This window comes from Streptomyces sp. NRRL S-378, from assembly GCF_000720645.1.
GTDB lineage: Bacteria > Actinomycetota > Actinomycetes > Streptomycetales > Streptomycetaceae > Streptomyces.
Genome location: NZ_JOBX01000020.1, coordinates 1 through 109,225, shown reverse-complemented (window position 1 = coordinate 109,225; position 109,225 = coordinate 1). Strand labels below are relative to the sequence as shown.

General features: G+C 72.1%; 88 protein-coding genes and 1 riboswitch. Of the genes, 57 read left to right on the top strand and 31 right to left on the bottom strand.

The window, feature by feature from the left end; all coding sequences use genetic code 11:
• The 3 genes from IH80_RS0117015 to IH80_RS0117005 form a co-directional block, all read right to left on the bottom strand.
• The coding region (locus tag IH80_RS0117015; protein ID WP_063757303.1) for a maltokinase N-terminal cap-like domain-containing protein at window positions 1-1,411 on the bottom strand (1,411 nt) is incomplete at its 3' end.
• Between the two features lie 178 nt (window positions 1,412-1,589).
• A complete protein-coding gene (gene treS, locus IH80_RS0117010; protein WP_030961357.1) occupies window positions 1,590-3,308 on the bottom strand; it encodes a maltose alpha-D-glucosyltransferase in 1,719 nt (572 codons plus the stop codon).
• Window positions 3,305-5,299 carry an alpha-1,4-glucan--maltose-1-phosphate maltosyltransferase gene (locus tag IH80_RS0117005; RefSeq protein WP_030961356.1) on the bottom strand — a complete coding sequence of 665 codons (1,995 nt, stop codon included), beginning with the start codon at window positions 5,297-5,299 and terminating at the stop codon, window positions 3,305-3,307. The genes treS and IH80_RS0117005 overlap by 4 nt, the downstream gene beginning before the upstream one ends.
• 769 nt (window positions 5,300-6,068) lie before the next feature.
• Here IH80_RS0117005 and glgP point away from each other — a divergent pair.
• Window positions 6,069-8,705, top strand: coding sequence for an alpha-glucan family phosphorylase (glgP, locus tag IH80_RS0117000; RefSeq protein ID WP_030961355.1), 2,637 nt, complete (start codon window positions 6,069-6,071; stop codon window positions 8,703-8,705).
• A 218-nt stretch (window positions 8,706-8,923) separates the two neighbouring features.
• On the opposite strand, the gene IH80_RS0116995 is transcribed toward glgP, so the two are convergent.
• Complete coding sequence (locus IH80_RS0116995) at window positions 8,924-11,191, bottom strand: M4 family metallopeptidase (protein ID WP_030961353.1); 2,268 nt, start codon at window positions 11,189-11,191, stop codon at window positions 8,924-8,926.
• A 381-nt stretch (window positions 11,192-11,572) separates the two neighbouring features.
• Between IH80_RS0116995 and IH80_RS0116990 the strand changes: the two genes are divergently transcribed.
• Window positions 11,573-13,048 (top strand): sugar transferase, encoded by a 1,476-nt coding sequence (locus IH80_RS0116990; RefSeq protein ID WP_030961351.1) that lies wholly within the window; start codon window positions 11,573-11,575, stop codon window positions 13,046-13,048.
• Window positions 13,049-13,070: 22 nt separating this feature from the next.
• On the opposite strand, the gene IH80_RS0116985 is transcribed toward IH80_RS0116990, so the two are convergent.
• Window positions 13,071-14,015: a GDP-L-fucose synthase family protein gene (locus tag IH80_RS0116985; protein WP_030961349.1), complete on the bottom strand. Its 945-nt coding sequence runs from the start codon at window positions 14,013-14,015 to the stop codon at window positions 13,071-13,073.
• 371 nt (window positions 14,016-14,386) lie between these two features.
• Here IH80_RS0116985 and gmd point away from each other — a divergent pair, with 371 nt between their 5' ends.
• From gmd to IH80_RS0116965, 4 genes are all read left to right on the top strand, one after another.
• Window positions 14,387-15,400, top strand: a complete 1,014-nt coding sequence (gene gmd, locus IH80_RS0116980; RefSeq protein ID WP_030961348.1) for a GDP-mannose 4,6-dehydratase — start codon at window positions 14,387-14,389, stop codon at window positions 15,398-15,400.
• 245 nt (window positions 15,401-15,645) lie between these two features.
• On the top strand, window positions 15,646-18,423 hold the full coding sequence (locus IH80_RS0116975; RefSeq protein ID WP_030961347.1) for a DUF7594 domain-containing protein: 2,778 nt from the start codon (window positions 15,646-15,648) through the stop codon (window positions 18,421-18,423).
• A 156-nt stretch (window positions 18,424-18,579) separates the two neighbouring features.
• Entirely contained in the window at window positions 18,580-19,251 is a 672-nt protein-coding gene (locus tag IH80_RS0116970) for a hypothetical protein (protein WP_030961346.1), read from the top strand.
• Window positions 19,252-19,380: 129 nt separating this feature from the next.
• Window positions 19,381-19,596 (top strand): DUF6458 family protein, encoded by a 216-nt coding sequence (locus tag IH80_RS0116965; protein ID WP_030961345.1) that lies wholly within the window; start codon window positions 19,381-19,383, stop codon window positions 19,594-19,596.
• A 9-nt stretch (window positions 19,597-19,605) separates the two neighbouring features.
• On the opposite strand, the gene IH80_RS0116960 is transcribed toward IH80_RS0116965, so the two are convergent.
• Together IH80_RS0116960 and IH80_RS0116955 are read right to left on the bottom strand one after the other, a co-directional pair.
• A complete protein-coding gene (locus IH80_RS0116960) occupies window positions 19,606-20,721 on the bottom strand; it encodes a glycosyltransferase (protein ID WP_030961343.1) in 1,116 nt (371 codons plus the stop codon).
• Window positions 20,722-20,729: 8 nt separating this feature from the next.
• Entirely contained in the window at window positions 20,730-21,269 is a 540-nt protein-coding gene (locus tag IH80_RS0116955; protein WP_030961341.1) for a WcaF family extracellular polysaccharide biosynthesis acetyltransferase, read from the bottom strand.
• A 171-nt stretch (window positions 21,270-21,440) separates the two neighbouring features.
• Here IH80_RS0116955 and IH80_RS0116950 point away from each other — a divergent pair, with 171 nt between their 5' ends.
• A complete protein-coding gene (locus tag IH80_RS0116950; RefSeq protein WP_234432267.1) occupies window positions 21,441-22,889 on the top strand; it encodes a hypothetical protein in 1,449 nt (482 codons plus the stop codon).
• A gap of 166 nt (window positions 22,890-23,055) precedes the next feature.
• Here the strand turns inward: IH80_RS0116950 and IH80_RS0116945 are convergent, their stop codons facing one another.
• From IH80_RS0116945 to IH80_RS0116935, 3 genes are read right to left on the bottom strand one after another with little or no spacing between them, the layout of a single operon-like run.
• Window positions 23,056-24,291 (bottom strand): hypothetical protein, encoded by a 1,236-nt coding sequence (locus IH80_RS0116945; RefSeq protein WP_030961339.1) that lies wholly within the window; start codon window positions 24,289-24,291, stop codon window positions 23,056-23,058.
• Window positions 24,288-26,045 carry an LPS biosynthesis protein gene (locus IH80_RS0116940; protein ID WP_030961338.1) on the bottom strand — a complete coding sequence of 586 codons (1,758 nt, stop codon included), beginning with the start codon at window positions 26,043-26,045 and terminating at the stop codon, window positions 24,288-24,290. Before IH80_RS0116940 ends, IH80_RS0116945 begins: the two co-directional genes overlap by 4 nt.
• Window positions 26,042-27,253 (bottom strand): glycosyltransferase family 4 protein, encoded by a 1,212-nt coding sequence (locus tag IH80_RS0116935; RefSeq protein WP_051809425.1) that lies wholly within the window; start codon window positions 27,251-27,253, stop codon window positions 26,042-26,044. The genes IH80_RS0116940 and IH80_RS0116935 overlap by 4 nt, the downstream gene beginning before the upstream one ends.
• 166 nt (window positions 27,254-27,419) lie before the next feature.
• Here IH80_RS0116935 and IH80_RS0116930 point away from each other — a divergent pair, with 166 nt between their 5' ends.
• Window positions 27,420-27,908: an adenylyltransferase/cytidyltransferase family protein gene (locus IH80_RS0116930; RefSeq protein WP_030961336.1), complete on the top strand. Its 489-nt coding sequence runs from the start codon at window positions 27,420-27,422 to the stop codon at window positions 27,906-27,908.
• Here IH80_RS0116930 and IH80_RS0116925 read toward each other — a convergent pair.
• Both IH80_RS0116925 and IH80_RS0116920 read right to left on the bottom strand, forming a co-directional pair.
• Entirely contained in the window at window positions 27,889-28,611 is a 723-nt protein-coding gene (locus IH80_RS0116925) for a CDP-alcohol phosphatidyltransferase family protein (protein WP_030961335.1), read from the bottom strand. The genes IH80_RS0116930 and IH80_RS0116925 overlap by 20 nt on opposite strands.
• Window positions 28,612-28,645: 34 nt before the next feature.
• Entirely contained in the window at window positions 28,646-29,848 is a 1,203-nt protein-coding gene (locus IH80_RS0116920) for an MFS transporter (protein WP_051809423.1), read from the bottom strand.
• A gap of 83 nt (window positions 29,849-29,931) precedes the next feature.
• Between IH80_RS0116920 and IH80_RS0116915 the strand changes: the two genes are divergently transcribed.
• Window positions 29,932-30,471, top strand: a complete 540-nt coding sequence (locus IH80_RS0116915; protein WP_051809421.1) for a MarR family winged helix-turn-helix transcriptional regulator — start codon at window positions 29,932-29,934, stop codon at window positions 30,469-30,471.
• On the opposite strand, the gene glgX is transcribed toward IH80_RS0116915, so the two are convergent.
• On the bottom strand, window positions 30,437-32,806 hold the full coding sequence (gene glgX, locus IH80_RS0116910) for a glycogen debranching protein GlgX (RefSeq protein ID WP_030961332.1): 2,370 nt from the start codon (window positions 32,804-32,806) through the stop codon (window positions 30,437-30,439). The two genes, IH80_RS0116915 and glgX, sit on opposite strands and share 35 nt — an antisense overlap.
• 182 nt (window positions 32,807-32,988) lie before the next feature.
• Between glgX and IH80_RS0116905 the strand changes: the two genes are divergently transcribed.
• From IH80_RS0116905 to IH80_RS0116860, 10 genes are all read left to right on the top strand, one after another.
• Entirely contained in the window at window positions 32,989-34,209 is a 1,221-nt protein-coding gene (locus tag IH80_RS0116905) for a L,D-transpeptidase (RefSeq protein WP_030961331.1), read from the top strand.
• 157 nt (window positions 34,210-34,366) lie between these two features.
• On the top strand, window positions 34,367-36,589 hold the full coding sequence (locus IH80_RS44760; RefSeq protein ID WP_051809419.1) for a choice-of-anchor A family protein: 2,223 nt from the start codon (window positions 34,367-34,369) through the stop codon (window positions 36,587-36,589).
• 30 nt (window positions 36,590-36,619) lie between these two features.
• Window positions 36,620-37,471 (top strand): MSCRAMM family protein, encoded by an 852-nt coding sequence (locus IH80_RS0116895; protein WP_158943500.1) that lies wholly within the window; start codon window positions 36,620-36,622, stop codon window positions 37,469-37,471.
• Window positions 37,472-37,568: 97 nt separating this feature from the next.
• Window positions 37,569-38,276: a L,D-transpeptidase family protein gene (locus IH80_RS0116890; protein WP_051809417.1), complete on the top strand. Its 708-nt coding sequence runs from the start codon at window positions 37,569-37,571 to the stop codon at window positions 38,274-38,276.
• 122 nt (window positions 38,277-38,398) lie between these two features.
• The gene (locus IH80_RS0116885) at window positions 38,399-39,640 is read left to right on the top strand and encodes a L,D-transpeptidase (protein ID WP_051809415.1); all 1,242 of its coding nucleotides are present in this window, start codon (window positions 38,399-38,401) and stop codon (window positions 39,638-39,640) included.
• A 96-nt stretch (window positions 39,641-39,736) separates the two neighbouring features.
• Window positions 39,737-40,504: an enoyl-CoA hydratase/isomerase family protein gene (locus tag IH80_RS0116880; protein ID WP_030961324.1), complete on the top strand. Its 768-nt coding sequence runs from the start codon at window positions 39,737-39,739 to the stop codon at window positions 40,502-40,504.
• 243 nt (window positions 40,505-40,747) lie between these two features.
• Window positions 40,748-41,260, top strand: coding sequence for an ATP-binding protein (locus IH80_RS0116875; protein WP_030961322.1), 513 nt, complete (start codon window positions 40,748-40,750; stop codon window positions 41,258-41,260).
• A 366-nt stretch (window positions 41,261-41,626) separates the two neighbouring features.
• Complete coding sequence (locus IH80_RS0116870) at window positions 41,627-42,433, top strand: polysaccharide deacetylase family protein (RefSeq protein ID WP_420708796.1); 807 nt, start codon at window positions 41,627-41,629, stop codon at window positions 42,431-42,433.
• A complete protein-coding gene (locus tag IH80_RS0116865) occupies window positions 42,430-43,617 on the top strand; it encodes a YncE family protein (RefSeq protein ID WP_030961320.1) in 1,188 nt (395 codons plus the stop codon). The genes IH80_RS0116870 and IH80_RS0116865 overlap by 4 nt, the downstream gene beginning before the upstream one ends.
• A 155-nt stretch (window positions 43,618-43,772) precedes the next feature.
• Window positions 43,773-43,985, top strand: a complete 213-nt coding sequence (locus tag IH80_RS0116860) for an EF-hand domain-containing protein (protein WP_030961318.1) — start codon at window positions 43,773-43,775, stop codon at window positions 43,983-43,985.
• Between the two features lie 47 nt (window positions 43,986-44,032).
• Here IH80_RS0116860 and IH80_RS0116855 read toward each other — a convergent pair whose 3' ends face one another.
• Window positions 44,033-44,590, bottom strand: coding sequence for a PadR family transcriptional regulator (locus IH80_RS0116855; RefSeq protein ID WP_030961316.1), 558 nt, complete (start codon window positions 44,588-44,590; stop codon window positions 44,033-44,035).
• A gap of 214 nt (window positions 44,591-44,804) precedes the next feature.
• On the opposite strand from IH80_RS0116855, the gene IH80_RS0116850 reads away from it, so the two are divergent.
• Window positions 44,805-45,449: a dihydrofolate reductase family protein gene (locus tag IH80_RS0116850; protein ID WP_030961315.1), complete on the top strand. Its 645-nt coding sequence runs from the start codon at window positions 44,805-44,807 to the stop codon at window positions 45,447-45,449.
• Window positions 45,450-45,490: 41 nt separating this feature from the next.
• Here the strand turns inward: IH80_RS0116850 and IH80_RS0116845 are convergent, their stop codons facing one another.
• The 5 genes from IH80_RS0116845 to gcvT form a co-directional block, all read right to left on the bottom strand.
• Window positions 45,491-45,991 (bottom strand): AMIN-like domain-containing (lipo)protein, encoded by a 501-nt coding sequence (locus IH80_RS0116845; RefSeq protein ID WP_030961313.1) that lies wholly within the window; start codon window positions 45,989-45,991, stop codon window positions 45,491-45,493.
• 137 nt (window positions 45,992-46,128) lie between these two features.
• Window positions 46,129-47,511, bottom strand: coding sequence for an L-serine ammonia-lyase (locus IH80_RS0116840; RefSeq protein WP_030846770.1), 1,383 nt, complete (start codon window positions 47,509-47,511; stop codon window positions 46,129-46,131).
• Window positions 47,512-47,806: 295 nt separating this feature from the next.
• Window positions 47,807-49,063 (bottom strand): serine hydroxymethyltransferase, encoded by a 1,257-nt coding sequence (gene glyA / locus IH80_RS0116835; RefSeq protein ID WP_030961311.1) that lies wholly within the window; start codon window positions 49,061-49,063, stop codon window positions 47,807-47,809.
• Window positions 49,064-49,078: 15 nt separating this feature from the next.
• Entirely contained in the window at window positions 49,079-49,459 is a 381-nt protein-coding gene (gene gcvH / locus IH80_RS0116830) for a glycine cleavage system protein GcvH (protein ID WP_030846773.1), read from the bottom strand.
• Between the two features lie 103 nt (window positions 49,460-49,562).
• Window positions 49,563-50,678, bottom strand: a complete 1,116-nt coding sequence (gcvT, locus tag IH80_RS0116825; RefSeq protein ID WP_030961310.1) for a glycine cleavage system aminomethyltransferase GcvT — start codon at window positions 50,676-50,678, stop codon at window positions 49,563-49,565.
• 171 nt (window positions 50,679-50,849) lie between these two features.
• Window positions 50,850-50,953: riboswitch (glycine riboswitch) on the bottom strand.
• Between the two features lie 205 nt (window positions 50,954-51,158).
• Between gcvT and IH80_RS0116820 the strand changes: the two genes are divergently transcribed.
• From IH80_RS0116820 to IH80_RS0116770, 11 genes are all read left to right on the top strand, one after another.
• On the top strand, window positions 51,159-51,812 hold the full coding sequence (locus IH80_RS0116820) for an AAA family ATPase (protein ID WP_030961308.1): 654 nt from the start codon (window positions 51,159-51,161) through the stop codon (window positions 51,810-51,812).
• A gap of 101 nt (window positions 51,813-51,913) precedes the next feature.
• On the top strand, window positions 51,914-52,648 hold the full coding sequence (locus IH80_RS0116815) for an enhanced serine sensitivity protein SseB (RefSeq protein ID WP_030961306.1): 735 nt from the start codon (window positions 51,914-51,916) through the stop codon (window positions 52,646-52,648).
• Window positions 52,649-52,741: 93 nt separating this feature from the next.
• Entirely contained in the window at window positions 52,742-53,482 is a 741-nt protein-coding gene (locus IH80_RS0116810) for an enhanced serine sensitivity protein SseB C-terminal domain-containing protein (RefSeq protein WP_030961305.1), read from the top strand.
• Window positions 53,483-53,945: 463 nt separating this feature from the next.
• Window positions 53,946-54,941 (top strand): ABC transporter permease, encoded by a 996-nt coding sequence (locus tag IH80_RS0116805; protein ID WP_030961304.1) that lies wholly within the window; start codon window positions 53,946-53,948, stop codon window positions 54,939-54,941.
• A 74-nt stretch (window positions 54,942-55,015) separates the two neighbouring features.
• Window positions 55,016-56,797, top strand: coding sequence for an ABC transporter substrate-binding protein (locus tag IH80_RS0116800; protein ID WP_030961302.1), 1,782 nt, complete (start codon window positions 55,016-55,018; stop codon window positions 56,795-56,797).
• 132 nt (window positions 56,798-56,929) lie between these two features.
• Entirely contained in the window at window positions 56,930-57,928 is a 999-nt protein-coding gene (locus tag IH80_RS0116795; protein ID WP_030961301.1) for an ABC transporter permease, read from the top strand.
• The gene (locus tag IH80_RS0116790; protein ID WP_030961300.1) at window positions 57,925-59,055 is read left to right on the top strand and encodes an ABC transporter ATP-binding protein; all 1,131 of its coding nucleotides are present in this window, start codon (window positions 57,925-57,927) and stop codon (window positions 59,053-59,055) included. Before IH80_RS0116795 ends, IH80_RS0116790 begins: the two co-directional genes overlap by 4 nt.
• The gene (locus IH80_RS0116785; RefSeq protein WP_030961299.1) at window positions 59,052-60,158 is read left to right on the top strand and encodes an ABC transporter ATP-binding protein; all 1,107 of its coding nucleotides are present in this window, start codon (window positions 59,052-59,054) and stop codon (window positions 60,156-60,158) included. Before IH80_RS0116790 ends, IH80_RS0116785 begins: the two co-directional genes overlap by 4 nt.
• A gap of 265 nt (window positions 60,159-60,423) precedes the next feature.
• A complete protein-coding gene (locus tag IH80_RS0116780; RefSeq protein WP_030961298.1) occupies window positions 60,424-61,080 on the top strand; it encodes a trimeric intracellular cation channel family protein in 657 nt (218 codons plus the stop codon).
• A 46-nt stretch (window positions 61,081-61,126) separates the two neighbouring features.
• Entirely contained in the window at window positions 61,127-61,981 is an 855-nt protein-coding gene (locus tag IH80_RS0116775) for a thioesterase family protein (RefSeq protein WP_030961296.1), read from the top strand.
• A gap of 108 nt (window positions 61,982-62,089) precedes the next feature.
• Window positions 62,090-63,253 (top strand): cysteine desulfurase family protein, encoded by a 1,164-nt coding sequence (locus IH80_RS0116770; protein WP_030961295.1) that lies wholly within the window; start codon window positions 62,090-62,092, stop codon window positions 63,251-63,253.
• A gap of 13 nt (window positions 63,254-63,266) precedes the next feature.
• On the opposite strand, the gene IH80_RS0116765 is transcribed toward IH80_RS0116770, so the two are convergent.
• The gene (locus IH80_RS0116765) at window positions 63,267-63,932 is read right to left on the bottom strand and encodes an N-acetylmuramoyl-L-alanine amidase (protein WP_030961294.1); all 666 of its coding nucleotides are present in this window, start codon (window positions 63,930-63,932) and stop codon (window positions 63,267-63,269) included.
• A 69-nt stretch (window positions 63,933-64,001) separates the two neighbouring features.
• On the opposite strand from IH80_RS0116765, the gene mnmA reads away from it, so the two are divergent.
• Entirely contained in the window at window positions 64,002-65,135 is a 1,134-nt protein-coding gene (mnmA, locus tag IH80_RS0116760; RefSeq protein WP_030961292.1) for a tRNA 2-thiouridine(34) synthase MnmA, read from the top strand.
• A gap of 9 nt (window positions 65,136-65,144) precedes the next feature.
• Here mnmA and IH80_RS0116755 read toward each other — a convergent pair whose 3' ends face one another.
• The gene (locus tag IH80_RS0116755) at window positions 65,145-66,068 is read right to left on the bottom strand and encodes an NADP-dependent oxidoreductase (RefSeq protein WP_037880203.1); all 924 of its coding nucleotides are present in this window, start codon (window positions 66,066-66,068) and stop codon (window positions 65,145-65,147) included.
• Between the two features lie 127 nt (window positions 66,069-66,195).
• On the opposite strand from IH80_RS0116755, the gene IH80_RS0116750 reads away from it, so the two are divergent.
• The 11 genes from IH80_RS0116750 (at window position 66,196) to IH80_RS0116700 (ending at window position 79,193) form a co-directional block, all read left to right on the top strand.
• Window positions 66,196-67,233, top strand: a complete 1,038-nt coding sequence (locus IH80_RS0116750) for a GlxA family transcriptional regulator (protein ID WP_078906576.1) — start codon at window positions 66,196-66,198, stop codon at window positions 67,231-67,233.
• 94 nt (window positions 67,234-67,327) lie between these two features.
• Complete coding sequence (locus tag IH80_RS0116745; RefSeq protein WP_030961289.1) at window positions 67,328-67,672, top strand: DUF1330 domain-containing protein; 345 nt, start codon at window positions 67,328-67,330, stop codon at window positions 67,670-67,672.
• Window positions 67,673-68,119: 447 nt separating this feature from the next.
• Window positions 68,120-68,809: an SDR family oxidoreductase gene (locus IH80_RS0116740; RefSeq protein WP_030961287.1), complete on the top strand. Its 690-nt coding sequence runs from the start codon at window positions 68,120-68,122 to the stop codon at window positions 68,807-68,809.
• Window positions 68,806-69,789, top strand: a complete 984-nt coding sequence (locus IH80_RS0116735) for a methionine synthase (RefSeq protein WP_030961285.1) — start codon at window positions 68,806-68,808, stop codon at window positions 69,787-69,789. The genes IH80_RS0116740 and IH80_RS0116735 overlap by 4 nt, the downstream gene beginning before the upstream one ends.
• A gap of 29 nt (window positions 69,790-69,818) precedes the next feature.
• Complete coding sequence (gene ligA, locus IH80_RS0116730) at window positions 69,819-72,020, top strand: NAD-dependent DNA ligase LigA (protein ID WP_030961284.1); 2,202 nt, start codon at window positions 69,819-69,821, stop codon at window positions 72,018-72,020.
• A 386-nt stretch (window positions 72,021-72,406) separates the two neighbouring features.
• On the top strand, window positions 72,407-74,587 hold the full coding sequence (locus IH80_RS0116725; protein WP_234432265.1) for a bifunctional diguanylate cyclase/phosphodiesterase: 2,181 nt from the start codon (window positions 72,407-72,409) through the stop codon (window positions 74,585-74,587).
• 381 nt (window positions 74,588-74,968) lie between these two features.
• Window positions 74,969-75,265, top strand: coding sequence for an Asp-tRNA(Asn)/Glu-tRNA(Gln) amidotransferase subunit GatC (gatC, locus tag IH80_RS0116720; protein WP_030030671.1), 297 nt, complete (start codon window positions 74,969-74,971; stop codon window positions 75,263-75,265).
• Between the two features lie 5 nt (window positions 75,266-75,270).
• Window positions 75,271-76,764 (top strand): Asp-tRNA(Asn)/Glu-tRNA(Gln) amidotransferase subunit GatA, encoded by a 1,494-nt coding sequence (gene gatA, locus IH80_RS0116715; RefSeq protein WP_030961281.1) that lies wholly within the window; start codon window positions 75,271-75,273, stop codon window positions 76,762-76,764.
• Window positions 76,761-77,006 carry a hypothetical protein gene (locus IH80_RS0116710; protein WP_030961279.1) on the top strand — a complete coding sequence of 82 codons (246 nt, stop codon included), beginning with the start codon at window positions 76,761-76,763 and terminating at the stop codon, window positions 77,004-77,006. Before gatA ends, IH80_RS0116710 begins: the two co-directional genes overlap by 4 nt.
• A gap of 16 nt (window positions 77,007-77,022) precedes the next feature.
• Window positions 77,023-78,537, top strand: a complete 1,515-nt coding sequence (gene gatB, locus IH80_RS0116705) for an Asp-tRNA(Asn)/Glu-tRNA(Gln) amidotransferase subunit GatB (protein WP_030961278.1) — start codon at window positions 77,023-77,025, stop codon at window positions 78,535-78,537.
• Window positions 78,538-78,653: 116 nt separating this feature from the next.
• Window positions 78,654-79,193, top strand: a complete 540-nt coding sequence (locus IH80_RS0116700) for a hypothetical protein (RefSeq protein WP_030961277.1) — start codon at window positions 78,654-78,656, stop codon at window positions 79,191-79,193.
• Here the strand turns inward: IH80_RS0116700 and IH80_RS39420 are convergent.
• The 3 genes from IH80_RS39420 to IH80_RS0116685 form a co-directional block, all read right to left on the bottom strand.
• On the bottom strand, window positions 79,183-81,072 hold the full coding sequence (locus tag IH80_RS39420) for a protein kinase domain-containing protein (protein WP_037880196.1): 1,890 nt from the start codon (window positions 81,070-81,072) through the stop codon (window positions 79,183-79,185). The two genes, IH80_RS0116700 and IH80_RS39420, sit on opposite strands and share 11 nt — an antisense overlap.
• A 183-nt stretch (window positions 81,073-81,255) precedes the next feature.
• On the bottom strand, window positions 81,256-81,867 hold the full coding sequence (locus IH80_RS0116690) for a GNAT family N-acetyltransferase (RefSeq protein WP_030961275.1): 612 nt from the start codon (window positions 81,865-81,867) through the stop codon (window positions 81,256-81,258).
• On the bottom strand, window positions 81,864-84,059 hold the full coding sequence (locus IH80_RS0116685; protein ID WP_420708794.1) for a penicillin acylase family protein: 2,196 nt from the start codon (window positions 84,057-84,059) through the stop codon (window positions 81,864-81,866). The genes IH80_RS0116690 and IH80_RS0116685 overlap by 4 nt, the downstream gene beginning before the upstream one ends.
• Window positions 84,060-84,134: 75 nt before the next feature.
• Here IH80_RS0116685 and IH80_RS0116680 point away from each other — a divergent pair, with 75 nt between their 5' ends.
• Entirely contained in the window at window positions 84,135-84,866 is a 732-nt protein-coding gene (locus IH80_RS0116680; protein ID WP_030961273.1) for a siderophore-interacting protein, read from the top strand.
• 90 nt (window positions 84,867-84,956) lie between these two features.
• On the opposite strand, the gene IH80_RS0116675 is transcribed toward IH80_RS0116680, so the two are convergent.
• The gene (locus tag IH80_RS0116675) at window positions 84,957-85,457 is read right to left on the bottom strand and encodes a DinB family protein (protein ID WP_030961271.1); all 501 of its coding nucleotides are present in this window, start codon (window positions 85,455-85,457) and stop codon (window positions 84,957-84,959) included.
• 84 nt (window positions 85,458-85,541) lie between these two features.
• Window positions 85,542-86,351: a GNAT family N-acetyltransferase gene (locus tag IH80_RS0116670; RefSeq protein WP_030961269.1), complete on the bottom strand. Its 810-nt coding sequence runs from the start codon at window positions 86,349-86,351 to the stop codon at window positions 85,542-85,544.
• 60 nt (window positions 86,352-86,411) lie between these two features.
• Here IH80_RS0116670 and IH80_RS0116665 point away from each other — a divergent pair, with 60 nt between their 5' ends.
• The 6 genes from IH80_RS0116665 (at window position 86,412) to IH80_RS0116640 (ending at window position 94,102) form a co-directional block, all read left to right on the top strand.
• Complete coding sequence (locus IH80_RS0116665) at window positions 86,412-86,849, top strand: hypothetical protein (RefSeq protein ID WP_051809411.1); 438 nt, start codon at window positions 86,412-86,414, stop codon at window positions 86,847-86,849.
• A gap of 207 nt (window positions 86,850-87,056) precedes the next feature.
• Window positions 87,057-89,306, top strand: a complete 2,250-nt coding sequence (locus IH80_RS0116660) for an MMPL family transporter (protein WP_030961267.1) — start codon at window positions 87,057-87,059, stop codon at window positions 89,304-89,306.
• A gap of 39 nt (window positions 89,307-89,345) precedes the next feature.
• On the top strand, window positions 89,346-89,900 hold the full coding sequence (locus IH80_RS0116655; protein ID WP_030961266.1) for a GNAT family N-acetyltransferase: 555 nt from the start codon (window positions 89,346-89,348) through the stop codon (window positions 89,898-89,900).
• 97 nt (window positions 89,901-89,997) lie between these two features.
• Window positions 89,998-90,609 (top strand): hypothetical protein, encoded by a 612-nt coding sequence (locus IH80_RS0116650; RefSeq protein WP_037880194.1) that lies wholly within the window; start codon window positions 89,998-90,000, stop codon window positions 90,607-90,609.
• 164 nt (window positions 90,610-90,773) lie between these two features.
• A complete protein-coding gene (locus IH80_RS0116645) occupies window positions 90,774-90,956 on the top strand; it encodes a hypothetical protein (protein ID WP_030961262.1) in 183 nt (60 codons plus the stop codon).
• A 59-nt stretch (window positions 90,957-91,015) separates the two neighbouring features.
• Window positions 91,016-94,102, top strand: coding sequence for a helix-turn-helix transcriptional regulator (locus tag IH80_RS0116640; RefSeq protein WP_078906574.1), 3,087 nt, complete (start codon window positions 91,016-91,018; stop codon window positions 94,100-94,102).
• On the opposite strand, the gene IH80_RS39415 is transcribed toward IH80_RS0116640, so the two are convergent.
• The 3 genes from IH80_RS39415 to IH80_RS0116625 all read right to left on the bottom strand — a co-directional run bounded on the left by IH80_RS39415 (window position 94,065) and on the right by IH80_RS0116625 (window position 96,655).
• Window positions 94,065-94,253, bottom strand: a complete 189-nt coding sequence (locus IH80_RS39415; RefSeq protein WP_386393934.1) for a DUF6191 domain-containing protein — start codon at window positions 94,251-94,253, stop codon at window positions 94,065-94,067. The genes IH80_RS0116640 and IH80_RS39415 overlap by 38 nt on opposite strands.
• A gap of 32 nt (window positions 94,254-94,285) precedes the next feature.
• A complete protein-coding gene (locus tag IH80_RS0116630; protein ID WP_078906573.1) occupies window positions 94,286-95,539 on the bottom strand; it encodes a PQQ-dependent sugar dehydrogenase in 1,254 nt (417 codons plus the stop codon).
• 108 nt (window positions 95,540-95,647) lie between these two features.
• Window positions 95,648-96,655, bottom strand: coding sequence for an aldo/keto reductase (locus IH80_RS0116625; protein WP_030961258.1), 1,008 nt, complete (start codon window positions 96,653-96,655; stop codon window positions 95,648-95,650).
• Window positions 96,656-96,727: 72 nt separating this feature from the next.
• Between IH80_RS0116625 and IH80_RS0116620 the strand changes: the two genes are divergently transcribed.
• From IH80_RS0116620 to IH80_RS0116590, 7 genes are all read left to right on the top strand, one after another.
• Window positions 96,728-97,675, top strand: coding sequence for a 2-hydroxyacid dehydrogenase (locus tag IH80_RS0116620; protein ID WP_030961257.1), 948 nt, complete (start codon window positions 96,728-96,730; stop codon window positions 97,673-97,675).
• Between the two features lie 298 nt (window positions 97,676-97,973).
• The gene (locus tag IH80_RS0116615) at window positions 97,974-100,862 is read left to right on the top strand and encodes an EAL domain-containing protein (protein ID WP_037880192.1); all 2,889 of its coding nucleotides are present in this window, start codon (window positions 97,974-97,976) and stop codon (window positions 100,860-100,862) included.
• Window positions 100,863-101,066: 204 nt separating this feature from the next.
• Complete coding sequence (locus IH80_RS0116610) at window positions 101,067-102,953, top strand: acetolactate synthase large subunit (protein WP_030961254.1); 1,887 nt, start codon at window positions 101,067-101,069, stop codon at window positions 102,951-102,953.
• Between the two features lie 31 nt (window positions 102,954-102,984).
• Window positions 102,985-103,509: an acetolactate synthase small subunit gene (ilvN, locus tag IH80_RS0116605; protein ID WP_030027475.1), complete on the top strand. Its 525-nt coding sequence runs from the start codon at window positions 102,985-102,987 to the stop codon at window positions 103,507-103,509.
• Between the two features lie 157 nt (window positions 103,510-103,666).
• A complete protein-coding gene (gene ilvC, locus IH80_RS0116600; protein WP_030846905.1) occupies window positions 103,667-104,668 on the top strand; it encodes a ketol-acid reductoisomerase in 1,002 nt (333 codons plus the stop codon).
• A 311-nt stretch (window positions 104,669-104,979) separates the two neighbouring features.
• Window positions 104,980-106,569: a phosphoglycerate dehydrogenase gene (gene serA, locus IH80_RS0116595; protein WP_030961253.1), complete on the top strand. Its 1,590-nt coding sequence runs from the start codon at window positions 104,980-104,982 to the stop codon at window positions 106,567-106,569.
• 225 nt (window positions 106,570-106,794) lie between these two features.
• Window positions 106,795-107,373 carry a TetR/AcrR family transcriptional regulator gene (locus IH80_RS0116590; RefSeq protein ID WP_030961251.1) on the top strand — a complete coding sequence of 193 codons (579 nt, stop codon included), beginning with the start codon at window positions 106,795-106,797 and terminating at the stop codon, window positions 107,371-107,373.
• Between the two features lie 10 nt (window positions 107,374-107,383).
• Here the strand turns inward: IH80_RS0116590 and IH80_RS0116585 are convergent, their stop codons facing one another.
• On the bottom strand, window positions 107,384-108,358 hold the full coding sequence (locus IH80_RS0116585; protein WP_030961248.1) for an NAD(P)-dependent alcohol dehydrogenase: 975 nt from the start codon (window positions 108,356-108,358) through the stop codon (window positions 107,384-107,386).
• A gap of 131 nt (window positions 108,359-108,489) precedes the next feature.
• Window positions 108,490-109,225: PucR family transcriptional regulator (locus IH80_RS46040; protein ID WP_030961247.1), on the bottom strand; the 736-nt coding region annotated here is incomplete at its 5' end.

Genomic DNA, 109,225 nt, shown 5'->3' with positions numbered 1-109,225 from the left:
GGTGGGGGGAGAGGGCGCCCTGGGCGGGCGGGGTCGGCGGCACGCGGTGGGCGGGCCGCGCGGGCTCCGAGAGCCGCCGGATCGCGGCCATCGGGACGTGCAGCCAGTCGGGGCGGTGCCGGGACTCGTACCGGGCCTCGTACACCGCCTTGTCGGTCTCGTACGCCCGCAGCAGCACGGGGTCCTCGCGCGGGTCCCGGCCGGTGGTGCGGGCGTAGCCCTCGCAGAAGGCGGCCCGGCAGTCGTCCGCCCAGGCCGGTGCGAACGGCCGGTGCGAGCGGGCGGCGTAGTCGAAGGAACGCAGTATCCCGGCGATGTCGCGCACCGCCGGTTCGGGGCGGCGCCGGTCGGCCAGGGGCCGGGCCGGCTCGCCCTCGAAGTCGATCAACGACCAGCTGCCGTCGAGGGTGCGCAGGGTCTGACCCAGATGGAGGTCACCGTGGATCCGCTGCGCGGCCACCCCCGTCCCCCGGGACGCGGCCAGCGCGTCGAAGGCCCCCCGCAGTCCGGCCTCGTAGGGCTGGAGCGCCGGTACCTCCCGGGCGGTGGCGGCCAGCCGTGCGGTCATCCCCGCGGCCAGCCGGGCGGTCTGCTCCGGGCCGAGGGCGACGGTGGGCAGGGCCGCGGCGAGCGCGCTGTGCACCTCGGCGGTGGCCCGGCCGAGCGCGTGCGCCTCGGCGGTGAAGTCCTTCCCGGCGCCGAGCCGGCGCAGCGCGAGCTGCCAGCCGTCGTCGGAGCCGCGCAGGTACGGCTGGAGCACGCCCAGGGTCAATGATTCGCCGCCGGGAGGTTCCGCCTCGTACCAGGCGACGGGCGCCGGCACCCGCGTGCAGCCGGCGGCGGCCAGCGCCCTGGGCAGCTCCAGGTCCGGGTTGACCCCGGGACCGACCCGGCGGAAGACCTTCAGGATGAACGAATCTCCGTAGATCAGGGAGGAGTTCGTCTGCTCCCCGGACAGCGGCCGGGGGGTGAGCCCGGCCGGGACCGGTGTGGCGGGGTCCCGGTCGAAGCGCAGCGGGCCGAGGACGCCGGGGGAGCGCAGCCGTTCCAGCAGCATCGCCGCGAGGCGGGGGTCGCCCAGCGCCTCGTAGACCGCCCGGCCCGCGTACGGCCCGTCCTCGGCGTGGCCGATCAGGGCGGGTGCGAGGGCGGGCGGCAGGGACGGGCGGATGCCCAGCAGCAGCTGGTAGCAGTCCCCGTCCACGTCCAGCAGCACGTGCAGCAGTCCAGGGGTGGATCCGGGTGGCAGCAGGTCGGCCGCCGAGACGGTCGTGAGTCTGCTGATGGCCCGGCCCTTGCCCGCGAACCAGCGCTGTGCGGGCAGCCAGGCCCGCAGCATCGGTTCCAGTGGGGCGATCCCGGCGGCCCGGTCGGCAGTGAGCCGGCTCCGGGCGGATGCAGCCTCCGACATGGCGTCGCGTCCTTTCCCCGGGCCGTCACAGATTGCGCAGAGTGTCCCGGATGCGCGGCAGTTGCTTCTCCGGCATGTGCGAGTGTCGGGTCAGGATGATCCGTACAGGGGCGGGCGATTGACCCGTTCGAGCTGCCCGCCCCCTGGTTGAGGCGTGGTCCGCCTGTGGCCGTGCCGGCTATTCGGCGCGGCGGTCACCGCGCTGTTCGGCACGCAGCCGGAACCAGTAGAAGCCGTGTCCCGCCAGGGTCAGCAGGTACGGCCACTCGCCGATCGGCGGGAAGCGCACATCGCCCGTGAGCTCCACCGGGATCCGCCCGTTGAACGACTGCAGGTCCAGCTCGGTGGGCTGCGCGAAGCGCGAGAAGTTGTGCACGCACAGCACCAGGTCGTCCCCGTAATCGCGCAGGAACGCGAGCACCGCCGGGTTGGACGACTGCAGTTCGGTGTACGAGCCGAGACCGAAGGCGGGGTTCGCCTTGCGGACCTCGATCAGCCGGCGGGTCCAGTGCAGCAGCGAAGAGGGCGAGGACATCGCGGCCTCGACGTTGGTGACCCGGTACCCGTAGACGGGGTCCATGATGACCGGCAGGTTCAGCCTGCCCGGATCGCAGGAGGAGAAACCGGCGTTGCGGTCCGGGGTCCACTGCATCGGGGTGCGGACGCCGTCGCGGTCGCCCAGCCAGATGTTGTCGCCCATGCCGATCTCGTCGCCGTAGTAGAGCACCGGCGAACCGGGCAGCGACAGCAGCAGGGCCGTGAACAGCTCCATCTGCTTGCGGTCGTTGTCCAGGAGCGGGGCGAGGCGGCGCCGGATGCCGATGTTGGCCCGCATGCGCGGGTCCTTGGCGTACTCGGCGTACATGTAGTCGCGCTCTTCGTCCGTGACCATTTCGAGGGTGAGCTCGTCGTGGTTGCGCAGGAAGATGCCCCACTGGCAGTTCTTCGGGATGGCCGGGGTCTTGGCCAGGATCTCGGAGACCGGGTAGCGCGACTCTCTTCGCACCGCCATGAAGATGCGCGGCATCACGGGGAAGTGGAAGGCCATGTGGCACTCGTCCCCGCCCTTGGCGAAGTCCCCGAAGTAGTCGACGACGTCCTCGGGCCACTGGTTGGCCTCGGCCAGCAGCACCGTGTCCGGGTAGTGGGCGTCGATCTCGGCCCGGACTCTCTTCAGCAGCTGGTGGGTGCGCGGGAGGTTCTCGCAGTTGGTGCCCTCCTCGGCGTACAGGTAGGGCACGGCGTCGAGGCGGAAGCCGTCGATGCCGAGGTCCAGCCAGAAGCGGAGGGCGGAGATGATCTCCTCCTGGACGGCCGGGTTCTCGAAGTTGAGGTCCGGCTGGTGGGAGAAGAAGCGGTGCCAGTAGTACTGCTTGCGGACCGGGTCGTACGTCCAGTTCGAGGTCTCGGTGTCGATGAAGATGATCCGGGCGTCCTGGTACTGCTTGTCGTTGTCGGCCCACATGTAGTAGTCGCCGTAGGGGCCGTCCGGGTCCTTGCGCGACTGCTGGAACCACTCGTGCTGGTCGCTGGTGTGGTTCATGACGAAGTCGATGATCACCCGCATGCCGCGGGTGTGCGCGGCGTCCACGAACTCCACGAAGTCGGCGAGGTCGCCGAACTCGGGGAGGACGGAGGTGTAGTCGGAGACGTCGTAGCCCCCGTCGCGCAGGGGCGAGGCGAAGAACGGCGGCAGCCAGAGACAGTCGACGCCGAGCCACTGGAGGTAGTCCAGTTTGGCGGTGAGGCCCTTGAGGTCCCCGACGCCGTCGCCGTTGCTGTCGTGGAAGGAGCGGACGAGGACCTCGTAGAAGACGGCCCGCTTGAACCAGTCGGGATCGCGGTCCTTGGCGGGGGTGTCCTCGAAGGTGTCGTGGACGGGATCGTTGATCATCATGTGGTGGGTGACCCTCCGGTGGGCGGGGACGGTCGCAGAGCGGCCAGAACGTGCGCGGGCGTGCGGCCCGGCTCTAGGCGCACGTAGTTCGCCCTGCCCCAGTGATAGGTCTCGCCGGTGAGCTCGTCGCGCACCGCGAGGGACCCGTGCCAGTCGAGGCCGAGTACCGGCATGTCCAACGACACCGTCGCCTCCTGGGTGTGGTGCGGATCGAGGTTGACGACCACCAGTACGGAATTGGCGCCCGCGTGCTTCGAATAGGCGATCACCTGTTCGTTGTCGGTCGTGTGGAAGTGGATGTCGCGCAGCTGCTGGAGCGCCGGGTTGCGCCGGCGCAGCCGGTTCAGGGCGGTGATCAGCGGGGCGATCGTGCGGCCCTCGCGGTCGGCGGCGGCCCAGTCGCGCGGCCGGAACTCGTACTTCTCGGAGTTCAGGTACTCCTCGCTGCCCTCGCGCACCGGGGTGTTCTCGCAGAGCTCGTAGCCGGCGTAGATCCCCCAGGTGGGGGACAGGGTCGCGGCGAGGACCGCGCGCACCTCGAAGGCGGGACGGCCACCCTTCTGGAGGTACTCGTGCAGGATGTCGGGCGTATTGACGAAGAAATTCGGCCGCATCACCGAGGCGGACGGGGTGGCGGAGAGCTCGGTCACGTACTCGGTCAGCTCGGCCTTGGTGTTGCGCCAGGTGAAGTACGTGTAGGACTGCTGGAAGCCGACGGCGGCGAGCGCGCGCATCATCGCGGGCCGGGTGAAGGCCTCCGCCAGGAAGATCACGTCCGGATCGGACTTGTTGATGTCCGCGATCACCTTCTGCCAGAAGACGACAGGCTTGGTGTGCGGGTTGTCGACCCGGAAGATCCGTACCCCGTGGTCCATCCAGTGCCGCAGGATCCGGCAGGTCTCCTCGACGATGCCGGCCATGTCGGTGTCGAAGTGGACCGGGTAGATGTCCTGGTACTTCTTCGGCGGGTTCTCGGCGTACGCGATCGTGCCGTCGGCGCGGTGGCGGAACCACTCCGGGTGCTTCTCCACCCAGGGGTGGTCGGGGGAGCACTGGAGGGCGAAGTCCAGCGCGATCTCCAGCTGCAGCTCGCGGGCGCGCGCAACGAAGGCGTCGAAGTCCTCGATGGTGCCGAGTTCCGGGTGGACCGCCTCGTGGCCGCCCTCGGTGGAGCCGATGGCCCACGGCACCCCGGGGTCCCAACTCCCCGCGGAGAGCGTGTTGTTGGGGCCCTTGCGGTGGGTGCTGCCGATGGGGTGGATGGGCGGCAGGTACACCACGTCGAAGCCCATCGCGGCGATCGCGGGCAGCCGCTCCGCGGCGGTCCGGAAGGTGCCGCTGACCGGGGCCTCGCCGGGTACCAGCACCGCTCCCTCGGAGCGCGGGAACATCTCGTACCAGGAGCCGAAGAGGGCCCGCTTGCGCTCGACCAGCAGCGGCAGCGGCTTGGAGGCGGTGACCAGCTCCCGGTAGGGGCGCTTGGCGAGCGCGGCGCCCACGGCGGGGGCCAGCGCGGCCTCGTACCGCTCGGCGGCCGGGCGGTCCTCGTCCCGCATGATCTCGGCGGCGGCCAGGACGGCCTCGCGGCCGTCGCGCTTGGGGATCCGGGCCGCGGCCCGCTCGTAGAGCTCCGCGCCCTCCAGCAGCACGAGCCCGGTGTCGATCCCGGCGGGGATCTTGATCGCGGCATGGGCCCGCCAGGTGCCCACCGGGTCGCTCCACGCCTCGACGGTGTACGTCCACCTCCCCTCGACCTCGGCGGAGACCCGGGCGCCCCACCGGTCGGTGCCGGGAGCGAGTTCGCTCAGCGGCACGGGGGGCCGCAGCCGCCCCTTCGGATCACGCAGGACGAGGTGGGCGGCGACGGCGTCGTGCCCCTCGCGGAACACGGTGGCGGAGATCTCGAAGACCTCGTCCACCACCGCCTTGGCGGGTCTGGCGCCGCAGTCGACGGCAGGGCGGACGTCCAGCACGGGAATGCGACCGATCATGATGGGATCACCTGGGGGCAGTTCGCAGGGCTCGGTGACAACAGGCCAGCCGGAATCACGACTGGTAGTGCACGCTCTGTTCGCTCTGTTTCTAGCCGCTCAAGAGACGGCTGGGCTGCGGGCATGGCCGCTCCTGTCCGCGTTCACTCGGGTGGCGGGGAGAGGGTTTGTGGGCGGGTGCGCCGTGCGTGTACGACGTGTACCCGGGGAGCCCTTCCCACTCTCCCCCCGCCCAATCCGCGCACTTGGTTAACTACTCGTACGTAGTGGCACGGGCCATGCCAAGGGTCTGCTCGACATTCGGCGGGGCTCCGTCAAGTCGGCCGGGACCAGGTGACGTAGGGGCCCGGAACACCCGTCACACCGGCCTCCGGAACCCCTGGGGAACCACCCGCGCGGGGGTACGGTCAACGACGTTCCGCACCGTCGCGGGGCGGGAGTGGCGGCTGATGCAGGGACGCTTGGGAGATCTGGCCGAAAGATGGTCCCTCGAGGCGCGGGGGGAGCGGGCGAGCGCGCTCCTCCTGGGGCAGGGGGCTCCGAGAACATGTGCAGGGCCTGCCCGCGCCCGGGTGCCGGCGCGCCGCGCCGCCGGAGCAGGCCCCTGCCGGGCTCCCCGCCCTGCACACCGCCGTCCCCTCGATCACGGCCCCCGCCACGGGCGCCATGGCCGGAACGCGGGAGCGTCGCTAGCCTTCCCGGGGTGATGCGCGGGTGCACAGCGTGGTGCGGCCGCTCCGATCCGCAATCCCCTGCGAAGGTGGAACGTGTGAAGGCTATCCGTCGATTCACCGTGCGCCCCGTCATCCCGGAGTCCCTGCTGCCGCTCACCGACCTCGCGCGCAATCTGCGCTGGTCGTGGCATACCGAGACCCGCGAACTCTTCCAATCCGTCGACCCCGAGGGCTGGCAGGCCGCCGGCGGAGATCCCGTCCGGCTGCTCGGCACCGTCTCCGCCGCCAGGCTCGAGGAACTGGCGGCGGACCGCCGGTTCCTGCGGCGCCTCGCCGTCGCCGCCGCCGACCTCGATGACTACGTCAACGGCGGGAGGTGGTACCAGAGCCAGGAGAACGTCGCGCAACTTCCGTCCGCCATCGCCTATTTCTCCCCCGAGTTCGGGATCACCGCCGCCCTGCCCCAGTACTCCGGCGGCCTCGGCATCCTCGCCGGGGACCATCTGAAGGCCGCCAGCGACCTCGGAGTCCCGCTCATCGGCGTGGGACTCCTCTACCGGCACGGCTACTTCCGCCAGTCGCTCTCCCGCGACGGCTGGCAGCAGGAGCACTATCCCGTCCTCGACCCCAACGAACTCCCGCTCGGCCTGCTCCGCCAGGAGGACGGCACCCCCGCCCGCGTCTCGCTGACCCTGCCCGGCGGCCGCGCCCTGCACGCCCACATCTGGCAGGCACGCGTCGGGCGCGTACCGCTGCTGCTCCTCGACTCCGACGTCGAGGACAACGACGCCGCCGCCCGGGAGGTGACCGACCGGCTCTACGGCGGCGGCAGCGACCACCGGCTGCTCCAGGAAATGCTGCTGGGCATCGGCGGGGTGCGCGCGGTGCGCGCGTACTGCGGGATCACCGGCCATCCCGCGCCCGAGGTCTTCCACACCAACGAGGGCCACGCCGGGTTCCTGGGACTCGAACGCATAAGGGAACTGGAACGGGAGCAGGGCCTCGGCTTCGACGCCGCGGTCGAGGCGGTGCGCGCCGGGACCGTGTTCACCACGCACACCCCCGTTCCGGCCGGGATCGACCGCTTCGAGCGGAGCCTGGTCGCCCGGCACTTCGGCGACGGCGGGGAACTGGCCGGCGTACCGGTCGAACGGATCCTGGAACTGGGCGCCGAGTCCTTCCCCGGCGGTGACCCCGGCGTGTTCAACATGGCGGTGATGGGGCTGCGGCTGGCCCAGCGGGCCAACGGCGTGTCCACCCTGCACGGCGCGGTCAGCCGGGAGATGTTCGCCGGCCTGTGGCCCGGCTTCGACCCGGCCGACGTGCCCATCACCTCCGTGACCAACGGGGTCCACGCCCCGACCTGGGTGGCACCCGAGGTCGTCCGGCTCGGCGCCCGCCAGATCGGCGCGGGCCGCACCGAGGACGCCCTGTCGGTCGGCGGCTCCCGGCGCTGGGACGCCGTCGCCGACATCCCCGACCAGGACGTGTGGGACCTGCGCCGGGTGCTCCGCGAGCAGCTGGTGCAGGAGGTACGGGACCGGCTGCGGGCATCGTGGCTCCAGCGCGGGGCCGCTGCCGCCGAACTGGGCTGGGTGGACTCCGTACTCGACCCCGACGTGCTGACCATCGGCTTCGCCCGGCGCGTGCCCTCGTACAAGCGGCTGACCCTGATGCTGCGCGACCCGGACCGGCTGCGCAGGCTGCTGCTGGACCCGGAACGGCCGGTGCAGATCGTCGTCGCGGGGAAGGCGCACCCGGCCGACGACGGCGGCAAGCGGCTCGTGCAGGAGCTGGTGCGCTTCGCGGACGACCCGCGGGTGCGGCACCGGATCGTCTTCCTGCCCGACTACGGCATGGCCATGGCGCAGAAGCTCTACCCGGGCTGCGACGTCTGGCTGAACAACCCGCTGCGCCCGCTGGAGGCGTGCGGCACGAGCGGCATGAAGGCCGCGCTGAACGGCTGTCTCAACCTGTCCGTCCTGGACGGCTGGTGGGACGAGTGGTTCGAGCCGGACTTCGGCTGGGCCATCCCGACCGCCGACGGGCTCGGTGCGGACGAGGACCGCCGGGACCACCTGGAGGCCGGCGCCCTCTACGAGTTGATCGAGGGCCGGGTCGCACCGCGGTTCTACGACCGGGCCGGGCGCGCCGGGCTCCCGGTGCGGTGGATCGAGATGGTCCGGCGCACGCTCGTGTCGCTGGGACCGAAGGTCCTCGCCGGGCGGATGGTGCGCGAGTACGTGGAGCGGCTGTACGCACCGGCCGCGCTCGCCCACCGCTCCCTGACCCCCGACGCGGCGCGGGACCTCGCCTGGTGGAAGGGCCGGGTCCGGGCGTCGTGGCCGCTGGTGGGCGTCGAGCACGTGGAGGCGCTGGCCGCGGCTCCGGTGAACGGCACGGCGGAGCTCGGGGCCACCCTGACGCTGCGGGTGCAGGTGTCGCTGGACACGCTGGCGCCCGAGGACGTGGAGGTCCAGGCGGTGGCGGGCCGGGTGGACCCGCAGGACGTGATCCGTGACGGGCGGACCTTCCCGCTCAAGCCGGCCGCCGGCCCCGACATGGAGGGGCGCTGGGTGTACGAGGGTCCGCTCGCCCTCGACCGCACCGGGCCCTTCGGCTACACGGTCCGCATCCTGCCGACGCATCCGCTGCTGGCGACCCCGGCCGAACTGGGCCTGGTCGCGTCCCCGGCGGGCACGGACGCCGGCGGCGGGGTGCTGCTGCGCTGACCCGGACGTGAGCGTGAGAGCGGGCGGGCGGCGGCCATCCGCCGCCCGCCCCTCTCACGTGGCCGGTGGGGGACCGGCTGACCCGGCTGACCCGGCGGATCCGGCTGACCCGGCGGATCCGGTAGGGCTCCATGGGACAGGGCCGCCCGGGGAGGTCTTCTCCCGGGCGGCCCCGTGTCATCTGCCGGCTCAGCTGTCGCTCACGCTGCCCCGGAGGGTCAGAAGGTGAGCTTCCAGCTGTTGATGTAGCCGGTGTCCAGGCTGGCAGCGTCGCGGACGCGGAGCTTCCATGTGCCGTTGGCGACCTCGGAGGAGGCGTTCACGGTGAAGGTCTGGACGATGTTGTCCGCGCTGCCGCCGGAGCGGTTGCGCAGGTTGTACACGCTGCCGTCGGGGGCGACCAGGTCGACCACCAGGTCACCGACGTAGGTGTGGACGATGTTCACGTCCACCTTCAGCGTGCTCGGGGCGTTGCCCGTACGCGTCACCGCGATCGGGGACTCGACCGTCGCGTTGTCCGCGATCTGGTAGTCGTTCGTGTTCTCGAAGACGTTCTGCTGGCCGGTGCCGACGGTCCAGGTGAAGGACGCCGTGCCGGTCTTGCCCTGCGAGTCGGTCACCGTGACGGTCACGTTGGACGTGCCCGCGGTGGTGGCCGTACCGGAGATCAGGCCGGTGGAGGCGTTGATCGACAGGCCGGCCGGCAGGCCGGTCGCCGCGTAGCTCAGCGCACCCGGGTTCGTGCTGGTGGCCTGGACCTGGAGGCTCACCGCGGTGTTGATCTGGGTGGTCTGGTTGGCGATCGGGGTGACCGAGACGCCGCTCACGATGCGCGGGCCGACGTTGATGGCCGCCCAGGCGTTCGCCGCGTTGTTGTAGGTGGTCGAGCCGGCGCCGTACAGGTCGGCCGCCGCCTGCAGGGTCGCCGTACGGGCGGCCGCGTAGTTGGTGTTCGACTTGAACAGACCGGTGGTCAGCGCGCGGAACCAGATCTTCGAGGCGGCGTCGCGGCCGATCGCGGTGACCGGGAGACCGTCCGAGGTCGGCGAGTCGTAGCTCACGCCGTTGACGACCTTGGCGCCGGAGCCCTCGGAGGCCAGGTAGTACCAGTGGTTGGCCGGGCCCGAGGAGTAGTGGACGTCGATCGAGCCGATGCCCGAGTACCAGGCGTCCTTGGACGAGCCGTCCTTGCTCGGCTTGTCCATGTAGCGCAGCGGGGTGCCGTTGCCGCGGATGTCGATCTTCTCGCCGACCAGGTAGTCGCCGACGTCCTGCGGGTTGTTGGCGTAGAACTCGACCGCCGCCGCGAAGATGTCGGAGGTGGCCTCGTTCAGGCCGCCGGGCTCACCGCTGTAGGTCATGTTGCCGGTGACCGAGGTCAGGCCGTGGGTCATCTCGTGCGCGGCCACGTCGGTGGAGGTGAGCGGCTTGGCGTTGCCGTCACCGTCGCCGTACGTCATGCAGAAGCAGGAGTCCTGCCAGAACGCGTTCACGTAGTTGTTGCCGTAGTGGACCCGGCTGTACGGGGCGACGCCGTCGTTGCGCAGGCCGTTGCGGCCGTGCACGTTCTTGTAGTAGTCCCACGTGACCGCGGCGCCGTAGTGCGCGTCGGCGCCGGCCGTCTCCAGGTTGGAGGGCAGGCCGTTGCCCCAGGTGTCGTCCGGGCCGGAGAAGAGCGTGCCGGTGCCGGACGTACCGCGGTTGAGGTTGTAGGTCTTGTGGCTGCCGCGCGCGGCGTCGGTGAGGTTCCAGGTGCTGCCCGACTGCGTGGTGCCGAGGGTCACCTGGCCGCTGTACATCGTGTTGCCGGTGCCGGTCTCGACGGCCTGCCACTCGGTGATCTTGGCGCCGGTCCTGGCGTCGGTCACCACGTGCAGCTCGTTCGGCGTGCCGTCGTGCTGGAGGCCGCCGACGACCGTCTCGAACGCGAGCACCGGGACGCCCTCGGCCGCCCAGATCACCTTGCGGGCGTTCTTGGAGGGCTTGGCCTCCTTCGAGCCTTCGGCGTTGGCGGCGGAGACCGCCTGGCTCTCGGCGGCGGCCGGGGTGACCGAGGCCTCGGTGGTCGCGACCTTGATCTCGTGCTGGGTCGCCTTCGTCACACTCTTGGTGACGCCGTTCTTGGCGTGGACGGTGAGGTCGCCGCCGAGCACGGGCAGACCGTCGTAGGTCCGCTCGTACGTGGTGTGCGTCGTACCGTCCGCATCCTGGACGACGTCGCGGACGATGAGCTTCTCGCCACTGCCGAGGCCGAGCGCCTTGGCGGCCTGCGCGGTGGTCGAGTTGGCTTCGGCGAGGAGCGTCGCACGCTCCGATGCGCTGAGTACGCGGTTGGCCGCGCCCGGGTTGGACTGGGCGGCCTTGGGTGCCTGTGACGCGGTGGCGTCGGCGGTGGCGGTTCCGGTCTGTATACCTACGGCGAGCAGGGCTGCCGCGGCAACGAGCGCGCCCGCCGCGGTGGCACGCCTCTGGGGGGTGGACCTCAACGCAGACTCCTTCTGCAAGGGGGGTTCCGGATGGCTGGGTGGGCCTCCGGGCAGAGCAGGTGCGGTGCGATGAACGGTCGAAGATTGCCACTTGGCGCGTCGGATGTCAGGGCCGCGTCAAAATGTTGGCCGGAAACGGTTCGTTGTTCGAAGATGCATATCCGGTATCCGGACCCTTCACCTTCGTGTGCGCGCAGGGTCTCCGGGATGCGGAACGCCTGCTACCGGTTGCTAACACTTGCGCAACAAGGGGCTGGGTTGACCGAAACGGCGTTTACCGTACGGGTGTTTGTCGTACTGTTTGCCGGTGCGGCAGATGTTCATCGCCAGGGGAAGCCATGGACACTTGCCACTGTCATAGACCACGTGCCAGGGGGGCCCATGAGGCATGTTCATTTTCCTGCGCAAAGAGTGGCCAGGGCGGCCCATGGAACCCTGGCGCCCGCGCGGCGCCTCGGGGACAAGGCCCGCTGGTACCGTCCGGCCGCGATAGCCGCCGACTTCTTCGGCGCGGCCGTTCCCGTGGGACTCGTCTTCGACGCCGCCCAGCAGGTCCGTCCCGTCTACTGCGCCCTGGCCGCCGCCGTGGCGTGGACCGGCATCCAGGCGCTGCGGCGCCGGTACGCCACCCGGGCGCTCGGCGAGTCCCGCGGAGTGCTCCCGGTCCTCCATGACTGGCTGATTCTGATCGGCGTCCTGGCCGTGGCGCGCGTGGTGACGGAGGAGGACACGCCCCGTCTGTCCGCCCTCGGAGCCCTGCTGCCCGCTCTGCTGATCACCGTAGCCTGCCACAAATTGACCTACCGTCACCTCTCGGCCGCCCGCCGCGAGGCCCAGGCCGTGAGCCGCGTGCTGGTGATAGGGGAGCCCGACGCGGCCGAGGACGTCATCGCGCACCTCGCCGCCCGCACCGACCACCCGTACGTCGTCGTCGGCGTCGTCCCGGTCGGTACGGGGCCGCTCGCCAGCGGAGTCCCCGTGGCGGCCCGGCTCGACGCCGACGCGCCCGAGGCCCCCGGTGTCGACTCCGCGGCCGTGCTCGGCGCGGTCCTCACCCACCACGCCGACCTGGTGCTGGTGGCCCCCGGCGTGCGCATCACCGGGGAGCGGCTGCGCCGCGTCGCCTGGGCCCTGCACGACGCGGGCCTCGAACTCGCCGTCTGCCCGGGGCTGGTGGAGGTCTCCGTCAAGCGCCTGGAGACCCTCTCCGCGGGCGGACTCGCCGTGTTGCGCGTCGCGCCGCCGGTCAGCCGCGGCGTGCAGACGCTGCTCAAGTCGGTGCTGGACCGGGTGGGCGCCGCGGCGGGCCTGCTGCTGCTCTCCCCGTTCTTCCTCGGGATCGTCCTCGCGATCCGCTTCGGCTCGCGCGGTCCGGCCTTCTACCGGCAGCGGCGCATCGGCCGCGACGGGGTGCCCTTCGTCATGTGGAAGTTCCGCACGATGGTGGTGGACGCCGACGCCCGCAAGGCCGAACTGGCCGGGGCCAACGAGAACGACGGCCTGATGTTCAAGATGCGGCGCGACCCCCGGGTCACCCGGGTGGGCCGGCTCCTGCGCCGCACGTCCCTGGACGAGCTGCCGCAGCTCGTCAACGTGCTCATCGGCGACATGTCGCTGGTGGGCCCGCGCCCGCCGCTGCCGGAGGAGGTGGCCCAGTACGACGAGGTCGAGCTGCGCCGGCTCACCGTGCGGCCCGGGATGACGGGCCTGTGGCAGATCAGCGGCAGGTCGGACCTCTCCTGGGACGAGACGATCCAGCTGGACCTGCAGTACGTCGACAACTGGTCCTTCACCAGTGACGTCGACGTGATGGGCCGTACGCTCCGCGCCGTCGTCGACGGTCGCGGAGCCTACTGAGGGGCCGAGGCCGCCTGTGCGATCAGCTCTGCTCGCGCCACCACGTGTACGTGGAGGCGATGCCGTCCCGCAGCGGGATGCCGGGCTTCCAGCCGAGCGAGGTCAGGCGGCCGACGTCCAGCAGCTTGCGGGGCGTCCCGTCCGGCTTGGAGGTGTCCCACGCGAGCCGGCCCCGGAAGCCGGTCACTTCGGCCACCGTCTCGGCCAGTTCGCGGATGGTGAGGTCCTCGCCGCAGCCGATGTTGACGGGCTCGTCGCCGTCGTAGCTCTCCAGCAGCACGGCACAGGCCGCGGCCAGGTCGTCCACGTGCAGGAACTCCCGCCGCGGGGTGCCGGATCCCCACAGGGTGACCTCCTCGCGGCCCTCCGCGGCGGCCTCGTGGAAGCGCCGGATGAGCGCGGGCAGGACGTGCGAGGTCTCCAGGTCGAAGTTGTCGCCGGGCCCGTAGAGGTTCGTCGGCATCGCCGAGATGTAGGAGGCCCCGTACTGCTTGCGGTACGACTGCACCTGGACGATGCCGGCGATCTTCGCGAGGGCGTAGGCCTCGTTGGTCGGCTCCAGCGGGCCGGTCAGCAGGGCGTCCTCGTGGATCGGCTGCGGCGCCAGCTTCGGGTAGATGCAGGACGATCCGAGGAACAGCAGCCTGCCCACACCGGCGGCGTGGGAGCCGCCGATCACGCTGAGCTGGATCTGCAGGTTCTCCTCCAGGAACTGCACCGGGTACGTGCTGTTGGCCATGATCCCGCCGACCTTGGCGGCGGCCAGCACGACGGCGTCCGGGCGGACGTCCTTCAGGTACGCACCGGTTGCGGCGGCGTCGCGCAGGTCGAGGTCGGCACGGCCCCGGGTGAGCACCTCATGGCCGTCGGCGGTGAGCCGCCGGGCGACCGCGGACCCCACGAGGCCGCGGTGGCCCGCGACGAAGACGCGGGCGTTCGGGGGGAGGAGCGGCAGCGAACTTGTCATACCGCCGATGATGCCAGTCCGCTCCCGCAGGGGTCGCAGTGGTCCACGGCCCGCCACCCGGCCCCGACTGCCGGCGACCGGCCCCGTCCTTCGGCCGCAGGCCGGGTCCGGGGCGCGACGACACTGGCCGCCGGACCGCGGCCTGGCGGGTCGGCGGGCGGCTCCGGAACCGCGGGCGTGCCGGGCGGCGTCCGCAGCACAGAGCGGCGGACGCCCCGCAGGGGGCGCCTGTGGGCGGCCGTGTACGGTACGCATCCGGCCGCCCGACCGCGGCCCGACCGCACGGTGCGCCGCCCCGCAGGGCCCGCTCCGCACCCGCCGCGAGGCGACGCGTCACAACGACACACAGCAACCACCAACAAGGGGACCCCATGGGCAAGACCGCACTGATCACCGGAGTCACCGGACAGGACGGCTCGTACCTCGCCGAGCTCCTGCTCTCCAAGGGCTACACGGTGCACGGTCTCGTGCGGCGGTCCTCCAGCTTCAACACGGAGCGGGTCGACCACATTTACCAGGACCCGCAGACGGCCAACCGGTCCTTCGTCCTGCACCACGCCGACCTCTCCGACGGCGTCGCGCTGGTGAACCTGCTCCGCGACATACGCCCCGACGAGGTCTACAACCTCGGTGCCCAGTCCCACGTCCGCGTCTCCTTCGACGCCCCGCTCTACACGGGCGACGTGACCGGCCTCGGCGCGCTGCGGCTGCTGGAGGCCATCCGGGCCAGTGGCGTCGACACCCGCATCTACCAGGCCTCGTCCTCGGAGATGTTCGGGTCCACCCCGCCGCCGCAGAACGAGCAGACCCCGTTCCACCCGCGCAGCCCCTACGGTGCCGCGAAGGTCTTCGCGTACTGGACCACGGTGAACTACCGCGAGGCGTACGACATGTTCGCCGTCAACGGCATCCTCTTCAACCACGAGTCCCCGCGCCGCGGCGAGACCTTCGTGACCCGCAAGATCACCCGCGCGGTCGCCCGCATCAAGGCCGGTCTGCAGGACCACCTCTACCTCGGCAACCTCGACGCAGTCCGCGACTGGGGCTACGCCCCCGAGTACGTCGACGCCATGTGGCGCATGCTGCAGCAGGACGAGCCCACCGACTACGTCGTCGCCACCGGTGTGGCCGCCACCGTCCGCGAGTTCGTCGAGTCGTCCTTCTCGCACGCCGGTCTCGACTGGACCGAGCACGTGCGCTACGACGCCAAGTACGAGCGCCCCAGCGAGGTCGACGCCCTCATCGGCGACGCCTCCAAGGCGCAGGAGCTGCTTGGCTGGAAGCCGTCGGTGCTGGTGGCCGAACTCGCCCAGATCATGGTGGACGCCGACATCCGCCAGGTCGAGGACCAACTGGCGGGCGTGACAGTCCGTATCGACCGCTGAGGGCTTATATTTCCCCTACGATTTGCCGTGTTCTGGTCACGCGGGCGGTTCCACGCCCGTGTGGCCGGGGCAAACGTGCCGTATGTCCCTAGTGCACCCTCCATGCTGAACCTTTGATTCCAAGTTGGTATGCAATGGGTCAAGGGAGGTGACCAGGCCCCCGCGTGAGCCCTAGTCTGCGCCAGATACATATGGCTGTTCGGATAGTTCCAGCCATCAAACCGGGCAATTGCCCTGGGGGGCTCATGCGTAGATCAAGAGGGCTGACTGCCGCCCTCGTACTGTCACTGGCCGGTGCGGGCACCGGTATAGGCCTGGTGTTGATGCCGCAGGCGTCCGCCATCACGGCCCCGGTGGCATTCACCGCCGACGAACTGCCGACCTGGCAGCCGGACGGCATCGTCTGGGCGATGGCCCAGGCCGAAGGCACCGTCTTCGCCGGCGGCACCTTCTCCGCCGTCCGCCCGCCCGAGGGCGTGGCGGGTGCCGAGCAGGAGGCCGTGAACTTCGTGGCACTCGACGCCGCGACGGGCAAGCCGACCTCCTGCAAGCTGGCCTTCACCGTCGGCGACGGCACCGCGACGGTGCGCACGCTGGTCGTCTCGAAGGACAAGAAGACCCTCTACGCGGGCGGCTACTTCGGCGCCGTCAACGGCACCCCCGTCTCCAGCGTGGCGGCCATCGACATCGCGAGCTGCACCCCCAAGGCCGCGTTCCACCCGGGCTTCCCCGCGACCGTGCGCGGACTCGCCGTCACGGACGACACCCTGTACGCGGCGGGTGACTTCACCACCGTCGAGGGCCAGACCCGCGAGCGGTTCGCCGCCGTGGACGCGTCCTCCGGTGCGCTCAAGCCCTTCGTCGCCAACGTCGACGAGCCGGGCCGGGCGATCGAGGTCACCCCCGACGGCAAGAACGTACTGCTGGGCGGAGACTTCTTCACGGTCAACAACGCCAACAGCCACGCGCTGGCCGTCGTCGACGCCGCGTCCGGCGCCGTGAAGAAGACCTACACCAACATCCCGTCGAACTCGGTCGTCAAGGACATCTCCACCGACGACACGGGCTTCTACACGGGCAACGAGGGCTCCGGCGGCGGTGTCTTCGACGGCCGCATCGGCCTGCGCCTGAGCGACTTCACCGAGAAGTGGCGTGACCGCTGCCTCGGCGCCACGCAGTTCGTCCTGCCGTACGAGGGCGTCCTCTACAGCTCCTCGCACGCGCACGACTGCTCCACCGAGCAGGAGTTCCCCGACGGCAAGCGGCACTTCCTGCTGGCCCAGCCGACCAACCACGAAGGCGCCGCCCCCGCGCCCGTGGACGGCTTCGTGCGCGGCCCGGCCAAGCTGGGCTGGCACCCCACGGCCAACGACGGTCTCGGCGAGGGCATCGGCCCGCGCGTGATGGCCGTGGCCGAGAAGAACGACGTCAAGTACATGTGGGTCGGCGGTGAGTTCACCCTCATCAACGGCAAGGCCCAGCAGGGTCTGACCCGCTTCGCCTCCACCGGCGACGTCGGCGCCCCGACCGCCCCGGTCGTCAGCGCCTCCAGCGTCAAGCCGGGCGAGGTCCAGGTCCGCTGGCGGACCAGCTACGACGCGGACGACAGCAAGCTGACGTACCGTATCTACCGCAACGGCTCGGCCACCCCGGCCGCCACCGTCACCGCCGGCTCGCTGGAGTGGGAGCGCCCGCAGGCCTCCTGGAACGACACCACCGTCAAGGCCGGCCAGTCGTACACCTACCGCGTGACCGCGACCGACGCCGCCGGCAACACCAGCGCCCTGTCGGCCACCACCTCGGTGACCGTCCCGACGTCGGTCCAGTCCTACCCGAACCAGGTCCGCACCGACGGCGCCGAGCTGTACTGGCGCTACGACGACACGGTCAGCCCCTACGTCGCCGACACCTCGGTGTCCGGCAACCGCAGCGGCGTCCAGGTCAACGCCCCCGCCCTGAAGCAGTCGCCCGGCGCCGTCCCCGGCAGCACGGCGATGGGCTTCAACGGGACCAGCCAGCAGGTGCACAGCGACCGCCGCCAGACGGTCGGCAACACCTTCACCATCGAGACCTGGTTCAAGACCAACACCCTCCGCGGCGGCAAGCTGATCGGCTTCGGCAACAACACCACGCGCAGCAGCGGCTCGCACGACCGCCACATCTACATGACGAACACCGGCCGCCTGGTGTTCGGCGTCTACAACGGCTCGGCCCGGACGGTCTCCACCGGCCTGTTCGAGACGTACAACGACAACAAGTGGCACCACGTGGTCGGCACCCAGGGCCCCGGCGGCATCACGCTGTACGTCGACGGCCAGAACAAGGGCTCGCTGAACGCCACCAGCAACAGCAACTACGCGGGCTACTGGCACGCCGGCGGTGACAACCTCTCCGGTTGGCCGACCCGTCCGACGAGCAACTTCTTCGCCGGTCAGCTCGACGAGACCGCCGTCTACCCGACGACGCTCACCCAGGCCCAGGTCAAGAACCACTTCGACCTGGCCAAGGCCCCCACCGACACGGTCTCCACGGTCAAGACGACCGAGGACACCTACATCAACCAGGGCGCCCCGAGCACCACCTACGGCACCGCCACCTCGCTCGCCGTCCGCGGCAGCGGCTCGCTGTACCAGGCGTACATGCGCTTCGACCTGCCGGCCGCCCCGGCCGGCCAGGTCCTGAAGTCCGCCTCGCTGCAGTTCAAGACCAGCACCCAGGCGAGCGCCGGCACCGCCGACACCGTCTCCGTGGTCCCGGTCACCGGTACCTGGAGCGGCGCGAGCACGTCGTTCAACACCAAGCCGGCCCTCGGCGCCACCCCGCTCGGCAGCATCGCGGGCGTGCCGGACGGCTCGGCCGTGCACAACGTCGAACTGGACGCCGCCGCGGTCACCGCGGTGCTGGGCAGCAGCTACAGCCTGGGCCTGACGAGCAACGGCAGCGACCCGCTGTGGCTCTGGGCCTCGGAGTCCACGGCCGCGGAGGGCACTCCGCAGCTGGTGCTCACCTTCGGCGCGAAGTAGTACGAAGCACCGCCTGACGGAATGCGGGGCCCGGCTGCGTGGCCGGGCCCCGCACTCCTGTGCACACCCCCGCGGGGGTGTGCACACGGATCACGGCCGGACCGCTTGATCCGGCCCCGGTCCACCGCACACCCCCTTGAGTACGGGAGCCACCCGATGTACCGACGCTCCGCGGCCGCTGTCCTGCTCGCCGCCGCCCTGACGCTGACCGCCTGCAGTTCGGGCGGGGACGACGCCGACGCCCAGGCCAAGCCGAAGCCCCCGGCCTCGTCGGCGGCCCCCGACCCGGCGGACACCCCGGCCCCGTCGGCGCCCGCCCCCGACGCGAAGCCGACCGGCCCCGTCCTGCCCGACGCCAAACTGACCCCGAAGACGGGCAGCTTCACGGCGGAGGAGAAGAAGTACCTGAGCGGCCGGGTCCCGGAGAAGATGGACCCGGCGGCCGTCCTGCAGACGGGCCAGGAGGCCTGCCAGCGGGTGACGCGCACCGCCAAGCGCGACAAGGACGCGGCGACCGGCGCCGTCATCACCGGCGAGATCCAGGGCGCCAAGGACGCGATCACGCACCTGTGCCCGGACCAGAAGCCCATCCTCGCCGCCGCCGAGAAGGGCTTCCCCGAAGGCCCCCGCACCTCTCCCGCGGCGGGTAACTACCGTGCGCTGACCCAGGCCACGAACTGCACCTGGGAGGCCAAGGGCAAGGACGGCTCCGTCCTCGCCTCGGGCCCCGAGACCCCGCCCAAGGCCGGCGACAAGATCACGGCCACGATCCCGGCCGGCACCGCGGAGTTCAACTCCTCCGGCTGCTACGCCTGGATCCCCGCGTAACACCTCACCACCGCACCACCCCAGCGGCGAAACGCCCCGCAGGACCGGACTTCCGGCCCCGCGGGGCGTTTTCATGCCCGAAGGCCGGGTAGTCGCGCGGTCACAGTCACCACACCGGAAGGCGGACCCATGGGCATCGGCGGATGCATAGGCCTGATCGTGGTGGGCGCCATCCTCACCTTCGCCAGCGACTGGGAGATGGAGAGCGTCAACCTCGACCTGGTCGGCCTGATCATGATGGCGGTGGGCGGGATCGGCCTCGCCGTCTACACCAGCATCTACAAGCGGCGCCGGGCCACGGGCGCGATCCCCGTGGTGGAGGAGCACCGCCGGGACGTCATCTGACGCGGGGTCTCAGCCGCGCAGCGCCGCCCCGTACACCGGCAGCAGCGTGTCGAGGACGGCGTCCATGGAGAACGACCCGTCGGCCAGCGTGCGCGCCGCCAGCGAGGCCCCGCGGTTCGCCGCCGGGTCCAGCAGGTCCAGGACCGCGGTGGCCACGCCCGCGGGACCGGCGTCGACCGCGCGGCCGGCTCCCGCCCGCGCGATGTCCCTGGCCAGGCCGTTGGAGTGGGTCACCACCGAGGGGACACCCACCGCGAGGGCCTCCAGGACGGACATCGGGAACGGCTCGTCCACCGAGGGCAGGACGTAGACGTGGGCCCGGCGCAGCTCCGCGAGCACCTGCTCGCCGGACAGCGCCCCGGGGACCGTGAACCGGTCCGTCAGCCCCAGCGCCCCGATCCGGGCGCGTACGGCCCCCAGTTCGCCCTCGTCCGGGCCCGCGACCACGAAGTGCGCGTCCGGGTGCTCCGTAAGGACTGCCGGGGCGGCGTCCACGAAGTCCACCGGCCGCTTGCGGGCCTGCAGGCGCGCGGAGTACAGGATGCGGGGCGCCCCCTGCAGTGCGGGCCGTTCCTCCTGCGCGGGGGTCCCGTTGACCAGCCGGACCGCGTTCCCCAGCGGCGCGCCGACCACCGCGTCCAGGCCCTCCCGCTCGTGCGGGGTCAGGTACAGGACGGTGTCCGCGCCGCGCAGCAGACGGCGTACCGCCACCGCGTCCAGCACCTTCGCCAGGAGCTTCTCGCTCGGGTCCACCATGCCGTGGGTCTGGAGCACCAGCGGCTTGCCCGCGCGCAGCGCCGCCAGCGCCACCGGCAGGGTCACCAGGTCGCGCGCCAGGTGGACGTGGACCACGTCGGCATCGCGCACCAGGCGGCCGGCCGAGGCCAGCAGCGCCGGCGAGGTCATGCCGCTGAAGCCGAGGGGGAGCAGCCGACGGGCCGGAAACAGCTTCGCCGGCACGCCCTCCACGGAGGTCGGCCACTCCTCGAAGCCGTCGCCCAGCGCCAGCAGCCGCGCCTCGTGCCCGCGGGCCCGCAGCCCCTTGGCCAGGTTCAGCGCGACCCGCACCGGGCCGCCGAAGGCGTGTGAGGGGGAGTGCAGGGTGACGGCGTGCAGGACTCTCATCGCGGCACTCACTTGGGCTCCTCCACCGGGCGGCGCCGCCCGTCCTGGGTCTGCAGCGTCAGTTCCGGCAGGTCCTTGTGCACCACGGCCCCCGCGCCCGCGACGGCGCAGCGGCCGACGGTCACCCCGGCCAGCACGGTCGCCCGGACCGCCACCCAGGCGCCGTCCTCGACGCTGATCGGCGCGTTGCGGTAGCGGAAGTCGGCGGCCCGGTGGTCGTGCGAGCCGGTGCACAGCATGGCCTCCTGCGAGAGGCACACGTGCGAACCGATGGTCACCGGCTCCAGGTTCAGCACCCACACGCCCTCGCCGATCCACGCGTGGTCCCCGACGGTGAGCTTCCACGGCCACAGCACGCGGACCTTGTGCCGGATCAGCACGCCCTCGCCGATCTTCGCCCCGAAGGCCCGCAGCAGCGAGACGCGCAGCCGGGCCGGACAGAACCAGGCCATGAACACCGTGTTCATCACGGCGAACCAGAGCGCCTGCGTCAGCAGCCCGCGCCCCTTGTCGTACCCGGCCAGCGTGAAGGAAGGAAGATCACGCAACAGATGCCCCCATCGTGCTCTCGGCCGCGACCTCCCCGGGCGCGGCCCGCTCAGACTAGACTGCGCGCGGACCAGGCACATCGGGTGGGGGCGGCAGTGACGACGGACATACGCAAGCCCTCCGCAGCACCGGCCGGGCCGGTCGTCCCGTCCCCCTTCGAGGACGAGAGCATGTGGGGCCGGGAGACCCTCCCGCGCACGCTGCTCTCCCGGGCGCTGTCCGTACCGCTCGCGCTCGGATTCACCGTCTTCCTGCCGCTGTTCGTCGCCGTCCAGACGGGCGCGGGCGCCCGCGACGCGGCCTTCTGGTTGCAGCTCCTGCTCACCATGTACGCGGGCGCCCGGCTCTCGGCGATGGTGCTCACCAGCCGCCGCAAGCTCCTCCAGGGCTCCTTCTGGCTCTTCGTCTACATGGCCATGGGCGTGGCCCCGCTCGCACAGGCCGTCCTCGGCCAGGTCCCGACGCCGGTCGTCGGCCCGCGTTCCGACCTGACCGTCGCCATCGGCCTGGTCCTGCTCGGCTGCACGGCCTTCGACGTCGGCGTGCTGCTGGCCCGGCACCGGCCGGCCGGGCGCGCGGGCGGCTCCCAGAAGGCGTCGCGGCCCGTCATGGCGCACCGGCGCCGGCTCCAGCTGCTGACGGTCCTGTCGTTCCTGTGCAGCGCCGCCTTCATCATGAAGCTGGGCGGCCCCGCGGTGTTCTTCTCCAGCCGTCAGGAGATCATCGCCGGTATCCAGGAGGCGGGCGTCTCCAACGGCGACGGCCAGGCCGGCCAGGCCCTGCTGCGCGGCTTCGGCACCGTCCCGGCCCTGCTCTCCCTGCTCCTCTACACCCGCTGGCTGATCACGTCGAAGTTCGCCCGCCGCAAGGTGTCGATCATCGTCACGTGGGCGGCGCTCGCCGGGCTCAACCTGATCGTCAACAACCCGATCTCGAACCCGCGGTACTGGTTCCTGACGGTCATGTTCGCGCTGCTGTTCACCGTCTTCCCGGTGAGCGCGGCGATGTACCGGGTGGCGCTGTCGATGGCGGTGGTCGTCGCCCTCCTGATCTTCCCGTTCGCGGACCGCTTCCGCTACGACGAGAAGAACTACCGGCCGGTCGAGACGACGTCCTTCCTGGAGCCGATGGCGCTCAAGGACTACGACCAGATCGGCATGTTCGCGAACACCATCACCTTCTCGGAGTCGGGCCCCGGGCACTTCTACGGGCGCCAGCTGGCCGGGTCGATCTTCTTCGCGGTGCCGCGGTCGGTCTGGGAGGGCAAGCCGAGGGACACCGGCGTGATGGTCGGCCAGTGGATGGGCACGGTCAACACCAACCTCTCCTCGCCGATCTGGGCGGAGCTGTGGCTGGACTTCGGTCCGTTGGGCATGGGCGCCGGCCTGCTGGGCATGGGCTACGCCGCCGCGCGCGTCGACCGGCGCTACGCGAAGCGGGCCACGCGGCGGTCACCGCCGGGCAGCCTCATCTCGGTGGTCGTCCCGCTGGTCGCGGGCTACTCCTTCATCCTGCTGCGCGGACCGCTGCTCCAGGCCTCGGGACGCGTCGCGATCGCGGCCCTCTGCCTGGCGCTGGTCGCGACCCACCGCACGGACAAGTCCACCACCCTCCGCTGACGCGCCCCCGCCACCGGGGCTGGAGGAACCCGGGCTCCGCCCCGAACTGCGCACCCCGAACCCCGCCGGCTACCGCCGGCAGGTGCCGCCCCCGGCGAGGCCGGATGTGCCGGCGCCGTCCGGCACGTCGGGCGGGCGGGGCGGGGAGAGGCGCTCCGCGCAGCGGTCAGGCCGCGGTGGAGGCCGCCCGCCGGGGCTCCTCGGGCTGCGGAGCAGCGGGGTCCAGGCGAGCGACACGCCACCAGGCGGCCAAGGCCTTGAGGGCCGAGCCGGCCGCCAGGCCCCAGGCGGCGCCCGCCACACCCCACACCGCGTACCCGCCCAGCAGCAGCACCACGGACAGCAGCGAGAAGACCACCTGCAGCGAGAGCGTGGCCTTCGGGGCGAGCACCCGCAGGGTCAGCAGCGCACACGTTCCCAGCCCCATCACCGCGTACTGCGCCCCCGTGGCCGGCAGCAGCGCGGACGCCGACGCCCAGGTGTCGCCGAGCAGTTCCCGGCCCAGCCGCTCCGGCAGCAGGTACAGGGCGGTCGCCCAGCCCGCGCCGACCGCGGCCAGCACCAGGCCCAGCGCCGCCGTCGCCCGTACCGTGGCGCGCTTGCCGCCGAGCCGCCCGAGCACCGGCGGCCCGAACGCGTTCGCCGAGTTGAACAGCACGTTCAGCGGCCCGAACAGGGTGGTCGCACCCCGCAGCGCACCCACGGCCAGCGGCGTGGCGAAGACGCCGAGACCCAGCACGGCGAGCTGGCTGGAGCCGTTGCCCACCGCGAACTCGACCACGAACCGCTGCCCGAGATGGCCGCGGCGCAGGTACGGCCGCAGGTCCGTGCGGGAGTCGCGTACGTACGGCCGCAGCAGCCACAGGCCGAGGCCCAGCGCCGGCAGCGCGGAGAGGCCCCACGCCAGCACCAGCCGCTCCGCCGAGGCCCCTTCGGGCTGCAGGGCCAGCGCCGCGACCACGCACACCAGCCGCAGCGCGTCCGCGGCCAGCGCCCGTTCGGGGGCGCGTAGCGCGGAGAAGCAGTAGCGCAGCCCGTCCTGGAGGAGCACCAGCGGCAGGACGAGGCCCAGCGAGAGGAAGGCCCGCCCGATGGCCCCGGGGAGCGCCAGGCCCACCGCCGCGAGCAGCAGGCCCGCGGCGGCCGACGCGGCTCCCGTGAAGCCGGCGGCCGAACGGCAGGCCGCGGCGAGTCCCTCGCCCTTCTCCAGGACGAGGCTCTGGCCGACGTAGGCCATGTTCAGCCCGAGGAGCACGCTGAAGGCCACGTACACCATGGAGAAGTCGGCGAAGGCGGAGGCCGAGGACAGCCGCGCGGCCAGCACCAGCACCAGGATGTTGGTGGCGCTGGAGGCGGCCTGGTCCAGGACCGAGGCGACGGCGGCGAGGCCGCGTCGGCTCACCTGCGGCCCATGCGCACGGTGCGCAGCGCGACGGTGTCGGTGCCGTCACCGGGGATGTGCTGCTCGGGCTCGGCCACCTCGTAGGGGATCGGCTGGGGCTGCGGCGCGGAGTTTCCCGGCTTCGCGGGGGCCGCCGGGCCGGCGGGGGCCGGTCCGCCCTTGCCGCCCTTGTTCTTGCCGCGCTTCTCGCCGGGCAGCGGCGCGTGCAGCACCGCGCCGAGCACGGTGCCGCCGGCGCCGCTGATGAGTTCGCGGATCCGGATGAGGTCGGTGCGGTGGATGGCGCGCGGGTCGCTGACGACCAGGACGCCGTCGACACGGTCGACGAGGGCGAGGGCGTCGGCGTACGAGAGCACGGGCGGCGCGAGCACGACGACGGTGGAGTTGGGGGCGTCGGCCTCGGAGATCAGCCGGGTGGCGCGGGCGGAGGTCAGCGCACGCGGCACGTTGCGCGCCCGGTCGCCCGGGATGAGGTCGAAGGAGCCGGACTCGCCGGCGTCCACGACGAGCTGGCGGCCGTCGGGCCACTCGGAATCGGAGTGGCGCCCGGGCGCGGGCGTGCCGCCCTGGCCCTGGCTCCAGCGGGGGCGGCCGCCGGCGTCGGTCGGCAGCTGGCTGGCCAGCACCGGGGTGCGCAGGTCGGCCTCGATGAGCAGGACGTCCTTGCCGGTCTCCGCGAAGGAGGCGGCGAGGTTGACGGCCACCGCGGCCGCGGTCTCGCTGCTGCCGCGCGGCGCGACGACGAGGAGCCGGCGCCGGTCGGCGAAGCGGGAGTCGTAGGCGAGGCGGAAGGCCACCGAGCGGTACTCCTCGGCGAGCCGGGGGTCGGCCTCACCGGCGGCGAGCAGCGGCCCGCCGCCCGTCCGGTCCCGCGGCAGGTAGCCCAGTACGGGGGCGCGCAGGGCGCGGGCCACGTCGCCCTCGGAGCGCGGCGCCGGGTCGAAGACCAGCCGGACCCAGGCGGCCAGCAGGCCGAGAGCGAGGCCCACGGCCGCGCCGAGCGCGAGGGACATGAGGATGCCGGGGCCGTCGGTGGCGGTGGGCGCGGTCGCGGCGCTGGTGACGCGGCCCGGGGTCATGTCGAGGGCCTCGAGCTTGGTGATCTTGGTGTTGTAGCCGCCGACCTCGCTCTGCAGGTCGGTCTTGGCGGAGCTGGCGGCGTCGCGCCCGGCTCCGGCCGGCATCCGGGCGATCTCCTTGGAGAGTTCGTCGAGCTGCTTGGCGATCGGGTCGCGCTGCTCCTTGTAGCCCTTGACCATCTTGTCGCGGGTGGCGTCGAGGGACTCCTGCCGCTTGAGCAGGTAGGCCTCGGTCATCGCGTTGGCGCGCTTGGCGGCCTCCTTGGGGGAGTCCGCGGTGTAGGTGAAGCGCAGCACCATCGTCTGGGGCGGGTTGGTCACCTGCAGGCCGGCGCGCAGGGCGGCGAAGTCCTTCGCGGACACCCCGAGCTTCTTCGCCGCCTCGTTGGCGATGGAGGAGCTGAGCGCGACCTGGCGCTCGGAGCCGATGTTGATCGCCTTGTCCGGGGCGAGGCTCGGGTTGAACGGGTCGTCGGTGGGCGCGCGCAGCACCACGTCGGCGGTGGCGACGTAGGTGTCGGCGGTGGATATGCCGAGGTAGACGCCGCCCAGCAGGCCGACGGCGATGCCCGCGCCGATCAGTCTGCGGTAGCGCAGGAGCTGCCGGAACTGGTCCCTGAGGAGGTCGGGTTCGTCGTCGGCCGGTGCCGCTGCCGGGCGGTTCGTCTCGATCACGGCCGGGTTCCCCCAAGTGCTTCGTCTATCAGTGCGTCGATGCGGGCCAGGCCCGCTTCACGGCTCAGGTGGGCCGCCACGTGGCGGGGTCCGGCCGCTCCCAGTGCGTCCGCGCCCTCGGGGTCCTCCGCCAGGGCCCGCACGGCCTTCAGCAGGGCCTCGGGGTCCTCCGGCGGTACGAGCACCCCTGCGCCCGAGCGCTCCACCTCCTGGGCGGTCCCGCCCTCCGCCGCCACGGAGGCGACGACGGGCCGGCCGGTCTGGAAGTAGGAGGTCAGCTTCGACGGGACGCTCATGTCCAGCACGGCGGCGTGCTGTGTGACCGCGAGAACGTCCGCCGCCGCGAGGATATCCGGGAACTCGCCGTCAGCGGCAGGGGGGATGATGTCCAGATTCGGCACGTCCGCGGAGAGGTCCGCGAGGGCGGAGCGCTGACTGCCGTCGCCCATCAGGACGAAGCGGACCTTGGGGTCCAGCCTGGCGGCGCCCACGAGGACTTCGAGTCCCTGCTTGAGGCCCATGTTCCCGGAGTGCAGGACGACGGTCTCGCCGGGGCCCCAGCCGAGGTGGCGGCGGGTCTCGCCGCGCGGCTTGGTGGGCTTGGGCACGTGGGACCAGTTGGGGACCAGGCGGATCCGGCCGGGGTCCACGCCCATGCCCACGACCCGTTCCACGAAGGTCTCGTGGATGACGCCGACGAGGGTGGCCCGCTTGAGGGCGTACGCCTCGGCACGGCCGGCGATCGCGGCCGCCTTGTCGCCGCCGCTGATCCCGCTCTGCGCGGCGGCGGCGCCCATGAGGTCCTGGACGACGGGGACGTAGGGGACCTTCCAGCGCGCCGCGAGCCGGGCGGCGAGCACTCCGCCGGCCAGGCTGGGCATCTGGGCGAGCACCGCATCGGGCCTGGGCATCCGCGGCGGTGCCACGGAGCCGTGCAGGAGAATCGATCCTTCGAACAGGGCGCGCTTCACGGCGGTCTGGCGGGGCGGCACGGTGTGCGCGCGCCGGTGCACGGTGACCCCTGCGCGCTGTTCCGTGCGCTGCAGCGCCCCCTTGTACTCCGGCTCGAGCGACCACGCCGGGTAGTGCGGCATGCCGGCGAGGACGTGCGTCTCGTGGCCGAGATCCGCCCAGTGCTCCGCGATCTGCGTCGCATACGGGCCGATGCCCGCGTGCTCCGGAGCGTAATTGGTGGAAACCAGCAGCATGCGCCGCTGACCGGATCTGGACACCGTGCGTCCCCTCTTCCCCTGGATGATGCGCACGTCACCCTATTCGTTCACCCGCGTGATGCGGAACGTGCACGCTATTGTCTGCTAATCCGCTGCACCGGGGGGTGTGGCCGCTGGGGATGAAGAGATGACGGGGCGGTACATGTCCGACATTGGAGCGCCTGCGCGCCGACCGTATCGAGTCGGCTACGCGCCGGGCGCCTACGATCTGTTCCATATCGGGCACCTCAACATCCTCCGGCACGCCCGGAGCCAGTGCGACTACCTGGTCGCCGGAGTGGTCTCCGACGAGATGGCCGAACTCGCCAAGGGCCGCCGCCCGATGATCCCGCTCGTCGAGCGCCTGGAGATCGTGCGCAGCGTCAAGTACGTCGACGCCGCCTTCGTCGAGACGGTCCCGGACAAGGTGGAGACCTGGAAGCAGGTCCGCTTCGACGTCATCTTCAAGGGCGACGACTGGCGCGGCACCCCCAAGGGCGACAAGCTGGAGAAGGACTTCGCCGCCCACGGCGTCGACGTCGTCTACTTCCCCTACACCGTGCACACCTCCAGCACCCAGCTGCGCCGGGCGCTGGACGCGCTCGCCGGACCCGCCCCGGCGCCGGGGCAGGTCACCGGCGAACGGCGCTGAGCTCCCGGAACCACTTGGCGAGGAAGGCCAGCAGGAACAGCGCGGCGACCACGCCCAGTCCGGCGTACGCCCAGGCGAACAGCCGTCCGCCGCCGAGCAGCAGGAACACCAGGCAGAACACCCCGTAGTCCACGGGCAGCAGCACCACCGCGCGCACGGTCGACGGCGCGGCGGCGGGGCTGCCCGGAGCGGGCCTGGGCTTGAGCTTCTCGGTCAGCAGGCCGCCGAAGAAGGTGACGACGGCGGCGAACTGGAAGCCGAGCGGCACCAGGAGCCAGCCGTGGGCCGTCGTGCCGTACTCCTCGGGGAAGCGGTAGAACGCGATCAGCACGCACGAGTGGAGCGCCGTGAGCTTCGCGGCGTCCACGACGTGGTCCAGCCACTCGCCGGCGGCGCTGCCGCCGCCGCGCAGCCGGGCCAGCTGTCCGTCGGCCGAGTCGAAGGCGAAGCCGACCGCGAGCGCGGCCCACACCGCGAGCCCCAGAGCCCACGAGGGCCCGGTCAGCGCGACCGCGGCCACCGCGGCGAAACTGAAGGCGGCGCTGATCAGCGTCACCTGGTTCGGCGTGAGCCCGAGGGCGTACGAACCGGCGGCCAGGTAGCGCCCGGTGGGCCGGTTCACGAACCGCGAGTAGAGCGACACCCCCTTCGCCGACTTCTGCGCCCCGCGCAGTTCCCGCAGCGCGGTCCCGACTCTGCCCATGCAGGGGCTCCCCTCAGCGACGATGTCGAACACATCATCGCAGCACAGTTGAGCGGTTCCGTTCCGGATGTCTGCGGACGTCCGGAAGCAGCAGCACGGACAGGTTCGCGGCCGCGCTGAGCGCCGCCGCGACCAGCAGCGGAACCGTTGCCCCGACGGCGGCGGCCAGCGGCGCGGCCACCGCCAGCCCGAGGGGGCGCGCGGCGAACGAGATGAGGGTGTCGAAGGAGCCGACCCGGCCCAGGGTCTCCAGCGGGATACGGCGCTGCATCTCCGTCTCCCACAGCGGACTCAGCACCCCCAGGCCGAACATGGCGCAGCCGAACGCGGCCGCCGTCGCCGGCAGGGGCAGGCGCAGCGCGAAGGCGGTGAGGGGCAGGGCCTGGACGGCCGCCCCGAAGGCCACCCCGAACAGTGGCCGGCGCAGCGGCAGGCGCCCCGCCGCCCAGACCCCGGCGAGCATGCCGACCGTTCCGGTCTGGGCGATGACCACCCAGGATCCCTCGCCGCCCAGGCTCTCCGCGGCGATCACCGGGCCCAGGGTGAGGAGCAGTCCGGCCGCCAGGTGCCAGACGCCGTGGGCCAGCACGTTGGCGAGGAACCACGGGTGGCGCCGGGTCTCGGCCCAGCCCGCGCGCAGTTCGGCGCCGAAGGGGGCGCGCGGCGCGGTCCGCGGGGCAGCGGTGGTGCGCAGGCCGCCGAGGGTGAGCGCGGAGAGGACGAAGAGCGCCGCGGTGAGCAGGGAGGCCCAGCCCCCGCCCACGGTCAGCGCCAGCGACCCGGCGGCGGCCGGGGCCGCGACGTTCGCGAGCCCGGTGGCCACCCCGAGCCGGGCGTTGACCCGCAGCCGGCCTTCCTCGGGAACCGCGGTCGCGACGAGCGTGCGGACGGCGGGCGTGCCGAAGGCCACCGCGGCTCCGGTCACGGCGGCGAGCACGGCCAGCTCGGGGACGCGGCCCTCGAGCCCGGTCAGGAGCACGGCCCCGGTCGCCAGTTGGGCCGCCGCCCGGACCAGGTCGGCCACCAGCACCACCCGCCGGGCGCGGAACCGGTCGGCGGCCACCCCGGCGACGGGCAGCAGGAGCAGCATCGGAAGCAGCTCACTGGAGAGTACGAGGCCCAGGTCGCCGGAGGAGCCGGCCTGCAGCAGGGCCAGGGTGAGGGTGGTGGGGACGAGCGCGGAGGCGAAGGCGGCGAAGGTGCGGCCGACGATTAGCCGCCGTATCGGCGTGATCATGCGGAGACGTTATTTCGCCAGCGAATCATTCGTCAACGAAATAGTGGCCCGGAGTCCAGTGGGGAACGGGACATAATGCGGGCATGGGCAGAGAGGCGGCCGACGGCCGGGCGCGGGCGTCGGAAACGGAACCCTCCGAGGACTCCGTCGACCGGCACATCGCCCGGTGGACCGGCAAAGTGCCCTTCGACGTGCCCACCGAAGCCGTCATCACCCGTATCCAGCTCCTCGCCAAGCACGTGTCGCACGGCAAGGAGCGGGCGCTCGCCGAGACCGGACTCCAGGCCTTCGAGTTCGAGACGATGCACCGGCTCGCCTCCCGCGGCGCACCCTGGCGGGCTCCCTCCGCCGAACTCGCCGCCGAACTGCTCCTCTCCCCGGCCGGGATGACCGGCCGCCTCGACACCCTGGAGAAGTCGGGCCTGGTCCGCCGGGTGCGCGCCGCCGCCGACCGCCGCCGGGTCGACGTGGAGCTCACCGAGGAGGGCCACCGGCGGTGGACCGAGGCCATGCGCTGGCGCGGCATCGCCGAGGCCGAGATGATCGAGCCCCTCGACGACGCCGACCGCGCCGCGCTCGCCGCGCTCCTCAAGCGGATGCTCCTGGCGGTCGAGACCCGCTGACCTTCAGCAGCAGCACCGAACGGGCCGGCACGGTCAGGGTCTCCCCGGCGCGGTGCAGGGTGCCCGGGACGGCGGCCTGCTCCTCCAGGGAGGTGTCCAGGACCAGTTCGTACCCCTCGGCCCACGGCGCCCCCGGCAGCACCCACGCCGCCGGCCGGTCACCGGTGTGCAGCAGCACGAGGAAGCTGTCGTCCGTCACCTGTCGGCCCCGCTCGTCACGGCCCGGGATGTCCCGCCCCGACAGGTACATCCCCAGCGCGGCCGACGGGGCGTACCAGTCCCGCTCCGTCATCTCCACGCCCGTCGGCGTGAACCAGGCCAGGTCCCGCAGCCCGTCCGCGCCCTGCGGCCGGCCCGAGAAGAACGCCCGCCGCCGCAGCACCGGATGGGCGTGGCGCAGCGAGATCAGCCGGGCCGTCAGGGCGAACAGCGACCGCCACGCCGGATCCTCCAGCAGCGACCAGTCCACCCACCCCGTCTCGTTGTCCTGGCAGTAGGCGTTGTTGTTGCCGCCCTGCGTGCGCCCGAACTCGTCGCCCGCCACCAGCATCGGCACCCCGGTCGACAGCAGCAGGGTGGTCAGCAGGTTGCGCAGCTGGCGGCGCCGCAGCGCCCCGATGCGGGCGTCGTCCGTCTCCCCCTCCGCCCCGCAGTTCCACGAACGGTTGTCGTTGGTCCCGTCCCGGCCCGCCTCCCCGTTCGCGTCGTTGTGCTTGCGCTCGTAGGACACCAGGTCCCGCAGGGTGAAACCGTCGTGCGCGGTCACGAAGTTCACCGAGGCGTACGGGCGCCGCCCGCCCCACGCGTACAGGTCGCTCGACCCCGACAGCCGGTAGCCGAGGTCCCGCACGTCGGGCAGCGCGCCCCGCCAGAAGTCCCGTACGGCGTCCCGGTAACGGTCGTTCCACTCCGTCCACAGCGGCGGGAACGCCCCCACCTGGTAGCCGCCCGAACCGACGTCCCACGGCTCGGCGATCAGCTTCACCCGCCGCAGCACCGGATCCTGCGCGATCACCGCCAGGAACGGCGACAGCATGTCCACGTCGTGCATCGAGCGGGCCAGCGCCGCCGCCAGGTCGAAGCGGAAGCCGTCCACCCCCATCTCCGTGACCCAGTAGCGCAGCGAGTCCGTGATCAGCCGCAGCACGTGCGGCCGCCCGGCGTGCAGGGTGTTCCCGCAGCCCGTGTAGTCGGCGTACCGCCGCTGGTCGGACTGGAGCCGGTAGTAGCCCCGGTTGTCGAAGCCGCGCAACGACAGCGTGGGCCCCAGCTCACCGGCCTCCGCCGTGTGGTTGTAGACCACGTCGAGGATGACCTCGATCCCGGCCGCGTGCAGCGCCCGGACCATCCGCTTGAACTCGCCGACCTGCTGACCGGCCGTACCGCTCGACGAGTACCCCGCGTGCGGGGCGAAGTAGCCGACCGAGTTGTAGCCCCAGTAGTTGCGCAGCCCCTTGCGCATCAGATGGTCCTCGTGCGCGAACTGGTGCACCGGAAGCAGCTCGACCGCCGTCACGCCCAGCTTCACCAGGTGCTCGACCGCCGCCGGATGGGCCAGGCCCGCGTAGGTCCCGCGCAGCTCCTCGGGAACACCCGGATGGCGCATCGTGAAGCCGCGCACGTGCAGCTCGTAGATCACCGAATCGGCCCAGGGGGTCTTCGGCCGGACGTCGTCCGCCCAGTCGTCGTCATCGTGCACGACCACGCCCTTGGGCACGAACGGAGCGGAGTCCCGGTCGTCGCGCACCGTGTCCGCGATGTACTGCTGCGGCCAGTCCCGGACGTGCCCGTACACCTCCGGCGGCAAGGTGAAGTCCCCGTCGACGGCCCGTGCGTACGGGTCCAGGAGCAGCTTCGCCGGATTGTGCCGGACCCCCGTCCAGGGGTCCCAGCGGCCGTGCACGCGGAAGCCGTACCGCTGCCCCGGCCGCACGCCCGGCACGAAACCGTGCCAGATCTCGTGCGTGAGCTCCGTCAGCAGGCAGCGGGTCTCGGTCCCGCCCTCGTCGAAGAGGCACACCTCCACCGCCTCCGCGCCCTGCGCCCACACGGCGAAGTTGGTACCCGCGGTCCCGTCCGGCCCGTAGTGGAAGCGGGCCCCCAGGGGATGCGAGGACCCCGGCCACACTGCCGGGGCCGGGCGCGCCCGCGCCGCTGGAGCCTGCCCCTTGACCTGGCCGTTCGTCCGGCCGTCCGGCCGCCCGTTGGACTGCCGGCCCACGGGGCCGCCCGGTTGGCCGTCGACGTGCGGTACGGGCGCGGCCTGTCCGCTCCGTACCGCTCCGACGGCGTTGCTGACGGCTTCCACCGCCTCCTGCTCGGCTGCGCTCGACACTGCCCGCCTCCACGGCTCTTCGGTACCGGCGGGGGCAGGGGAATGTGTGGCCCCGGCGTCCCGGCCCGGGCCCGCCCCCGTCTGGTCCTTCCCACTGTTCTGCCCGGACTGTTCTGCCCGGAACGTGGCCCGCGCTCACGTTTCCCCCGGAGGGCCCGGTCGTTGGAGGGAACGTGACTCTTCTGACGAGGCGGGCAGGGGCGGGCTTGGCCGCCGTGGCGGTGTGGGCGGGCCTGCTGGGCGGGTCGGCAGGCTGCACCCAGGACGGCAAGTCGCCCGTCGAGATCCAGCTCCCCGGCAGAGTCCGCTCGCCGGACGAGGCCATCCGCATCACCCCCGACGACAACGCCAAGGACGTGCCGGCCGACGGGCGGCTGACGGTCACCGTGCCCGAAGGACGGCTGGAACGGGTCGTGGTGACCAAGGTCGAGGACGCGCAGCAGGAGGAGGTCCCCGGCGCCATCGCCCCCGACGGACTCAGCTGGAGCCCCACCCCGCAGGCGGGACGGCTCGCCCTGGCCGCCAAGTACACCGTGGACGCCGTCGCCCTCGACGGGCACAACCGCCGCCAGGCCCGCCGCACCACCTTCACCACCTACGTCCCCGAAGAACGGTTCATCGGCTACTTCAAGCCCGAGAACCGCTCCACCGTCGGCACCGGCATGATCGTCTCCTTCAAGTTCAGCCGCCCCATCGAACGCCGGGCCGAGGTGGAGCGCGCCATCCGGATCACCGCGGAGCCGGCGGTGGAGATCGCCGCCCACTGGTTCGGCAAGGAACGCCTCGACTTCCGGCCCAAGCAGTACTGGAAGCCCGGGACCAAGGTCACCGTGCGGATGGCCCTGCGCGACGTCGAGGGCGCGCCCGGCTCGTACGGGATCCAGTCCAAGACCGTCACCTTCACCGTCGGGCGCTCCCAGATCTCAACCGTGGACGCGGCCGCCCACACCATGGAGGTCCGCCGGGACGGGGAACTGCTGTCGACCGTGCCGATCAGCGCCGGAGCACCCAAGACCACCACCTACAACGGCAAGATGGTGGTGATGGAGCTCTTCGACGTCACCCGGATGAACGGACAGACCGTCGGGTTCGGCGGCGAGTACGACATCCCCGACGTCCCCCACGCCATGCGGCTCACCAACTCCGGGACCTTCTTGCACGGGAACTACTGGTCCAGCCCCGACACCTTCGGCACCACCAACGTGAGCCACGGCTGCGTGGGCCTGCGCGACGACAAGGGCGGCGGCTCCGACACGCCGGCGGGCTGGTTCTTCGACCGGACCCTGATCGGCGACGTGATCGAGGTCGTCAACTCGCAGGACAAGACGGTCGCCGCCGACAACGGGCTCGGCGGCTGGAACATGTCCTGGGCGGACTGGGTGGCCGGCTCCGCCCTCGCCTGAACGGCGCACGAGCCCCCCACAAGAGTGACTCGTGTGATCGGAATGCCGTAGCGGAGAGTGTCCGCGCACCGCACCGCCGATCCCTGCCCCCAGCCTGTCAAAGCGCATCGGTGCGTACCAGGGCACATCGGGCAGCAGGGAAAACGGACGGAGCGTCATGTCAGCAAGGAACTGGACCCTCGGGATCGCGGTCGGCGCCGTGCTGGCCGCCGCGGCCCCCACGGCCGTCGCCGCCGGTCCCGGCGCCGACCGGCCGGTGGCGGCGGCCCGCGCGCCGCTGCCCGACGGGCTGGGTCCCTGCGTTCCGGGCCGCTGCCCGGACCCGTACCCGCCGATCAACAGCGACGGCGTCCTGCGCGGCCGGGACAACGGCATCAACATCTTCGCCGGCGGCGACTTCCGGGTCCGGGGGCGGGCCTCCGAGGCCGAGGGCCGCCTCGTCGTCCTCGGCGACTTCGACCAGGACAAGGTGGCCGGCGGCGACAGCCGCTACAACGTCGGGATCGTCGGCGCCGGATCGCTCGTACCGCCGCCCGACGGAGCCGACTTCCTCACCACCGGCGGAGGCATCACCGTCGCCGCCGGCGAACGGCTGCTCGCCGACGGCGGCGTGGTCCGGCACGCGGGCACCGTCACCGGGGTGGTCTCCGGCCGCCTGGTCGCCGACCCCGCCGCCGTGACCCCGTACGCCGGACTGCGCGACCGGCTCAGCGCCGCCAGCCAGTGCTACGCCCGGGTCGGCGGACAGCTCCGCCCGGCCACCGGCACCGTCGCCAACCGGGGCTACGAGACCCTCTTCACCGGCGACAACGCCTCCGCGCTCCAGGTCTTCCACGTGAACGCGGACATGGTCGGCAACGGCGGCGGCATGCAGGGCATCCGCTTCGACCGGATCCCGGCCGGGGCCACCGTCCTGGTCAACGTCCTGGGCGCCGACCGCACCATCAACACCTACAGCGGCGGCCTCCAGGACACCGACCCGCTGAACGCCTACCGCGACCGGCTGCTGTGGAACTTCCCCGATGCCACCACCGTGCGGCTGACCGGCGGCGGCCAGTTCCAGGGCAGCTTCCTGATGGGGCAGCAGAGCTCCGAGACCACGATCACCCTGCCCGGCATCAACGGCCGTTTCTTCACCACCGGCTCCGTCACCCACGGCAGCGAGACCGTCGGGGGCGGCGGCCAGGAGTTCCACGCCTACCCCTTCGACGGGGACCTGCCCGACTGCGGCGGACCGGCCCCGGTGACCGGCTCGGTCTCCGTCCTCAAGCGGGACGCCGGGACGGGCGCGGCGCTCGCGGGAGCCCGGTTCGAGCTGTGGCGGGAGAGCAACGGCACGGCGGGCCTGCAGCCCGCCGGCCCGGACGCCGACACCCTGGTCACCCGGTGCACCACACCGGCGAGCGGCCTGTGCGAGGCGACCACCGCGCTCGGCACGTACTACTGGCGCGAGACCCAGGCGCCCCCCGGCTACGAGCAGCCCGCCCAGCCCGTCGGCGAGCTGACCCTGACCACCCAGAACGCGCAGACCGGCGTCCGGTACGAGGCGGACAACCGGCGCAGCCCCGAGCCGCCGGACGGCGCCCGGGTGGTGCTGCGCAAGACGGACGCGGCGACCGGCGCGGCACTGCCCGGCGCGGAGTTCGAACTGTGGCGGGAGAGCAACGGCACCCCCGGCCTCCAGACCGCCACCCCGGGCGGTGACACCCGGCTGGACGGCGCCTGCGTCACCGACGCCCGGGGCACCTGCACGGTGGAACTCCCGGTCGGACAGACGTACTACTGGCGGGAGACTGCGGTCCCGGGCGGCTACGAACCGCCGGCGGACCCGGTCACGCGCTTCGACCTGACCGCGGGCGACGTGACGGACGGCATCGTCGTCACCGTCGCGAACACGAGGAGCGAGCGGTACGAGGGCTCCATCCGGGTCCTGAAGCAGGACGCCAGGACCGGGCGGCCGCTGCGCGGCGCGGTGTTCGAGGTGTGGCAGGAGACCAACGGCACCGCCGGCCTGCAGACGCGCGGCATCAACGCCGACCGCAGGGCGGCCGACGGCTGCGCCACCGACCGCGGCGGGGTCTGCGACTTCGGCCCGCTCCCCGCGGGCTCGTACTACCTGGTCGAGACGGCCGTGCCCGAGGGCTACGCGCTGCCCGCGGACCGGGTCACCGGACCGCTGACGCTGGACGCCGCCACCCCGGACCGCCGGCTCGTGGTCACGCTCCAGAACAAGCGCGACGGCCACGGCAAGGGCAAGGGCGATCACGACAAGGGCGATCACGGCAGGGGCGACCACGGCCACGGCAAGGGCGACGGCGGGCACCACCAGAAGCCGGAGCACCCCGGGCACCCGAAGGACACCGAGGGCCCCCGGGCCTGATCCCCTGCCCAGGACGACGGACGGAGCGGCATGACAGCCAGGACGACGAGGGTGTGGCTCATCGGTCCCGCCGCCGCGGCGGTGCTCGCCACGGCGGCCCCGGCCCTTGCCGTGCCGCCCGCGGCACCACCCGGCACCGCCCGGGTGGTGCTGCGCAGCACCGATATGGACACCGGAACACCCCTGCCCGGAGCCCGGTTCGAGCTGTGGCGCGAGACCAACGACCGGGCCGGGCTCCAGAGCACCGGTCAGGGCGCCGACCAGAAGCTGGAGCACGGCTGCGTGACCGACGCTAAGGGCCTGTGCACCATGGAGCCGGCGACCGGCGAGACGTACTACGCGGTGCAGGTCGCCGTCCCCGTCGGCTACGAACCACCGGACGAACCCTTCACCGGCTTCGACTTCGGCGAGGACGCCGCCCGGGACGGGCTCGTGGTCAACGTCCCGAACCGGCGCCGGGACGCGGCGTACGGCGGCGGGGTCCGGGTCCGGACGAAGGACGGGAAGACCGGTGCCCCGCTGCACGGCGCGGTGTTCGAACTGTGGCGGGAGACCGACGGCACCACCGGCCTGCAGACCGCGGGCGTCGCCGCCGACCAGCGCGTCCGGCCCGGCTGTGCCACCGATGCCGACGGCACCTGCGACTTCGAGGGGCTCGCCGACGGCGCGTACTTCCTGGTCGCCAAGGACGTTCCCGAGGGCTACGTGATGCCGAAGGAGCCGGTGGCCGGCCCCTGGCGGCTGGACGCCGCGTCCGGGCGCCGGCTCCTGCTCACCGTCCTCGTCCGGCGGGCCGAGCGGATCCCCGAGGTGGGCGAGGACCGGGACCGCCGCGACGGCCGCCCGCCCCGGGCCGCTCGCGCCGGTGCGCCGCCGGAGTGACCTCCTCACCCCGGCGGCGCAGCAGCGCGAGCCGTACCCCGGCCGTGCGGGTTGGCTGGTCTGTGACCGTCGTGCTCACAGACCCGAGGAGGCCCGCATGGCCGTACGTCAGGGGACCGGCCCGATAGCGCGGGTGGCCGTACTCGGCGCCCTGCTCGCACTGGCGGGCACCCAGCCGTCCGCGGCGGTGGCCGCCCCGGCGGAACCGGAGAGCGCGTGCGGGGCGGGCACCGGCCCCTACCAGCGGGAGCTGGAGGACCACGTGGGCCGGCCGGTCGACGGGGTGCAGTCCACGGCGGACTGCTACGCGGTCCGCGCCTTCCAGCGCGCGAACGGCGTCAGCCCGGCCGACGGCTACGCCGGCGTCGCCACCTACCGCACGATGCTCGTCGTTCAGGCACGTCCCGACCCCAACGCCGCGGGCGACTGCCCCGAGCGCGACCACCGCGTCACGTGCGTCGACCTCGACCGCCAGCTGCTGTGGGTGCAGCGGGGGAGCCGGGTCGTCTTCCCGCCCGTGCCCATCCGCACCGGCCGCGACTACCAGGAGACCCGGACCGGCTGGCACGAGGTGTACTGGCGCAACAAGGACCACGTCTCCTCGCTGTACGGCACGCGCATGCCGCACGCCCAGTTCTTCGACGGGGGCCAGGCCCTGCACGGCGCCCCCGGCTCCCTCTACGGAACCGGTGGTTCCGCAGGCTGCGTCAACCTCACCGAACCGGACGCGAAGCGCCTCTGGGACGTGCTCGCCGAGGGCGACGCCGTCTACGTCTGGGGCGTCAAGCCGGGCACGGAGGACTGACCGCAAGCCGCCACGGCCCATTCGCGGCAGTTGGGACGGAACGGTGACACGACCGTGGCTCATCGTGATCCTCCCGTGTGATTTCCTGTCGACATGCGCGCGACTGTCCGCGCGCGGGGGACATGGGGAGAACACGAGTGAACCTGCAGCCGATACGCGGCCGCGCCCGCACCGGCCTGCCGGCCCTTCTGCTGGGAGCGGCCCTGCTGTTCACCACCGCCTGCGGCGGCGGTGGCGGCGGCAACAGCAACGGCAGCGGCAGTGACAACGCCGGGGGCGGCGCCAAGACCGGTACCGAGGCCTCGAAGGCCGTCGTCAACGTCAAGCCCGACGACGGGGCCAAGGAGGTCGCCACCAGCGGCGTCCTGAAGATAACGAGCACCGGCGGCAAGCTCAGCACGGTGACCGTCGCCGACACCAAGGGCAACGCGGTCGAGGGCAAGCTCTCCGCCGACGGTGCGAGCTGGGAGCCGGCCCGCCACCTGGCCTCGGCCACCGAGTACAAGGTGCACGCGGTCGCGAAGGACGAGGCCGGCCGGGAGTCCGCCAAGGACACCAGCTTCACGACCCTGACCCCGACCAACACCTTCGTGGGCCACTACACGCCCGAGGACGGCGCGACCGTCGGCGTGGGCATGCCGGTCTCGATCAACTTCACCCGTGGTATCACCAACCCCGAGGCCGTCGAGAAGGCCATCACCGTGACCGCCGAGCCGGCCGTGCCGATCGAGGGCCACTGGTTCGGCAACGACCGCCTCGACTTCCGCCCCGAGAACTACTGGGCCGCGGGCACCAAGGTCACCGTCAAGCTCGCCCTCGACGGTGTGGAGGGCCGCCCCGGCGTGTACGGCAAGCAGACCCGCACCGTCACCTTCACCATCGGCCGGTCCCAGGTCTCGACGGTCGACGCGGCCGCCCACACGATGCAGGTCGTCCGTGACGGCCAGGTCCTCAAGGACGTCCCGATCACCGCGGGCGCCCCGTCGACCACGACCTACAACGGCCAGATGGTCATCAGCGAGAAGTACAAGGTCACGCGGATGAACGGCGCGACCGTCGGCTTCGGGGGCGAGTACGACATCTCCGACGTCCCGCACGCCATGCGCCTGTCGCAGTCGGGCACCTTCGTGCACGGCAACTACTGGGCCTCCGCGGGCACCTTCGGCTCGGCGAACGTCAGCCACGGCTGCATCGGGCTCAAGGACGTCCGCGGCGCGGGTGACTCCAAGCAGCCCGCGGCCTGGTTCTTCGACGAGTCGCTGATCGGCGACGTGGTCATCGTGAAGAACTCGAAGGACAAGCAGATCGCCCCGGACAACGGGCTCAACGGCTGGAACATGCCGTGGGCGGAGTGGATCAAGTAGCCGCTGCGCGTACGCCCGGTACGTGATCCGGATGGCCCGGTGCTGTGACCCACAGCACCGGGCCACTTCACGTTAACCGGCGCTAACCTGACCCGTATGACCATCTCTCTCGAAGTCTCCGAAGGCGTCGGCACCATCCGCCTGGACCGGCCGCCCATGAACGCCCTGGACATCGCCACCCAGGACCGGCTGCGCGAGCTCGCCGTGGAGGCGACCGACCGGGCGGACGTCCGCGCGGTCGTCATCTACGGCGGCGAGAAGGTGTTCGCGGCGGGCGCGGACATCAAGGAGATGCAGACGATGGACCACGCGGCGATGGTCGTCCGGTCCCGTGCGCTGCAGGACGCCTTCACCGCCGTCGCCCGCATCCCCAAGCCCGTCGTCGCCGCGATCACCGGCTATGCGCTGGGCGGTGGTTGTGAGCTCGCGCTGTGCGCCGACTACCGGATCGCCGCCGACGACGCCAAGCTCGGCCAGCCCGAGATCCTGCTCGGTCTGATCCCCGGCGCGGGCGGTACGCAGCGGCTGTCCCGGCTGGTCGGCCCCTCCCGGGCCAAGGACCTGATCTTCACCGGCCGGATGGTCAAGGCCGACGAGGCGTTCACCCTGGGCCTGGTCGACCGGGTGGTGCCCGCGGCGGAGGTGTACGAGCAGGCGCACGCCTGGGCGGCCCGGCTCGCGCAGGGTCCGGCGATCGCGCTGCGCGCCGCGAAGGAGTGCGTGGACGCGGGGCTGGAGGCTGACATCGACACCGGGCTCACCATCGAACGCAACTGGTTCGCGGGCCTGTTCGCGACCGAGGACCGCGAGCGCGGCATGCGCAGCTTCGTCGAAGAGGGCCCGGGCAAGGCGAAGTTCGTCTGAGCCGTGGGCGGGTGGTCCTCCCTGGGGGTGGATTAGCCAGGCCTTAAGGCAGCCTTAAGCAGAATGGGTGATCAACTCCGCGTGATCACTCCCATGCGGTGCGTCACGGCAGGTCGGGCCCGTTTTCAAGCCCTCTTGCCGCCTCCCGCATGGGACGGGGCACCCCCTTGGATTGGTTGAATCCGGGGGGTGTTTTCCTGTGGAACCGCCCGGAGGGGCGGGCCGGCCGTCCATGATGGGTGCATGGCGGGCCTGGAGGGTGTGGAACAGCCGCGGCAACGCGGCGGTGCTTCGGCGGTACGGCTCACGGCGGCGGTCGAGGAGGAACAGGGCCTCAAGGCGCTGGAGTTGTACGGCAACCCGGCCGAGGCCGAAGTGACCTTGCCGTCCATGCCCGAGTCGGCCGGTACCGCGCGGCGGCTCACCCAGTGCGTGGTGATCCGCCTCTGGGGCCTCTCGCCGCAGATCTCCGAGCACGCCGTCCTGCTGGTCTCGGAACTCGTCGGCAACGCGGTCCGCCACACCGGCGCCCGCTCCTTCGGATTACGCATGCTGCGGCGGCGCGGCTGGATCCGGGTGGAGGTGCGCGATCCCTCGCGCGGGCTGCCCTGTCTGATGCCGGTCCACGAGCTGGACACCACGGGCCGCGGCCTCTTCCTCGTCGACAAGCTCTCCGACCGCTGGGGCGCCGACCTGCTGCCCCGGGGGAAGATCACCTGGTTCGAGATGCGGGTCGCCGACCGCCAGAACGCCTGAAGCCCCCGGCTCGCCGTGTGGGGCGGTGTGGGGGCTTCATGGGTGCGCCGAGGATCGAAGGGGGTGTGATCCTCGGCGTGGCGACTTCGCTCGGGTCAATGGGAAGTCGTGCTTTCGACTATGACAGACGAGGGCTCGAACGCCAAAAGTCCCTACTTGGACATAAGTGTGCAAATAGCAAGACTTTCTAGCTAAATCCTAGGTGAGGTGGGCCACCCACCTCGCAATCCATGAATAAATATCGACTGCTCTGAGTGAATCGTTGATCACGTGGCGGATGGGTGCCCGGTCGGGCCTGGTTGGTGAACGCCCCGAAATGGGTCAATCATTACCTTCCGGGTCATCCGCCTCTTAAATGAGCAAGTGATCTCATATCCAGGCCGCCGCGCGGCCCTGCGTGCGGCTCTGCGTGCGGCCGGTCTCGGTGCGGCCGGCGCCGCGGCGGCCGGTCTCACCGCCGGGTGCGGCCCGGGTCGTCCGCCCTCCGCAGCCACCTCCCCGCCGCCCGGCCCGGCCCGCCCGGCCGAGCCCGCCCGGGCGGCACCGGCCGCCCCGCGCCGGTTCGCCGGGCAGCCCGTCGAGATCGGCCACGGTCCCCGCGACCGGGACCGGGTCGCGCTCACCTTCCACGGCAACGGCGATCCCGCCCTCGCGCGCGCGGCGCTGGCCGCGGCGGAAAAGGGCGGCGCGCGGGTCACCGTACTGGCGATCGGAGCCTGGCTGGACGCCCACCCGGACATGGCACGCCGGATCCTCGACGGCGGTCACGAACTCGGCAACCACACCCAGCGCCACCTCGCGATCAACGACATGACCGAGGCGGAGGCCCATGCCGAGATCACCGGCTGCGCCCAGCGCCTCAAGCGGCTCACCGGCTCCATCGGCACCTGGTTCCGGCCCTCCCAGACGCAGTACGCGACACCGCTCGTCCAAAAACTGGCCCAGCGGGCGGGCTACCCGCACGTGCTCTCGTACGACGTCGACTCCCTCGACTTCACCTCGCCCGGCGCCGCGGCCGTCCTCCGCACCGTCACCGGGTCGATCCGGCCCGGATCCGTGGTGAGCCTGCACTTCGGCTACGCGGACACGGTCGACGCGATGCCTTCCCTCCTCGCAGAACTCGCGCGCCGCAAGCTGCGCGCGGTGACCACCACGGAGCTGCTGACGCCATGAAGACCACCCGCCTTACCCGGAATGCCGGCGTGCTGCTGGCCGGTCTGGTCCTCGCCGCCCTCTCCGGCTGCGGATCGGCAGAAAAGGGACCCGCCGACGCGCTCGGCACCAAGGGCCCGGCCGAGCCGGCCAAGGCCGTACCGGCCGCCCCGCCCGGACTGCCGGGCATGCCGCCCCTGCTGGATCCGAACGACGTCTACGCGGCGGACCGGCCGGGCAAGCTCTCCCCGGTGGTGAAGGACTTCCCGTCCCGTGTCTACGTGCCGAACACCAACTCCAACACGGTGTCCGTCATCGACCCCGAGACCTACCAGGTCATCGACACCATCCCGGTCGGGGTCCAGCCCCAGCACGTCGTGCCCTCCTGGGACCTGAAGACCCTGTGGGTCAACAACAACCGGGGCCACACGCTCACCCCGATCAACCCCGCGACCGGCGAGGCCGGCAAGCCCGTCGAGGTGCACGACCCGTACAACCTGTACTTCACGCCCAACGGCAAGTACGCGATCGTCATGGCCTCGATGGACAAGGAGCTGGTCTTCCGCGACCCCCACACCATGGACCGCGTGAAGACCGTCCCGGTGACCTGCTACGGCGTCAACCACGCGGACTTCTCCGCCGACGGCCGCTACTTCATCGTGAGCTGCGAGTTCTCCGGCGAACTGCTCAAGGTGGACACCGAGCGGATGGAGGTCGTCGGCCAGCAGAAGCTGCCCTTCGAGGGCGCGATGCCGCAGGACGTCAAGGTCTCCCCGGACGGCAAGACCTTCTTCGTCGCCGACATGATGGCGCACGGCATGTGGGTGCTCAGCGGCGACACGTTCGAGACCCCCAAGCTGCTGCCCACCGGCGAAGGCTGCCACGGCCTCTACGTGAGCCGTGACTCCAAGGAGATGTACGTCTCCAACCGCGGCGAGGGCACCGTCTCGGTCTACAACTTCGCGCAGAAGAAGCTCACCAAGAAGTGGACGCTGCCGGACGGCGGCAGCCCCGACATGGGCGGCGTCTCCGCCGACGGCAAGGTGCTGTGGCTGTCCGGCCGTTACAACTCCGAGGTGTACGCGATCGACACCGTGACCGGAAAGCAGCTCGCCCGGATCCCGGTGGGCGGCGGCCCCCACGGCCTCGCCGTGTACCCGCAGCCCGGCCGCTACTCGCTCGGCCACACCGGGATCTTCCGCTAGGGGGTGTCCTGTCGGTCAGCCCGGATCAGGGACCCCGCGAGCCCGGCGCGATCGGCGAGACGCCGCCCACGGGTGCCCCGGGACCCGGAGGTCCCGCCCGCCCCGGGTGCCGCTACCCTGGGCCGGTCAACAAGCACCAAGAAGGGGTGGACCCAGTGGCGGACATCGAGAGCGCACGGGCTACGTTCGACAAGTTCGACGTGAACGGTGACGGCTTCATCACGGCCGACGAGTACAGCGCCGCGATGCGCGCCATGGGCGACGCCCACGTGACCCCGGCCGTCGCGGACTCCGTCGTCGCCTCCAAGGACGCCAACGGCGACAAGCTGCTGAGCTTCGACGAGTTCTGGGACTCCCTGAACAAGTAGTCTCCCGGTCTGCCGCCCGGGCCCGCGGGCCCGGGCGGCAGCCTGCGTCAGGCCGCCGGACCGGCCCCGTCCTCCATGTCGCCCACCTCGGCGAGGGCCTCCTCCAGCCAGGTCAGCCAGAACGTCTCCAGGGCGATCCCGCCGTGCAGGACGAGCCGGCGCAGCCGGTCCTCCACCGCGTCGCGCTCCGGCGGGAAGTCCTTCGCCTCGATGGCCTCGTACTGGGCCAGCTGGCGCCGGTGCAGTTCCAGATGGCGCCGCAGCTCGGGGCCGAGGCCCTGCGGCCCCACGACGCCCGCCGCCCGGATCCGCAGCAGCAGCGGATCGCGCATCGGCTTGGGGTCCTGGCTCTCCGCGACCCACCGGGCCAGCTCCGCGCCGCCCGCGGGCAGCACCTCGTACTCCTTCTTCTGCCCCCGCACGGGCACCTCGCTGGGCAGCGCCCGGATCAGCCCGGCCTCCTCCAGCCGTCCCAGCTCGCGGTAGATCTGCTGGTGCGTGGCCGACCAGAAGTACCCGATCGACTTGTCGAACCGCCGGGTCAGCTCCAGCCCGGACGAGGGCTTCTCGAGCAGGGCGGTGAGGATGGCGTGCGGCAGGGACATGCCGCCATCCTAGGTTTGCGGGGACCCGGCCACCGCGATCACCTCCCCCCGGCCGCCCCCGTACGGGCCAGGCCCACTGGCGCCCGCCCCGCGGGCTGCGCACGCTGGGGTGCGTGGCTGCCGCGGCTGCCGCTGCGGCTTCCCCTGCTCCGAGCACCGATGAGTTCTCCGCCCCCGGACGGTCTCAAGGGGACGACACGACTGGAGGAAGTCCGTGGAGCAGCTGCTGAGAGTCCAGAACTTCTGCGTCTCGCGCGACGGATTCGGGACCGGTGAGCACCAGAGCCTGGAGCGGCCCTTCGGGCACGCCGATCCCGGTGCCCTGTTCGCGTGGGCCGGGGCCACCGCGAGCTGGCCGAACCGCACCGACCCGGGCGGCAGCCGGGGTCTGGACGACTACTTCACCCGGGACTTCGCGCACAACATCGGTGCGGAGATCATGGGCCGCAACAAGTTCGGTCCCCAGCGGGGCCCCTGGGCCGACCACGACTGGCGCGGCTGGTGGGGGGACGAGCCGCCGTTCCACACGCCGGTCTTCGTCATGACCCACCACCCGCGCCCCTCGTTCACGCTCTCCGACACCACCTTCCACTTCGTCGACGACGCCCCGGCCGCCGTCCTCGCCGCGGCCAGGGAAGCGGCGCGGGGCAAGGACGTCCGGCTCGGCGGCGGGGCCACCACCATCCGGGAGTTCCTCGACGCCGGACTCGTCGACACCCTGCACGTGGCGGTCGCGCCCGTGGAGATCGGCTCCGGGGTGCGGCTGTGGGAATCGCCCGAGGAGCTGCTCGACCGCTTCCACCTGGAGGTCGTGCCGAGCCCGAGCGGCGTGACGCACCACCTGTTCTGGCGCCGGTGACACGGGCCGGCCCGGGGCGCACGACGCCCCGGGCCGGTGGTTCAGTGCGCGATGTCCACGACGAACCGCTCGGGCGAGTGCAGGCTGTAGGCGCGGTAGTAGGGGACGGTGTCGAAAGCGGCGCCGAAGGTCACGTACCCCTCGTAGTCGCCGGTCATGGCGAGCCCCTTGAGCTTGCTGAGGTAGATCTTCTGCAGCTTGGGGCCGTGGTAGACGCTCTCGCCCGCGTCGTTGTGCGCGGCGGCGGGGTTGAGGCGGATCTCCAGGAAATGCTTTCCGTTCAGCGGCACGGGCTTTCCGGAGCCGTCGTACACGAGCTGGGCGACGGGCGTGACGGTCACCGTGGGGGCGTACCCCTGCAGGTCGATGACGATCCGGTCGTACGTGGCGTGCCCGCCCCAGCGGGCGTTGACGACGAGCGGCGTCGGGACCTGGGTGGAGGTGAGTGAGGAGGCCGAGGCGGGTGAGGCGAACGCGAGTCCGGCGGCGAGCAGTGCGCCGGAGGCCAGAGCCACGAAGCGCCGGAGACGTGTGTGGATCATGATGTCCCCTCGATTCTCGAGAGACGGGGACTGATGGCACATCCTAGGACGCCACCCCGGACCCCCCGGTTCCGCCCGCCGGGAAGGCAGCGGGGGCCGGGCGTGCGCCGCCCGGCCCCCGCGTCACGCGTGTGCGGTCAGCACTCGATGACGTTGACCGCGAGGCCGCCGCGGGCGGTCTCCTTGTACTTGATCTTCATGTCGGCGCCGGTCTCCTTCATGGTCTTGATGACCTTGTCGAGGGAGACCTTGTGGGAGCCGTCTCCGCGCATCGCCATCTTGGCGGCGGTGACGGCCTTGACCGCGGCCATGCCGTTGCGCTCGATGCAGGGGATCTGGACCAGGCCGCCGACCGGGTCGCAGGTCAGGCCCAGGTTGTGCTCCATGCCGATCTCGGCGGCGTTCTCGACCTGCTCCGGGGTGCCGCCCAGGACCTCGGCGAGGGCGCCGGCCGCCATCGAGCAGGCGGAGCCCACTTCGCCCTGGCAGCCGACCTCGGCACCGGAGATCGAGGCGTTCTCCTTGAACAGCATGCCGATCGCGCCCGCGGCCAGGAGGAAGCGGACCACGCCGTCCTCGTCCGCGCCGGGGACGAAGTTCATGTAGTAGTGCAGGACGGCCGGGAGGACGCCCGCCGCGCCGTTGGTGGGTGCGGTGACGACACGGCCGCCGGCCGCGTTCTCCTCGTTGACGGCCATCGCGTAGATCGTCGTCCACTCGCTGCGGTGCATCATCGGGTCGCCCTCGGTGCGCAGCTGGCGCGCCGTGGAGGCGGCGCGGCGCTTGACCCGCAGGCCGCCGGGGAGGATGCCCTCGCGGGACATGCCGCGCGAGACGCAGGACTGCATGACGCGCCAGATCTCCAGGAGGCCCTCGCGGATCTCCTCCTCCGTGCGCCAGGCCTTCTCGTTCTCCAGCATGAGGGAGGAGATCGACAGGCCGGTCTCGTTCGCGAGACGCAGCATCTCGTCACCGGAGCGGAAGGGGTACTTCAGCACCGTGTCGTCGAGCTTGATCCGGTCCTCGCCGACCGCGTCCTCGTCCACGACGAAGCCGCCGCCGACCGAGTAGTAGGTCTTCTCCAGCAGCGGGGTGCCGGCCTCGTCGTACGCGAAGAGCGTCATGCCGTTCGCGTGGTACGGCAGGGAGCGCCGGCGGTGCAGGATCAGCTGGTTCGGCTCGTCGAAGGCGATCTCGTGGCCATCGCCTATCTCCGCGCCCAGCAGGCGCAGGCGGCCGCTCTTGCGGATGCGCTCCACCTCGTCGTCGGCCGTCTCCACGTCCACGGTGCGGGGGGAGTGGCCTTCCAGGCCCAGCAGCACCGCCTTGGGCGTGCCGTGGCCGTGGCCGGTCGCGCCGAGAGAGCCGAAGAGCTCGGCCCGCACGGAGGCCGTCTGGGCGAGCACACCGTCCTTCTTCAGCCGCGTCACGAACATGCGGGCGGCGCGCATCGGACCGACCGTGTGGGAGGAGGAGGGACCGATGCCGATGGAGAAGAGGTCGAAGACGGAGATGGCCACGGTGGCGGACTCCCTTGTCTGCTCGTGGGGTGGGAGGGGGCAGGAGGGGGATTGTTCGGACTATGTCCGACAGACGAGCTTAGCGCGGCGCGGTGAACGACCGGGCTGCCGGAAGGAGTGGGAAGCGTTACGCCGACGTGGCGGGCCGGAGCCGGGCCGGGGGCGGAGCCGGGGCGGATCCGGAGCCGGGGCCGGTGGCCGCACCCCCGGGGGACGCGGGGAGAGGGGAGGAGGGGGAAAGGGGGAAGGGCCCGGCCCTGTGCGGTGACCAGGCCGGGCCCTTCCACGCCCACCGCTAGAGCGAGGGGTACAGCGGGAACTTCGCGGCGAGCGCCGAGACGCGCGCCTTGAGGCCCTCGGCGTCGTACGTCGGCTTCAGCGCCTGCGCGATGATCTCGGCGACCTCGGTGAAGGCCTCGGCGTCGAAACCGCGGGTGGCGAGGGCCGGCGTACCGATCCGCAGACCCGAGGTGACCATCGGAGGCCGCGGGTCGTTCGGGATGGCGTTGCGGTTGACCGTGATGCCGACCTCGTGGAGGCGGTCCTCGGCCTGCTGGCCGTCCAGCTCGGAGTTGCGCAGGTCGACCAGGACCAGGTGCACGTCGGTGCCGCCGGTGAGGACGTCCACGCCCACGGCCTTGACGTCGTCCTGGACCAGACGGGCGGCGAGGATCTTCGCGCCCTCCAGGGTGCGCTCCTGGCGCTCCTTGAACTCGGGGGAGGCCGCGACCTTGAAGGAGACGGCCTTGGCCGCGATCACGTGCTCCAGCGGGCCGCCCTGCTGACCGGGGAAGACCGCGGAGTTGATCTTCTTGGCCAGTTCCTGCGTCGACAGGATGACACCGCCGCGCGGACCGCCGAGGGTCTTGTGCGTGGTGGTGGTGACGACGTGGGCGTGCGGCACCGGGTTCGGGTGCAGACCGGCGGCGACCAGGCCCGCGAAGTGCGCCATGTCGACCATCAGGTACGCGCCGACCTCGTCCGCGATGCGGCGGAAGGCGGCGAAGTCGAGCTGGCGGGGGTAGGCGGACCAGCCGGCGACGATCAGCTGCGGCTTGGACTCCTTGGCGAGGCGCTCGACCTCGGCCATGTCCACCTGGCCGGACTCGTCCACGTGGTACGGGACCACGTTGTAGAGCTTGCCGGAGAAGTTGATCTTCATGCCGTGGGTCAGGTGACCGCCGTGGGCCAGGTTCAGGCCCATGATCGTGTCGCCCGGCTTCAGCAGCGCGAACATCGCGGCGGCGTTCGCCTGCGCACCGGAGTGCGGCTGGACGTTCGCGGCCTCGGCGCCGAACAGCGCCTTGATGCGGTCGATCGCGATCTGCTCGACCACGTCGACGTGCTCGCAGCCGCCGTAGTAGCGGCGGCCCGGGTAGCCCTCGGCGTACTTGTTGGTGAGGACCGAGCCCTGGGCCTCCATGACGGCGACCGGAGCGAAGTTCTCCGACGCGATCATCTCCAGGGTGGACTGCTGGCGCACGAGCTCCGCGTCGACGGCGGCGGCGACGTCGGGGTCGAGCTCGTGGAGAGGGGTGTTCAGTACAGACATCAGGGTCCCCTGGGGTCAGTTACCGGCGGTGAGCTTGGTGTACTCCTCGAAGGAGAGCGCGTCCTTGGGCTCCTCGGAGAGACGGACCTTGAACAGCCAGCCGCCCTCGAACGGGGCGGTGTTCACGAGCGCCGGGTCGTCGACGACGTCCTGGTTGGCCTCGACGATCTCGCCGGAGACCGGGGAGTACAGGTCGCTGACCGACTTGGTCGACTCCAGCTCGCCGCAGGTCTCGCCCTCGGTCACGGTGTCGCCGACCTCGGGGAGCTGGGCGTAGACGACGTCACCGAGCGCGTTGGCCGCGAACTCCGTGATGCCGACCGTCGCGACGCCGTCCACGACGTCCGACAGCCACTCGTGCTCCTTGGTGTAACGCAGCTTCTCGGGGTTGCTCATGGCCTGATTCTCCTGGATGCGGGGGAGTGGATACGAACTGCGGTCTTGGGTACTGAGACGGCGCCGTGCGGTGGCCCCGACGGCGGACGTGGTGCGCGGAGGGTTACTTCTGCCGCTTGTAGAACGGCAGCGCCACGACCTCGTACGGCTCATGCGTACCGCGAATGTCGACGCCGACGCCGGAGGTGCCGGGCGCGGCGTGCTCCGCGTCCACGTACGCCATCGCGATCGGCTTGCCCAGCGTCGGGGAGGGGGCCCCCGAGGTGACCTCGCCGACGACCTCTCCGCCGAAGGTGACGGCGAAGCCGGCGCGCGGGACGCGGCGGCCCTCGGCGATCAGGCCGACCAGCTTGCGCGGCGCCTTGGTCGCGGCCTGCTCGGCGGCGGCCTCCAGGGCGGCGCGGCCGACGAAGTCCCCTTCCTTCTCGAACTTCACGACCCGGCCCAGACCCGCGTCGAACGGGGTCAGGGAGGTGGTCAGCTCGTGCCCGTACAGCGGCATGCCCGCTTCCAGGCGCAGGGTGTCGCGGCAGGACAGGCCGGCCGGGACCAGGCCGACGCCCTCGCCGGCCTTGGTCAGCGCCTGCCACAGCTCCACGGCGTGCTCGGGGGCGACGAACAGCTCGAAACCGTCCTCGCCGGTGTAGCCCGTACGCGCGATCAGCGCGGGCACGCCCGCGACGGTGCCCGGCAGGCCGGCGTAGTACTTCAGGCCGTCCAGGTCGGCGTCGGTGAGCGAGGCCAGGATGCCGGGGGACTCCGGGCCCTGCACCGCGATCAGCGCGTAGGCGTCGCGGTCGTCGCGGACCTCGGTGTCGAAGCCGGCGGCACGCTCGGTCAGGGCGTCGAGGACGACCTGGGCGTTGGAGGCGTTGGCGACGACCATGTACTCGGTCTCGCCGAGGCGGTAGACGATCAGGTCGTCGAGGATCCCGCCGTCCTCCTGGCAGATGTGCGTGTAGCGGGCGCGGCCGACGCCGACGGTCGAGATGTTGCCGACCAGCGCGTAGTCCAGGGCCTTGACGGCCTCCGGTCCGGTCAGCGTGATCTCGCCCATGTGGGACAGGTCGAAGAGACCGGCCTTGGTCCGGACGGCGTTGTGCTCGTCGCGCTCGCTGGCGTACCGCAGCGGCATGTCCCAGCCCGCGAAATCGGTCATGGTCGCACCGAGCGAGCGGTGCAGCGCATCGAGGGCGGTCAGGCGGGGGGCAGTGCTCATGGGTGTGGCTCCCGGGTCCCAGGGCATCGACATGACATGACGAGGACGTTCCTCCCCATCTGTCATCGGAACCTGAGAGGTTCGCCGAGAGTTCCGCCGATCGTCCGATCGCCGGTCACCCCGACTTGCACCTTGGGTGGAGCTGCCGCGCAGCTCGCTTTTCAGATCTGCCTCATCCACGCGGTACGGGGCCTGAGAGATTCAAGGGAGGTTCTTGCTCCTTCGGCGCCCGCGCACGGCCTTGCGGCGTGCCGGGACTCTCCCGCGCGGATTCAAGCGGCCGGTATGCAGTTGGTCCAGATGGCGCACATCATTGCACGGCATGTCCGTGATCGGGGGTCGGGGTCCGAAAGTTCGTACGCCCATCCGAGCGGGCGGAGCGGAACCGGACATGCCGATTACCGTCTCTTTACACTCAGTGGGGAAGGGTCCTGGTGACCCGATTCGGGGGAGGCGAGCACTGTGCGGAGATTCGGACCGGTGACGACGACGGGAACCGTGGACGCGGTGCCGGTGCAGCGGCGCGGCGCGCGTGAGCGCAGGAGGACGGCGGACGGCGGCCTCGTACGCGACCTGCGCGGCCCGGCGCTGCGCGGACCCCGGCGGCTCGGCTTCGCCGAGGGCGACATCGTCGTCGTCTCCGGTCTCCCCGGCGGCGGCAAGAGCACGCTGATCAAGCGGGCCGCGCCGGAGGGCGGGGCCATCGACTCCCAGGACACCCGGGAGCGCTGGGAGCGCCGGATGCCTGCCGCGCTGCCGTACGCGGTGTACCGCCCGCTGGTACGTGCCGCCCACTACTGGGGCCTGTACCGGATCCTGCGCTCCGGCGCCTCCGTGGTCGTCCACGACTGCGGTACCCAGAGCTGGGTGCGCGGCCTGCTCGCCGCGGCCGCCCGCCGCCGGGGCCGGGCACTGCACCTCGTCCTCCTCGACAGCAGCCCCGAGGAAGCCCTCTCCGGCCAGGCCGCACGGGGCCGCAGGGTGTCCGCCTACGCCTTCGCCCGCCACCGCGGCGCCGTCGGCCGCCTGCTGCGCGACGCCGAGGCGGGCCGCCCGCCCGCCGGCTGCGCCTCGGCGACCCTGCTGGACCGCTGCTCGGCCGCCGCCGTGACGGGGATCGGCTTCCGGGACTGACCGCACCCGGAGCCCCGGCGGCGGCGCCCGCCCGGCGGCCGGTACCCTGCGGGGCGACACGCGCGGGAGCGCACGTGCGGACCAGACAGGGGCAGGGGCGGATGCAGGGCAGCGGCTGGCCGGGGAATGAGCTGGAGCAGGTGCTCGGGGCGGCGCTCGGGCAGCCGGACGCCGGAGGCCGGATCCTGGAGGTGCTCGGGCGCAGCCAGGTATGGGTCCCGCTGCCGGGCGGGGGCGGCCCGGACGCGGCCGGCCTGGACCTGCCCACCATGGACATCGGAGGGGCGGCGTACGTGCCCGTCTACAGCTCCGAGGCCCAGTTCCTCGCCTGTGTCGGTCCCGGCATGGACTTCGCGGTGGCCCCGGCGGTCGAGTTCGCCCGGGGGCTGCCCCCGCAGCTCGGCATCGCGGTCAATCCGGAGGGCGCCGTCGGCGTCCCGCTGCCCCCGCCGGCCGTCGCGGAGCTCTGCCGCGCCGGGCGCAGCGCGCTCGACGGTCCCGCCACCGGCGGCCGCGTACGGCTCTTCGAGCCCGACTGGCAGGACGACCCGGTGGACTTCCTGGCCGCCGCCGGCGAGGAGTTCCGGGCCACCGGCGTCGTCGCCGCGGCGCACCGCTGCCTCGCCAGTGTCGAGGGAGGGGACCCGGAACTGTTCGTCGGTGTCCGACTGGTGGGATGGGAACCGCAGATGCGAGGGGCCCCGATGGAGGCGCTCGGAAGGGCCCTGGCCCGGGTTCCGGCGCCCTGGCCCGTGCAGTTGATCCTCCTCGACGCGGCCCAGGACCCGGTCACGGACTGGATTCGTGAGCGCGTACGCCCCTTCTACCTCGCGTAGGGCCGCTTAAGCTGGTTACATCTCCCGGCCGCACGCATGAGTGCCGGCGGGTAAGCACGCGTGGAGCGACGGGCGGACGAAGAGGGGTACCGGGTGAGTGCGTCAGGCACGGCCGCGGCCGGGCAGGTCGAGCACATGATGCGCCAGGTGACCCCCGGGCGCTACGAGAGCTACGAGTCACTGCTGCACGCCCTGTCCGAGGGGCGCCTGTGGATGCTGCTGTGGCAGGGGCAGCCGGGTTCACCGGACGCCCAGTACGGCGGCATGGAGGTCGAGGGCCTCGGCTACGCGCCCTGCGTCACCTCCCCCCAGGAACTGGCCGCGAGCGGCTGGAACCGGGGCTACGAGGTCGTCACCGGGCGGGACATCGCCCGCGCCCTCTACCCGGACCGCTGGGGCCTGTGGCTCAACCCGCACGTCCAGGGGGGCGGTCTCGGCGTCCCGTGGGCGGACCTGCGCCGTATCGCGACCGGCCTGGACCGGATGCCGGCGGGCCCGCTGCGGCTGTCCGAGCCCAGCATCGAGCTGCCCCAGTTCTACGGGCTGCTGACCCAGCACGCGCACCGCACCGCGGCCGTACGGTCGCTGCGCCGCGCCTGGGTGCAGCCGGCGCTGGGGTCCCCGTACCTCGCGGTCGGGCTGGACCTGTACGACGCCTCCGCGCCCGCGCTGGAATCCGTACGGGAGATGATGCGCCAGTCCGTCGGGGCGGTCCCCGAGGGCGTCCCGGTGTGCACCGTGGCGCTGGCGGACGAACACGATCCCGTGGCGATGTGGCTGCGGGCGCAGACCCGGCCCTTCTACGACCGCGAGGGCCAGGCGCCGGCCTACTGAACCGGTCCGCCGGGGTGCTCCGCAGACCTGCGGGAGCCAGCGGCATCACATTCGCATAGTGAGACATCCCTCTCGAAGGCCGCACCGGAACCATCGGTGCGGCCTTCGGCATATCCGCTGAATACGCCCAAGATCCATGCCCGAAAGGGCAGTTGGGCCGGATGTCCGTTCCGCGCCGAACATGCGCTGTTTCACCGCTCAACAGATCTGGCGGTTCGGATAACGGAAGGTGTAGGCGCAGATCACGGTTGCGCATCACATCCCCGGGGGGTCTGGCGGGCGATTGAGAGGGCGTTGAAGACTCCCCCCACCGAAGGCCGGTCCATCTCGCAAGCACCAGCTCTTCACGTGCACTTCCGGCACATTTCTCGCCAATCGCACCACCAGCGACGCCGATTGAACCAAGCCGCCACAGCGGCGGGCATGGGCCGGCCACCGTCGGCCGAGAGGGGTCCCCACCACGATGACGGCACCACTGCACGACACCGGCGCGGCCGAGCCCGCAGCCGTGGCCGCCCCCGAAGTTCCGCAGAAGGCGATCGAGGGGCGCTCGCCGTGGCAGATCGCCTGGCTGCGCCTCAAGCGCGACAAGGTCGCCCTGGCCGGCGGTGTCATCGTGCTCCTGCTGATCGTCGTCGCGATCTTCGCGCCGCTGATCGTCAAGGCCTTCGGGCATCCGCCGGAGGAGCTGCACGAGGACATGCTCGACCCGCTGCTGGGCCTCCCGCTCGGCGACTGGGGCGGCATGAGCGGCGACTTCCTGCTCGGCGTCGAGCCGGTCAACGGCCGCGACGTCTTCAGCCGCATCGTCTACGGCGCCCGGATCTCGCTGCTGGTGGCCTTCCTGTCCGCCTTCGTGGCGGTCTCGCTGGGCACCTTCTTCGGCATCGTCGCCGGCTACTTCGGCGGCTGGGTCGACGCGGCCATCAGCCGGGTCATGGACCTGCTGCTGGCCTTCCCGCAGCTGCTCTTCATCATCGCGCTGATCTCCGTCATCCCGAACAAGCTCTGGGGCTTCGAGGGTTCGGGCCTGCGCATCGCCGTCCTGGTGATGGTGATCGGCTTCTTCGGCTGGCCGTACATCGGCCGGATCGTCCGGGGCCAGACCCTCTCGCTGCGCGAGCGCGAGTACGTCGAGGCCGCGCGCAGCCTCGGCGCGGGACGTTTCTACATCCTCTTCCGCGAACTGCTCCCGAACCTGGTGGCGCCCATCACCGTCTACGCGACGCTGATGATCCCCACCAACGTGCTGACCGAGGCGGCGCTGAGCTTCCTCGGAGTCGGCGTCAAGCCGCCCACGCCGTCCTGGGGGGAGACCCTCGCCACGGCCGTGCGGACCTACGAGGACGATCCGCTCTTCATGATCTTCCCCGGCGTAGCGATCTTCATCACCGTGCTGGCCTTCAACCTCTTCGGCGACGGCGTCCGTGACGCCCTCGACCCGAAGGGCTCCCGCTAGCCACCGCAGGGCAAACCAGGAACCGGCCTCGTGCCGTACGTACACCGGAACTACAACGGAGGGTTGCGAGCATCGTGACTACCCATCGCACGTCGAAGCGCAGACTTGCCGCCGGCACGGCCGTCGTGCTCGCGGCCATGCTCACCGCGACCGCCTGTGGCGGCGGGGCCGACAAGAAGGACGACAAGGCCGCCGGCTCCGGCAGCGGCTTCAACGCGGGCATCGAGAAGGTCGCCAACGCGTCGGACAAGAAGGGCGGCGAGCTGAAGTTCGTCGGTACCCAGGACGCCGACTCGTGGGACCCGCAGCGCGGCTACTACGGCTTCATGTGGGACTTCTCCCGCTATTACACGCGCCAGCTGATCAGCTTCAAGCCCGGCCCCGGCAAGGAGAGCACCGAGCTCGTCCCGGACCTCGCCACCGCCAAGGCCGAGATCAGCGACGGCGGCAAGACCTACAAGTACACCCTCAAGGACAACGTGACCTGGGAGGACGGCTCGCCCGTCACTGCCCAGGACATCAAGTACGGCATCGAGCGCACCTGGGCGCAGGACGTCATCTCCGGCGGTCCGGTCTACCTCCAGCAGGTGCTCGACCCGAAGGCCGAGTACCCGGGCCCGTACAAGGACACCGCTCCGGACAAGCTCGGCCTGAAGGCGATCGAGACCCCGGACGCGAAGACCATCATCTTCAGGCTCCCGACGCCCAACGGCGACTTCGAGCAGATGCTGGCGATGCCGGCGGCGAGCCCGGTCAAGCAGGACAAGGACACGGCCGCCAAGTACGGCCTCAAGCCCTTCTCCAACGGCCCGTACAAGATCGACTCGTACGAGCCGAACAAGAGCATGAAGCTCTCGCGCAACGAGAACTACAAGCCCGAGTCGGACACCATCCGCAAGGCGCTCCCGGACACCATCTCGGTCACGTTCATGGCGAACGCGGACGACATGGACAAGCGCCTGATGAACGGCGAGTTCGACCTCGACATCAACGCGACCGGCATCGGCCAGGCGGCCCGCGCCACCGCGCTGAAGGACCACAAGGGCAACCTCGACAACGGCCAGACCGGCTTCATCCGGTACGCGGTCATGCCGCAGACCGTCGCGCCGTTCGACAACATCGAGTGCCGCAAGGCCGTCATCTACGCCGCCGACAAGAAGTCGCTGCAGACCGCCCGCGGCGGCCCGCAGGCCGGTGGCGACATCGCCCCCAACATGCTCCCGCTGGGCATCAAGGGCTCGGACGCCAAGTACGACCCGTACGAGGTCCTGAAGAACGACGGCAAGCCGAACCTCGAGAAGGCCAAGGAGGCCCTCAAGGCCTGCGGCAAGGAGACCGGCTTCAAGACCACCATCGCCGTCCGCAACAACAAGCCGGTCGAGGTCGCCACGGCCGTCTCCCTCCAGAACGCCCTGAAGCAGGTCGGCATCGAGGCCGACGTCGACCAGTTCGACGGCGCCCAGACCTCCGGCATCATCGGTTCGCCGAAGGTCGTCAAGGAGAAGGGCTACGGCATCATCATCATGGGCTGGGGCGCCGACTTCCCGACCGGACAGGGCTTCTCGCAGCCGCTGGTCGACGGCCGCTTCATCCTGCAGAGCGGTAACAACAACTTCTCCGAGCTGAACGACCCGGCGATCAACGCCCTGTTCGACCAGGCCATCGCGGAGACCGACCCGGCCAAGGCCGGCGACATCTACAAGCAGATGAACCAGAAGGTCTCCGAGGCCGCGGTCTACCTGCCCTTCGTCTACGACAAGACGATCACCTGGCGCAGCACCCGGCTGACGAACGCCTACACCACCGACGCCTACAACGGCCGCTACGACTACGCGTCCCTCGGTGTCGTGAAGTAACGGTCCATCAGTCCAGTTCCAGTGTTCCAGTGCCACACCCGCTAGGCACGAAGGGCAGGTGATGGCCGCGGCTACGGCTTGGGGGCGCTCTCCAGAAGAGGGCGCCCCCGGGCCGCAGCCAGGCCGAGCGCAGTGCTTGCATACCTCATCCGACGGATCTTCGCCGTCCTCGTCATGCTGCTGGTCATCACCTTGGTGACCTTCGGAATCTTCTTCCTCTTCCCGAAGCTGATCGGGACGGACCCTGCCCTGTACTTCGTGGGCAAGCAGTCCGACCCCATCGCCATCGAGGGCATCCGGCAGAAGATGGGTCTCGACGACCCGATCCTCGTCCAGTTCGGCAAGTTCGTCGTCGGGCTGGTGGCGGGTCGCACGTACGCCAACGGCTCCGACGTCACGCACTGCGCCGCGCCCTGCTTCGGATACTCCTTCAAGACCGAGCAGGAGGTCTGGCCGCTGCTGCTGGACTGGTTCCCGGTCACGCTCTCCCTCGCCCTGGGCGCGGTCGTCCTCTGGGTGGCCGGCGGTGTCGCCACCGGCGTGATCTCCGCACTCAAGCGCGGCAGCGTCCTGGACCGCTCGGCCATGGGCGTCGCCCTCGCCGGCGTCTCCCTCCCCATCTACTTCACGGGCATGCTCGTCATCGCCCTCTTCTCCGACCAGCTCGGCTGGTTCGGACGGCCGGAGGCGACCTTCGCCGAGGATCCGGCCAAGTGGTTCAACGGCATGATCCTGCCGTGGGTCTCGCTCGCCTTCCTCTACGCGGCGATGTACGCGCGGCTCACCCGCGCGACCATGCTCGAGGTCCTGAACGAGGACTACATCCGCACCGCCCGCGCCAAGGGCCTGACGGAACCCGTCGTCATCGGCAAGCACGCCATGCGCTCCACGATGACGCCGATCCTGACCGTCCTGGGCCTCGACCTCGGTGCCCTGATGGGCGGCGCGGTCCTGACCGAGTACACGTTCTCGCTGCACGGCCTGGGATACAGCGCGGTGCGCGCCATCAGCGAGCACGACCTCCCGGTCATCCTGGGCATCACCCTGATCTCCGCGTTCTTCGTCGTCGCCGCGAACCTCATCGTTGACCTCCTGTACGCGGTGATCGACCCCCGAGTGAGGCTGTCATGACCGACCCGACCAAGACCGGAGAGACCGCACGGACCGGAGCGCTCAACCAGCCCTACGACGGGTCGCCGGGCTCCACCGCCTTCCTCGACGTCCGCGACCTCAAGGTGCACTTCCCGACCGAGGACGGCCTGGTCAAGTCGGTCGACGGCCTCTCCTTCACCCTGGAGAAGGGCAAGACCCTCGGCATCGTGGGCGAGTCCGGATCCGGCAAGTCGGTCACCTCGCTGGGCATCATGGGCCTGCACCGCGTGGGCCAGTACGGCCGCCAGCGGGCCCGGATCTCCGGCGAGATCTGGCTCGACGGGAAGGAACTGCTCTCCGCCGACGAGGACGAGGTGCGCAGGCTGCGCGGCCGGGAGATCGCGATGATCTTCCAGGACCCGCTGTCCGCGATGCACCCCTATTTCACCGTCGGCAAGCAGATCGCCGAGGCCTACCGGGTCCACCACAAGGTCGACAAGAAGGCCGCCCGCCGGCGGGCCGTCGAACTCCTCGACCGCGTCGGCATCCCGGAGCCCCACAAGCGGGTCGACAGCTACCCGCACGAGTTCTCCGGCGGCATGCGCCAGCGCGCGATGATCGCGATGGCGCTCGTCAACAACCCCGAACTGCTCATCGCGGACGAGCCGACGACCGCCCTGGACGTCACCGTCCAGGCCCAGATTCTCGACCTGATCCGGGACCTCCAGAAGGAGTTCGGCTCCGCGGTCATCATGATCACGCACGACCTCGGCGTGGTCGCCGAGATGGCCGACGAACTCCTCGTGATGTACGGCGGCCGGTGCGTCGAGCGGGGCACCGCCGAGAAGGTCTTCTACGAGCCGCGGCACCCCTACACCTGGGGTCTGCTGGGCTCGATGCCGCGCATCGACCGTGAGCAGACCGAGCGCCTCATCCCGGTCAAGGGCTCGCCGCCCAGCCTCATCAACATCCCGAGCGGCTGTGCCTTCAACCCGCGCTGCCCGTACGCGGACGTGCCCAAGGGCGACGTCACCCGCACCGTGCGCCCCGAGCTCACGGCGACGGACGACGCCGGGCAGGACGGCACCCGCCACTGGTCCGCCTGCCACATGTCGCAGGAGGAGCGGACCCGGATCTGGACCGAAGAGATTGCGCCGAAGCTGTGACCGACACCAAGAAGACGGATCCCGCCGTCACCCTTCCGGCACAGGCCACGGACTCTCCCGAGCCGCTGCTCAAGGTCACCGGCCTGACCAAGCACTTCCCCATCACCAAGGGGCTGCTGCGCAGGCAGTCCGGCGCGGTGAAGGCCGTCGACGGCCTCGACTTCGACGTCCGGCGCGGTGAGACCCTCGGCATCGTCGGCGAGTCCGGCTGCGGCAAGTCCACCATGGGCCGGCTGATCACGCGGCTGCTCGAACCGACCGCCGGCCGGATCGAGTTCGAGGGCAAGGACATCACGCACCTGGGGGTGGCGGGCATGCGCCCGCTGCGCCGTGACGTGCAGATGATCTTCCAGGACCCCTACGGCTCGCTGAACCCGCGCCACACGGTGGGCACCATCGTCAGCGCCCCGTTCAAGCTCCAGAACGTCACCCCGGAGGGCGGGCTCAAGGCGGAGGTCCAGCGGCTGCTGTCGCTCGTGGGCCTCAACCCGGAGCACTACAACCGCTACCCGCACGAGTTCTCGGGCGGCCAGCGCCAGCGCATCGGCATCGCACGGGCCCTCGCGCTCAAGCCGAAGCTGGTGGTCGCGGACGAGCCCGTCTCGGCGCTGGACGTCTCGATCCAGGCCCAGGTGGTCAACCTGCTGGACGACCTCCAGGAGGAGCTCGGCCTCACCTACGTGATCATTGCGCACGACCTCTCGGTCATCCGGCACGTCTCGGACCGCATCGCGGTGATGTACCTCGGCAAGATCGTCGAGCTCGCCGACAACAAGTCGCTGTACGGGGAGCCGATGCACCCGTACACGACGGCCCTGATGTCGGCCGTGCCGGTACCGGACCCCAGGCGGCGGGGCGCGAAGAGCGGCCGCATCCTGCTCAAGGGCGACGTGCCGTCCCCGATCTCGCCGCCGAGCGGCTGCCGCTTCCACACGCGCTGCTGGAAGGCGACGCAGATCTGCGCGACGCAGGAGCCGCCGCTGCTGGCGCTGAAGACGGGCCACCAGGTGGCCTGCCACCACCCGGAGAACGCCCCCGACCAGGCCCCGGGCGACAAGCCCCTGCCGGGCGCGTCGGACGCGGTGACCACGGCGACGGAGTGACCCGAGTACGGGCGGGCCGCAACGGCCCGCCCGTACCGGCTCGACCGGCCGAACCCGGCCCGCCCGTACCGGCCCGCCGGGTAAACCCCAGCTCCACCGGCCGATCCTTGCCCCGCTGGGCAATTCCGCTCCACCGGCCGATCCCGGCCTCGCCCGAGTCCCGAGGCGCGGGGTCCGGGGCGGAGCCCCGAATCTCCGACCCGCACCCGGCCGCGGCGGCGGCGCCCCGCATTCCGCCGAGCCCGCCGCAGGCGACAATGGCCCGGTGCTCCACGATCTCTTCCCGCCGGGGGTCCAGCATGCCCTGGACCTCGCCGGCATCTTCGTCTTCGCCACCTCCGGCGCCCTGCTCGCCGTCCGCAAGAACTTCGACGTCTTCGGCATCGCCGTCCTCGCCCTCGTCACGGCCCTCGGCGGCGGCCTCTTCCGCGACCTGGTCATCGGCGCCGTCCCGCCGGCCGCCTTCGGCGAGCTGAGCTTCTTCGTCACCCCGCTCGTCGCCGCCGCGTTCGTCTTCTTCCTGCACCCCGAGGTCCAGCGGATCAACCGGGCCATCAACGTCTTCGACGCCGCCGGCCTCGCTCTGTTCTGCGTCACGGGCACGACCAAGGCCTACGAGTACGGCCTCGGTTTGACCGCGTCCGCCGCGCTGGGCCTCGCCACGGCCGTCGGCGGCGGCGTGCTGCGCGACGTCCTGGTCAACGAGGTGCCCTCGCTGCTGCGCGACCGCGAGATGTATGCCGTGCCCGCCACCGTCGGCGCCGCGATGGTCGCCGTCTCCATCGCCCTGGAGTCGCTCAACGCGATCACCACCGCCCTGGCGATCGTCACCACCTTCGTCCTGAGGCTGCTCGCCATGCGCTACCACTGGCGGGCTCCGCTGGCCTGGAACCGGCGCTCCTCGGTGGCCGAAGAGCCGTAACAAGAGAAAGCTACCGCTTAGTAGCAAGCCGGTGTACCGTCGTTCCATGTCATATGCAGCTGCCCAGGCATCCATCGGCGACAGCGAGTTCGACCGCGACACCGCCATCACCGAACGCGCGGACGAGCCCGGCGTGTACGACGCGGAGCTCTCCGCCGGCTGGACGATCATCGCCGCCGTCAACGGCGGCTACCTGCTGGCCCTGGTCGGCCGGGCCCTGGCGGCGGCCCTCCCGCACCCGGACCCCTTCACGGTGTCCGCGCACTACCTGACCTCCTCCGTGCCCGGCCCCGCCGTGGTCCGCACCGAGGTCGTCCGGGTCGGCCGCACCCTCTCCACCGGCCAGGCGTCGCTCTTCCAGTACGACGAGCACGGGAACGAGGTCGAGCGCATCCGCGTCCTCGCCTCCTACGGCGACCTCGCGTCCCTTCCCGACGACGTGCGGACGGTCGCCGTGCCGCCGCTCATGCCCTCCTACGAGAACTGCATCGGCCCCGAGGCCGGCCCCGCGCCGATCCCCGGCAGCTCCGCCATCGTGGACCGGCTCCGGCTCCGGCTGGACCCGGCGACGGCGGGCTGGGCCGTCGGCGCACCCTCCGGCAAGGGCGAGATGCGGGCCTGGTTCGAGCTGGCCGACGGCCGCCACGCCGACCCTCTCTCCATGCTCCTCGCGGTGGACGCGCTGCCGCCGACCGCCTTCGACCTCGGCCTGGTGGCCTGGACCCCGACCGTGGAGCTCACCACCCACATCCGCCGCCGCCCGGCCCCGGGTCCGCTGCGGATCTCCATCACCACGCGCAACCTGGCCGGCGGCTTCCTGGAGGAGGACGCCGAGGTCTGGGACTCCACCGACCACCTCGTGGCCCAGTCCCGCCAGCTGGCGCGCGCCCTGCGCATGTGACGAGCGCCCGGCCGGGGAGCGGCGGACGCGGGTACGAGCCCCGCGCCCCGGCCGGATGGGGTCCCGCCGGGCGGAAGGGCGGGGGCGGGCGCCTAGAATCGGGGGATCATGGCCTACCTCGACCACGCCGCCACCACCCCCATGCTGCCGGAGGCCGCCGCGGCGATGACCGCGCAGTTCGCCGCCACGGGGAACGCCTCCTCCCTGCACGCCGCCGGCCGCCGGGCCCGCCGTACCGTCGAGGAGGCCCGCGAGGCCTTCGCCGAGGCGATCGGCGCCCGCCCCAGCGAGGTGGTCTTCACCGCGGGTGGCACGGAGGCCGACAACCTCGCCGTCAAGGGCCTCTACTGGGCCCGGCGGGACACGGACCCCGCGCGGACCCGGATCATCGCCAGCCCCGTCGAACACCACGCCGTGCTCGACGCCGTGCACTGGCTCGCCGAGCACGAGGGCGCCCAGGTCGACTACCTGCCCGTGGACCGCTACGGACGCGTCCACCCCGACGCCTTCCGCGAGGCCGTCGAGCGCGGCCCCGAGGACGTCGCCCTGGCCACCGTCATGTGGGCCAACAACGAGATCGGCACCGTCATGCCGGTCCGCGAACTGGCCGACATCGCCCGCGAGGCCGGGATCCCGCTGCACTCCGACGCCGTCCAGGCCTTCGGGCAGCTCGACGTCCACTACGGCGACAGCGGTCTCGCCGCCATGACCGTCAGCGGCCACAAGATCGGCGGCCCCTACGGCATCGGAGCGCTGCTCCTCGGCCGCGACCAGAGCCCCGTACCCGTCCTGCACGGCGGCGGCCAGGAGCGGCACGTCCGCTCCGGCACGCTCGACGTGCCCGCCGTCGCCGCCTTCGCGGTGGCCGCGGTCCTCGCCGCCGAGCGGCGCGAGCAGTTCGCCGCCGAGATCGGCGCCCTGCGCGACGAACTGGTCGCCGCCGTCCTGGCAGCCGTGCCCGACGCCGTCCTCGGAGGCGACCCGGAAGAGCGGCTTCCGGCCAATGCCCACTTCAGCTTCCCCGGCTGCGAGGGCGACTCCCTGCTGCTCCTGCTCGACGCCCAGGGCATCGAGTGCTCCACCGGCTCGGCCTGCACCGCGGGCGTCGCCCAGCCGAGCCACGTCCTGCTGGCGGCCGGCACCGACCCGCAGCTGGCCCGCGGCACCCTGCGCTTCTCCCTCGGCCACACCTCCACCAAGGAGGACGTAGCCGCCCTGGCCGCCGCCATCGGCCCGGCCGTCGAACGCGCCCGGACGGCAGGCCTCAGCTGAGCGTGCGGGAGGCTCAGGCCGAAGCGGCCAGGGCCTCCCGGACCATGCGTATGTAGCGGTCCCAGTCCCAGTGGTCGCCCGGGTCCGTGTGGTCGGCGCCGGGTACCTCCGAGTGCCCGACGATGTGCCCCCGGTCCGCCGGGAAGTCGTACCGGCGGCAGATGTCGGCGGCCAGCCGGGCCGACGCCGCGTACATGGCGTCCGTGAAGTCCTTCGGCCGGTCCACGAAACCGACGTGCTCGATGCCGACGCTGCGCTCGTTCATCGAGCGGTTGCCCGAGTGGAAGGCCACGTCCAGCTCGCGCACCATCTGCTCCACGTGTCCGTCGCCGCGGACGATGTAGTGCGCCGAAGCCTTGTGCCACGGGTTCCTGAAGGCGTCCACGGAGGACTGGAAGCCGCCCTGTGTGACGTGCACGACGATCCGGTCCACCCGGTAGTCGTCGGGCCGGTCCGCCATCCGCCAGTTCGCCGGCGAGGCCGCGGTCCACCCCGCACCCGCGTGGTCGATCTCACCCTCCTTGCGCGGCTTGGCCACCCCCGGCAGCAGCCACCACGCACGGCTGATCTCGTCCCGCCCGGCCACCGCGGCCGCGGCCACCACCCCGAGACCACCGAACAGCACCGCACGGCGCGTGCGGCTCTTCGGCTTCGACCCGGTGTTCCCCTGCTCGGTCATGTGATCCACCCCCCTGACCCGATAACGCGCTGTGACCCCGCTCGGTTCCCCCGTACCCTGGACGGTGCTATGACTGAGAACCTGCCGCGCACCGACCGCCCCCTTCGCGTCCTGGCCGCCATGTCCGGCGGAGTGGACTCCGCCGTCGCCGCCGCCCGAGCCGTCGAAGCCGGGCACGACGTGACCGGCGTCCACCTCGCGCTCTCCGCCAACCCGCAGTCCTTCCGGACCGGCGCCCGCGGCTGCTGCACCATCGAGGACTCCCGCGACGCCCGCCGCGCCGCCGACGTCATCGGCATCCCCTTCTACGTCTGGGACCTCGCCGAGCGCTTCCGCGAGGACGTCGTCGAGGACTTCATCTCCGAGTACGAGGCCGGGCGCACCCCGAACCCCTGCCTGCGCTGCAACGAGAAGATCAAGTTCGCCGCGCTGCTCGACAAGGCCCTCGCCCTCGGCTTCGACGCCGTCTGCACCGGGCACTACGCCACCGTCGTGGTCAAGGAGGACGGCTCCCGCGAGCTGCACCGCGCCTCCGACATGGCCAAGGACCAGTCGTACGTCCTCGGCGTCCTCGACGAGAAGCAGCTCGCCCACGCCCTCTTCCCGCTCGGCGACACCCTCACCACCAAGGACGAGATCCGCGCCGAGGCGGAGGAGCGCGGCCTGGCCGTCGCGAAGAAGCCCGACAGCCACGACATCTGCTTCATCGCCGACGGCGACACCCAGGGCTTCCTCGCCGACCGCCTCGGCAAGGCCGAGGGGGACATCGTCGACGGGGCGACCGGCGAGAAGGTCGGCACGCACGACGGCGCCTTCGGCTTCACCATCGGCCAGCGCAAGGGCCTGCGGATCGGCCACCCCGCCCCCGACGGCAAGCCGCGCTACGTCCTCGACATCTCCCCGGTGAACAACACCGTCACCGTCGGCCCCGTCGAGGCCCTCGACGTCAGCGCCCTCACCGCGATCCGTCCCCGCTGGTGCGGTGCCGAGGCGGCCGCCCCGGGCACCTACACCGCGCAGCTGCGCGCCCACGGCGGCGAGACCGAGGTCTTCGCCGAGGTCGTGGACGGCGAGCTGCGCGTGTCCTTCACCGAGCCCGTCCGCGGCGTGGCCCCGGGCCAGGCGATCGTGCTCTACGACGGCACCCGCGTGGTCGGCTCCGCCACCATCGCGACGACGACGCGGGCCGCCGCAGCCGTCTGAGGGCCCGGGTCAGACCACCGCCAGGACGATCTTGCCGGTGGTCCGGCCCTGCTCGCCGATCTCGTGGGCCCGGGCGGCGTCCGCCAGCGGCAGCACCGTCTCGACCAGCGGCTTCAGCAGGCCCCTGTCCGCCAGGTCCGCGATCGCCTCCAGCCCCTTGAGGTCCGGGTCGACCAGCACCCAGGCCGCGTTCACCCCGTCGGCGTCCGCCGGGACGGAGTCCGGGCCGGGCAGCGAGATCAGGTGGCCGCCGGGCCGGAGGACCTTCAGGCTGCGCTCGGCGGTCTCTCCGCCCAGCGCGTCCAGGACGACGTCGACGTCCGACACCGCCTCGGCGAAGTCCACCGAGCGGTAGTCGATCAGTTCGTCGGCGCCCAGCCCGCGCAGTACGTCGTGCTTGGCGGCGCTGGCGGTGCCGATCACGTACGCGCCGCGCGCCTTGGCGATCTGCACCGCCAGGTGGCCGACGCCGCCGGCCGCCGCGTGCACGAGCACCCGCTGGCCGGCCGTGACGCCGGCCGTGTCCACCAGCGCCTGCCAGGCGGTGAGCGCCGCCAGCGGCAGGGCCGCCGCCTGCACGTGGTCGAGGGAGCCGGGCTTGCGGGCGAAGTGCCGCGCCGGGGCCACCACGTACTCGGCGTAGCCGCCCGCCTGACGCGGGAAGTGCGGCATGCCGTACACCTCGTCGCCGGGGGCGTACAGGGTCACGCCGGGGCCGACCGCCTCGACGGTGCCCGAGACGTCCCAGCCCACGATCGGGGTCTCGCCCCAGGCGATCAGGGCGCCGCTGGCGCGGGTCTTCCAGTCGACCGGGTTGACGCCCGCCGCGTGGACCCGGACGAGGACCTCGCCCAGACCCGGATCCGGCCGCTCGATCTCCCGCTCGACCAGGTTCTCCGGGCCGCCCCACTCGTTGACGACGATCGCGCGCATCTCAGTCCGCCTCATTCCGTTCGTTTGCGTCCGATACCGGGCCGTTTCCCGGCGACGTGTCCCAGACTCGGGCACCGCGCACCACCATGGTGTTGGCCGTTTGGCCACTATGTGACAGGATCTGGCCATGGGTGACGAGCGCGAGGACCACAAACACGCCGAGGACACGACCCGCCCCGGGAACGGCACGGACGGCCGGCACCTGGTCGCGGTGCTGGCCCTGCCAGGCTTCCCCCCGTTCGAGCTGGGCATACCCTCCCGGGTCTTCGGCAGCGCCGTGGACGACGGCGGCGAAGCCCTGTACGAGGTCGTCGTCTGCACCTCCGACGGCGCCCCCGTGGCCAGCGACTCCGGGTTCACCCTCCAGCCTGCCGCCGGACCCGAGGCCCTCGCCGCCGCCGACACCGTGATCGTCCCGCCCACCCACGCCATGCCCGAGCTCGCCCGCGGCGGGCCGCTGCCGGCCGCGGTCGCCGAGGCCATCGCGGGCATCCGCCCCGGCACCCGCCTGGTGTCGATCTGCTCCGGTTCCTACGTGCTCGCCGCCGCAGGACTCCTCGACGACCGCCCCGCGACCACCCACTGGAACCTCGCCGACGAGTTCCGCCGCGCCTACCCTCGGGTCCGCATCGACGAGGACGTCCTGTTCGTCGACGACGGCGACGTCCTGACCTCGGCCGGAGTCTCCGCCGGAGTCGACCTGTGCCTCCACCTGATCCGCCGCGACCACGGCGTCGCCGTCACCAACCGGGCCGCCCGCATGTGCGTCGTACCGCCCTGGCGCGACGGCGGGCAGGCCCAGTTCATCGACCGGCCCGTCCCCGAGCCCACCGTCGCCACCACCACCGCCACCCGCGCCTGGGCCCTGGAACGCCTCGCCGAACCGGTCAGCCTCGCCGAGCTCGCCGCCCACGCCCGGATGAGCCTGCGCACCTTCACCCGGCGCTTCCGCGACGAGGTGGGCATGACCCCGGTGCAGTGGCTCACCGCCCAGCGCCTGGAGGCGGCCCGTCACCTGCTCGAATCCAGCGACCTCCCGGTCGACCTCGTCGCCCACCGGTCGGGCTTCGGGTCCGCCAACTCCCTGCGCCAGCACATGCGCGCGTCCCTCGGCGTCTCCCCGATCGCCTACCGCCGCACCTTCCAGCCCGCCGCCCCGGCATGACCTGGGAGGTAATCGCCACCCCGGCCGCGCGCTGACAGCATCGGACCGACGGCCCGCACCGGCGGACCGTTCGGCATCGACAGGGGAGAAGACCATGACCGCGTACGCCATCGCCCACCTCCGCCCCGAGACGATGAACGAGGACGTCCTCGCCTACATCGAGGCCATCCAGTCGACGATGGACCCCTTCGGCGGCCGCTTCCTCGTGCACGGCAAGGAGGTCGAGGTCCTGGAGGGCCCCTTCCCCGGAACCGTCGTCGTCATCGGCTTCCCCGACATCGAGCGGGCCCGCGCCTGGTACGCCTCCGATGCCTACCAGGCCATCCTGCCGCTGCGGACGGACCACATAGCCGGCGAGGCCGTCCTGGTCGAGGGCGTCCCGGCCGACTACGACGCGGCGCAGAGGGCCGCCCGCCTGCGCGCCGAAGCCGGCCTCTGACGGGCAACCGGGCACCTTCCTGATCGGCCCCCGACGGGCACGAGCGCCGGGGCTCCTCCTCCGGCGCCGTCGGCCTCGACCTCGACCTGCTCGGTGGCCCGGAGGACCCAGAAATCCACCGTCCATCCCGGCCGGCCCGCGGCCATGCGTCCGTCGTGGGACACGATTCCGGTCGGCCACCAGCCGACCGGGCGGCCGTCCAACGGTCCCGGCCGAGGCGGGCTGAGCCACCGGGATCGCGGCCCGGGGACCGAGCCGCGCACCGCTCCACGGCGCGGCCGCCCGCACGGTGGTCCAGGAGGCGTACCGGGCCGGTGGGGCGGGTGAGCCGCTCGCGGCGGAGCACCGGGGCAGGCGGCGGCGGCAGCGGGGCTTCGCCCGCCGCGGCCTGGGGCGGCAGCGGGGCTTCGCCCGCCGCGGCCTGCGGGACCTGCGAGCATGGGCTCCATGCCTACTCACCTGATCACCGGCGCCGGTTCCGGCATCGGCGCCGCCGTCGCGACCCGCCTGCACGCCCGCGGCGACGACCTCGTCCTCCTGGCCCGCGACGCCGCCCGCGGCAAGCAGCTCGTCGAGCGCTACCCCGGCTCCCGGGTCCTCGTGGGCGACCTCGCCGACCCCGACCGGCTCTCCTGGGCCTTCTCCAAGCAGGCGATCCCCGAGCGCATCGACTCGCTCCTGCACATCGCCGGGATCGTGGACCTCGGACCGGTCGGCGAGCTGCGCCCCAAGACCTGGCACCAGCAGCTGAACGTGAACCTCGTCGCCCCCGCCGAGGTCACCCGGCTGCTGCTGCCCACCCTGCGCGCCTCCAAGGCCACCGTCGTCTTCGTGAACTCCGGCGCCGGCCTCAACGCCCACGCCGACTGGAGCGCGTACGCCGCCTCCAAGCACGGCCTGAAGGCCCTCGCGGACTCGCTGCGCGCCGAGGAGCGGGCCAACGGCGTCCGCGTCACCTCCGTCTACCCGGGCCGCACCGCCAGCCCCATGCAGGCCAAGGTGCATTCCCAGGAGGGCAAGGAGTACGACCCCGCCGCCTGGATCGACCCCGAGTCGGTGGCGACCACGATCGTCATGGCCGTCGACCTGCCCCGCGACGCCGAGGTCAACGACCTGTCCGTCAGGCCGGGCCGATGAGCGCAGGCGCGACGGGCGTCGGCTCGCTGCCCGGCGGTGACGCCCGCGAGGCCGCCAGGACGGCGACCGGCTCCTTCGAGGACTTCCCGTACCTGCCCGAGCTGCCGGCCCGCGGGCCCGGCGCGGACATGATCGGCCGCTCGACCGGGCTGCTCGTCGACATGTACGCGCACGTGGAGCCCAGCGGCTGGCGGATCAGCGACCGGCCCGGGCGCGACACCCGCCGGGCCCGGTCCTGGCTGGGCGAGGACCTGGACGCCCTGGAGGAGTTCACCCAGGGCTACACCGGCAGGCTCAAGGTCCAGGCGGTCGGGCCGTGGACGCTGGCCGCGGCCCTGGAGCTGCACGGCGGCGAGGCGATGCTGCAGGACGCCGGCGCCTGCCGGGACCTGGCCGGATCGCTCGCCGAGGGCCTGCGCGAGCACCTGGCCGACGTGCGCAAGCGGATCCCCGGCGCCGACGTCGTGCTCCAGCTCGACGAGCCGTCCCTGACCGCCGTGCTGCTCGGCCGGGTCCGCTCCGCCAGCGGCTACCGCACCTACCGCGCCGTGGACCGGCAGGTCGTCGAGGGCGCGCTGCGCGACCTGTTCGCCGTCCACGACGGCGAGGTGATCGTCCACTCCTGCGCGCCCGAGGTCCCCTTCGGCCTGCTGCGGCGGGCCGGCGCCACAGGAGTGTCGTTCGATTTCTCCCTGCTCACGGAGCGCGAGGACGACGCCGTCGGAGAGGCCGTCGAAGGCGGCACGAAGCTGTTCGCCGGAGTGGTGCCGGGTACCGACGGCCCGTTGTCGGACCCGGGCGGTAGCGTCATGGGTGTCAGGAAGCTCTGGCGCAGGCTGGGGCTGGCCCCGGGGACTCTCGCGGAGTCCGTCGTGGTCACCCCCTCGTGCGGTCTCGCGGGTGCCTCGCCCGCCTACGCCCGCGCGGTGCAGGCGCATTGCGTCAGAGCGGCGAGGTCGCTCGCCGACAACCCTGAGTGACGGTCGGACGGGCCACGGGAGGACACGGCATGGCAGCCGAACAGCAGGACACGGCAGTACCGGCGGCGGTGCGCGAACAGCACCAGCTGCTGGCCGAGCAGGTCGAGGAGCACCGCTTCCGGTACTACGTGAACGACCAGCCGGTCGTCAGCGACGCCGAGTTCGACCAGCTGCTGCGTTCGCTGGAGGCGCTGGAGGAGCAGTACCCGGAGCTGCGCACGCCCGACTCGCCCACCCAGAAGGTGGCCGGGGCGTACGAGACGGACTTCGCCTCCGTCGAGCACCGCGAGCGCATGCTCTCCCTCGACAACGCCTTCGACGACGAGGAACTGTCCGCCTGGGCCGAGCGGGTGGCCCGGGACACGGGCACCTCCTCGTACCACTACCTGTGCGAGCTGAAGGTTGACGGTCTCGCCGTCAACCTCACCTACGAGAACGGCCGCCTCACCCGGGCGGCCACCCGCGGCGACGGCCGCACCGGTGAGGACATCACGCCCAACGTCCGCACCATCGCCGAGATCCCGGACCGTCTCTCGGGCGACCGGATCCCGGCGCTCGTCGAGATCCGCGGCGAGGTCTACTTCCCGATGGAGAAGTTCGAGGAGCTCAACGCGAGACTCGTCGAGGCCGAGGGCAAGCCCTTCGCCAACCCGCGCAACGCCGCGGCCGGTTCGCTGCGCCAGAAGGACCCGAAGGTCACCGCGAGCCGCCCGCTGCACATGGTCGTCCACGGCATCGGCGCCCGCGAGGGCTTCGAGATCGAGCGCCAGTCGCAGGCGTACGAGCTGCTGCGCGAGTGGGGCCTGCCCACCGCCCGGCACAACAAGGTGGTCTCCTCGCTCGCGGAGGTCCGGGAGTTCATCACGGAGTTCGGCGAGAACCGCCACTCCGTGGAGCACGAGATCGACGGCGTGGTCGTCAAGCTCGACGAGATCGCCCTCCAGGGCCGCCTCGGCTCCACCGCCCGCGCCCCGCGCTGGGCCATCGCCTGGAAGTACGCGCCCGAAGAGGTCAACACCAAGCTGATCGACATCAAGGTCGGCGTCGGCCGTACCGGGCGCGTGACCCCGTACGCCCAGGTGGAGCCGGTCACCGTGGCCGGTTCCGAGGTCGAGTTCGCGACCCTGCACAACCAGGAGGTCGTCAAGGCCAAGGGCGTGCTCATCGGGGACACTGTGGTCCTGCGCAAGGCCGGTGACGTCATCCCCGAGATCCTCGGCCCGGTCGTCGACCTGCGCGACGGCACCGAGCGGGAGTTCGAGATGCCGGCCGAATGCCCCGCCTGCGGGACCGCGCTGCGGCCCATGAAGGAGGGGGACATCGACGTCCGCTGCCCCAACGGTCAAACCTGCCCCGCCCAGTTGCGCGAGCGGCTCTTCTACCTGGCCGGACGGCAGTCCCTGGACATCGAGAACTTCGGCATGGTCGCGGCGGCCGCGCTGACCGGGCCGCTGGAGCCGGCCGAACCGCCCCTGCTCGACGAGGGCGACCTCTTCGACCTGACCATCGAGCAGCTGCTGCCCATCAAGGCGTACGTCCTGGACCAGGACAGCGGACTGCCCAAGCGCGACCCGAAGACGGGCCAGGAGAAGATCGTCACGGTCTTCGCCAACCAGAAGGGCGAGCCGAAGAAGAACGCCCTGGCGATGCTGGAGAACATCGCGGCCGCCAAGGAGCGGCCGCTCGCCCGCATCATCAACGGCCTGTCCATCCGCCATGTCGGACCGGTCGCGGCCGAGGCCCTCGCCCGCGAGTTCCGGTCCATCGCGGCCATCGAGGCGGCGACCGAGGAGCAGCTGACCGCCACCGACGGGGTCGGGGCGATCATCGCGGCCTCCCTCAAGGAGTGGTTCGCGGTCGACTGGCACCGGGAGATCCTGCGCAAGTGGCGGGAGGCCGGGGTGCGGATGGAGGAGGAAGGTTCCGCCGAGGAGGAGGGACCGCGGCCCCTGGAGGGACTGACCGTGGTCGTCACCGGCACTTTGCAGAACCACACCCGGGACGGCGCCAAGGAGGCCCTGCAGAGCCGCGGCGCCAAGGTGACCGGATCCGTCTCCAAGAAGACCTCCTTCGTCGTGGTCGGCGACAACCCCGGCTCGAAGTACGACAAGGCCGTCCAGTTGAAGCTGTCCATCCTCGACGACGCCGGTTTCGCCGTGCTGCTGGAGCAGGGCCCGGACGCGGCGCGCCAGGCCGCGCTTCCGGTGGACGGCGCGGCCGAAGGCGAGTAGACCGAGGGGGCGATCCCCGAAGGGGAGTAGCGAAGGCGAACGGATGCGTGGCGTGCGGCTGTACGGGCGGGCGCACGCCAGGCGCGGCGGACGGTGGTAAACGGCCGGTACAAGGCTGGTCGCAGGGCGATGACCTGTCGGATCATCGGACTGGTGGCAGGGGGCCCCGGTCCAAACTCACCCGTTCGGCGGATACCGTACTGATGAGGATGGCTGGGGCGCATTCGGGCAACCACTGCCGACCGCTGCCCCTGGGAGCCTCCCGCGTCCTACTGTTGAGGGGTGCGCCTGTCGTGCGCGGCTGCAGGATGCGATGTCCGGCCGTGGTGGCACGACATCGGGGCCATCGCGTGACATCGGCATCGCCGGCTGTGAGAGGTACGGGCATGAAACCCACCGAAAGCGCCGACCCGTCACCTGAATTCGGCGGGGACATCCCGTCCATGCGGGCGGGCAGGCTCGGTGTCCTGGGTGCCAGGACACCGGAGACCCGACCGGTCGACACCGGTGAGGGCGGGCAGGGGCGGCGCGGCGTGCTGCCCTTCCTCGTCGTGGGTCTCGCGGTCGTGGTGCTCACCACCGGCATCGCGTCCGCCCTGAGCGACCGTCACGCACTGTTCCCCGGCGGGCCCGTCGGCTGGGCGCTGGCCCTCCTCACCGGCATCATCGTCGGCCACCTGGTCGCCCTCGGCCGGGACCGCTGGTGGGGCGGCACCGGATCGGGCGCCGCGCTCACCCTCGGCGTGCTCATCCTCTACGGCTGGGTGCCCGCCGGACTGGTCTCGCTGGCCGTGGTCTCCCTGGTCGGGGCCGCGCGCCGGCACCGCTGGCGCCAAGGACTGCTCCACGGCTCCGTCGACATCCTCGGCATCGGGGCCGGCGCCCTCGTGCTCGCCGCCTTCGGCGAGACACCCACCGTCGAGACGCCCTGGCTGCCCACCGGCTGGGGGCTGGACGCCGTACCCGAGGTCGTCCTCGTCGCCGTCACCTACCTGCTCGCCACCCGGCTCCTGCTCTGGATCGCGCTCGCGCCGCGCGGCGGCGGGCTGCCCACCGTCGCCCGGACCGCCCTGCTCCGACAGGCCTTAGTGGCGGTCGCGCTGCTCGGCATCGCCCCCCTCATCTGCGTGGTCGCGGTCACCCAGCCGGTGCTGCTGCCGCTCTTCGCCGTACCCCTGATCGCACTGGACTCCACCCTCTGGATCGCCCGGGCACGCGCCGAGGAGCAGCTGCGGGACCCGCTGACCGGCCTGCCGAACCGGCAGTGGCTGCTGGAACGGGCCTGGTCCGCCCTGGACGAGGCTGAACGTTTGGGCACCCGGTCGGCGCTCGTGCTCATCGACCTGGACCGCTTCCGGGCCGTCAACGACACGCTCGGGCACCTGGCCGGCGACCGGCTGCTCCTGCAGATCGCCGACCGGCTGCGCCAGGCCCTGCCCGAGGAGGCCGAGGCCGCGCGCCTGGGCGGTGACGAGTTCGCCGTACTGCTCCCCGTCGCCGACTCCACCACCAGCGCCCAGCGCGTCGCCCGCCACCTGGTCGCGGCACTCAGCTCCCCGCTCGACCTGGACGGACTCACGCTCGTCCTGGAGGCCAGCGCCGGCCTCGCCGTCTTCCCCGACCACGCACTGGACGCGGAGGGGCTGCTGAGGCGCGCGGACGTGGCGATGTACCAGGCCAAGCGGGACCGTACGGGCGTGGAGGTGTACGAGTCCAAGCGCGACAGCAACACGCCCGACCGCCTGGGGCTCCTCGGCGACCTGCGCAGGGCCCTCGACGCCGGCGAGGTGGAACTCCACTACCAGCCGAAGGTCCGCTTCGACGGACAGGTCGCAGGTCTCGAGGCGCTGGTCCGATGGGTCCACCCGGAGCGCGGGCGGGTCCCCCCGGACGAGTTCATCGCCATCGCCGAGACCTCCGGGCTGATGCCGCACCTGACCGAGTACGTGCTGGAGACCGCCCTGGCCCAGGTGGCCCGCTGGCGCGCCCAGGGCCTGAAGGTCCCCGTCGCCGTCAACGTCTCACCGCGCGACGTCCACACCCCCGGCTTCGCCGGAGCGGTGGCCGCGCGACTGGCCCGCCACGGGGTCCCGGCGAGCGGCCTGCAGCTGGAGATAACGGAACACGTCCTGCTGGAGGACCCCCAGCGGGCGGCGGACACCATGGCCGGCCTCACCGGGCACGGCGTGAAGATGTCCCTGGACGACTTCGGCACCGGCTACTCCTCCCTCGTCCACCTGCGCCGCCTGCCGGTCAGCGAGCTGAAGATCGACCGCTCGTTCGTGGGCCGGCTCGCGGTCGACACGCAGGACGCGGAGATCGTCCGGTGCACCGTGGACCTCGCGCACTCGCTCGGCCTGCTCGTCGTGGCCGAGGGCGTCGAGGACGACGAGACCTGGGAGCGGCTGCGGGACCTGGGCTGCGACGCCGTGCAGGGGTGGCTGGTGGCCGCCGCGATGCCGCCGCAGGAGGCCACCGCCTGGCTGCTGGCCCGCGGCGAGCGCGGCTGGCGCCGCCCGGCGGACATCACGGCGGAGCTGGCGGCGGCCGAGGCCGACGCGGTCTGACCGCCGCCGGCCCGCGCCTCGAACGCCGGCAGGGCTCGAGCGCCGGCAGGGCTCGACAGGGCCGGCAGGGCTCGAACGCCGGCCCGCGCCTCGAACGCCGGCAGGGCTCGAGCGCCGGCAGGGCTCGACAGGGCCGGCAGCGCCCTCCGCCTGCCGGCCCCGCCGGGGTTCGAGCCGCCGGGTCCGGGGCGGAGCCCCGGTCGGTGAGCGGCGCCGGTGATCGGGGCGCCGGTCCGGCGGAGCAGCGGACGCACCCCGTACGGCGGGCCCCCGCCCGGACCCGCACGGCGGCCCGGGCCAAACCGTTTCGCAGGCCGAGCGCCCGGACCCATAGGATTGGGTCCGAAACGAAACATCCACCCACCCCCAGAGGATCGCTGCATGCCTGGCATTACGCGCGAGGAGGTCGTCCACCTCGCACGGCTGGCGCGCCTTGAGCTGTCCAGCAACGAGCTGGATCACTTCGCCGGACAGCTCGACGACATCATCGGCGCGGTCGCCCGTGTCTCCGAGGTCGCCGACCAAGACGTCCCGCCGACCTCCCACCCGCTGCCGCTGACGAACGTCATGCGCGCGGACGAGGTCCGTCCGTCGCTCACCCCCGAGCAGGCGCTCTCCGGTGCTCCCGCCCAGGAGCAGCAGCGTTTCAAGGTGCCGCAGATCCTGGGGGAGGACTAACAGCCATGGTCGACATCATCAAGCTCACGGCCGCCGAGACCGCCGAGAAGATCGCCTCCGGCGAGCTCACGGCCGTCGAGGTGACCGAGGCCCACCTGGCCCGCATCGACGCCACCGACGAGAAGGTCCACGCCTTCCTGCACGTGGACCGCGAGGGCGCGCTCGCCCAGGCCCGCGCCGTCGACGCCAAGCGCGCGGCCGGCGAGAAGCTCGGCCCGCTGGCCGGCGTGCCCCTCGCCCTCAAGGACATCTTCACCACGGTCGGGATCCCGACCACCGTCGGTTCGAAGATCCTCGAAGGCTGGATCCCCCCCTACGACGCCACCCTGACGCGCAAGCTCAAGGAAGCCGACGTCGTCATCCTCGGCAAGACCAACATGGACGAGTTCGCCATGGGGTCCTCCACCGAGAACAGCGCCTACGGCCCGACCGGCAACCCCTGGGACCTCACCCGGATCCCCGGCGGCTCCGGCGGCGGCTCCGCCGCGGCCCTCGCCGCGTTCCAGGCCCCGCTCGCCATCGGCACCGACACCGGCGGCTCCATCCGCCAGCCCGCAGCCGTCACCGGCACCGTCGGCGTGAAGCCCACCTACGGCGGCGTCTCCCGCTACGGCATGGTCGCCTTCTCCTCCTCCCTCGACCAGGGCGGTCCCTGCGCCCGTACGGTCCTGGACGCGGCCCTCCTGCACGAGGTGATCGCCGGGCACGACCCGCTCGACTCCACCTCCATCGACGCCCCGGTCCCGCCGGTCGTCGAGGCCGCCCGCAACGGGTCGGTCGCCGGCATGCGCGTCGGTGTCGTCAAGCAGTTCGCAGGCGAGGGCTACCAGGCCGGCGTCGTCCAGCGCTTCAACGAGTCGGTGGAGCTCCTCAAGGAGCTCGGCGCCGAGATCGTCGAGCTGGACTGCCCGTCCTTCGACCTCGCGATGGCCGCGTACTACCTGATCGCACCCTCCGAGTGCTCCTCGAACCTGGCCCGTTTCGACGCCATGCGCTACGGCCTGCGCGTCGGCGACGACGGCACCAAGTCCGCCGAGGACGTCACCGCCCTGACCCGCGAAGCCGGCTTCGGCGACGAGGTCAAGCGCCGCGTCATCCTCGGTACGTACGCGCTCAGCTCCGGCTACTACGACGCGTACTACGGCTCCGCCCAGAAGGTCCGCACCCTCATCTCGAAGGACTTCGAGAAGTCCTTCGAGCAGGTCGACGTGATCGTCTCCCCGACGACCCCGACCACCGCCTTCCCCATCGGCGAGCGCACCGACGACCCGCTCGCCATGTACCTCGCGGACCTGTGCACCATCCCGACCAACCTGGCCGGCAACTCCGCCATGTCGCTCCCCTGCGGCCTGGCACCGGAGGACGGCCTCCCGGTCGGGCTGCAGATCATCGCCCCCGCCATGAAGGACGACCGGCTGTACAAGGTCGGCGCGGCCGTCGAGGCCGCCTTCGTCGCGCGCTGGGGTCACCCGCTGCTCGAGGAGGCACCGTCGCTGTGAGCACCAGTGCACTGTCCAAGGCCAAGGGCTTCAAGAAGTCCAAGACCGGCACCTACCTGTCGATCGGCACCACCGCCTTCGGCGCCATCAGCGTGATCAAGCAGGTCAAGAAGGCCCGCAGCGAGAACGACATGCTGAAGCTGGTCGACGCCGCCGTGTCCGCCGCCGCCATCGTCACCGGCCTCGCGATCCTGTACCGCGAGCTCAAGCGCCTGGGCGACGACGACGTCCTGCTGGGCTGAGAGGGAAAGTTTCACCGTGACCACCTTCACCGAACTGCTGTCGTACGAGGACGCCCTGGCGTCGTACGACCCCGTCATGGGCCTCGAGGTCCATGTCGAGCTCGGCACCAGGACCAAGATGTTCTGCGGCTGCTCCACCGAGCTCGGCGGCGAGCCCAACTCGCAGACCTGCCCGACCTGCCTCGGCCTGCCCGGATCCCTCCCGGTCGTCAACGCGATCGGCGTCGAGTCCGCCATCAAGATCGGTCTCGCGCTGAACTGCGAGATCGCCGAGTGGTGCCGCTTCGCCCGGAAGAACTACTTCTATCCGGACATGCCGAAGAACTTCCAGACCTCCCAGTACGACGAGCCCATCGCCTTCAATGGCTACCTGGACGTCCAGCTGGAGGACGGCGAGATCTTCCGCGTGGAGATCGAGCGCGCCCACATGGAGGAGGACACCGGCAAGTCGCTGCACGTCGGCGGCGCCACCGGCCGTATCCACGGCGCGTCCCACTCCCTGCTGGACTACAACCGTGCCGGCATCCCGCTCATCGAGATCGTCACCAAGCCGATCGAGGGCGCGGGCGAGCGGGCCCCCGAGGTCGCCAAGGCGTACGTGGCCGAGCTGCGCGAGGTCATCAAGGCGCTCGGCGTCTCCGAGGCCCGCATGGACAAGGGCCAGATGCGCTGCGACGTGAACCTGTCGCTGCGTCCCAACGGGACGAAGGAATTCGGCACCCGCTCGGAGACCAAGAACGTCAACTCGCTGCGTTCCGTCGAGCGCGCCGCGCGCTTCGAGATCCAGCGGCACGCGGCCGTGCTGTCCTCCGGTGGCTCGATCGTGCAGGAGACCCGGCACTTCCACGAGGAGGACGGCTCCACCACGGCCGGCCGCATCAAGGACAACGCCGAGGACTACCGGTACTTCCCGGAGCCCGACCTGGTGCCCGTGGCGCCGGCCCGTGAGTGGGTCGAGGAGCTGCGCACCGGTCTGCCCGAGATGCCGCGCGTGCGCCGCAACCGCCTCCGCGAGGAGTGGGGCGTCAGCGAGCACGACATGCAGTCGATCCTCAACGCGGGCGCGGTGGACTCCATCGTCGCCACCATCGAGGAGGGCGCCGACCCGGCCGCCGCCCGCAAGTGGTGGATGGGCGAGCTGGCCCGCAACGCCAACGAGCAGGGCGTCGTCGTCGACGAGCTGCCGATCACCCCGGCGCAGGTGGCCCGGGTCGCGGCCCTGGTCGCGGCGGGCGACCTGAACGACAAGCTGGCCCGTCAGGTCATCGAGGGCGTCCTCGCCGGCGAGGGCACCCCGGACGAGGTCGTCGAGAAGCGCGGCCTGAAGGTCGTCTCGGACGAGGGCGCGCTCGGCGCGGCCGTCGACGAGGCCATCACGGGCAACGCCGCCATCGCCGACAAGATCCGCGGCGGCAAGATCGCCGCGGTCGGAGCCCTGGTCGGCGCGGTCATGAAGACCACCCGCGGCCAGGCCGACGCGGCGCGCGTCAAGGAGCTCATCCTGGAGCGCCTGGGCGTTTCCGAGGGCTGAGCCCTTCGGCCCCTGACGGCCCGAACACCCCGAGGCCCCGCACCCGTTGGTGCGGGGCCTCGGTCGTCTCCTGCACACTGGACGATCAAGTCGGCCGAAGGGCGGGGGAGTTGCGGGTGGAGATCGGGGCGATGGTCATTGCGGCCGTGGGCGTGGCGGGCACCCTGGGTGGGGCGCTCCTCACCCAGCGCGGCGTGGAGCGCGCGAAACGCAGGGAGCTGGAACTCCTGCGCGGTCACGAGGAGATCCGCGACTACCTGACGCTGCGGCGGTCCTGCTACGCGGACCTCAACCGGGACGCCCGGCAGTTCACCACCGCCCTCAACCGTCACCTCCACGTCATGCGCGAGCGTACGGTCGAGGAAGCGGACCGGGAGGCGCTCGACGCGGCGAAGGACGCCCAGCGCGACCGCTACTCCGAGGCGCAGATGATCGCCCCGGATGCGGTGCTCGGGCCTGCGAGCGCCGTCAACGACGCCCTGAGCGTGGTCTACGGCCAGGTCAAGCGCCTGGAACGGGGCGCCCCCGAGGAGGGCGAGACGATGGCCGCGGTCTCCGGGGCCCAGCAGGAGATCTGGGCACTGCTCCGGGAGATGCGTGCGGCCATGCGGGCCGACCTCGGGGTGTCGGACGGGACCGGCTCCGTCAGCGCTTGAGCACGGGGGCCGCGAGGACGGCGTTGCCGCGGTCCTTGCACCCCTGTTCCACCTTGATGCGCAGGCGCAGGGCACCCTTGATGTCCAGGGACTTGGTGACGGGCTTGCCCAGGTGGACCAGTTCGGAGAAGGTCGCCGGTTTGTCGTCCACCGAGATGGTCAGCCGCGCCTGTTCCACGGTCGACCCGTCGTCGATCCCGGCGGTGAACTCCAGTGTGGACCAAGCCCTGTTGACGTCGTACTCGATGGCCGCACCGTAGTAGCAGCTGCCGAGCAGCGCCGCCCCGTACTCCGTGGTGTTCAGCTTGGCCGAGCCGACCTCGAAGTTGTCCACGTCGCCCACGGAGGCCAGCACGGTCAGGTCGGCGACGTTGCTGTCCTTGACCGCCCCCGGGGCGTGGGCGCCCGAGGAGGACGCCGCCGGTGTCGGGGAGGCCCCGGGCGTGGCCCCGTCCGTGGCCGCCTGCTCCGAAGGGGCCGGTGACGCGGGGGCCGTGGCCGCCGGGGTGGTGTCCCCGCCGGCCTTGCCGTCCTTGGCGGCGTCCGGTCCGCCCTTGTTCCCGAGGAGCCGTACGCCGAGCACCGCGAGCACGGCCAGTACCGCCACGGTGGCCGCCGAGCCCAGGACCACCGCGGTCCGCTTCCTCTTCGCCCTGCCCGGGGGCGCGGGCTCCGGAGCGCTCCCCGCAGGGCCCGGGCTCGCGTGGTACGCCGCCGGGCCGTAGCCGGCGGGGACCGCGTCGGGAACCGTGTCGGGCACGGTGGACGGCGGCGTGGCGAGCGGCGGGGCCGGCACGGCCGGTGCCGTCGGCGCCGGGTCGGGCGCAGTCGCCGGGGCGGTCGTCACGTACGGCGGCGGCTGGGGCGCGGCCTCGGCGGGCCGGGCCGGCGGCGCGGCGGGCTGGGGCGGCACCACGGGCGGCGGAGGCGCCGTCGGCTTCGGCGGGGAGTCCTGGAGGGCGGACCGCTGCGACGTCGTGGAGGTGGCGGTGGACACCACGGCGCGGCGTACGTCCTTCATCCACCCGGCCAGGTTCACCGGCCGCCGGGAGGGTTCCTCCGCGTAGAGGTCGGTGATCCGGGCCCGCTGTTCGGCGTCCAGCACCGCGATCTGCGGCAGTTCGGCCATCGCCCGCGCCAGCTGCTGCGGGGAGGCGGGCGGCGACTCCCCGCTGAGCAGGAAGTACGCGATCGCCCCGAAGGCGTACCGGTCGGTGCCCGGTGTCCGCTTGCCCTCGAACACCTCGGGCGCCGCGTAGCCGGGGGTGAACCAGACCTCGGCCGTCTGGTGATCGGCGGTCAGCTTGCTGAGGCCGAAGTCCACCAGCGTGGCCTGCCCGTGCGCGTCGACCATCACATTGCCGGGGGAGAGGTCGCCGTGGACGACCTGGCGCCCCGAGGGCGTGGCCTTCCCCGAGTGCAGCCAGTCCAGCACCTCGGCCAGCTGCTCCAGGGTCCGCATGACCTCGCGCCGCTCGGCGGCGGTGGCGAGCGTCCGTTCGGCCCGCCAGTCCCGCAGGTCGAGCCCGTCGATGTGGTTCATGACCAGGACGAGCGCCCGGCCGGTCAGGGTGGACGATTCCCCGGGCCGGTGGATCGGCGGCCCCTCGAAGTGCTCGCGCACCCCCACGACGCCGGGCCGGTGGACGAATCTCAGCAGTTCCGCCTGCTCGTTCCACTTCTGGCTGATGCGGTCGAAGACCTCTGGCGTGATGGTCGTCTTGGAGTCGAGCACCTTGACGACGACGGGCTCCGACCCGCCGGCGAGCTCGATCTCGGCGAGGTAGAGCACGGCCTCCCCGCCGCGCCCGATCGACCTGAGCAGGCGGTAGCGGTCCGCTGCCGCGTCCGGCCCGATGTGCAGAATCTGGCTGGTCAATGTCCCCCCAGCGGCGGGTTGGTGAGTGACCATCAGTCTTTCGTGACCGGAATCACCCGGTCAATCGGAACGATCGTTTGCCGTGACCGTCCAGGTGTTCGCCGTCGCCGGGGCGCCCGGCTCGCGGAACCGCCCACCGGGCAGCCTCCGTTCGCCGAACGCCCCGCCGGTGGGCGGCGCAGGTCAGCGGCTTCCCGCGGGCGGCGCCGGTGCGTCGAGGAAGACGAGGCGGGCCAGCTTGGCCGGGAGGTGGACCTCGGGCAGGTCGATCTCCGGCAGCACCACCTCGGGGCCGAGCACGAACCCGGTGCGTTCCAGCCGCGCGATGGCCTTGGTGTTGCGCGCGTCCGGCTCGGCGACCACGCGCCGGGTGGCCGGGTCGGAGAACACGAAGGAGAGGAAGGCCGCCAGGAGGCCCCCGGTGAAGCCGGGCCGGGGGTCGCCCTCGCAGGGGCCGATCAGCAGGTGCACGCCGACGTCGCCCGGACGGGCGTCGTAGCACTCGCACACCCGGTCCGCTTCGCAGTCGTACGTCTGGAAGAGCGCGACCGGCTCGTCCTCCAGGGCCACGAGGAAGGCGTGGTGAGTGGTGCGGCGGTCGATGTCCTCGTAGATCTCCCGGACCAGTTCCAGGCCGGCCCCGCCCATGCCCCAGAAGCGGGCCCGCTCCTGCGTGACCCAGCTGTGGATCAGGCCGGCGTCGGCGGCCGGATCGACCGGGGTGACGGTGACGGTGCCGAAGCCCTCCACGAGGTGGGTGTGGACGGGCTGCCGGGCGGCGGCTGCGGCGGTCATACCGACTCCTCGGTCAGCCGGGCCCAGTCGGTGACGACGGGAACGAGTTCGCAGCGCGCCCACAGGGGCAGCTGGTCGCGGTGATGGGGGCTGCCGGTGACGCCGTCCGCGCCCAGCGGGACCGCCCAGAGGCTGTCCTCGCGGCGGGCCAGGTCCCATACGTAGCGGGCCGCCGACGCACGGGCGGTGACGTCGGTGAAACCGGGTACGGACGAGGTGGCGTTCACGCAGTCGTGGTCGCCGCCGAGGCCGGGCCACTCGGGGGCGTCGGGGTCGGGTACCGCCTGCCAGGGGGCCAGGCGGTGGACCTCCGACCACGGGGTGTCGGGGGAGCCCGCCGCGGCGGTCTCCTCCAGGGCGGCCCGGACGTGCGCCGCGCGGTCCAGCTCCGGCACGAGGGACGTGGTGAGCAGGCCTTCGAGCGCGTAACCGATCTTGGGCACCAGGTACAGCCAGGGGTGGAACACCGCAGGTCCGGAGGGCGCCCCCGCCAGGTCCGCGAAGACGGGATCGGCGGCGAAGCGGCGTACGGTCGCGGTCCGGAAGGCCGAGAAGACGGTGGCGTCGGTGCTGTCCGCCTCCATGCGCCGGTCCCAGGCCAGCAGCCGGGTGCGCAGCTCCCGTGCGGCCGGGGTCAGCCCGTCGAAGCCGGGCAGCAGGGCGAGCAGCGGCTCGGCCGAGGCCAGGTGGGTGTCGCGGTGCACGTCGGCCATCGCCTTCGGCGACCAGTCCGCGGAGCCGCTGAGCAGCTCGCGGATGCGGTCGGCGCGGTGCGGGGGCGCGAACTCCACGCCCAGCGGGGAGGCGATGCCGCGCGCGTTCGCCATCACGGCGAAGCCCTGCACGGGCTCGGCCGGGGTCGGTGCCCAGCCCTGCCAGGCGTGCTCCGGGTCCCACGCGGGCACGGGGCGCAGCCGGTTGGCGGGGTGGCGCAGCGGAACGGCGCCCGCGACGCGGTGCAGCAGGCCGCCCTCGGTGTCGGCGGCGTGGACGACGTTGACCGGCTCGGCCCAGCCGTCGAGGGCGCGGTCGATGTCGGCGACGGTCCGGGCCCGCAGCAGGGCGGGCAGGACGGCGAAGCCGAGATCGCGCCGGACGCGGGGCGGGTAGCGCAGGGAGAGGGTCTGCGTGCTGCCGTCGGCGCGGCTCGCGGCGTCGGCATCGGCGACGTCCGCGTCCGCACCGGGGTCGCCGGGCGCGTGCACGACCACCGGGCCGCGGGCGGTCTCCAGGATCTCCACCTCGACGTCGTCGCCGCCCGCTACGGCGATGGTCTCCGTGTGGCGTGCGACGGGCTCCCAGACCCCGTCCGGGCCGAGGGCCTCGACGACGCAGCCGTCGCCGCGGCGCAACTGCTCTACGTACAGGTCCTGGTAGTCGGACATGGCGTTGGTGATGGCCCAGGCGGCGCTGCCGGTGTGCCCGAAGTGGGCGAGGCCGGGGACGCCGGGGACGGCGAGGCCCAGGACGTCGTAGTCCGGACAGGACAGGCGGATCTGCTGGTAGACGCCCGGGTCCTCGATGAAGCGGTGCGGGTCGCCCGCGATGATCGCCGCGCCGGTGGTGGTGCGGTCGCCGGGCACCATCCAGCCGTTGCTGCCGGCGATGCGGGGACCGTCGGTGGCGAAGAGGGTGAGCGCGTCGTCGCCCAGGGCGCGGGCCACGCGCTCGCGCCACAGCTTGGTGGGGAAGCCCGCGAAGAGGATGTGCGTGGCGATCCAGATCGCCAGCGGCACCCACGGTTCCCAGGGCGAGGGGGCGAGGCCGGTGCGGGCGAAGCGCTCGTCGCGGGCGGCACCGGCGGCCAGGCCCTCGTTGACGCCGTCCACGTACGAGCGCACCCAGGCGGCGGTCGCGGGGTCGTCGGTCTCCATGGCCGCGAAGCAGAGGCGGGCGGTGTCGGCGAGGCGGCTCTGGCGGGCGAAGCGGTCCCAGGTGACGGAGTCCGGGCCGAGGAAGGAGGCGCTGGAGCCCTCGGCGCGGTGCCGTTCCACCTCCAGCTGCCAGGCGCGGTCGTGGGCGGTGACCCGGCCCTGGGCGTGGGCGAGCGCGAGTTCGCCCGATGCGCGCAGGTGGGGGATGCCCCAGGGGTCGCGGAAGACGTCGTAGGATTCCGGGGTCTGCCCGGAGGGCCTGCCCCGGGCGCCCGCGTCCGACGCCGGGTCGCTCTGGCTGCTCACACTGCTGCTCACGCTGCTCACACTCTCCCCGATGGCGCATTAGGTTAGGCTGACCTAACTATAAAGGTGTCAGGGGAGGGGTCGGACATGGCGGTCGGCAAGGGTTGGGAGGGCGTGGTCCTCAAGCTCCTGCGGGGCAAGGACTTCACGTTCACGGTGACCGGGGCGGAAGACGTCACGGAGCACTACCGCCGGGTGTACTTCACCGACGGCGGACTGCTGGCCGCCGCCGGCGAATCGCTGCACCCGACGATGTGGGTACGGGTCTGGTTCCAGAACGCGGGCAAGCCGCACCAGCGGGCCTACACCCTGGTGGACCCTGATCCCGAAGCGGGCACCTTCTGCTTCGAGTTCGCCCTGCACGACGGGGTCGCCAGCGACTGGGCGCGCGGCGCGAAGCCGGGCGACACCGTCGAGGCCACCGTGCAGGGCACCGGATTCTCCGCCCCGGCGCCGTCCCCGGAACGCCTGCTGGTCATCGGCGACCCCGCCTCCCTCCCGGCGATCAACTCACTGCTGGACGCCTTCCCCCGCCTGCCCGCGACCATCTGGTTCGAGACCCAGCACACCTCCGACACGGACCTGCCGGTACGCCTGGACGCGGAGCGGCACGACATGCGCCGGGTGCCGCGGGACGGCACGGCGCTGGCCGACCGGGTCCGGGCCGAACTGCCGGAGCTGCTCGGCGACCCGGGATCGGCATACGTCTGGCTCGCCTGCGACACGGCCACGACCCGCACCCTGACGGCCTACCTGCGCAAGGACCTCGGCCTGCCGAAGCAGCGGGTCAACGGCCTGGGGTACTGGCGCGCCGCCTAGACCTGTTGTCCGGGCGGGTGCGGGTGCGGGTGCGGGTGCGGGTGCGGGCGCGCTTGCGCGTGCGGCGCGGGCCGGGGCGGGGGACGGGGCCTATGCCCCGGTCGCCCCGTCGATCGCCTCGCGCAGGAGGTCCGCATGGCCGTTGTGGCGCGCGTACTCGTGGATCAGGTGGAGCATGACCAGGCGCAGCGAAGCCTCCTCCTCCCACCGCGGCACGAACGCCGTCACCTCCAGGGACGCGGCGGCCGCCTCGATGCGGCGGGCGCGCGCCACCTCCTCCTCCCAGGCGGTGAACGCCTCGGCGCGGCTCGAACCGGAGGCGTCGTAGGCGGCCTGGAAGTCGTGGCTGTCCGACCACAGGTGCGGGAGCTCCTCGCCGCCGATGACACGGCGGAACCAGTGCCGCTCCACCTCTGCCATGTGCCGGACCAGTCCCAGCAGCGACAGGGTGGACGGGGGCATCGAGGCCCGGCGCAGCTGCTCGTCGGTGAGCCCCTCGCACTTCCAGGCGAGGGTGGCCCGGTGGTAGTCGAGGTAGGCGCGGAGGGTCTCGCGTTCGTCCCCGGTCAGGGGCGGGCTGATGCGTTCCATGTCCAAGATCCTGCCCGTCGGCCCCGGGGCCGCGGAACCCCCGTCCTGCGCCGGGCCGGCCCGGCGTGACCGGCCCGTGCGGCCTCAGTCCGCGTCCGGGCCCGGCCGCGTCCAGATGTACGGCACCGTCACGCCCATCACCCCGAAGCCCAGCCGCTCCAGGATCGGACGGCTGTCGTCCGAGGCGTCCACCTGGAGGTAGGGGATGCCGAGCTCCGCCGCCAGGCGCGCACGGTGGGCGACGAGAAGGCGGTAGATGCCCCGGCCGCGCCACTGCGGGACCGTCCCGCCGCCCCACAGGCCGGCGAAGGCCGCCCCCGGCCGCATCTCCATCCGCGCGGCGCTCACCGGGACGTCACCCGCCATCGCGACCACCGCGGCGATGGTCTCCGGTTCGTCGCGCAGCCGGCTCAGCAGCGCCTCCCGGATCCGGGGCCGCTCCGTGCCGAAGGCCCGCGCGTGGACCTCCATCATCAGGTCCACCCCGGCCCCGTCCGTCACCACCCGCAGGGTGATCCCCTCCGGCGGCTCCACCGGCAGCTGCGCGAGCTCGGCCACCAGTCCCACCATCAGCGTCTCCGGCGGCTCCGGTACGAAGCCCGCGGCGCGCAGCCGGTCCCCGAGGTCCACCGGCCGGTCGTGCTCGTACAGCTTCCACTCGAAGTCCGGGCAGCCGCGCTCCGCGAAGAAGGCCACCTGCGCGGCGATCTGCGCGTCCGCCGTCTGCGCGTCGAGGTCCGACCAGAGCACGCCGTTCCAGCCGAGGCCGGGCACGCTCTGCCGGACGACCGGGCCCACCCGTTCCACGAGCGCGTCCCCGCCGTCGGCCTGCGCACCCTCGCGCACCTCGGCGTCGAACCGGGCGCGCACCTTCAGCAGTTCATCAAGATCCATCGTCATCCGCCCAGCTCACCAGTGACCTGCGGGCCGCACAACTGCATTAGCCTCACCAGCGTGAACGACGACCTCACCATCTACACCGGCAAGGCCGCCCCCGACGCCGCCGCCGACCGCGGCTGGCTCCTCGGTCACTTCAAGGACCCGGCCGATCCCCGTCACAGCGAGGACGTGGAGATCAAATGGGGTGTCCACCCCAAGGGCGACGAACGCGAGCGCTGGGCGACCGCCGAGAAGCGCACCGCGCTGCTGGTCCTGATCAGCGGACGTTTCCGGCTGGAGTTCCCGGGGCGGACCGTCGTCCTCGCCGAGCAGGGCGACTACGTGCTCTGGGGGCGCGGCGTCGACCACTCCTGGTACGCGGAGGAGGACGCGGTCGTCCTCACCGTCCGCTGGCCCTCGATCCCCGGCTACCGGGTCGACGAGCCCGAGGACCGGGAGAACGCCCTCGCCCCGGCGACCTCCGGAGGGACCGGGACCCCGGCCGGCACCTGAGTTCCCGCACCCCTCCCGATCCTGCTGTGACGATGCACACGAAATGGGCCAACGATCACGAAACGCTGAGATCGTGGGGGTTGCAGACCATCTGGGCCGAACCACGGGGCGACCCCCGGGCCTTCGGCCGGGCCTTCACGAGTTCACGCGTTCTTTGCGACGGGCTGTCTCCCGGTAAAGATCCGAACCCACCAGGGAGCACGTCCGTTGGCAGTCTTCGCGCGGTGGTGCATGCGCCACCGCCTCCTCGCCGTCCTGATCTGGCTGCTCGCCCTCGGCGGGACCGCGGCGGCCGCAGTGACCGCCGGAGCGGCGTTCTCCAACGACTACGAGGTCCCCGGCACCGAGTCCGGGAAGGCGAACGACCTCCTGCGTGAAGGCTTCCACGGCCAGGGCGGCGACACCGACACCATCGTGTGGCGGGCCCCGGACCATCACAGCGTCCGCACCCCGGACATCGAGCAGCGCATGACCCGGGCCCTCGACGCCGTCGCCGCACTGCCCGGTGTCGGGTCGGTCGCCGGACCGTACGGTTCCGGCCCCGAGAGCGCCGCGCGCATCAGCCCCGACGGGCGCACCGCCTACGCCGTGGTGACCTTCGACCGGCCGGCCGACGCCGTACCCAAGGCCCAGGCCAGGGCCGTCGTCGACACCGCGAAGAACCCCACCACCGAGGCCGGCGGACTCCAGGTCGAACTGGGCGGCCGCGCCATCCAGCTCACCGAGGCCCCCACCGCGCACCTCGCCGAGATCATTGGCGTGGCCGTCGCGGCCCTCGTCCTCTTCCTCGCCTTCGGATCCCTCGCCGCGAGCCTGCTGCCCATCGCGACCGCCCTCGTCAGCGTCGGCACCGCCTATTTCGGCATCACCCTGCTCGGTCACGCGATGCCGGTCGCCGACTTCGCCCCCATGCTCGGCACCCTCATCGGCCTCGGCGTCGGCATCGACTACGCGTTGTTCATCGTCACCCGGCACCGCAAGGGCCTCATGCGCGGCCTTCCCGTGGAGGAGGCAGCCGCCGGGGCCGTCGCCACCACCGGCCGGGCCGTCGTCTTCGCGGGCCTCACCGTCTGCATCGCGCTGCTCGGCATGCTGGTGCTGCGGCTGAGCTTCCTCAACGGCGTCGCGATAGCGGCATGCGTGACGGTCGTCCTGACCGTCGCCGCCTCGGTGACCCTGCTGCCCGCGCTGCTCTCCTGGATCGGCCTGCGCGCCCTCTCCGGCCGTGAGCGCCGCAGGCTCGCCGCCGAGGGCCCGCAGCCCGAGCGGACCTCCGGCTTCGCCGCCCGCTGGTCCGCCTTCGTCGAGCGCCACCCCAAACTGCTCGGCGCCGTCGCCACCGCCGTCATGGTGGTCCTGGCCCTGCCCACCCTCTCGCTCCACCTGGGCACCTCCGACCAGGGCAACAACCCCGCCGGTTCCACCACCCGACAGGCCTACGACCTGCTCGCGGACGGCTTCGGGCCCGGCGCGAACGGCCCGCTCGCCGTCGTCGCCCGCCTGGACGGCGCCGGGGACCGGCTCGCCGTGGACCGGCTGGAGCAAGCCCTCCGGGCGACGCCGGGCGTCGCCTCCACCGGCCCCGCCGTCTTCAACCGCAGCGGCGACACGGCCGTCCTGACTGTCGTACCGGACTCCGCCCCCCAGTCCCGGGCCACGAGCGACCTCGTCGACACGCTCCGGCAGGACGTCATCCCGCGCGCCGGCCAGGACAACTCCATGGAGGTCCACGTCGGCGGAGTGACAGCCGCCTACGACGACTTCGCCGAGGTCATCATCGGGAAGCTGCCGCTGTTCGTGGGCGTGGTCATCGCCCTCGGCTGCGTCCTGCTGCTGCTGGCCTTCCGGTCCATCGGCATCCCGCTGAAGGCGGCGGCCATGAACGTCGCCGCCGTCGCCTCCTCCTTCGGCGTCGTGGTCGCGATCTTCCAGTGGGGCTGGGGAAGCGAACGGCTGGGCCTGGGCAGCGCAGGCCCCATCGAGCCCTTCCTGCCCGTGATCATGGTGTCCGTCCTCTTCGGACTGTCGATGGACTACCAGGTCTTCCTCGTCAGCCGGATGTACGAGGAGTGGCTGGAGACCGGCGACAACAGGCGCGCCGTGCGCGTCGGCCTCGCCGAGACCAGCCGGGTCATCAACTCGGCCGCCGTCATCATGATCTCCGTCTTCCTCGCCTTCGTGCTCAGCGGCGACCGCATCATCGCGATGTTCGGCATCGCGCTCGCCGCGGCCGTGGCCCTCGACGCCTTCGTCCTGCGCACCCTCCTCGTCCCGGCCCTGATGCACATGCTCGGCGGCGCCAACTGGTGGCTGCCGGCCTGGCTCGACCGGCGGCTCCCCCGGATCAGCATCGAGCCCCCCGAGCACCGTCCGCATGCGAAACTTCCGGCACAGCGGTCCGACACCGTCCCCACCACGAGCGAGGACGAGGCCGAGCCCGCCACAGCCTCCCGGTGATCCGGCGAACCGCCGCACGAGACCCAAGGAAGAAGCCGCATGTTCTCGATAGACCTCGCCGAAGGCGCCCAGCTGTTCCCGCTGGAGGCCCGGCACGCCGAGGAGTTCTTCGCGCACATCGAACGCGGCCGCGAGTACATCGGCCAGTACGTCGGCTTCCCGGACCGGTCCCCGGACGTCGACTCCGCCAGGGCCTTCCTGGCCAAGTACGCCGTGAAGGCCGGTGAGGACGGCGCCCGCTTCTTCGGCATCCGCCTCGACGGCACCCTCGTGGGTGGCGTCCTCTTCCCCAACTTCGACGCCGACGGCGGGAACTGCGAGATCGGCTGCTGGCTGGAGCCCGCCGCGGCCGGCCGCGGCCTGGTGACCAAAGCCTGCCGGGTCCTGATCGACTACGCCTTCGGCGAGCGCGGCATGCACCGCGTCGAATGGCACGCCGCCACCGGCAACAAGAAGAGCCTCGCCGTCGCCGAACGCCTCGGCATGACCCGCGAAGGCGTCATGCGGGAGAACTACCTCCACCGGGGCGTCCGCCAGGACACCGAGGTCTGGTCGGTCCTCGCCCACGAGTGGGCCGCAACCCGCTCCTCCTGAGGCACGCCGCCAGGGCCCCGCCGACCGCGGGGCCCGATGCGGCCACGACCACCGGATTCTCAGAGAACTCTCAGACACGGCCCCTACGGTGCCCCGCATGGACACCACGAAGACCCCCGCCCCGAACGCCGCCGAGGCGGACACCACCCCGGTCGACCTCGAGAAGACCGAGACCGCCCAGGACGCCGCGACCGAGGCCAAGGCCGACGCCGCCCTCGACGCCGCGACCGACACCGACACCGGCTCCGCCCTCGCCGACCCCGACCTCGACGACGACTTCGCCGAGGACCCGGCGGACGACGAGCAGCCGAGCCACGTGGGCTCCGCGGCCTTCGCGATCGTCTCCGCCGGTCTCTCCGTCGTCGCCCTCAGCGGAAGCTGGGTCGCAGGCATCGTGTCCGAGCGCGCGAGCGTCGCCGCCCGTCTGGAGCTGAGCCAGGCCGCCGACGCCAATGCGCAGATCGCCGCCCAGTTCGTCGACCCGTGGCACACCACCGCGATGGTCAACGGTGTCTTCTCGGCCCTCGCCCTCATCATCGCCACCTTCGTGCTCGCCCTCCCCGCCTTCAGCACCCCCGAGCGCACCCTCCCGACCTGGGTGCGGTCCGTCTCCTGGGCCGGCATCGGCCTGGGCGCCCTCGGCGTACTGCTCTTCGTCCTCATGTACTTCGACCTCCTCCTGGCCGTCCCGAAGGCAGGGGCTGCCTAGGCAGTGCCTCAGTCGCCCGCGGGCCGTCCCGGGCACCCCGCGCCGGGCTAAGGCCCCCGGCCCCCGCCGGATGCGGCATGCGACCGATGCGCCGGTACCCCCTGGGAGGCGAATCTCGGATCACACCGAACGAGGTGCCGAGAACCGCAACCAGGGAGTACGAGATGTTCGAGCACGAGATCGCCGCCGCCGCCCGCACCACCGACCTCCTCCGCGAGGCCGCCGCGTACCACGTGGTCCGGGAAGCCCGGAAGGCGCGCCGCGCCACCTCACGCGGCCAGGACCCCCGGGGGCGGGTGACAACACCGGGGACCCGCGGCGCCCGTTCCGCGCCCCGGCCCGCGTGAGCCGTCCCGCCGTGCGGAACGACCCCGTATCGGGTGCCGCAGGCCACGGGCCCTGTGCGATGCTCGGCGACGTGGAGACCAGATCTGTCAGCCCGGTGTTCGTCGGCCGCGCCGACGAACTGGCCGTACTCACCGACGCACTGACCCGTGCCGGGGGCGGGGAGCCCCAGGCGATGCTCATCGGGGGAGAGGCCGGGGTCGGCAAGACCCGCCTCACCGAGGAGTTCCTCTCCGAAGCGGACCGGCGGGGCGCCGTCGTCGCCGTCGGCGGCTGTGTGGAGATAGGGGCGGAGGGTCTTCCCTTCGCCCCCTTCTCGACGGCACTGCGCACCCTGCACCGCCTGCTCCCCGAGGAGTTGGCCGCTGCGACCGCGGGCCAGGAGGACGAACTCGCCCGGATCCTCCCCGAACTCGGCGACACCCCCAGGGGACCGCACGACGAGGAGAGCACCGCCCGGCTCTTCGAACTCACGGGCCGGATGCTGGAGCGACTCGCCGCCGACCGCACCGTCGTCCTCGTCCTGGAGGACCTGCACTGGGCGGACGCCTCCACCCGGCACCTGCTCTCCTACCTCTTCCGCACCCTCGCCGCAGGCCGTCTCGTCGTCGTCGCCACCTACCGCTCGGACGACGTCCACCGCCGCCACCCGCTGCGCCCGCTCCTCGCCGAACTCGACCGGCTCCGCACCGTCGGGAAGATCGAGCTCTCCCGCTTCAACCGCGCGGAGGTACGCCGCCAGCTCGCCGGCATCCTCGCGGCACAGCCCGACGAGGACTTCGTGGACACCGTCTTCGACCGGTCCGACGGCAACGCCTTCTTCGTCGAGGAACTCGTCGCCTCCCGGGAGAGCGGCTGCCGCACCGGCCTCACGGAATCCCTGCGCGACCTCCTCCTCGTCCGCGTCGAGGTCCTGCCCGACGACACCCAGCGCCTGGTGCGCATCGTCGCCGAGGGCGGCTCCACCGTGGAGTACCCGCTGCTGCGCGCCGTCGCCGGGCTCGCCGAGGACGAACTGATCGAGGCGCTCAGAGCCGCGGTCGGAGCCAACATCCTGCTCGCCACCCCCGACGGCGACGGCTACCGCTTCCGGCACTCGCTGGTCCGCGAGGCCGTCGGCGACGACCTGCTGCCCGGCGAGCGCGCCCGCGTCAACCGCCGCTACGCCGAGGCGGTGGAGGCCGACGCCCACCTGATCCGCGCGGAGGAGCGGGTCATCCGGCTGGCCAGCCACTGGTACCACGCGAACGACCCCGCCAAGGCGCTGCCCGCCGTACTGGCCGCCTCCGTCGCCGCCCGCCGCCGCCACGCCTACTCCGAGCAGCTGAACCTGCTGGAGCGGGCGCTGGACCTGTGGGACAGCGCCCCGGAGGAGGTCCGCGAGGCGCTTCGCCCGGCCGACTACACCGACGTGTACCCGCCCTGCGGCTGCGATCCCGCCACCACCCCGCTCCAGCGCCTCGACCTGCTGGCCGAGGCGACCGTCGCTGCGCGTTACGGAGGGGAACGCGAACGTGCCCTGAAGATCACGAAGACGGCGCTGCACCTGCTGGAGGAGAACGGCGACCCGCTGCGGGCCGCGTGGTTCTGGACCGAGCGCTCCCGCCTGGTCGCCTCCCTCGGCCGCGGCGACGGCTGGGAGGAGATAGCCAGGGCGCAGGACCTCGTCCGGGGGCTGCCCCCGTCCCAGGTGCACGCCGAGGTCCTGGTCCGGGCCGCGAGCTGGGGCATGCTCCACAAGCCCGGACCGGGCAACCTCGCCGCCGCCGAACGCGCCGTCGAATACGCCCGGATGGTCGGCGCGGCCGAGACCGAGCTCAACGCCCGGATCACGGTCGGAGCGCTGCTCACCGACGCGGGCGACGGCCCGGGCGGCATCGCCGAGATGTACGCGGTCAGGGAACGGGCCATGGAACTCGGGATGGCGCTGCTGGCAGGTCGTGCGCATATCAACCTCTCCTCTCAGCTGGAAAGCCTGGGACGGTCCCACGAGGCCGTGGAACTGTGCGAACAAGGGACCGAACTGGCCCGGCGGTCCCGGCTGCTGGACACCGAGGCCTGGATCTGCGGAAACATGGCCGAGAGCCTCTACAGCCTCGGCCGCTGGGACGAGGCCGCCGAAGCGGCCCGCCGCACCCTGCTGGTCGGCCGGAGCGCGGCCCCGCGCGGCTCCGCCTCCGCACGGCTCGCCCACCTGGCCCTGGCCCGGGGCGAGTCGGCGGAGGCGGCCCACCGGCTCGCCGCCGCCCACAGCCACTTCGGCACGCACGAGATCCAGCCGCAGCACCGGATCCCGCTGCACCGCCTGGCGATCGGGGTGGCCGCGGGGGAGGGCCGGATCGCCGACGTCCGCACCGAGACGGCCGCCGCCGTGGCCCGCGGCTTCCCGCTCGGCCAGCACCGCTACGCCTGGCCCCTGCTGCTCGCCTCCGCCTCAGCCGAGGCGGACGCCCGCGGGCTCCCCGCCGCCGAAGCCGGCCGCGCCGCCGCCCTGGACGTGCTGCGCACCGCCGCCCGCACCCTCGCCACCCCGGTCCCGGTGTGGACCGCGCACGCCGAATACCTGCGGGCCGAACTACTGCGGGCCGAGGCCCGGGACACCGTCACCGACTGGACCGCCGTGGAAGAGGCCGTCCGCCCGCTGCAGCGCCCGTACCTCCTGGCCCGGGCCCGCCACCGGCTCGCCGAGGCCCTGCTGGCCGTCGGTGACCGGGAGCCCGCTGCCGTACTGCTGCGCGAGGCCCACGCCACCGCCGACCGGATCGGCTCACGCCGGCTGCGTGAGGACCTGGCCCTGCTCGCCCGGCGCGCACGGATCCCGCTGACGGCCGACGCCACACCTGCGGAAGCCCCCGAGGCGCAGCCGGACCCGGCCGAGGCGTTCGGCCTGACCAGCCGCGAGCGGGACGTCCTGCGCCTGGTGGCTGCGGGCAGCACCAACCGCAAGATCGCCGAGGAGCTCTTCATCTCCCCGAAGACGGCGAGCGTGCACGTCTCGAACATCCTGGCCAAGCTGGGTGTCGCCGGCCGCGGGGAGGCGGCCGCACTCGCCCACCGGCTCAGGCTCTTCCCCCCACCCGGTCCGGCCTCCCCACCCGGTCCGGGGCCGGTCAGTGCCCCTCGGCGGGCTCCTCGTCCAGGCGTATGAGCACCCTGCCGGAGTCGAGGTCTATCGGTCCCCGTCCCGGATCGTTGTCGCCCACATCGGTCCGGGACAGCTCCAGCCGCTTCTTCTCGTCGTTCGTGTGCTTGCGTCCCGGGTTGAACAGCTCCTCGATCATGTTGAACACCGTGTCCACGCACCCTTCGCCCCCGCCCGGGGGCACGCCGGTCACCGCACCGTCAGTGTCAGGATCCTGTCGTCGCCCGCCTCCGGCGACCCGCGCCCGTCCGTTTCGCTCGTGACCAGCAGCAGCCGGTCACCCCCGAGAGCGATCACGGACCGCAGCCGGCCGTACTTGTCCGCCAGGAAGGCCTCCGGCTCGGCCACCGGCGCCGTCCCCGACAGCGGGATCCGCCACAGCCGCGCGCCCTTCAGCCCGGCCATCCATATCGACCCCTCCGCCCAGGCGATACCGCTCGGCGAGGCCTCGTCCGTCTTCCACACCGCCACCGGATCCCGCATGCCCGGCCTGCCGGCCTTCCCCTCGGCCTCGGGCCAGCCGTAGTTCGCACCGGGCTCGATCAGATTCAGCTCGTCCCAGGTGTTCTGGCCGAACTCGGCCGCCCACAGCCGTTTGTCCTTGTCCCAGGCGAGGCCCTGCACATTGCGGTGCCCGTAGGAATAGACGACCGAATCCGCCTCCGGATTGCCGTGCACCGGATCCCCGTCCGGAGTCATCCGCAGGATCTTGCCGCCGAGCGACTTCCTGTCCTGCGCGAGCCCGGTGACGCCGGTCTCTCCCGTTCCCGCATACAGCATCCTGTCCGGGCCGAAGGCGATCCGTCCGCCGTTGTGGATCAGGCCCTTGGGGATCCCCCGGAACACGGTGTCCGGCGCGCCCAGTTGCTGCCCGGGAGGTCTCTGCTCGTCATAGCGCAGTCGCGCTATCCGGTTGTCGGACGCGGTCGTGAAGTAGACGTACACCAGACGGTCCGAGGCGAAGTCCGGCGACAGCGCGAGGCCCAGCAGCCCGCCCTCGCCGCCCGGCTCCACGCCCGGCACCTCGCCGATCTGCGTCACCGTGCCCGACCCCGCGGCGACCCGGCTGATCGTCCCCTTGTCCCGGGAGGCGACCAGCAGGTCACCCCCGGGGAGAGGGGCCACGCCCCAAGGCGACTCCAGGCCCTTGGCGACCTCGCCGGTGACCGTCACCGCCCCCTTCGCGGGCGGCCCGGACGCCGACGGCGAGGCGGCGCCGCTCCCGGAGGGGCCCGGTGACCCCGTCGCCGCCGATGTCGCTCCCGGTGGGGAACCGCCCCGCCCGGCGTCCGGGGCGCCCTCCGGGGAGCATCCCGTCACCAGCAGCGCACCGCACCCGGCCAGCGCGACCGCTGCCAGCACGCTCCGGTGCCGCCCGCCCTGCCCCTCGTACCCCGCCTGCCCCTCGTACCCCGCCTGCCCGGGAGAACTTCCGAATCGCATCGCCCTGCTCCCTTCCGGTCCTCCGATCCTGCCCTTCACCCGTCTCAACAGCCGGGGCAGTTCCTGAAGTTCCACCACTCGTACACCCGATCGAGTGGTTGTGGGCGGTCAGTCCCAGGCTCCCACGTCGACCGGAAGGTCCGCGATCTCGGTCAGGTCCGCGGCCGTGAGCCGCAGCTGCGCCGCCTGCGCGTTCTCCACCGCCCAGTGCGCACGGTCCGCGCCGGCCACCGGCACCACCTGCGGGCCCTGCGCCAGCACCCAGGCCAGGGCCACCTGCGCGACCGTGACCTCGGGCCCGTGCCGCAGCGCCACCCGCCGCAGCCCCGCCACCAGCACCTGGTTCGAGGCCATCGCCTCCGCCGTGAACCGCGGGTGCCGGGCCCGGACGTCCTCCGGCTCGAAGCCCTCGCCCGGCCTGAGGGTCCCGGTCAGGAACCCGCTGCCCAGCGGCATCGCCGCCAGGAACCCCACCCCGCGCGCCGCGCACCACGGCAGCAGCTGCCGCGCAGCCTCCGGCGACCACACCGACAGCTCCGCCTGCACCGCGCTCACCGGGAAGACCTGCTGCATCCGCTCCAGGTGCCGCAGCGTCGTCCGGTACCCGCGGTCACCGCGCCGCCCCGCCCCCGGGCCGGCCCCGGCACCCAGCGCACAGAAGCCGAGCGCCCGCACCTTCCCGGCGCCCACCAGCTCCGCCATGGCCCCCCAGGTCTCCTCCACCGGGACCTCCGGGTCCACCCGGTGCAGCTGGTAGAGGTCTATGACGTCGGTGCGCAGCCGCCGCAGCGAGGCGTCGCAGGCCCGCCGCAGGTAGCCGGGCCGTCCGTCCGCTACCACGTGCTGGTCGCCCGCCCGCAGCCCGACCTTGGCCGACACGAACGCGTCGGACCGCCGCTCCCGCAGCACCCGCCCCAGCAGCAGCTCGTTGGTGAACGGCCCGTACACATCGGCCGTGTCCAGCAGGTTCGACCCCAGGTCCAGCGCCGCGTGCACGGCGGCCAGCGACTCGTGCCCCCGTCGCCGCGAAGGCGTGTACGCCCAGCTCATCGGCATACAGCCGAGGCCGACGGCGCCCACGCTCAGCGCCCCCGCCCCGATCGACCTGCGCTCCACCCCTGCGTCCCCCTCCGCTCCGGCAACCAAACTAACGGCTTGATCAAGACGGCTTGGCATAGCCTCGTGATCATGACTGCAACGCCCGGGGACGTCTGGCTCCCCTTCCCCGCTGAAGAGGTCGCAGGCCTCCCCGACTCCTTCCGGTACCGCCAGTGGGACGGCGAGGACGCCTTCCCGGCCGATCCGGCCGACTGCGTCTTCTACGCGGCCCCCTACATGAAGTCCGCCGAGGTCACCGTGCGCCCGCTCGCCGCGATGCCGGCCGTCCGGGTCGTCCAGACCCTGACGGCCGGCATCGACGACGTACTGGGCCGCCTCGGAGACCTGCGCCCGGGGGTACGGCTGTGCAACGCCGTGGGGGTCCACACGGCCAGCACCGCCGAGCTGGCCCTCGCGCTGACCCTCGCCTCCCTGCGCGGCATCCCCGGCATGGTCCGCGGGCAGGACCGCGAGGAATGGCGCTCCGGCTTCTACGACGCCCTCGCCGACAAGTCAGTTCTGATCATCGGCTACGGATCCATCGGCTCGGCCATCGAGGACCGCCTCGTGCCGTTCGAGTGCGCACGGATCGAACGGGTGGCCCGCTCGGCGCGGACCACCGCACGGGGGCCGGTGCACGCCATCGCCGACCTGCCCCGGCTCCTGCCGCAGGCCGACGTGGTGATCCTCGTGACGCCCCTGACCGACGCCACCCGGGGGCTCGTGGGCGCCGGGTTCCTCGCCCGGATGCAGGACGGCGCCCTGCTCGTGAACGTCTCGCGCGGCCCGGTCGTCGACACCAAGTCCCTGCTGGCGGAGGTGGAGTCGGGCCGGCTGCGCGCGGCGCTCGACGTCACCGACCCGGAACCGCTGCCCGCCGGCCACCCGCTCTGGCACGCTCCCAACGTCCTGATCACGCCGCATGTCGGCGGCAGCAGCTCGGCGTTCGAGCCGCGGGCCAAGCGCCTCCTGGCACGCCAGCTCACCCGCTTCGCCGCCGGAGAGCCCGTGGAGCACACCGTGCTGATCACCGAATGACCCCCGCGGAACGACCTGCGCGACGTTTACGCTCCGCAGTCGTTCGAATGCGCGCCGTCGCTTCAACTCCCCGGTCGGTAACGGAGCGTAGAGCAACTATGTCCCTGAGTGACGAAAGTGGTGTATCGTCCGGAAGAAGGGGCTGCGCCGGGAACGTCTGGCGCTGGGGAGTGATCGGACACTTTGGGGGGCGACGGGCGATGCACGGCCAATGGACGAAGGACCCGACGCGGCACAGCCGCAGAAGGCGACGCTGCCGGGACTGGGCCGCGCCGGAACCAGCCGGCGAGGGGGACCGGTGAGCACCCCGGGGGCGGCGCTCCTGGACCGGCCGTCCGTATCGGGCGGAGGCAGGTGCCTGGCGATGCAGCTGGTCCTCGCGGTCGTCAGCGGCGGGTACGCCGTCGGCGCCGCCCTCAGCTGGGGGTCGGAGGAAGTCGCCGAGATCATGGGCGACTTCGGACTGAGCGCGGCCGGACTGCTGGCCGCCGTCTCCTGCTACACCTACTCCCGGACGATCGACAGCCGGGAACGCCCCGCCTGGCTGCTCTTCGCCTTCTCCTCCCTCATGGGCGCCTGCGGCAACGCCGTCTGGGGCTGGTACGAGGTGGTCCTCGGCCAGGACGTGCCGAAGCCCTCGCTCGCCGACTTCGCCTTCCTCTGCTTCGCCCCGCCCGCCATCGTGGGCCTGCTCGTCCTCGCCAAACGCCCGGTCACCCGCGCCGGCTGGGTCTGTCTCGGACTCGACTCCTGGCTGATCGGCGGCTCGCTGCTCACCCTGTCCTGGAGCCTCGCGCTGGCCCACGCCGCGCGCACCGCGCAGTCCGGGGCCCCGGGCAGCGTCCCGCGCGCCGCGCTCTCCCTCGCCTACCCCCTGCTGGACATCGCGCTCGTCTCGATGGTCCTCGTCCTGCACTTCCGGCGGAGCGAGACCAACCGCTCCGCCGTGAACACCGCCATCGCGGCGCTGGCCCTGACCGTCCTCAGCGACGCCCTGTTCACCTCGCCCCTGCTGAGCGCCGAGTACCAGTCCGGACAGCTCCTCGACGCCGGCTGGTTCGCCGGCTCGCTGCTGCTCGCGTACGCGCCCTGGGGCGCCCGGGGCATCCACCAGGGCCCGGTGCCGGCCGGCCCCCCGCGCAGGGACCGCCCGCACAGCCGCCCGATCACCGGGTCGCTGCCCGCCCTCACGCCGTACCTCGCGGCCGCCGTGTGCACCCTCGGCATCCTCTACAACGTCGTGGACGGCCGGAAGGTCGACCGGATGGTCGTCTTCACCGGCTGCACGGTCGTGCTCGCCCTCGTCATCCGGCAGGGCATCATGCTCCTCGACAACATCGCGCTGACCCAGGAACTGGCCCAGAAGGAGAACCACTTCCGCTCCCTCGTCCAGGGTTCCAGCGACGTGATCATGATCGCCGCACCCACCGGGACCCTCCGCTACGTCAGCCCGGCCGCCGCCGGGGTCTACGGCCGCGAGGCGGAGGAGCTGGTCGGTACCGAACTGGCCACCCTGATCCACCCCGACGACCTCGGCAGGGTGGTTCACGAGGTACGCCGCTTCCTCGCCGCACCGCCCACCGAGGAACCCACCACCCGCATCGAATGCCGCTTCAAGTCGGGCGGCGGCGAGTGGCTGAACGTGGAGTCCACCGTCAACCGCCACCAGGGCGGCCTCATCCTCAACAGCCGGGACGTCACCGAGCGCGTCCGGCTCCAGGCCCAGCTCCAGCACAGCGCCGAGCACGACCCCCTGACCGACCTGCCCAACCGGGCCCTCTTCACCCGGCGCGTGCGCCAGGCCCTGACGGGCCGCCGCGCCGGCGACCACAGCACCGCCGTCCTCTTCATCGACCTCGACGGCTTCAAAGCGGTCAACGACACCATCGGCCACCAGGCCGGCGACGAACTGCTCGTCGAGGCCGCCCGCAGGCTCCAGGACTCGGTCCGGGCCGGGGACACCGCCGCCCGGCTCGGCGGCGACGAGTTCGCCGCGCTGATCCTCGGCGACGGCAGCCGCGACCGCAGTGCCCGCGAGTACCAGGCCCGCGAGATCGCCGACCGGCTGCGCACCCGGCTCTCCCAGCCGTACCGGATCGGCGGCAACGAGGTACGCGTGGCCGCCAGCATCGGCGTGGCCTTCGCCGACCCCGGGATCACCCCTTCGGACCTGATGCGCAACGCGGACCTCGCGATGTACCGGGCCAAGGCCGGAGGCAAGGACCGGGTCGAGGTGTACGCCCCCCAGATGCAGGCCGAGGTGGTACGCAAGGCCGAGCTGGCGGGCCGGCTGCGCACCGCACTGCACGAGGGCGAGTTCGCCCTGCTCCACCAGCCGGTGGTCTCGCTGGCCACCGGCGAGATCGCGGCCGTCGCCGCGCAGGCGCGGTGGCGGTCGGCCCAGGGGATCCTCTTCACCCCGGCGGAGTTCCTCCGGGTGGCCGAGTACAGCGAGGGCGTGGCGGGCGGCGCGGCCGGCACGGGCCCGGACGTCTCGCGCACCGCCGAGCTGGGGCGCTGGCTGCTGGAGGAGGCCGTCGAGCAGGCCGCCGACCGGCACCGTGCCGGACACGACGTGCCGGTGGCCGTGCGGATGACCGCCCAGCGGCTCCTGGACAGCGCCATGCCGCTCGGCTCCGTGGAAGCGCTCCTGACCCGGCACGGCCTGCCCTCCGGGGCCCTGGTGCTGGAGCTCGCGGTGTCCGACCCGAGGGTCCCCTTCGACGACCTGGAGCGCCGCCTGGCCGCCCTGCACCGGCTCGGGGTGGGGATCGCCCTGGACGGTTTCGGCAGCGGTTACGCCGCCATCAGCGCCCTGCGCCGGCTCCCCGTGGACATGCTGAAGCTGGACCGGGGGCTGGTGGAGGGGGTGGTCGAGTCGGCCCGCCTGCACAAGATCACAGCCGGTCTCTTGCGCATCGCAAACGACCTCGGCATGCGGTCGGTGGCCGACGGCGTGGACCTGCCGGAGCAGGTGGCCGCGCTGCGCGCCATGGGGTGCACGCACGGCCAGGGGATGGCCTTTTCCGGCCCCCTCGACGAGTACAGGCTGCGGCGCGCGCTGGTGCGCGGTACGTTCCCAGTACCGGGCGGAGCGGCCCAGCACGCACTGGCGGGCGGCTCCTCCGGGGGCTCCATGGTCATCCGCAGAGGCTCACATAATGAGACGCCCGTCCCACCTACTTGACATCACCCTCCCGCCAGAGGGAGGGTCAATGCCATGCGCACCCGAATTCTCGTACTTGGAAAGCGCGTCGGCTGAAGCTGGGGCCTGCATGTCCCCGCTCAACACACCCGACGCGCTCCCCTCGCTTGCCTCCTGGCACGAGGGGTTTTTTGTTGCACTGGCACAGAGTCGAATCCGCGTAAAACCCTCAGCTTCGAGAAGAGAATGCCGATGACCGAGCAGGCCACCGGGGCCCACCATCCGCAGCCGCGGCCCCGTTCCGGCGGACAGCAGTCCGCCGCAGTTGAGCACGTCACGGGTGCGCAGTCCCTCATCCGCTCTCTCGAAGAGGTGGGGTGCGACACCGTCTTCGGGATTCCGGGAGGCGCCATCCTCCCCGCGTACGACCCGATGATGGACTCCAAGAAGGTCCGTCACATCCTGGTCCGCCACGAGCAGGGGGCCGGCCACGCCGCCACCGGCTACGCCCAGGCCACCGGCAAGGTCGGCGTCTGTATGGCCACGTCCGGCCCGGGCGCCACCAACCTGGTCACCCCGATCGCCGACGCGCACATGGACTCCGTCCCGCTCGTCGCGATCACCGGCCAGGTCTCCTCCAAGGCGATCGGCACCGACGCCTTCCAGGAGGCGGACATCGTCGGCATCACCATGCCGATCACGAAGCACAACTTCCTGGTCACCAAGGCCGAGGACATCCCCAAGACGATCGCCGAGGCGTTCCACATCGCCGCCACCGGCCGTCCCGGGCCGGTCCTCGTCGACATCGCCAAGGACGCCCTGCAGGCGAAGACCACCTTCGCGTGGCCGCCCTCCCAGGACCTCCCCGGCTACCGGCCGGTCACCAAGCCGCACGCCAAGCAGATCCGCGAGGCCGCCAAGCTCATCTGCCAGGCCAAGCGCCCGGTGCTGTACGTCGGCGGCGGCGTCATGAAGTCCGGCGCCACCGCGGAGCTGAAGGTCCTCGCCGAGCTGACCGGCGTCCCGGTCTGCACCACCCTGATGGCGCTGGGCTCCTTCCCCGACAGCCACCCGCTGCACGTGGGCATGCCCGGCATGCACGGCAGCGTCACCGGTGTCACCGCGCTCCAGAAGTCGGACCTGCTGATCGCGCTCGGCACCCGCTTCGACGACCGCGTCACCGGCAAGCTGGACAGCTTCGCCCCCTTCGCCAAGATCATCCACGCGGACATCGACCCGGCCGAGATCGGCAAGAACCGCGCCGTCGACGTCCCGATCGTCGGTGACGCCCGCGAGGTCATCGCCGACCTGATCCAGGCGGTCCAGGCCGAGCACACCGAGGGCAGCGCCGGCGACTACACCGCCTGGTGGAACGACCTCAACCGCTGGCGCGAGACGTACCCGCTGGGCTACGACCTGCCCGAGGACGGCAGCCTCTCGCCGCAGCAGGTCATCGAGCGGATCGGCGCGCTCGCGCCGAAGGGCACGGTCTTCGCGGCCGGTGTCGGCCAGCACCAGATGTGGGCCTCGCACTTCGTCAAGTACGAGGAGCCCCGCACCTGGCTGAACTCCGGCGGCGCCGGAACCATGGGCTACGCGGTCCCGGCCGCGATGGGCGCCAAGGTCGGCATGCCCGAGCGCACCGTCTGGGCGATCGACGGCGACGGCTGCTTCCAGATGACCAATCAGGAACTGGTCACCTGCGCCCTGAACAACATCCCGATCAAGGTCGCGATCATCAACAACGGTGCGCTGGGCATGGTCCGCCAGTGGCAGACGCTGTTCTACAACCAGCGGTACTCCAACACCGTCCTGCACGCCGACGAGACCGGTCACGACACGGTCGGCTCCCAGCTCGGCGAGTCCACCGCGCCCCGCAAGGGCACGCGCGTCCCGGACTTCGTCAAGCTCTCCGAGGCCATGGGCTGCGTGGCGCTGCGCTGTGAGGACCCGGCCGACCTGGACAAGGTCATCGCCGAGGCCAACGCCATCAACGACCGTACCGTCGTCATCGACTTCATCGTCCACGAGGACGCCATGGTGTGGCCGATGGTCGCCGCCGGCACCTCCAACGACGAGGTCATGGCAGCCCGGGGCGTCCGTCCCGACTTCGGCGACAACGAAGACGACTGAGCCGAGAGAGCCGAGAGAGAGAACGCCCCACATGTCCAAGCACACGCTCTCCGTCCTGGTCGAGAACACGCCCGGCATCCTCGCCCGGATCGCCGCCCTGTTCTCCCGCCGCGGGTTCAACATCGACTCCCTCGCGGTCGGCGTCACCGAGCACCCCGACATCTCCCGCATCACCATCGTCGTCAACGTCGAGGACCTCCCGCTGGAGCAGGTGACCAAGCAGCTGAACAAGCTGGTCAACGTGCTCAAGATCGTCGAGCTGGAGCCGCACAACGCCATCGAGCGCGAACTCGTCCTGGTGAAGGTCCGCGCCGACAACGAGACCCGTTCGCAGATCGTCGAGATCGTCCAGCTGTTCCGCGCCAAAACGGTCGACGTCTCCCCGGAGGCGGTCACCATCGAGGCGACCGGCGGCTCCGACAAGCTCGGCGCCATGCTCAAGATGCTGGAGCCGTTCGGCATCAAGGAGCTCGTGCAGTCCGGCACGATCGCCATAGGGCGTGGCGGACGGTCCATCACGGACCGCAGCCTGCGCGCGCTCGACCGCAGCGCCTGACCCGTACCGGCGCGGCGGCCGAGGCCCGTCGCCCGCGGTACGACGCCCTCCCGGGCCGCGGCAGACACGCTCGGCCCGCATAGCGAGACCGACAGACTCAGATTCCGTTCCCCGCCGTACGGTGGGAGCAACACCAGCGCACCAAGGAGATATCCCAGTGGCCGAGCTGTTCTACGAGAACGACGCCGACCTGTCCATCATCCAGGGCCGCAAGGTCGCGGTCATCGGTTACGGCAGCCAGGGCCACGCCCACGCGCTGTCGCTCCGTGACTCCGGCGTCGACGTCGTCGTCGGCCTGAAGGAGGGCTCGAAGTCCAAGGCCAAGGCCGAGGAGCAGGGCCTGAAGGTCGTCCCCGTGGCCGAGGCCGCCGAGTGGGCGAACGTCATCATGATCCTCACCCCGGACCCGCTGCAGGCCGAAATCTACGAGGAGTCCATCAAGGACCACCTCAAGGAGGGCGACGCGCTCTTCTTCGGCCACGGCTTCAACGTCCGCTACGGCTTCATCAAGCCCCCCGCCAACGTGGACGTCGCGCTGGTCGCCCCGAAGGGCCCCGGCCACCTGGTCCGCCGCCAGTACGAGGAGGGCCGCGGCGTTCCCTGCATCGCCGCTGTCGAGCAGGACGCCACCGGCAAGGCCTTCGACCTGGCGCTCTCCTACGCGGCCGGCATCGGCGGCACCCGCGCCGGCGTCATCAAGACCACCTTCACCGAGGAGACCGAGACCGACCTGTTCGGTGAGCAGGCCGTCCTCTGCGGTGGTGCGTCCGCGCTGGTCAAGGCCGGTTTCGAGACCCTGACCGAGGCCGGCTACCAGCCGGAGATCGCCTACTTCGAGTGCCTGCACGAGCTGAAGCTCATCGTCGACCTCATGTACGAGGGCGGCCTGGAGAAGATGCGCTGGTCGGTCTCCGAGACCGCCGAGTGGGGCGACTACATCACCGGCCCGCGCGTCATCACCGACGCCACCAAGGCCGAGATGAAGAAGGTCCTGGAGGAGATCCAGAGCGGCAAGTTCGCCGAGGAGTGGATGGCCGAGTACAAGGCCGGTCTGCCGAAGTACAACGAGTACAAGAAGGCCGATTCGGAGCACCTGCTGGAGACCACCGGCAAGAAGCTGCGCAAGCTGATGAGCTGGGTCGACAGCGACGAGAGCTGATCTGGTGGCGGCGGGGCCGGGACGACGATCGTGTCCCGGCCCCGCCGTACATCACCCGGCGCAACGGCACCGGCCGCACCGGTGACCGGAGCGCCGGACCGGGGCCCTCGCGGGCGTGGCTTGTCCACCTCGGCCAACCACGGAAGAGTGATCCTTCCGTACAGGCGGAAAACCGGTCCGCCCGCGCCACTACACTGCTCAACACATACGCGTCAGGCCCACAGTGTCGTGCGTCTTCCACGCGGCTACCCCCTCCACCGCCTGCGGCCGTCGGGACGGCCGTCCGCACTGGACTTGTGAGGATGACCCACGTGAGCTCGAAACCTGTCGTACTCATCGCCGAAGAGCTGTCGCCCGCCACGGTGGACGCGCTCGGTCCGGACTTCGAGATCCGGCACGTCAACGGAGCCGACCGCGGGGAGCTGCTGCCCGCCATCGTCGACGTCGACGCGATCCTCGTCCGCTCCGCGACGAAGGTCGACGCCGAGGCCATCGCCGCGGCGAAGAAGCTGAAGGTCGTCGCCCGTGCCGGCGTCGGTCTGGACAACGTCGACGTCTCCGCCGCCACCAAGGCCGGTGTGATGGTCGTCAACGCCCCGACCTCGAACATCGTGACCGCGGCCGAGCTCGCCTGCGGCCTGCTGGTCGCCACCGCCCGCAACATCCCGCAGGCCAATACCGCCCTGAAGAACGGCGAGTGGAAGCGGAACAAGTACACGGGCGTCGAGCTCAGCGAGAAGACCCTGGGCGTCGTCGGCCTCGGCCGCATCGGCGTCCTCGTCGCCCAGCGCATGTCGGCCTTCGGCATGAAGATCGTCGCGTACGACCCCTACGTGCAGCCCGCGCGCGCCGCCCAGATGGGCGTCAAGATGCTGACGCTGGACGAGCTCCTCGAGGTCGCCGACTTCATCACGGTGCACCTGCCCAAGACCCCCGAGACCCTCGGTCTCATCGGGGACGAGGCCCTGCACAAGGTCAAGCCGTCCGTCCGCATCGTCAACGCCGCGCGCGGCGGCATCGTGGACGAGGCCGCGCTGTACTCGGCCATCAAGGAGGGCCGCGTCGCAGGCGCCGGCCTCGACGTGTACGCGAAGGAGCCCTGCACGGACTCCCCGCTCTTCGAGCTCGACCAGGTCGTCTGCACCCCGCACCTCGGCGCGTCCACGGACGAGGCCCAGGAGAAGGCCGGTGTCTCCGTCGCCAGGTCGGTGCGCCTGGCCCTCGCGGGTGAGCTCGTACCGGACGCGGTCAACGTCCAGGGCGGCGTCATCGCCGAGGACGTCCGTCCGGGCCTGCCGCTCGCCGAGAAGCTCGGCCGCATCTTCACCGCCCTCGCCGGCGAGGTCGCGGTCCGCCTCGACGTCGAGGTCTGCGGCGAGATCACCCAGCACGACGTCAAGGTGCTCGAACTCTCCGCGCTCAAGGGTGTCTTCGAGGACGTCGTCGACGAGACGGTCTCCTACGTCAACGCCCCGCTGTTCGCGCAGGAGCGCGGCGTCGAGGTGCGCCTGACCACCAGCTCGGAGTCCCCGGACCACCGCAACGTGGTGACCGTGCGCGGCACCCTGTCGGACGGTCAGGAGGTCTCGGTCTCCGGCACGCTCGCGGGCCCGAAGCACCTGCAGAAGATCGTGGGCATCGGCGAGTACGACGTGGACCTGGCACTCGCCGACTACATGGTCGTCCTGCGCTACACCGACCGCCCCGGCGTGGTCGGCACCGTCGGCCGCGTCCTCGGCGAGGGCGGCCTGAACATCGCGGGCATGCAGGTCGCCCGTGCGGAGGAGCACGGCGAGGCCCTCGCGGTCCTCACCGTCGACGCCGAGGTTCCGGCGAACGTCCTCGCGGACATCGCCGCCGAGATCGGCGCCGCCTCGGCGCGCACCGTCAGCCTCGCCTGACGCCGCCACGGCAGTGACCTGAGGAAGGGCCCGGGGGAGACCCCGGGCCCTTCCGCGTGCCGTACCCGTCGCCGGCAGACAGGCGGCGGAACCGGCCTGCTCGGCGGGCTGCGCCCGGCTGGGCGCGAGCAACGCACACACCTCATAGACGCTCGTGTAGGACGCTGGTGCAGGACAGCCGTATGGGACCGTCGTACAGGACACTTGTCTTGCTACGGTCGGGCCATGGGACACCGTGACGATCTGCTCGAAGGCGCCAAGAAGTGCCTGGTGGAGAAAGGGTTCGCACGCACCACCGCGCGCGACATCGTCAGCGCGTCGGGGACGAACCTGGCCTCCATCGGCTACCACTACGGCTCGAAGGACGCCCTGCTCACCCAGGCGTTCATCGGTCTGATGGAGGAGTGGGGGGCGGTCTTCCAGGACGACCCGGCCGGTGAGGGCGGCTCGCTGGAACGCTTCCGGGCGCTCTGGGAAGGAGTCCTCGGCCAGCAGGCAGAATCCGCGCCCGTCTGGGCGGCGAGCCTGGAGGTGGCGCTCGGCCGGGACCAGCGGCCGGAGCTGCGGGCCGTGCTCGCGGCCTCGCAGGCCGAGGGGCGCCGCGGGCTGGTCTCCATGCTCACCGGCACCCCGGAGGACGAGCTCGACGAACGGGACGTGCGCACCCTGGGCTCCTTCTACCAGGCCCTGCTCGACGGCCTGATGATCCAGTGGCTCGTCGACCCGGAGTCGGCCGCCACGGCCGAGGAGTTCACCGAAGGCATGCGCCGGGCCGCCGAGGCGGCGACCCGGCCGCAGGCGTAGCCCGAGGTGCTCACACCGTGATGACCACCTTCGCGCGGGCGTGTTCCACTTCGAGGTACCGGATGGCCTCGGGAGTCTTGCGCAGCGGGTAGGTGCGGTCGACGGCCGGGGTGACCCGGCCCGATTCGATGAACTCCCGCAGCACCGCGAGGTTGCGCCGGTCCGGCGTCGCGGTGAGGACGAGCAGCCGCCGGCGGACGAAGGGGGCGAGCGCCCGGCCCTTCATCAGCAGGGCCATCGGCCCGACCGGGCTCCCCCCTTCGGACGTCCCGCCCCCCGAGAGCACCAGCGTGCCCCCGGGTGTCAGCGCGCGCAGGTACGCGGCGAGCGTCCGGTTGCCCACCAGGTCGAGGACGAGGTCGTGGCGCCGGCCGGTGCGGGTGAAGTCCTCCCGGGAGTAGTCGACGACGTGGTCGGCGCCGAGCGAGCGCACCAGCTCCGCGTTCCTGGTGCCGCACACGCCGGTCACCTCGGCGCCGAACGCCTTGGCGAGCTGAATGGCGAAGGTCCCCACCCCGCCTGACGCGCCGTTGACCAGGACCCGCTGCCCCGGCCGCAGGCGCCCCAGGTCGCGCAGGCCCATGAGCGCGGTGTTCCCCGCCAGCGGGACCGCGGCCGCCTGTTCGAACGTCAGGTTCGCCGGCTTCGGCTCCACCGCGTCGGCAGGGGCGCACACGTACTCGGCGAAGGCCCCCTCGGCCTCGCCGAACACCTCGTCGCCCGGGCGCAGCCGGGTCACCTCCTTGCCGACCGCCTCCACCCGGCCCGCGAAGTCGGTGCCCCGGATCCGCACCTTCGGGCCGCGCAGGCCCAGCACCAGGCGGGCCAGGTAGGGGTCGCCCCGCACGAGGTGCCAGTCGCGGGCGTTGACCGAGGCCGCGCGGACCCGTACGAGCACGTCCCGGTCGCCGACGGCAGGACGCTCGACCTCCCTCAACTGCAGTACGCCGGGGGAGCCGTACCGGTCCTGGACGATCGCCTTCATGGGGCCTCCGTGGCCGCGCCGGCCGGAGCGGAGGGCTCCGCGAGAAGGGCGGCCGGCGCTGTCCGCGACGCTAGGGTCCCGGCGGCCACCGGGGCATCGGGGACGGCCCCGGGCGGTCCCGGAGATGACCCTCAGACCAGGCGGGAAGCCTTCAGGGCCATGTGCAGCAGCAGGCGGTCCTCGCCCGAGTCGAGGTCGAGGCCGGTCAGCTGCTCCACGCGGCCGAGGCGGTAGTAGAGGGTCTGGCGGTGGATGCCGAGGGCTGCGGCGGCGCGGCCCGCCTGGCCGGCGCAGTCCAGGAACACCTCGGCGGTACGGGCGAGTTCGCGGTGGGCGGGCGCGAGCAGGGGCCGGGCCGCCGGATCGTCCACCGGGTCGGCGCCCAGGCTCGCCAGCAGCCGGTACGGCCCGATCCGCGACCACTGGGCGACCGGGCCGAGCCGGGGATCGGCGACGGCCGCGCGGGCCGCGGCGACGGCCTGCTCCCAGGCGGCGGGCAGGTCGGCGAGCCCGCGGACGGGGTCGGCGACTCCCGCGGTCATCCGGTGCGGGCCGGCCGGCAAGGCGCCCGCCGGGGCCCCGGAGGTCCCGGGTGCGGCCGGCGCGGGCCCGGTCGTCGCGGACCGGGCCGCTGCGGACCGGGCCGGTACGGGGCCGGTCTGTCCGCCCGCCGATGCCGCTAGCGCGGTGGCTCCGGCCGACGTCCTCGCCGCCGCCCGTTTCTGCGGTCCGGCGCCGCCCGCAGACGAACCCGCGCCGGCCGTCGCCGGTTCCGGCGGGCGGGGCAGCAGGCGTGCCACCGCGGTCAGCGCCGGCGCCAGTGCGTCCGTCGAGCGCAGCCGCAGCAGTACGGCCAGGGCCAGGCCC

Bases quoted from the DNA above. Each gene is read 5' to 3' on its own strand.
- treS (WP_030961357.1), bottom strand. From the start codon at position 3,308: ATGATGATCAACGATCCCGTCCACGACACCTTCGAGGACACCCCCGCC.
- IH80_RS0117005 (WP_030961356.1), bottom strand. From the start codon at position 5,299: ATGATCGGTCGCATTCCCGTGCTGGACGTCCGCCCTGCCGTCGACTGC.
- IH80_RS0116990 (WP_030961351.1), top strand. From the start codon at position 11,573: ATGAGGCATGTTCATTTTCCTGCGCAAAGAGTGGCCAGGGCGGCCCAT.
- IH80_RS0116985 (WP_030961349.1), bottom strand. From the start codon at position 14,015: ATGACAAGTTCGCTGCCGCTCCTCCCCCCGAACGCCCGCGTCTTCGTC.
- gmd (WP_030961348.1), top strand. From the start codon at position 14,387: ATGGGCAAGACCGCACTGATCACCGGAGTCACCGGACAGGACGGCTCG.
- IH80_RS0116975 (WP_030961347.1), top strand. From the start codon at position 15,646: ATGCGTAGATCAAGAGGGCTGACTGCCGCCCTCGTACTGTCACTGGCC.
- IH80_RS0116970 (WP_030961346.1), top strand. From the start codon at position 18,580: ATGTACCGACGCTCCGCGGCCGCTGTCCTGCTCGCCGCCGCCCTGACG.
- IH80_RS0116965 (WP_030961345.1), top strand. From the start codon at position 19,381: ATGGGCATCGGCGGATGCATAGGCCTGATCGTGGTGGGCGCCATCCTC.
- IH80_RS0116960 (WP_030961343.1), bottom strand. From the start codon at position 20,721: ATGAGAGTCCTGCACGCCGTCACCCTGCACTCCCCCTCACACGCCTTC.
- IH80_RS0116950 (WP_234432267.1), top strand. From the start codon at position 21,441: ATGTGGGGCCGGGAGACCCTCCCGCGCACGCTGCTCTCCCGGGCGCTG.
- IH80_RS0116935 (WP_051809425.1), bottom strand. From the start codon at position 27,253: ATGCTGCTGGTTTCCACCAATTACGCTCCGGAGCACGCGGGCATCGGC.
- IH80_RS0116930 (WP_030961336.1), top strand. From the start codon at position 27,420: ATGTCCGACATTGGAGCGCCTGCGCGCCGACCGTATCGAGTCGGCTAC.
- IH80_RS0116925 (WP_030961335.1), bottom strand. From the start codon at position 28,611: ATGGGCAGAGTCGGGACCGCGCTGCGGGAACTGCGCGGGGCGCAGAAG.
- IH80_RS0116920 (WP_051809423.1), bottom strand. From the start codon at position 29,848: ATGATCACGCCGATACGGCGGCTAATCGTCGGCCGCACCTTCGCCGCC.
- IH80_RS0116915 (WP_051809421.1), top strand. From the start codon at position 29,932: ATGGGCAGAGAGGCGGCCGACGGCCGGGCGCGGGCGTCGGAAACGGAA.
- IH80_RS44760 (WP_051809419.1), top strand. From the start codon at position 34,367: ATGTCAGCAAGGAACTGGACCCTCGGGATCGCGGTCGGCGCCGTGCTG.
- IH80_RS0116895 (WP_158943500.1), top strand. From the start codon at position 36,620: ATGACAGCCAGGACGACGAGGGTGTGGCTCATCGGTCCCGCCGCCGCG.
- IH80_RS0116890 (WP_051809417.1), top strand. From the start codon at position 37,569: ATGGCCGTACGTCAGGGGACCGGCCCGATAGCGCGGGTGGCCGTACTC.
- IH80_RS0116885 (WP_051809415.1), top strand. From the start codon at position 38,399: ATGGGGAGAACACGAGTGAACCTGCAGCCGATACGCGGCCGCGCCCGC.
- IH80_RS0116880 (WP_030961324.1), top strand. From the start codon at position 39,737: ATGACCATCTCTCTCGAAGTCTCCGAAGGCGTCGGCACCATCCGCCTG.
- IH80_RS0116875 (WP_030961322.1), top strand. From the start codon at position 40,748: ATGGCGGGCCTGGAGGGTGTGGAACAGCCGCGGCAACGCGGCGGTGCT.
- IH80_RS0116865 (WP_030961320.1), top strand. From the start codon at position 42,430: ATGAAGACCACCCGCCTTACCCGGAATGCCGGCGTGCTGCTGGCCGGT.
- IH80_RS0116855 (WP_030961316.1), bottom strand. From the start codon at position 44,590: ATGTCCCTGCCGCACGCCATCCTCACCGCCCTGCTCGAGAAGCCCTCG.
- IH80_RS0116845 (WP_030961313.1), bottom strand. From the start codon at position 45,991: ATGATCCACACACGTCTCCGGCGCTTCGTGGCTCTGGCCTCCGGCGCA.
- glyA (WP_030961311.1), bottom strand. From the start codon at position 49,063: ATGTCTGTACTGAACACCCCTCTCCACGAGCTCGACCCCGACGTCGCC.
- gcvH (WP_030846773.1), bottom strand. From the start codon at position 49,459: ATGAGCAACCCCGAGAAGCTGCGTTACACCAAGGAGCACGAGTGGCTG.
- gcvT (WP_030961310.1), bottom strand. From the start codon at position 50,678: ATGAGCACTGCCCCCCGCCTGACCGCCCTCGATGCGCTGCACCGCTCG.
- IH80_RS0116815 (WP_030961306.1), top strand. From the start codon at position 51,914: ATGCAGGGCAGCGGCTGGCCGGGGAATGAGCTGGAGCAGGTGCTCGGG.
- IH80_RS0116805 (WP_030961304.1), top strand. From the start codon at position 53,946: ATGACGGCACCACTGCACGACACCGGCGCGGCCGAGCCCGCAGCCGTG.
- IH80_RS0116790 (WP_030961300.1), top strand. From the start codon at position 57,925: ATGACCGACCCGACCAAGACCGGAGAGACCGCACGGACCGGAGCGCTC.
- IH80_RS0116775 (WP_030961296.1), top strand. From the start codon at position 61,127: ATGTCATATGCAGCTGCCCAGGCATCCATCGGCGACAGCGAGTTCGAC.
- IH80_RS0116770 (WP_030961295.1), top strand. From the start codon at position 62,090: ATGGCCTACCTCGACCACGCCGCCACCACCCCCATGCTGCCGGAGGCC.
- IH80_RS0116765 (WP_030961294.1), bottom strand. From the start codon at position 63,932: ATGACCGAGCAGGGGAACACCGGGTCGAAGCCGAAGAGCCGCACGCGC.
- mnmA (WP_030961292.1), top strand. From the start codon at position 64,002: ATGACTGAGAACCTGCCGCGCACCGACCGCCCCCTTCGCGTCCTGGCC.
- IH80_RS0116755 (WP_037880203.1), bottom strand. From the start codon at position 66,068: ATGCGCGCGATCGTCGTCAACGAGTGGGGCGGCCCGGAGAACCTGGTC.
- IH80_RS0116750 (WP_078906576.1), top strand. From the start codon at position 66,196: ATGGGTGACGAGCGCGAGGACCACAAACACGCCGAGGACACGACCCGC.
- IH80_RS0116745 (WP_030961289.1), top strand. From the start codon at position 67,328: ATGACCGCGTACGCCATCGCCCACCTCCGCCCCGAGACGATGAACGAG.
- IH80_RS0116740 (WP_030961287.1), top strand. From the start codon at position 68,120: ATGCCTACTCACCTGATCACCGGCGCCGGTTCCGGCATCGGCGCCGCC.
- IH80_RS0116735 (WP_030961285.1), top strand. From the start codon at position 68,806: ATGAGCGCAGGCGCGACGGGCGTCGGCTCGCTGCCCGGCGGTGACGCC.
- ligA (WP_030961284.1), top strand. From the start codon at position 69,819: ATGGCAGCCGAACAGCAGGACACGGCAGTACCGGCGGCGGTGCGCGAA.
- IH80_RS0116725 (WP_234432265.1), top strand. From the start codon at position 72,407: ATGAAACCCACCGAAAGCGCCGACCCGTCACCTGAATTCGGCGGGGAC.
- gatC (WP_030030671.1), top strand. From the start codon at position 74,969: ATGCCTGGCATTACGCGCGAGGAGGTCGTCCACCTCGCACGGCTGGCG.
- gatA (WP_030961281.1), top strand. From the start codon at position 75,271: ATGGTCGACATCATCAAGCTCACGGCCGCCGAGACCGCCGAGAAGATC.
- IH80_RS0116690 (WP_030961275.1), bottom strand. From the start codon at position 81,867: ATGACCGCCGCAGCCGCCGCCCGGCAGCCCGTCCACACCCACCTCGTG.
- IH80_RS0116680 (WP_030961273.1), top strand. From the start codon at position 84,135: ATGGCGGTCGGCAAGGGTTGGGAGGGCGTGGTCCTCAAGCTCCTGCGG.
- IH80_RS0116675 (WP_030961271.1), bottom strand. From the start codon at position 85,457: ATGGAACGCATCAGCCCGCCCCTGACCGGGGACGAACGCGAGACCCTC.
- IH80_RS0116670 (WP_030961269.1), bottom strand. From the start codon at position 86,351: ATGGATCTTGATGAACTGCTGAAGGTGCGCGCCCGGTTCGACGCCGAG.
- IH80_RS0116655 (WP_030961266.1), top strand. From the start codon at position 89,346: ATGTTCTCGATAGACCTCGCCGAAGGCGCCCAGCTGTTCCCGCTGGAG.
- IH80_RS0116650 (WP_037880194.1), top strand. From the start codon at position 89,998: ATGGACACCACGAAGACCCCCGCCCCGAACGCCGCCGAGGCGGACACC.
- IH80_RS0116645 (WP_030961262.1), top strand. From the start codon at position 90,774: ATGTTCGAGCACGAGATCGCCGCCGCCGCCCGCACCACCGACCTCCTC.
- IH80_RS0116640 (WP_078906574.1), top strand. From the start codon at position 91,016: ATGCTCGGCGACGTGGAGACCAGATCTGTCAGCCCGGTGTTCGTCGGC.
- IH80_RS0116630 (WP_078906573.1), bottom strand. From the start codon at position 95,539: ATGCGATTCGGAAGTTCTCCCGGGCAGGCGGGGTACGAGGGGCAGGCG.
- IH80_RS0116620 (WP_030961257.1), top strand. From the start codon at position 96,728: ATGACTGCAACGCCCGGGGACGTCTGGCTCCCCTTCCCCGCTGAAGAG.
- IH80_RS0116610 (WP_030961254.1), top strand. From the start codon at position 101,067: ATGCCGATGACCGAGCAGGCCACCGGGGCCCACCATCCGCAGCCGCGG.
- ilvN (WP_030027475.1), top strand. From the start codon at position 102,985: ATGTCCAAGCACACGCTCTCCGTCCTGGTCGAGAACACGCCCGGCATC.
- IH80_RS0116590 (WP_030961251.1), top strand. From the start codon at position 106,795: ATGGGACACCGTGACGATCTGCTCGAAGGCGCCAAGAAGTGCCTGGTG.
- IH80_RS0116585 (WP_030961248.1), bottom strand. From the start codon at position 108,358: ATGAAGGCGATCGTCCAGGACCGGTACGGCTCCCCCGGCGTACTGCAG.